79 protein-coding genes, 1 tRNA gene and 2 rRNA genes (2 of these 82 cut by a window edge) are annotated in these 115,343 nt (G+C 52.8%); 28 read left to right on the forward strand and 54 right to left on the reverse strand.

Translation table 11 applies throughout. The features are described 5' to 3' along the window. Positions 1-221 (reverse strand): 23S ribosomal RNA (locus J4864_RS04080) (it extends 2,681 nt beyond the left edge of the window). A 361-nt stretch (positions 222-582) separates the two neighbouring features. Beyond that, a 16S ribosomal RNA gene (locus J4864_RS04085) occupies positions 583-2,114 on the reverse strand. Together the 16S and 23S rRNA genes form the textbook arrangement of a ribosomal RNA operon. Positions 2,115-3,468: 1,354 nt before the next feature. Here J4864_RS04085 and J4864_RS04090 point away from each other — a divergent pair. Both J4864_RS04090 and J4864_RS04095 read left to right on the forward strand, forming a co-directional pair. Beyond that, positions 3,469-3,813, forward strand: a complete 345-nt coding sequence (locus J4864_RS04090) for an ISAon1 family transposase N-terminal region protein (protein ID WP_040555206.1) — start codon at positions 3,469-3,471, stop codon at positions 3,811-3,813. 1 nt (position 3,814) lies between these two features. After that, a complete protein-coding gene (locus J4864_RS04095; protein ID WP_449579658.1) occupies positions 3,815-4,798 on the forward strand; it encodes an ISAon1 family transposase in 984 nt (327 codons plus the stop codon). Between the two features lie 298 nt (positions 4,799-5,096). Here the strand turns inward: J4864_RS04095 and J4864_RS04100 are convergent, their stop codons facing one another. Beyond that, positions 5,097-5,957 (reverse strand): OmpA family protein, encoded by an 861-nt coding sequence (locus tag J4864_RS04100; RefSeq protein WP_211814610.1) that lies wholly within the window; start codon positions 5,955-5,957, stop codon positions 5,097-5,099. A 1,579-nt stretch (positions 5,958-7,536) separates the two neighbouring features. On the opposite strand from J4864_RS04100, the gene purL reads away from it, so the two are divergent. The 3 genes from purL to J4864_RS04115 all read left to right on the forward strand — a co-directional run bounded on the left by purL (position 7,537) and on the right by J4864_RS04115 (position 12,717). Next, positions 7,537-11,283, forward strand: coding sequence for a phosphoribosylformylglycinamidine synthase (gene purL, locus J4864_RS04105; RefSeq protein WP_211813737.1), 3,747 nt, complete (start codon positions 7,537-7,539; stop codon positions 11,281-11,283). 150 nt (positions 11,284-11,433) lie between these two features. Then, positions 11,434-12,021, forward strand: coding sequence for a chromate transporter (locus tag J4864_RS04110; protein ID WP_211813738.1), 588 nt, complete (start codon positions 11,434-11,436; stop codon positions 12,019-12,021). Between the two features lie 120 nt (positions 12,022-12,141). Continuing rightward, entirely contained in the window at positions 12,142-12,717 is a 576-nt protein-coding gene (locus J4864_RS04115; RefSeq protein WP_007368931.1) for a chromate transporter, read from the forward strand. A gap of 441 nt (positions 12,718-13,158) precedes the next feature. Here J4864_RS04115 and rseP read toward each other — a convergent pair whose 3' ends face one another. The 6 genes from rseP to tsaB form a co-directional block, all read right to left on the reverse strand. Further along, entirely contained in the window at positions 13,159-14,559 is a 1,401-nt protein-coding gene (gene rseP, locus J4864_RS04120; RefSeq protein ID WP_211813740.1) for an RIP metalloprotease RseP, read from the reverse strand. A gap of 14 nt (positions 14,560-14,573) precedes the next feature. Then, positions 14,574-15,731: a 1-deoxy-D-xylulose-5-phosphate reductoisomerase gene (locus tag J4864_RS04125; protein ID WP_211813741.1), complete on the reverse strand. Its 1,158-nt coding sequence runs from the start codon at positions 15,729-15,731 to the stop codon at positions 14,574-14,576. 20 nt (positions 15,732-15,751) lie between these two features. Continuing rightward, on the reverse strand, positions 15,752-16,273 hold the full coding sequence (gene rimM, locus J4864_RS04130) for a ribosome maturation factor RimM (protein ID WP_211813744.1): 522 nt from the start codon (positions 16,271-16,273) through the stop codon (positions 15,752-15,754). A 186-nt stretch (positions 16,274-16,459) separates the two neighbouring features. Beyond that, a complete protein-coding gene (gene murA, locus J4864_RS04135) occupies positions 16,460-17,773 on the reverse strand; it encodes a UDP-N-acetylglucosamine 1-carboxyvinyltransferase (protein ID WP_211813745.1) in 1,314 nt (437 codons plus the stop codon). Between the two features lie 10 nt (positions 17,774-17,783). Next, on the reverse strand, positions 17,784-18,383 hold the full coding sequence (locus J4864_RS04140; RefSeq protein WP_007368936.1) for a DUF4290 domain-containing protein: 600 nt from the start codon (positions 18,381-18,383) through the stop codon (positions 17,784-17,786). A gap of 56 nt (positions 18,384-18,439) precedes the next feature. Then, on the reverse strand, positions 18,440-19,132 hold the full coding sequence (gene tsaB / locus J4864_RS04145) for a tRNA (adenosine(37)-N6)-threonylcarbamoyltransferase complex dimerization subunit type 1 TsaB (RefSeq protein WP_211813746.1): 693 nt from the start codon (positions 19,130-19,132) through the stop codon (positions 18,440-18,442). Between the two features lie 90 nt (positions 19,133-19,222). On the opposite strand from tsaB, the gene J4864_RS04150 reads away from it, so the two are divergent. From J4864_RS04150 to nadD, 3 genes are all read left to right on the forward strand, one after another. Beyond that, entirely contained in the window at positions 19,223-20,101 is an 879-nt protein-coding gene (locus J4864_RS04150; RefSeq protein WP_211813747.1) for a YicC/YloC family endoribonuclease, read from the forward strand. Between the two features lie 116 nt (positions 20,102-20,217). Beyond that, positions 20,218-20,895 (forward strand): guanylate kinase, encoded by a 678-nt coding sequence (gene gmk, locus J4864_RS04155; RefSeq protein ID WP_211813748.1) that lies wholly within the window; start codon positions 20,218-20,220, stop codon positions 20,893-20,895. Next, on the forward strand, positions 20,892-21,455 hold the full coding sequence (gene nadD / locus J4864_RS04160) for a nicotinate (nicotinamide) nucleotide adenylyltransferase (protein ID WP_211813749.1): 564 nt from the start codon (positions 20,892-20,894) through the stop codon (positions 21,453-21,455). Before gmk ends, nadD begins: the two co-directional genes overlap by 4 nt. Positions 21,456-21,664: 209 nt before the next feature. Here nadD and J4864_RS04165 read toward each other — a convergent pair whose 3' ends face one another. Beyond that, on the reverse strand, positions 21,665-22,630 hold the full coding sequence (locus J4864_RS04165; RefSeq protein WP_211813750.1) for a helix-turn-helix domain-containing protein: 966 nt from the start codon (positions 22,628-22,630) through the stop codon (positions 21,665-21,667). A gap of 890 nt (positions 22,631-23,520) precedes the next feature. On the opposite strand from J4864_RS04165, the gene J4864_RS04170 reads away from it, so the two are divergent. Then, positions 23,521-26,955, forward strand: a complete 3,435-nt coding sequence (locus J4864_RS04170) for a leucine-rich repeat domain-containing protein (protein ID WP_211813751.1) — start codon at positions 23,521-23,523, stop codon at positions 26,953-26,955. 13 nt (positions 26,956-26,968) lie between these two features. Further along, the gene (locus J4864_RS04175; RefSeq protein ID WP_211813753.1) at positions 26,969-27,157 is read left to right on the forward strand and encodes a hypothetical protein; all 189 of its coding nucleotides are present in this window, start codon (positions 26,969-26,971) and stop codon (positions 27,155-27,157) included. 256 nt (positions 27,158-27,413) lie between these two features. Here the strand turns inward: J4864_RS04175 and J4864_RS04180 are convergent, their stop codons facing one another. The 6 genes from J4864_RS04180 to J4864_RS04205 form a co-directional block, all read right to left on the reverse strand. After that, a complete protein-coding gene (locus J4864_RS04180) occupies positions 27,414-28,451 on the reverse strand; it encodes a helix-turn-helix domain-containing protein (RefSeq protein WP_211813756.1) in 1,038 nt (345 codons plus the stop codon). A gap of 253 nt (positions 28,452-28,704) precedes the next feature. After that, positions 28,705-28,878, reverse strand: coding sequence for a hypothetical protein (locus J4864_RS04185; RefSeq protein WP_211813757.1), 174 nt, complete (start codon positions 28,876-28,878; stop codon positions 28,705-28,707). Further along, positions 28,878-29,075: a hypothetical protein gene (locus tag J4864_RS04190; RefSeq protein WP_211813758.1), complete on the reverse strand. Its 198-nt coding sequence runs from the start codon at positions 29,073-29,075 to the stop codon at positions 28,878-28,880. Before J4864_RS04190 ends, J4864_RS04185 begins: the two co-directional genes overlap by 1 nt. A 156-nt stretch (positions 29,076-29,231) precedes the next feature. After that, positions 29,232-32,690 carry a leucine-rich repeat domain-containing protein gene (locus J4864_RS04195; protein ID WP_211813760.1) on the reverse strand — a complete coding sequence of 1,153 codons (3,459 nt, stop codon included), beginning with the start codon at positions 32,688-32,690 and terminating at the stop codon, positions 29,232-29,234. Positions 32,691-33,669: 979 nt separating this feature from the next. Further along, positions 33,670-33,885, reverse strand: a complete 216-nt coding sequence (locus J4864_RS04200) for a hypothetical protein (protein ID WP_246479361.1) — start codon at positions 33,883-33,885, stop codon at positions 33,670-33,672. Between the two features lie 25 nt (positions 33,886-33,910). After that, positions 33,911-37,276, reverse strand: coding sequence for a leucine-rich repeat domain-containing protein (locus tag J4864_RS04205; protein WP_211813762.1), 3,366 nt, complete (start codon positions 37,274-37,276; stop codon positions 33,911-33,913). Positions 37,277-38,618: 1,342 nt separating this feature from the next. Here J4864_RS04205 and J4864_RS04210 point away from each other — a divergent pair. Then, positions 38,619-40,646, forward strand: a complete 2,028-nt coding sequence (locus J4864_RS04210; protein WP_211813764.1) for a M13 family metallopeptidase — start codon at positions 38,619-38,621, stop codon at positions 40,644-40,646. A 231-nt stretch (positions 40,647-40,877) separates the two neighbouring features. Here the strand turns inward: J4864_RS04210 and J4864_RS04215 are convergent, their stop codons facing one another. Together J4864_RS04215 and J4864_RS04220 are read right to left on the reverse strand one after the other, a co-directional pair. Then, entirely contained in the window at positions 40,878-41,537 is a 660-nt protein-coding gene (locus tag J4864_RS04215) for an RloB family protein (protein WP_007368957.1), read from the reverse strand. Between the two features lies 1 nt (position 41,538). Beyond that, positions 41,539-42,825 (reverse strand): AAA family ATPase, encoded by a 1,287-nt coding sequence (locus tag J4864_RS04220; protein ID WP_211813767.1) that lies wholly within the window; start codon positions 42,823-42,825, stop codon positions 41,539-41,541. Between the two features lie 717 nt (positions 42,826-43,542). Here J4864_RS04220 and J4864_RS04225 point away from each other — a divergent pair. From J4864_RS04225 to J4864_RS04235, 3 genes are read left to right on the forward strand one after another with little or no spacing between them, the layout of a single operon-like run. After that, positions 43,543-44,985: a lipopolysaccharide biosynthesis protein gene (locus J4864_RS04225; RefSeq protein WP_211814612.1), complete on the forward strand. Its 1,443-nt coding sequence runs from the start codon at positions 43,543-43,545 to the stop codon at positions 44,983-44,985. A 60-nt stretch (positions 44,986-45,045) separates the two neighbouring features. Then, positions 45,046-45,609, forward strand: coding sequence for a serine acetyltransferase (locus tag J4864_RS04230; protein ID WP_211813769.1), 564 nt, complete (start codon positions 45,046-45,048; stop codon positions 45,607-45,609). A gap of 12 nt (positions 45,610-45,621) precedes the next feature. Further along, a complete protein-coding gene (locus J4864_RS04235) occupies positions 45,622-46,455 on the forward strand; it encodes a glycosyltransferase family 2 protein (RefSeq protein WP_246479362.1) in 834 nt (277 codons plus the stop codon). A 172-nt stretch (positions 46,456-46,627) separates the two neighbouring features. On the opposite strand, the gene J4864_RS04240 is transcribed toward J4864_RS04235, so the two are convergent. Genes J4864_RS04240 through J4864_RS04250 form a run of 3 tightly spaced genes read right to left on the reverse strand, consistent with a single transcriptional unit; the run spans position 46,628 to position 50,795 of the window. Further along, positions 46,628-47,992 carry a DUF6080 domain-containing protein gene (locus tag J4864_RS04240; protein ID WP_211813771.1) on the reverse strand — a complete coding sequence of 455 codons (1,365 nt, stop codon included), beginning with the start codon at positions 47,990-47,992 and terminating at the stop codon, positions 46,628-46,630. 17 nt (positions 47,993-48,009) lie between these two features. Next, positions 48,010-49,443: a DUF6080 domain-containing protein gene (locus tag J4864_RS04245; RefSeq protein ID WP_211813772.1), complete on the reverse strand. Its 1,434-nt coding sequence runs from the start codon at positions 49,441-49,443 to the stop codon at positions 48,010-48,012. Next, positions 49,437-50,795, reverse strand: a complete 1,359-nt coding sequence (locus J4864_RS04250; RefSeq protein ID WP_211813773.1) for a DUF6080 domain-containing protein — start codon at positions 50,793-50,795, stop codon at positions 49,437-49,439. Before J4864_RS04250 ends, J4864_RS04245 begins: the two co-directional genes overlap by 7 nt. A 1,171-nt stretch (positions 50,796-51,966) precedes the next feature. Between J4864_RS04250 and bcp the strand changes: the two genes are divergently transcribed. The 3 genes from bcp (at position 51,967) to J4864_RS04265 (ending at position 58,024) form a co-directional block, all read left to right on the forward strand. Next, positions 51,967-52,425 carry a thioredoxin-dependent thiol peroxidase gene (gene bcp, locus J4864_RS04255; protein ID WP_007368969.1) on the forward strand — a complete coding sequence of 153 codons (459 nt, stop codon included), beginning with the start codon at positions 51,967-51,969 and terminating at the stop codon, positions 52,423-52,425. A gap of 576 nt (positions 52,426-53,001) precedes the next feature. Beyond that, positions 53,002-55,155, forward strand: coding sequence for a helix-turn-helix domain-containing protein (locus tag J4864_RS04260; protein WP_211813774.1), 2,154 nt, complete (start codon positions 53,002-53,004; stop codon positions 55,153-55,155). A 679-nt stretch (positions 55,156-55,834) separates the two neighbouring features. Next, a complete protein-coding gene (locus tag J4864_RS04265; RefSeq protein ID WP_211813778.1) occupies positions 55,835-58,024 on the forward strand; it encodes a glutamine synthetase III family protein in 2,190 nt (729 codons plus the stop codon). Positions 58,025-58,471: 447 nt separating this feature from the next. Here J4864_RS04265 and J4864_RS04270 read toward each other — a convergent pair whose 3' ends face one another. After that, positions 58,472-59,653, reverse strand: coding sequence for a hypothetical protein (locus J4864_RS04270; protein ID WP_211813780.1), 1,182 nt, complete (start codon positions 59,651-59,653; stop codon positions 58,472-58,474). Positions 59,654-59,971: 318 nt separating this feature from the next. On the opposite strand from J4864_RS04270, the gene J4864_RS04275 reads away from it, so the two are divergent. The 6 genes from J4864_RS04275 to J4864_RS04300 all read left to right on the forward strand — a co-directional run bounded on the left by J4864_RS04275 (position 59,972) and on the right by J4864_RS04300 (position 65,219). Beyond that, complete coding sequence (locus tag J4864_RS04275) at positions 59,972-60,499, forward strand: energy transducer TonB (protein ID WP_211813782.1); 528 nt, start codon at positions 59,972-59,974, stop codon at positions 60,497-60,499. A 204-nt stretch (positions 60,500-60,703) separates the two neighbouring features. Beyond that, positions 60,704-62,221, forward strand: a complete 1,518-nt coding sequence (gpmI, locus tag J4864_RS04280) for a 2,3-bisphosphoglycerate-independent phosphoglycerate mutase (protein ID WP_211813784.1) — start codon at positions 60,704-60,706, stop codon at positions 62,219-62,221. 134 nt (positions 62,222-62,355) lie between these two features. After that, positions 62,356-62,880 (forward strand): hypothetical protein, encoded by a 525-nt coding sequence (locus J4864_RS04285; protein WP_246479363.1) that lies wholly within the window; start codon positions 62,356-62,358, stop codon positions 62,878-62,880. A 638-nt stretch (positions 62,881-63,518) separates the two neighbouring features. Further along, on the forward strand, positions 63,519-63,821 hold the full coding sequence (locus J4864_RS04290) for a hypothetical protein (RefSeq protein ID WP_211813786.1): 303 nt from the start codon (positions 63,519-63,521) through the stop codon (positions 63,819-63,821). A gap of 99 nt (positions 63,822-63,920) precedes the next feature. Beyond that, the gene (gene ung, locus J4864_RS04295; protein WP_211813793.1) at positions 63,921-64,586 is read left to right on the forward strand and encodes a uracil-DNA glycosylase; all 666 of its coding nucleotides are present in this window, start codon (positions 63,921-63,923) and stop codon (positions 64,584-64,586) included. Positions 64,587-64,613: 27 nt separating this feature from the next. Then, entirely contained in the window at positions 64,614-65,219 is a 606-nt protein-coding gene (locus J4864_RS04300; RefSeq protein ID WP_211813794.1) for a DUF3109 family protein, read from the forward strand. A 214-nt stretch (positions 65,220-65,433) separates the two neighbouring features. Here the strand turns inward: J4864_RS04300 and J4864_RS04305 are convergent, their stop codons facing one another. The 3 genes from J4864_RS04305 to rpsT all read right to left on the reverse strand — a co-directional run bounded on the left by J4864_RS04305 (position 65,434) and on the right by rpsT (position 69,271). Further along, positions 65,434-66,318 (reverse strand): helix-turn-helix domain-containing protein, encoded by an 885-nt coding sequence (locus J4864_RS04305; protein WP_211813795.1) that lies wholly within the window; start codon positions 66,316-66,318, stop codon positions 65,434-65,436. Positions 66,319-66,664: 346 nt separating this feature from the next. Next, the gene (gene gyrB, locus J4864_RS04310) at positions 66,665-68,638 is read right to left on the reverse strand and encodes a DNA topoisomerase (ATP-hydrolyzing) subunit B (protein ID WP_007368987.1); all 1,974 of its coding nucleotides are present in this window, start codon (positions 68,636-68,638) and stop codon (positions 66,665-66,667) included. A 378-nt stretch (positions 68,639-69,016) separates the two neighbouring features. Beyond that, on the reverse strand, positions 69,017-69,271 hold the full coding sequence (rpsT, locus tag J4864_RS04315) for a 30S ribosomal protein S20 (protein ID WP_007368988.1): 255 nt from the start codon (positions 69,269-69,271) through the stop codon (positions 69,017-69,019). Positions 69,272-69,479: 208 nt separating this feature from the next. Between rpsT and recO the strand changes: the two genes are divergently transcribed. Further along, on the forward strand, positions 69,480-70,208 hold the full coding sequence (gene recO / locus J4864_RS04320; protein WP_007368989.1) for a DNA repair protein RecO: 729 nt from the start codon (positions 69,480-69,482) through the stop codon (positions 70,206-70,208). A gap of 495 nt (positions 70,209-70,703) precedes the next feature. Continuing rightward, the gene (locus J4864_RS04325) at positions 70,704-71,738 is read left to right on the forward strand and encodes a YeiH family protein (RefSeq protein WP_211813796.1); all 1,035 of its coding nucleotides are present in this window, start codon (positions 70,704-70,706) and stop codon (positions 71,736-71,738) included. A 146-nt stretch (positions 71,739-71,884) separates the two neighbouring features. Here the strand turns inward: J4864_RS04325 and ftsZ are convergent, their stop codons facing one another. The 13 genes from ftsZ to mraZ form a co-directional block, all read right to left on the reverse strand. Then, positions 71,885-73,210 (reverse strand): cell division protein FtsZ, encoded by a 1,326-nt coding sequence (ftsZ, locus tag J4864_RS04330; RefSeq protein WP_211813798.1) that lies wholly within the window; start codon positions 73,208-73,210, stop codon positions 71,885-71,887. A 55-nt stretch (positions 73,211-73,265) separates the two neighbouring features. Further along, a complete protein-coding gene (gene ftsA / locus J4864_RS04335) occupies positions 73,266-74,714 on the reverse strand; it encodes a cell division protein FtsA (protein ID WP_007368992.1) in 1,449 nt (482 codons plus the stop codon). A 52-nt stretch (positions 74,715-74,766) separates the two neighbouring features. Further along, complete coding sequence (locus tag J4864_RS04340; protein ID WP_211813799.1) at positions 74,767-75,702, reverse strand: cell division protein FtsQ/DivIB; 936 nt, start codon at positions 75,700-75,702, stop codon at positions 74,767-74,769. A gap of 66 nt (positions 75,703-75,768) precedes the next feature. Further along, on the reverse strand, positions 75,769-77,145 hold the full coding sequence (gene murC / locus J4864_RS04345; protein WP_211813800.1) for a UDP-N-acetylmuramate--L-alanine ligase: 1,377 nt from the start codon (positions 77,143-77,145) through the stop codon (positions 75,769-75,771). Positions 77,146-77,267: 122 nt separating this feature from the next. After that, complete coding sequence (gene murG / locus J4864_RS04350; protein ID WP_211813801.1) at positions 77,268-78,374, reverse strand: undecaprenyldiphospho-muramoylpentapeptide beta-N-acetylglucosaminyltransferase; 1,107 nt, start codon at positions 78,372-78,374, stop codon at positions 77,268-77,270. A gap of 85 nt (positions 78,375-78,459) precedes the next feature. Beyond that, positions 78,460-79,749: an FtsW/RodA/SpoVE family cell cycle protein gene (locus J4864_RS04355; RefSeq protein WP_211813802.1), complete on the reverse strand. Its 1,290-nt coding sequence runs from the start codon at positions 79,747-79,749 to the stop codon at positions 78,460-78,462. A gap of 57 nt (positions 79,750-79,806) precedes the next feature. Continuing rightward, positions 79,807-81,138 (reverse strand): UDP-N-acetylmuramoyl-L-alanine--D-glutamate ligase, encoded by a 1,332-nt coding sequence (gene murD, locus J4864_RS04360; RefSeq protein WP_211813803.1) that lies wholly within the window; start codon positions 81,136-81,138, stop codon positions 79,807-79,809. Between the two features lie 195 nt (positions 81,139-81,333). Continuing rightward, on the reverse strand, positions 81,334-82,605 hold the full coding sequence (locus J4864_RS04365; protein ID WP_211813804.1) for a phospho-N-acetylmuramoyl-pentapeptide-transferase: 1,272 nt from the start codon (positions 82,603-82,605) through the stop codon (positions 81,334-81,336). Positions 82,606-82,781: 176 nt separating this feature from the next. Beyond that, complete coding sequence (locus J4864_RS04370; RefSeq protein ID WP_211814614.1) at positions 82,782-84,236, reverse strand: UDP-N-acetylmuramoyl-L-alanyl-D-glutamate--2,6-diaminopimelate ligase; 1,455 nt, start codon at positions 84,234-84,236, stop codon at positions 82,782-82,784. Positions 84,237-84,321: 85 nt separating this feature from the next. Next, the gene (locus tag J4864_RS04375) at positions 84,322-86,481 is read right to left on the reverse strand and encodes a PASTA domain-containing penicillin-binding protein (protein ID WP_211813805.1); all 2,160 of its coding nucleotides are present in this window, start codon (positions 86,479-86,481) and stop codon (positions 84,322-84,324) included. A gap of 3 nt (positions 86,482-86,484) precedes the next feature. Beyond that, the gene (locus J4864_RS04380; protein ID WP_211813807.1) at positions 86,485-87,123 is read right to left on the reverse strand and encodes an FtsL-like putative cell division protein; all 639 of its coding nucleotides are present in this window, start codon (positions 87,121-87,123) and stop codon (positions 86,485-86,487) included. Then, positions 87,116-88,060 carry a 16S rRNA (cytosine(1402)-N(4))-methyltransferase RsmH gene (gene rsmH / locus J4864_RS04385; protein WP_007369002.1) on the reverse strand — a complete coding sequence of 315 codons (945 nt, stop codon included), beginning with the start codon at positions 88,058-88,060 and terminating at the stop codon, positions 87,116-87,118. Before rsmH ends, J4864_RS04380 begins: the two co-directional genes overlap by 8 nt. Next, positions 88,057-88,569 (reverse strand): division/cell wall cluster transcriptional repressor MraZ, encoded by a 513-nt coding sequence (gene mraZ / locus J4864_RS04390; RefSeq protein ID WP_211813809.1) that lies wholly within the window; start codon positions 88,567-88,569, stop codon positions 88,057-88,059. Before mraZ ends, rsmH begins: the two co-directional genes overlap by 4 nt. 253 nt (positions 88,570-88,822) lie before the next feature. Here mraZ and J4864_RS04395 point away from each other — a divergent pair, with 253 nt between their 5' ends. Further along, positions 88,823-89,671: a lyso-glycine lipid O-acyltransferase GlsA gene (locus J4864_RS04395; protein ID WP_211813811.1), complete on the forward strand. Its 849-nt coding sequence runs from the start codon at positions 88,823-88,825 to the stop codon at positions 89,669-89,671. Between the two features lie 64 nt (positions 89,672-89,735). After that, on the forward strand, positions 89,736-90,728 hold the full coding sequence (locus tag J4864_RS04400) for a glycine N(alpha)-acyltransferase GlsB (protein WP_040555117.1): 993 nt from the start codon (positions 89,736-89,738) through the stop codon (positions 90,726-90,728). 344 nt (positions 90,729-91,072) lie between these two features. On the opposite strand, the gene J4864_RS04405 is transcribed toward J4864_RS04400, so the two are convergent. The 15 genes from J4864_RS04405 to J4864_RS04475 form a co-directional block, all read right to left on the reverse strand. Next, positions 91,073-92,275, reverse strand: a complete 1,203-nt coding sequence (locus J4864_RS04405; RefSeq protein ID WP_394370995.1) for an SGNH/GDSL hydrolase family protein — start codon at positions 92,273-92,275, stop codon at positions 91,073-91,075. 264 nt (positions 92,276-92,539) lie between these two features. Next, entirely contained in the window at positions 92,540-93,472 is a 933-nt protein-coding gene (locus J4864_RS04410; RefSeq protein ID WP_211813815.1) for a helix-turn-helix transcriptional regulator, read from the reverse strand. Positions 93,473-93,595: 123 nt separating this feature from the next. Further along, positions 93,596-94,351 (reverse strand): hypothetical protein, encoded by a 756-nt coding sequence (locus J4864_RS04415; RefSeq protein ID WP_211813816.1) that lies wholly within the window; start codon positions 94,349-94,351, stop codon positions 93,596-93,598. Between the two features lie 29 nt (positions 94,352-94,380). Next, positions 94,381-96,051, reverse strand: coding sequence for a RagB/SusD family nutrient uptake outer membrane protein (locus J4864_RS04420; RefSeq protein WP_211813818.1), 1,671 nt, complete (start codon positions 96,049-96,051; stop codon positions 94,381-94,383). A gap of 20 nt (positions 96,052-96,071) precedes the next feature. Continuing rightward, positions 96,072-99,347 (reverse strand): SusC/RagA family TonB-linked outer membrane protein, encoded by a 3,276-nt coding sequence (locus tag J4864_RS04425; protein ID WP_246479365.1) that lies wholly within the window; start codon positions 99,345-99,347, stop codon positions 96,072-96,074. Positions 99,348-100,003: 656 nt separating this feature from the next. Further along, positions 100,004-100,606, reverse strand: coding sequence for a ribonuclease HII (locus tag J4864_RS04430; RefSeq protein WP_211813820.1), 603 nt, complete (start codon positions 100,604-100,606; stop codon positions 100,004-100,006). Between the two features lie 145 nt (positions 100,607-100,751). Beyond that, positions 100,752-101,969 carry a cysteine desulfurase gene (locus J4864_RS04435; protein WP_211813822.1) on the reverse strand — a complete coding sequence of 406 codons (1,218 nt, stop codon included), beginning with the start codon at positions 101,967-101,969 and terminating at the stop codon, positions 100,752-100,754. An 81-nt stretch (positions 101,970-102,050) separates the two neighbouring features. Continuing rightward, positions 102,051-103,394: a Fe-S cluster assembly protein SufD gene (gene sufD, locus J4864_RS04440; RefSeq protein WP_211813824.1), complete on the reverse strand. Its 1,344-nt coding sequence runs from the start codon at positions 103,392-103,394 to the stop codon at positions 102,051-102,053. Between the two features lie 109 nt (positions 103,395-103,503). Continuing rightward, positions 103,504-104,262 carry a Fe-S cluster assembly ATPase SufC gene (gene sufC, locus J4864_RS04445; RefSeq protein WP_211813826.1) on the reverse strand — a complete coding sequence of 253 codons (759 nt, stop codon included), beginning with the start codon at positions 104,260-104,262 and terminating at the stop codon, positions 103,504-103,506. A gap of 12 nt (positions 104,263-104,274) precedes the next feature. Then, positions 104,275-104,679 carry a hypothetical protein gene (locus tag J4864_RS04450; RefSeq protein ID WP_211813827.1) on the reverse strand — a complete coding sequence of 135 codons (405 nt, stop codon included), beginning with the start codon at positions 104,677-104,679 and terminating at the stop codon, positions 104,275-104,277. 18 nt (positions 104,680-104,697) lie between these two features. Beyond that, positions 104,698-106,143 carry a Fe-S cluster assembly protein SufB gene (sufB, locus tag J4864_RS04455; protein ID WP_211813829.1) on the reverse strand — a complete coding sequence of 482 codons (1,446 nt, stop codon included), beginning with the start codon at positions 106,141-106,143 and terminating at the stop codon, positions 104,698-104,700. Positions 106,144-106,275: 132 nt separating this feature from the next. Next, complete coding sequence (gene infB, locus J4864_RS04460; RefSeq protein WP_211813831.1) at positions 106,276-109,158, reverse strand: translation initiation factor IF-2; 2,883 nt, start codon at positions 109,156-109,158, stop codon at positions 106,276-106,278. 143 nt (positions 109,159-109,301) lie between these two features. Then, on the reverse strand, positions 109,302-110,567 hold the full coding sequence (nusA, locus tag J4864_RS04465) for a transcription termination factor NusA (RefSeq protein WP_007369019.1): 1,266 nt from the start codon (positions 110,565-110,567) through the stop codon (positions 109,302-109,304). A 4-nt stretch (positions 110,568-110,571) separates the two neighbouring features. Beyond that, the gene (rimP, locus tag J4864_RS04470) at positions 110,572-111,039 is read right to left on the reverse strand and encodes a ribosome assembly cofactor RimP (RefSeq protein ID WP_040554896.1); all 468 of its coding nucleotides are present in this window, start codon (positions 111,037-111,039) and stop codon (positions 110,572-110,574) included. Positions 111,040-112,378: 1,339 nt separating this feature from the next. Further along, positions 112,379-114,127, reverse strand: a complete 1,749-nt coding sequence (locus J4864_RS04475) for a S41 family peptidase (protein WP_211813833.1) — start codon at positions 114,125-114,127, stop codon at positions 112,379-112,381. A 191-nt stretch (positions 114,128-114,318) separates the two neighbouring features. Here J4864_RS04475 and J4864_RS04480 point away from each other — a divergent pair. Next, positions 114,319-114,392: transfer RNA gene (locus J4864_RS04480), tRNA-Asn, on the forward strand. Between the two features lie 278 nt (positions 114,393-114,670). On the opposite strand, the gene aspA is transcribed toward J4864_RS04480, so the two are convergent. Continuing rightward, a protein-coding gene (aspA, locus tag J4864_RS04485) for an aspartate ammonia-lyase (RefSeq protein WP_211813834.1) crosses the window boundary here: on the reverse strand, positions 114,671-115,343 show its 3' portion. Its footprint extends 740 nt past the window's final position; 673 of the gene's 1,413 nt are visible here — the last part of the coding sequence; its start codon lies off the right edge, out of view; its stop codon occupies positions 114,671-114,673.

The following is a 115,343-nucleotide window of genomic DNA, read 5'->3' on the forward strand; positions in this document are numbered from 1 at the left end:
CGTTTATTTTCTCTTCCTGGAGGTACTAAGATGTTTCAGTTCCCTCCGTTCGCCTCACTGCATATGCAGTGATGACAGGCCTTCAGCCTGCCGGGTTGTCCCATTCGGAAATCCCAGGATCAACGGTCATTTGCACCTACCCGGGGCTTATCGCAGCTTATCACGTCCTTCATCGCCTCCGTGAGCCAAGGCATCCGCCATGCGCCCTTTCTTACTTTCTTCGCCTTCCCCGCGGAAAAACGCGGGGAGGCAGCTCATACTTTCAGCTGTCTTTCAGATTCCATCCGGGGGAAAGAACCCCCGGAGAACGCCGGACTCCGAAAGGAGACCGGCTCTGCTTTACAGTCTTGCCTGTGTCAATATGTCAAAGATCGTGTGGAAACGGCCGGAAGGGGACGCGGGGCGGAACCCTGCTCCCGGAGCCGGCCGGCCCCGCTGGCGGAGACGGAGGACTCGAACCTCACGCATGCGGGCCTCGTACCCGGACTCCTGGAAAAGGAAAAGACAGAGACAGAGCAGCACAGGAAGGGAAACGAACCCGAGACGCCCCCGTCGCCTGAAGCGGAAAGACGACCGCTCCAGAAAGGAGGTGTTCCAGCCGCACCTTCCGGTACGGCTACCTTGTTACGACTTAGCCCCAATCACCAGTTTTGCCCTAGGCCGATCCTCGCGGTCACGGACTTCAGGCACCCCCGGCTTTCATGGCTTGACGGGCGGTGTGTACAAGGCCCGGGAACGTATTCACCGCGCCGTGGCTGATGCGCGATTACTAGCGAATCCAGCTTCGTGGGGTCGGGTTGCAGACCCCAGTCCGAACTGAGACCGGCTTTATAGATTCGGCGCGCCTCGCGGAGCGCCAGCCCTCTGTACCGGCCATTGTAACACGTGTGTAGCCCCGGACGTAAGGGCCGTGCTGATTTGACGTCGTCCCCACCTTCCTCGCACCTTGCGGCGGCAGTGTCCCCGGAGTGCCCGGCATAACCCGATGGCAACTGGGGAGAGGGGTTGCGCTCGTTATGGCACTTGAGCCGACACCTCACGGCACGAGCTGACGACAACCATGCAGCACCTTCGCAGGAGTCCCGAAGGACCTCAACATCTCTGTATCGTTCTCCTGCAATTCAAGCCCGGGTAAGGTTCCTCGCGTATCATCGAATTAAACCACATGTTCCTCCGCTTGTGCGGGCCCCCGTCAATTCCTTTGAGTTTCACCGTTGCCGGCGTACTCCCCAGGTGGGATGCTTAACGCTTTCGCTTGGCCCCCGGCGCCAGGCGCCGAGAGCGGGCATCCATCGTTTACCGTGCGGACTACCAGGGTATCTAATCCTGTTCGATACCCGCACCTTCGAGCTTCAGCGTCAGTTGCGCTCCCGCCGGCTGCCTTCGCAATCGGGGTTCTTCGTCATATCTAAGCATTTCACCGCTACACGACGAATTCCGCCGGCGTTGCGCGTACTCAAGGGACCAGTATGCGCTGCACATCAGACGTTGAGCGCCTACATTTCACAACACACTTAATCCCCGGCCTACGCTCCCTTTAAACCCAATAAATCCGGATAACGCCCGGACCTTCCGTATTACCGCGGCTGCTGGCACGGAATTAGCCGGTCCTTATTCATGCGGTACCTGCAAAAAGGGACACGTCCCTCACTTTATCCCCGCATAAAAGCAGTTTACAACCCGTAGGGCCGTCCTCCTGCACGCTACTTGGCTGGTTCAGGCTTCCGCCCATTGACCAATATTCCTCACTGCTGCCTCCCGTAGGAGTTTGGACCGTGTCTCAGTTCCAATGTGGGGGACCTTCCTCTCAGAACCCCTACTGATCGTCGCCTTGGTGGGCCGTCGCCCCGCCAACCAGCTAATCAGACGCATCCCCGTCCGTCACCGCTAAAAAGCTTTACTTCACCTCGGATGCCGTCAGTGAAGGCCATGCGGTATTAGTCTGCCTTTCGGCAGGTTATCCCGCAGTGACGGGAAGGTTGGATACGCGTTACTCACCCGTGCGCCGGTCGACGTCCGAAGAGTGCGAGCACTCAACGCCGTTTCCCCTCGACTTGCATGTGTTAAGCCTGTAGCCAGCGTTCATCCTGAGCCAGGATCAAACTCTCCACTGTAAAATGTGATGACAAGACCGGACGACGGATAGCGGACAGGAGCGAAAGCCCCGTCCCGTCATCCCGGCCTCGGACAATCTCTGTCCCGGAACGCCTTTACCGAAATATCAAGCTCAAAGAGCACCTCGTTCAAAAAGCAAAAGGGCGAAACGGCGAAATGGCGGAAACCAGAAAGCCTGACCCTGATGCCGAATTGATCGGTTCGTTTCTTTTACCCGTCCGCACGGCATGCATGCCGCGCAGACGCTTCTTGTACTACTTCTCTGTCTATGTAAATCCTTTCAAAGAACTCTTTCTTTCTGTGCCGACGATACAAGCCGTGCGGCTCGTTTCGTAAAGCGAGTGCAAAGGTATAAAGAAAAAACATACGCGCCAAATGTTTCGGGGATTATTTTTCAAAAAATCTCAAAGGAGCCCGCTGCCTTGACGCAGATCAATCCAAATTTCACAAGAACGCCCTTACAAGCATCCGAGAGGATCCGAAGCCGGGAAAAGCAGAATAAAGACAGGAAGCAGCAGACAAAGCCTCCAGTCGCAAAATCGGAAACAAGGGAAGCTGCACGGCGACCTTCTACCGGACAGGCTGGCTGTAAATCAAAGCTGCCAGAGTCCGTTCTGCCTCAAGACAATCAACGCACGATATGTCGTGCTGCCATAAGCCACCCCTCAAGCAAGAAACGATATGCGCAGAACCGATCATCCTACCCCCAACAAATCTGAACCGGCAGCAGGCATATACTCTGACTCTTGGGCAAGACAAAGACCTACGGGCAGCTTACTCCCGCCTTAATCAATGAACACATACAAAACCACCCCCCGCAAAATGCTTATTACAAAAAGGAGAGGTTCCTATCTACCGGACACCCTTTACACCTGACTTTGTACAGCCTGTCAAGACACATTATATATATAGCTCGATCACGAACGATTTTACAGGACCTTTAAAAAACGTCCCTTTATTTTTAGTGAGTACCTAAAAGGCATCACCTTTATTATAGAGCTGTTCTTAAAAAAACACGTCGGTCTATCGTTGAAAGAACCCTGTCAACTCTTTGGTCCCTCTATGCCTTTATGCACCACCTTCTGCTTTCTCTTTCAACCGAACGTATGTCACATACCCATCGGGAAACATACCTCCACCCGTCCGACGAATACTCTTTTTGCAGACAGGCAAGGACATCTGCCCCTATGTCAGCTTTCATATAAACTTTTGACACGCCCTCTCTCGTTCGCTCCTTCAAGAAGAAAGCAGAATCCTCTCGCCCAAAAGGGAAAATCGGGTCAGTCCTAAAACCCAGTTGCAAGTCTATCCTCTTAAGCGCATAATTTCATAAGTATTTATTACCTTTGCATCATGAAGAGTGACCAACTATTACGTTGCATCTTTCCGGATGTACTTGCCGACTACTTTGATGTTGTCGATATTCAAGAGAGTGTTTCCCAGTTTGACTTTTGGCTTGACGAGCGTAACTTTATGGAAAAGTCAGACCATAAGCTAGGTACCGTAAGCAGTTATGGTTTTACCAGCGAGCGTGTAATTCAGGACTTTCCTCTTCGTGGCAAAGCAGTCTACCTCCATGTTCGCCGTCGCAAGTGGCGTGACAGTTCCAACGGAGAGATCTTTACTTATTCATATGATGACTTGACGGCTGAGGGCAGTAGACTATCCCCCGAGTTCGTTTCTTTTTTAAAAGAATAGAATTGAGTCCACTGCAGAGAGCATCGCAAGCATCGGTGCGCACTATGGCGTAAATGGCAAGCTGTTATCCACACAGTACAAGGAACATTTCAGTGATTATCGTAGCTGGGACCAGTTGGGGCATGCTCAAGACTGGCTGTTGTTTGAAAATAACATAGGTGAGAGTCTAAGTATTGATGAGACCTGTCTAAGCAGCGGCGAGGTTTATACTTTTCTGACCAACAAGGCGGGAAAGGGCAGAAATGGAACTTTAGTGGCTGTGGTTAAAGGGACCAAGGCTGAGGACGTCATCCAGGTTCTCAAGAAGATAAACCTTTCTAAACGAAAGACTGTCAAGGAGATAACACTCGATTTATCATCTTCTATGATGCGTATATCCCGTGCTGTTTTTCCCAAAGCACTTATTACCAATGACAGGTTTCATGTGCAGAAACTATATTATGATGCGCTGGATGACATGCGTATCGCTTACCGGTGGATGGCAAGAGATAAAGAGAATGAGGAGATAAAAGAAGCTAAAAGTAAGGGAAAGGAATATATACCATTTAGATACAGCAATGGTGACACGCGTAAGCAGTCGCTCGCCAGAGCAAAGTTCATATTGACCAAGCACAGGACCAAGTGGACTGAAGCACAGAAAGCCAGGGCGGAAATCATCTTTGAACATTATCCTACACTGGAAAAGGCATATGGTCTGGCTATGAAACTTACCGATATTTATAACATCAAGAGCATCAAGGATGCTGCAAGGCTGAAGCTGGCTAAATGGTTCAATGAGGTTGAAGAGCTGGGAGTGGACAATTTCTACACGGTGATTGACACGTTTGAAAATCATTATCAAACCATACTCAATTTCTTTGTAAACAGAGCTACAAATGCAAATGCCGAGTCATTCAATGCTAAGGTTAAGGCATTCAGGGCACAGTTCAGAGGAGTGACAGATATTCCTTTCTTTTTATATAGACTTATGAAATTGTGTGCTTAAGAGGATAGGCTTGCAACTGGGTTTTAGGACTGACCCGGAAAATCCAACCGAGGGAATTTTACAACCTGCCTATGCTAAAAGATAAATCTGCATCTTGTCAGCATGATGCAGACAAGATGCAGATTTATATATGCCCAAACGTTTCAGTTCCTATCAATGTAGCAGATACCACACTGCTTCACCAAAGCACTTCCCACAGAAATAAATCATATATACGGAAAATGCAGCCAAAATCCACCTATACCTCCGTGGACATCGCTGGAGAATCAAGGACAGAACGTCATTATTCATAATCAGATTACTTTGCCGACTTAGTCTCAGGAGCCTCACCGATGAGATCCATAAACTGATCAAGTTTCGGAGTAATGATAATCTGTGTACGACGGTTGCGCTGCTTGCCCAGTTCGGTATCATTCGTAGCAAGCGGATTGTATTCACCCCGTCCACCGGCAGTCAGCCGCTTGGGGTTGACACCGAAACGGTCCTGCAGATACTGTACGACCGAAGCCGCACGCAGACAGGAGAGATCCCAGTTGTTACGGATGTTCTTCATCTTGTCATTCGCCGTATTGATAGGCACGTTATCCGTATTGCCCTCTATCAGCACATCATAATCCTTGTAGTCGGTGATGATCTTGGCAATCTTGCTCAATGTCTGCTCGGCACGGTCATTCACTTCATAAGAACCGCTCTTATACAGCATATTGTCGGCCAGAGAGATATAAACCACGCCCTTCAACACCTGCACGTCGACCTCCTTCAGCTCCTCACGGCTCAGCGAGCGTGTAAGGTTATTGGTCAGCACCATGTTCAGCGAGTCGCTCTTCGACTTGACCTCCACCAGATGGCGGATGTACTGATTGCTCTCATTGATCTGGTCAACGAGTTTGGAAATGTTGATGTTATTTGAATTGGCGTTCCTCAAGCTGTTGTCAAGACTTCCCTGCAAAGCGGCAGCACTCTCCCTTGCCTGTGCCAACTGATCCTCCAGACTCTTGATCCGTGCGTTATTGGCGGCAATCGTCTCCTTGGCGCTCTGGTAATCCGCAGACAGCTGGTTGTTCTCTGCCCGGCAATTCTCCAGATCTTTCTTGCTGGCACAGCTGCTGAAAGCAAGTGTCCCTACGGCTAAAGCTACGATAAAAAGACTCTTTTTCATATTCTTCATTTTAGGTTCGTATTTTTAAAGTGCAGATTCGTGCCCTGTTGCGAAAGCAGAATATTCACAAGATGCACATATCTTTTGCAAAGATAGGATAAAGTCATGGAAAACAAAATGTCATGCGATGAGTTTAGAGATTTTTAACCTGAAATCGAGAAATAAAGAAAATATTTGATGAAAACATACAGAACTTACCACAGGAAGAGCCAATGTCCGTGACACATGGCCAACCATAAGAGGCCGGAAAACAAGACAGGTCCGGAAAAGGTATTTGACAGATTCTCCTTCCCGGACTGAATGCAGGAGGGACCGCATAGATGTAAGAAACAATCAGTATCGACCGGATTCATAGTCCTGGCATGATACAAAGACACACCTGATCTACTGCAACGGATCCTGGAAAAGCCCGGCTGTCATTCCTGACATTTGCGGTTGTTACTGTCCGGCAAAACTCAAACATCCCGTATATCAATGTGTAACGCTCTGTCAACCGGCAATCCCCCATTGACTTTGGAAGCTGGTCCGCCTCATCGAACAAAGTACGCCGGCCTTTGGCTTTTACAACAAAGCGGTTTCATCCGGGCAACGTACAGTAAGCATGCGAGCACACAGCACGACCGGTGTCAGGCATCGGCACAACTGGTGTCGGACATCAGCACGACCGGTGTCGGGGATCAGGCCACAGGAAGGAGGGCAGGCCTGTTGCAGCTGCGACCTTTACATAGAGAAGGGAGGGACGACCGCCTTATATGGGAAAGGAGTGCCGGACAGCAATCTTTTTATAACGATTACCCACTCCCCCACCCCATACCGTCCTGCCCCACCCCGCCTTTTTGGCTCTTCCGTTAAATACGTGGATGCTTTTCGTATAGCTTTCACGGAAAAACCGAAGTGATTCATTCAACAGAAACATAGCCCGGACCGTCAGCAGTCTATTCTTCTATCCTCCGATACAAAGACCTTTTCAATTTAACACGTTGGAAATACAGACAAGATTTTGAAAAGTCATCACATAATTTCAAACAAATCGCCTGCAAATAAGAAAAATCCGTTCCAAAAACAGGTTCGTAACCAGCAGTCAATCAATTGGTTACCAATCCATCCCCAAAAGGTGCCTGATTGGACTTCAAAAGGGCGTTGGTAACACGCTAATAGAGCACCTGTTGCAAGTCAATCAGGCCTCTTTCAGGAGCCAGAAGGGCATGTGTCAGCTTGGGTTGCATGAAAACAGTTTACAAACAGCGATGATATGGGAATAAGTTGTCTGTGGAAGACGGAAAGACAGGCTGATGGTCAGGTATCGTATCAATCTGCCTTTCCTGCATCTTATCTTTCAGTTCATCCTCCTTTTTAAGGCCATCTGGTTTTGGACAGTCATACCCTGCAAGTGCATAAGCCTTTATTCTCCAATCTACGCATTTAACGGAAGAACCGCCTTTTTCCATGTCCCTCAAATGAGCCAGGTTTGAGCATGGTTTTAAAACACCTTTCCAAAAAACACAGTGCAGAAAGATACTATCTCCAAAGAAAATCGTATCTTTGCAAACAAAGTAACACCAATTTTTATATAAAGGCTATGATTCTTTTCTTCAGAACTCAGTCCAAGAGCGTGATTGCTACAGAAGTCAACCATGCGCTGTCCCATGCGGAAATCAACGAACTTTGCTGGCTCTACGGCGATGCCGTCTACCTGCAGGATGCACAGGCGCTGCCGGGCTTCTATGTGGGGCCACGCCGTGAGATGATTACTCCTTGGAGTACGAATGCCGTCGAGATTACTCAGAACATGAGCCTTGACGGCATTCTGCGTATAGAGGAGTACTTCCCTGTAAGCAGCAAGGAAGCCGACTACGACCCCATGCTGCAACGCATGTACGACGGTCTGGACCAGACGATATTCACAGTCAACCACGAGCCGGAGCCTATCAGGCACGTTGACAATCTGGAGAAATTCAACGAAGAAGAGGGTCTGGCACTCTCTCCAGAGGAGATGGAATATCTCCACAAGATTGAGAAGCAGAACGGTCGCCCACTCACCGATTCTGAAGTCTTCGGTTTCGCACAGATCAACTCCGAGCATTGCCGCCATAAAATCTTCGGAGGTGAGTTCATCATCGACGGCAAGGTGATGGAAAGCAGCCTCTTCAGCCTCATCAAGAAGACTACGAAAGAGAATCCTGGTAAGATTCTTTCAGCCTATAAAGACAATGTTGCTTTCGCACAAGGTCCAGAAGTCGAACAGTTTGCACCAGCCAACCAGAGCACATCCGACTATTTCCGAGTAAAGCCGATCGAGAGTGTTATCTCTCTGAAAGCCGAGACCCACAACTTCCCAACTACCGTTGAGCCATTCAATGGAGCAGCGACTGGTACGGGTGGTGAGATACGCGACCGTATGGGCGGCGGTGTCGGCTCGTGGCCTATCGCTGGAACTGCTGTATATATGACCGCTTATCCCCGCTTGAAGGAAGACGACGGCAGTACACCAGCCCTGCGCGATTGGGAGGATATTCTGCCAGTTCGCCAGTGGCTCTATCAGACACCGGAGCAGATTCTCATCAAGGCATCTAACGGTGCGAGCGATTTCGGCAACAAGTTCGGTCAGCCGTTGATTACGGGTTCACTGCTCACCTTCGAGCATCAGGAGAATGGCGAGAAATATGCTTACGACAAGGTGATTATGCTTGCTGGTGGTGTAGGCTATGGAACCAAGCGAGACTGCCTGAAGGGCGAGCCACAAGCTGGCAATAAGGTGGTTGTCGTTGGTGGTGATAACTACCGCATCGGACTTGGCGGTGGTTCTGTATCATCAGTTGATACTGGCCGTTACTCAAATGGTATTGAGTTGAATGCCATACAGCGTGCCAACCCGGAGATGCAGAAACGTGCTTACAACCTCGTGCGTGCATTGGTAGAAGAAGACAACAATCCAGTTGTTTCTATCCACGACCACGGTTCTGCTGGACACCTGAATTGTCTGAGCGAGTTGGTTGAAGAGTGTGGTGGTAAGATTGACATGACACAGTTGCCAATCGGCGACAAGACTTTGAGTGCCAAGGAAATCATTGCCAACGAGTCACAGGAGCGCATGGGCTTGCTCATTGACGAGAAGCATCTCGACCACGTGAAGAAGATTGCTGAGCGTGAGCGTGCACCGATGTATGTTGTCGGTGAGACCACAGGCGATGCCCACTTCTCGTTTGTCCAGGGTGATGGTGTCAAGCCATTCGACTTGGACGTGGCGCAGATGTTCGGTCATTCTCCAAAGACAATCATGACAGATGAGACCGTTGAGCGCAAATATGAGAATGTTTCTTATAGTATAAACAAGGTGGAGGAATACCTCCAGCGCGTGCTTCAGTTGGAAGCTGTGGCCTGCAAGGACTGGCTGACCAATAAGGTTGACCGCTCTGTCACAGGTAAAGTTGCCCGCCAGCAGTGTCAGGGTGAGATTCAGTTGCCACTCTCTGACTGTGGTGTTGTAGCCTTGGATTATCGTGGTCATAAGGGTATTGCTACCGCACTCGGTCATGCGCCACAAGCAGGACTCGCATCACCAGAGGCAGGCTCAGTCCTTTCAGTAGCCGAGTCATTGACCAATATCGTATGGGCACCATTGGCAGACGGCATGGACAGCTTGAGTCTTTCAGCCAACTGGATGTGGCCTTGTCGCTCACAGAAGGGTGAGGATGCTCGTCTTTATAGTGCGGTTAAGGCACTATCAGACTTCTGCTGCGCTATCGGTGTGAACGTTCCAACGGGTAAAGACTCACTTTCTCTGACCCAGCAATATCCTAACGGCGACAAGATTATCTCTCCGGGAACCGTCATCGTGACCAGTGGTGGTGAGGTGAGCGATGTGCGTCAGGTGGTTTCTCCAGTACTTGTCAACGACAAGAACACCCGTCTCTATCATATCGACTTCAGCTTCGACGAGCAGCGTTTGGGCGGTTCAGCCTTTGCCCAAAGCCTCGGCAAGATTGGTAGTGACGTTCCGACAGTGAAAGAACCACAGTACTTCTGCGACTGCTTTGATGCCGTACAGGAGATGATTCGCCGTGGATGGATACTCGCGGGACACGACATTTCAGCAGGTGGTTTGATTACAACATTGCTTGAGATGACCTTTGCCAATGCTGAAGGTGGCCTGCATATCAACCTCCACGACATCAAGGGTGACGATGTTATCAAGAAGCTCTTTGCAGAGAATCCAGGCGTCGTAATCCAGGTTGCTGACGAACATAAGGAAGAAGTCAAGGAATTCTTGACAGAAAACTGCATCGGCTTTGCCCGCATCGGCACACCAAGTCCAGACAAACGCACCCTCAGTATTGCTGATGGTGACTGGAAAAAGGAGTTCAACATTGACGCACTGCGTGACACGTGGTACAAGACTTCCTATCTGCTCGACCGCAAACAGAGCAAGAACGGCATGGCAAAGAAGCGCTGCCTGAACTACAAGAAACAGCCGGTGGAGATGAAGTTCAAAGCTGACTTCACTGGTACACTCCAGCAGTATGGACTCGATGCAGACCGTTGGAAGACTTCAATACCTAACACTCTGCACCCAACACCAAAGGCAGCTATCATTCGTGAGAAGGGTACCAATGGTGAACGTGAGATGGCTTACGCACTCTATCTGGCTGGCTTTGAGGTGAAGGACGTGATGATGACCGACCTTATCACTGGTCGTGAGACCTTGGAAGAGGTGAATATGATTGTCTTCTGCGGTGGTTTCTCCAACTCTGACGTACTCGGTTCGGCGAAGGGATGGGCTGGTGCTTTCCTCTATAATCCAAAGGCTAAGCAGGCACTCGACCGCTTCTATGCACGTGAAGATACACTCTCATTGGGTATCTGCAACGGCTGTCAGTTGATGGTGGAACTGAATCTCATCAACCCGGAGCACAAGCACCGTGCCCACCTCTGCCACAACACCAGCAAGAAGTTTGAAAGTGCGTTCCTGAATCTGACCATTCCGCAGAACAACAGTGTGATGTTCGGTTCTTTGAGCGGCAACAAACTCGGCATCTGGGTGGCACACGGCGAGGGCCGGTTCTACCTGCCGGAAGCCGAGGACAAGTATAACATCATTGCCAAATACAACTATGCGGAGTATCCGGGCAACCCGAACGGTTCGGACTACAACGTAGCCGGCATCTGCTCTGCCGACGGCCGTCACCTTGCCATGATGCCCCACCTGGAGCGTTCCGTCTTCCCCTGGCAGCAGGCATGGTATCCACGTGAACGCCGCCAGGAGGAGGTGACACCATGGATCGAGGCGTTTGTCAATGCCCGCAAATGGGTGGAGAGCAAGCTGTAAGGCCTGTCCCATACCTCCGGGACATTCCTTCCCTCTGAACAGATTACAGACAACATGGAAATCTCCTTCGTCCGTCCATTGACACCCAAAGGGACTAGGACGGACGAGGGGATTTATCATTTCATCTACTTCCTTTCAATCAGAAATCCTGTGCAAAAAGAAAACATTTCCCCAATATCCGGCCATCATCCCCCGTCATCCTTCTACTGGGATGCCTTCAAGACCTTTTTCAAAATCGGAGCTTTTACCCTTGGAGGCGGCTATGCCATGCTGCCTATCGTCCAACAGGAGGTCGTGGAGAAAAAACGATGGATTCCCCAGGACCAGTTCATCGACCTTATCGCCATTGCGCAGAGTTGCCCGGGAGTTCTCGCTGCCAACATCAGCATTTTCGTGGGGTATAAGATACGGAAGCTGCCCGGTGCTCTCTGCACCTGCCTGGGAGCGGTTCTCCCCTCTTTTCTCATCATTCTCTGCATAGCACTCTTCCTTCACCAGTTCATGGACATCCCCTGGGTAGCGGCCATGTTCCGCGGCATCCGTCCTGCCGTAGTGGCGTTGATAGCCGTCCCTACCTTCCAGCTGGCAAAAGAAGCACGCATCACCTTGACCACCTGCTGGATTCCCCTTGCCACGGCACTCCTCATCTGGCTCCTGGGGGTAAATCCGGTATATGTCATCCTTGCAGCAGGAGTCGGCGGGTTTCTCTATGGGAAATACATCCGGCCGACAGAGTAGAAACCTCCTGCAGCCCCTCCGGCCGACAGTCGCCGGCCGAAGGGAAATACAAGGAAGGGCGAGCGTGTTTCTGACGACAGGCAATGCTCTTGGACTCCCAGTCTTACAACAAACAACAACATGATATACTTACACCTCTTCTATACTTTCTTTCTCATCGGACTCTTCGGATTCGGCGGAGGATATGGGATGCTGTCGCTGATACAGACCGAGACCGTCCTGAGACACCACTGGCTCAGCTCCGCGGAGTTCACGAACATTGTCGCCATCTCACAGATGACACCGGGTCCCATCGGCATCAACTCCGCCACCTACTGCGGATATACTGCCGTACACAACGCCGGCTTCGGCGGAGGAATGGCGGTCTTGGGAAGCATCACCGCCACCATCGCCATCGTTCTGCCCTCCCTGATACTGATGGTCCTGATCAGCAGGATGTTTCTGAAATACATGAACAATCCCATCGTCCAGTCGGTTTTTGCAGGACTGCGCCCCGTCGTCGTCGGTCTGCTGGCCGCCGCCACTTTATTGTTATGCAATGCCGAGAACTTCTCTGTGCCCTCCGTCAATCCCTGGCAGTTCTGCATCAGTCTGTTCCTCTTCGCTGCGACCTTTGCCGGTACGATGTGGATGAAGATCAATCCCATCCGGATGATCTGTTATGCGGCCTTTGCTGGATTGGTGCTGCTGTATTAGAAAAAAAGCCTCACCCCCGGCCCCTCTCCGAATGGAGAGGGGAGTAGAATGCACCGTTCGCAAGCGACTTTGCAGACGATGCGTTACCTTATCCTTTACCGGCCAACAACCTTTCAATAAAACACTATAAACCACAAAAATCACGCAATACCTGCGATGACAAGTATTGCGTGATTTCGTATCGAGATGCTGTCAACGGACTACTTCTAGGAAGGTTGATCCGGCAGATTCCTATTTGTGCTTACATAAAATAACCGTTCGCAAGCGACTTTGCAGACGATGCGTTACCTTATCCTTTGCCGGCCAACAACCTTTCAATAAAACACTATAAACCACAAAAATCACGCAATACCTGCGATGACAAGTATTGCGTGATTTTGTATTGAGATATTGGTAACTGACTACCTCAATGAAGTTAATCCAGCTGACTCCTGTTTGTTCTTACATTATATGCAGCCAACGGAGGATGTCGTTGAGGTTGGCAAATATCATAAGGAGGATCAGCAGGGTGATGCCGACATACTCCGCACGTACCATGAATTTCTCTGACGGTTTGCGGCGGGTAATCATCTCGTAGAGCAAAAAGACCACGTGACCGCCATCAAGTGCCGGGATAGGCAGAATGTTCATGAAGGCGAGGATGATGCTCAGGAAGGCCGTCATCGACCAGAACATGTACCAGTCCCAGTAAGGCGGGAAGAGACTGCCGATAGCCCCGAAGCCTCCGATGCTCTTCGCACCGTCAGCCGAAGCGAGGTAACGGAAGTTGCCGACATAGCCGCGCAGCACGTTCCAGCCGTGCTTGATACCGGCCGGGAAACTCTCGAAGAAGCCATATTTCTCCTGCACTGGTTTGTAATAGGTGGCAAGCGTCGCCTGAAGAACACCCAGTTTGAGGTCGGGTGTCAGCACCATCTTCACAGTATCGAGTTTCTCCACGCCCTTGTGCTGTACGGTCAGGACCACCGAGCGGGCCGCCAGCGAATCCTTGTGCGTATTCTTCACGGACATGACATCATCGAGCACGCCCATCTGATAGTTCATGTCGCTCCATGTCTCAATCTTCTTGCCATTGACCGTTCTGATGAGGTCACCCGCCTTGATGCCCGCCCTGGCAGCAGGCGAACCGCCCATCACACTGTCGACCTGTGCCGGGATGAACGGCTCGACGAAGTAAGGACGTGTCTTGATCATCGGCAGCATATCCATGTCGCCGGGCAGCGCAATGCTGTGCTTCTTGCCGTTACGCAGTACATCAACACGTTTCGCCTGGGCTATCTGGCGGAAGAAGTCGCCGTTCACATTGGCATATTCACGGAAAGGTCCCTGGTCCGTCCCGAGCATGACATCATGGTCGCGGAAGCCCAGTGCCTTGGCATCAGCATTGAAACGCATACCCATGCTCATGTCCGACACCTTGAAATAAGAATCACCCCAGGTGAACATGATCATCGAATAGATGAAGAGCGCAAGGACAAAATTGACCAGCACGCCACCCACCATGATCAGCAGCCGCTGCCATGCCGGCTTGGTTCGGAACTCCCAAGGCTGCGGCTCTTTCTTCATCTGCTCGGTATCAAGACTCTCGTCAATCATACCGGCAATCTTGCAGTAGCCGCCCAGCGGCAGCCAGCCCATGCCGTACTCGGTATCGTCCTTTTTCGGCTTCCAGCTGAAGAGCTTTCCTTTCCACTTCCCGATGTTCACATCGAAGAAGACAAAGAACTTTTCGACACGGACACCGAAGAGTTTCGCAAAGAACATATGTCCGCCTTCGTGAAGCAGGACAAGCAGAGAGATTGCCAGAACAAACTGTAGCAATCTGATCAGAAATGTTTCCATTATCTATTTACAACTTATTGATTATTCATAATATCCTGTGCCACACGGCGTGCCTCGGCATCCGTCTGCACGTAAACCTCATAGTCGGGATTGCTGTCGAAGGCAACCTGCTGCATGGTCTGCTCGATGATGTCGCCCATGGCGAGGAACGAGCACAAGCCACGCCGGAAGCCCGCATTGACTATTTCGTTGGCCGCATTGACAATGCACGGCATATTTCCGGCCTTGTTGATTGCCTCGTAAGCCATGGCAAGACACTTGAACTTTTCCACATCCGGCTCGAAGAACTCCAGCGACTGGCGGAACAGGTCGAGACGGTCGCCGTTCAGATGCAGCCGTTTCGGGAACGAGAAAGCATACTGAATGGGCAGACGCATATCGGGAACCCCCAGCTGCGCCTTCACACCACCGTCACGGAACTGCACCGCACTGTGGACGATAGACTGCGGATGGACGAGTACCTGTATCTTATCGGCCGGTACACCGAAGAGCCACTTCGCCTCTATCACCTCAAAGCCCTTGTTCATCAGCGATGCGGAGTCGATGGTGATCTTGGCCCCCATGTCCCATGTAGGATGCTTCAGGGCATCAGCGGCAGTGACCGTCTTCAGCTGATCGTGCGTAAACCTGCGGAAAGGACCGCCCGAACAGGTGAGCAGAATCTTCTCAATCTCGTTGCCGTCCTCGCCGACAAGGCTCTGGAAGATGGCACTGTGCTCGCTGTCAACCGGCAGGATAGGCGTATGATACTGCTGTGCCAGCTGAAGAATCAGCTCACCGGCAACGACGAGCGTCTCCTTGTTGGCAAGGCAGATTCTCTTCTTCGCCTTGACGGCATGGATGGTCGGAGCAAGACCGGCATAGCCCACCATCGCCGTCAGCACCATGTCAATGGAAGGGGATTCGACGATCTCTTCCAATGCCTTGCTGCCACAATACACCTTTACATCGGGCATATCGGCCAGTTCTTTTACCAGAGGTTCATAGAAAGTCTCGTCGGCAATGACCACGGCGGCGGGATGGAAACGGCGTGCCTGAGCAGCAAGCTCTTTCCAACGGCGGTTGGCCGTGAGTGCATAAGCCTCATAAAGGTCGGGGTGCTGGCTGATTACATCCAGTGCCTGCGTACCGATGCTGCCCGTCGAACCTAATATACAGATTTGTTGTTTCATTCTATTTTTTACAAAGTAAATCAAAGATCAAGCAGCCCGGCAGGAATGCGCATTGCAATCGTCTGCTTTTCTGCATCTACCTTCACTATCAGGTCTGTACTGGCAGGAATCAATCGTTCTTCATCTTCCGGTGTCATCACCTCAAGGAGCGTATTGATTGTCGTTTCATCGATTGAAACAATCCTGCCGACAGTCTTTCCCGTAGCCTTATCTACCAGGGTATAGCCAACGACTTGTGCCCATGAAACCTCAGCAGTTCCTTCTTCTGCAAGTTTGCGCGGAAAGTAAACCTCACTTCCCGTCAGTTCACGTGCCTGTGCCTCGGTATCGACATCACAGAACTTCATCAGGACTACTTCGTCCGAACGGAAGCGGTATTCCTCCATGAAGAAAGGCACAAGTATTCCATCTATGTCCAATAGCAGATAATCGGCATCAACGGCATCAAACACATCATCGGAGAACTGCATCTGCAGCTCTCCGTGTACGCCGTGCGGTTTCCCGATGCGGCCGACTTTATAGACCTCTTCTTTCCTTATCATCTTTTTCTGTTAAATCAGCGGTCCTGATACATGATAGCTTACTTCAATCCCCAATTGTGCATTATGAAGAAAGGGGTCGACCTATTTGCGGAAAACCGTCTACCCTTTTGCGAAAACAGGTAGACCCTTTTTGTCTGGAGCCTATAACACGCTTGGTCAAGGAATAGGTTTCACAAGGCTATGAGGCTAACATATTTCGGCTCTGCGGATCTTTGCCCCCAATGCGTTCAGGCGTGCCTCGATGTTCTCGTAACCGCGGTCAATCTGTGCGATGTTGTCAATGCGGCTCGTGCCTTCCGCTGTCAAGGCTGCAATGAGCAAGGCGATGCCGGCGCGGATGTCAGGACTTGACATACGTCCGGCACGGAGTCTTTTTCCGTTGTCGTGTCCGACAACTACGGCGCGGTGAGGGTCACAGAGAATAATCTGCGCCCCCATGTCGATGAGCTTGTCGACGAAGAACAGCCGGCTCTCAAACATTTTCTGATGGAAAAGTACGCTGCCCTGCGCTTGAGTCGCCACAACGAGAAGCACGGAGATGAGGTCCGGTGTCAGTCCCGGCCAGGGCGCATCGCTGATGGTCATAATCGTTCCGTCAATAAAAGAATCTATCACGTAATGGTCCTGGCGGGGAATGATGAGGTCATCTTCATCCTCAATGATCTGAACGCCCAGCCGACGGAAGGTATCGAGAATCGGGCCGAGGTTGGGAATCGATACATCCTTGATTCGTACGCCGTCTCCCACCATAGCTGCCATTCCGACAAACGAGCCGACCTCTATCATATCCGGGAGAATCCGGTGTTCTGCCCCATGCAGCGTCTTCACACCCTCTATGGTAATCAGGTTGCTGGCTATACCGCTGATTTTCGCACCCATCGCATTGAGCAGGTGGCAGAGCTGCTGGATATACGGTTCGCAGGCAGCATTGTATATCGTCGTTGTCCCCTCCGCCAGCACGGCAGCCATGATGATGTTGGCCGTACCCGTCACCGATGCCTCGTCCAGCAGCATATAAGTGCCGACAAGGCGGTCGGCCTGTATCTCGTAGACATCACGGTTCTCGACACGTCCGAAGTGTGCCCCGAGGTTCTTGAAACCCAGGAAATGCGTATCGAGACGGCGGCGGCCGATTTTGTCCCCCCCCGGCTTGGCTATCGTCGCCTTGCCGAAGCGGCCTAACAGCGGACCAATCATCAGTACGCTGCCACGCAGGGACGAGCATTTCTTCACGAAGCCGGTACTCTCCAGATAGTCAAGGTTCACATCGTCTGCCTGGAAAGAGAAGTCGTTCGGAGCGAGCTTTCTCACCTTCACGCCGATGTCCTGCAGCAGTTTGATGAGGTTGTTCACATCAAGGATGTCCGGAACATTACGGATGATGACCTCTTCCGTCGTCAACAGGGTTGCACAAATGACTTCCAAGGCTTCATTCTTCGCACCTTGCGGGGCAATCGTGCCACTCAGCCGATGTCCACCTTCAATGATAAAGGATTCCATGTTCGTCGTCTTACTTTTTCTTCTTGTTACGAGGCTGGGCAAAATCACGGGCATTGATTCTCTCGAACTTGAAAGTATCAAGGTCGAGCTGAATCTTTCCATCGGTGAAACGGGCAAGGTCTGACGCCACTTTCTCGTCGTCGCTCGAGCCGTGCCCCCACTGCATCAGACTGCGTTTCATCTGATTGGCGACAGAACGGACGAAAGCATCCCGCCGTTCACCGGGCTCCATGGTCTTCAGCTGTTCGAAAGCTTCAAAGAGCAGCTTGCCGTAATGTCTCACGGGAATCTTCGACATGGGATAGGTCATCGGCTCCGGCTTCGTGGCGATTTTCAAGGCCTGCGATACGTCGCAGGGATAGTCTATATCCAGCTTGAAATTGGCCATCAATGCCAGATGGTCCCAGAGTTTCTCCATGTGGTCGTAATTTCCACGGTTCTGGGCATTCATCCTGTCCATAATGGCGACAATGGCTTCTGCACACCGCTGACGCTCTTCCTTGGTAGGGAGCGTCACGGCATAATCTACCATGTTCTGTATTTCTCGCCCATACTGTGGCAGTATGAGTCTCTCGCGCTGTGTGTTGTAATCTAATCCGGGTATGTTCATTGGGTGATGGGTGATGATAGGCGATGAATAAGATAATAAACGGTGATAGGCTTTCCCTACAGCAGCGGTTTCGCCTTCTTGGCAACAAAGTCCTTGAGATAGAACGGGACGTAATACGCCACATCCTCGAACTTCTCCTCCGCCATGCGCTTCTCTGCCAGCGGAAACATATTCTTTGCCAGTGCGTCAATGCCCTTGACGAGGTGGGCATTCGGGTGATGGATGACCTCCATGCACTTCTCGGCACCATTGCCGAAGAAATAGACCGGACCACGGTCAAGATATTCTTTGTAGGTATGCCCGTCAACGACATCCGCCTGAATGCCGCGGACCTCCTTCAGCGCACGGTCATAGACAGCGGAATACACCTCCATCCGGCGTGCATCGATCATCGGAACGAGGAGTGCATCGTCCTCGACAGCCTCATGGTGAAGCAGTACCGGCACAGCCAGCAGCTCCAGTGTAGGGACAGCCAGCAGCTTCACGCCACGCCCGTAGCAGATGCCTTTCGCCATGGACACGCCGACACGCAGTCCGGTGTATGACCCGGGACCGCCGCTGACTGCCACCGCATCCAACGACAACGCATGACTGTCTGTAAAGGCAAGTGCCTCGTCAACGAATGTTCCTAACTTCTCCCGATGCTTGGAATCGAGCGTATCCTGATTCTCGAAGATACAGCTCCCATCCTGACTTACTGCAACGGAGCACACGTTTGTGCTCGTGTCAATATTCAATATACAAGACATAAATGACTCTTATATTCTAAATAACATGCAAATATACTCCTTTTATTCCATATTTTTTGTACATTTGCAGAAATTTAACGCGAAAAGCTCATGATACTATCAATGACAGGCTACGGCAAAGCTACCGTAGCCTACAAGGAAAAGAAAATCAATGTCGAAGTGAAGTCGCTTAACAGCAAGACACTCGACCTGTCAGCACGCATCGCACCCCTCTACAGAGAAAAGGAAATGGAGATACGCCGCCTGCTCGCCCAGAAGCTGGAACGCGGAAAGGTGGATTTCTCCATCTGGATTGAGAAAGAGACGACGGTTGACGCAACGCCCATCAACGCTGCCCTCGTAGAAAACTATTATAATCAGATCAAGACCCTCTCCAAGAACACCGGCATCCCTGAACCGGCCGACTGGTTCACGACACTGCTGCGCCTGCCTGACGTCACGACGAGGACCGAGGTGGAAGTACTTGAAGACGGCGAATGGGAGGCTGCGCTGCAGGCCGTCAACAAGGCGGTGGACAAGCTCATCGAATTCCGCACCCAGGAGGGTGCAGCACTGCAGAAGAAATTTGCCGAGAAGATTGACAATATCGCTGTTCTCTTGAAGAACATCGAACCCCTCGAGCAGAGCCGTGTGCCGAAGATAAGAGAGAAGATCATCGAAGGCCTGAAGCTGATTCCGGAAGTGGAATACGACAAGAACCGTCTGGAACAGGAACTGATTTATTACATCGAGAAACTCGACATCAGCGAGGAAAAGCAGCGGCTCGCCAACCACCTCAAGTATTTCCGGGAGACCATGGGCGAGAGCGGACACGGTGTCGGCAAGAAGCTCGGCTTCATTGCCCAGGAGATGGGGCGCGAAATCAATACGACCGGCTCGAAGAGCAACCAGGCAGAGATGCAGAACATCGTCGTCAAGATGAAGGACGAGCTGGAGCAGATCAAAGAGCAGGTGCTGAATGCCCTGTAAGAAACCCATCACCCCCATCACCCCGCTTACCACCGCCTATTATCGTTTATCACCGCCTACCCCCTTGGAGGAGGCTTCCTCACCCGCAGGAGAGAATACAGAAAATAAAATCCATCATGAGCAAACTTTCATCTGACCACCCGACAACCGGCACATCGCCCGTCACCCAAACACAGGAGGCTGCAGCCCACGACACCCCGTCAGGCGATTCCCTCCTTCAGAGAGGCGGGGGGAGGCTGATCTTCTCCGCCCCTTCCGGCTCGGGCAAGAGCACCATCGTGCAATGGCTGATGCGGGAACATCCGGAACTGCGGCTGGCATTCTCCATCAGCTGTACCACCCGGGCACCGCGCGGTACGGAGCAGAATGGCGTGGAGTACATCTTCCTATCGCCAGAAGCGTTCAAGGAAAAGATTAAGAATGGAGAGTTCCTGGAGTATGAAGAGGTATACGAAAACCGTTTCTATGGCACATTGAAGTCACAGGTGGAGAGCCAGACGGCTGCCGGGCAGAACGTGGTCTTTGATGTCGATGTCAAAGGCGGCTGCAACATCAAGAAGTTCTACGGCGACCGGGCCTTGAGCATCTTCATCCAACCGCCATCGATAGAAGAACTGCGCCGCCGGCTCGTGGGCAGACAGACCGACAGTGCCGAAGCCATCGAGAACCGCCTTGCCAAGGCTTCCTACGAACTTACCTTCGCTGACAGATTCGACCGGATCATTGTCAACGACAATCTCGAAAAGGCAGAACAGGAAGCATACGAGATTGTGAAGGAATTTATAGAAAGATGAACATCGGCATCTTCGGCGGTTCTTTCAACCCCATTCACAACGGACACCTCACACTGGCAAAGTCCTTTCTTGAGAAAGAAAAGTTGGACGAAGTATGGTTCATGGTGTCCCCCCAGAATCCTTTCAAGGCAGACCAGGCACTGCTTGACGATCACCTTCGCCTGAATCTGGTACAAAAAGCCACAGGCAACAATCCGCACTTCAAGGCCTCGGATTACGAGTTCCGTTTACCGAAGCCTTCCTACACATGGAACACCCTCCGGCATCTCAGCAGCGACTTCCCCGCCCACCGCTTCACGCTCCTTGTGGGAGGCGACAACTGGGCTGCCTTCAATCGCTGGTATCATGCCGAAGACATCCTCGCTCATTACCGCCTCGTAGTCTATCCACGCCGTGGCGAGCAGCTCTCAGACAATGCCCTGCCCCCCGGTGTAAGCATCCTCAGTACGCCCTTCATTGATATCAGCAGTACGGAAATCAGACGACGCATCCGGCAGGGAATGTCCGTCCGGGGGCTCGTGCCGCCTGCCATCGAGACGGAAGTAGGCCGTCTTTATTAGCTCTTCCGCAGTCTGTTATCGTCCTTCCTCACATTTAAGCAGATAACATTCCTGCCTCAATCCATTTACTCCGTGACCCGCTGTGACCCCATGAGAAAACCGGACGGAAAAATGTATAGAGAGAGGGGAAAGGTTTGGAAGAGCGGGAAGTATCGTCCAGGAGGAGACAACAAAAAACCATCAACATACTATATATCAATAATTTACAGTCATTTACGGGGGGGGGGGGGACCTTCTATGGAACTGCATGGGGTGTCTTCAGGCATCATCCTGTATTCCGTCGCTGTAATCCCCGTGCGCCGCTTGAAGAACTTGCACAGCGTACTGAGCGAGACGAACTCGAACTCATTGGCAATCATCTTCAGCGACTTGCTCGTATAGCGCAGTTCCAGCTGGATGAGGATAACCAGCGTCTTGTCAATCCACTCCTTCGCCGTAATGCCTGTCTCCTTCTTCACCACCATACCCAGATAATGGGCCGTCATGCAGAGCTGAGAAGCGTAAAACTCGATTTCGTGCTCCGTCTTGGCATAATCGTTGACCAGCCGGACGAAACGCTCGACGGTCTGTCGGTTACGCGACTTGTACTTCCATCTTACCGCAACCTTCGACTTATACAGGGAATGGATGAAATGAAGTGAAGACAGGAAAAATGAACTGACCGTATCCCGGTCCACGCCTTCCATATGGACCAGCCTGTTCAATGTATGCGTAGACTGCTCCCAGACAGCCTGTTCTTCTTCTGACAAGTGCAGAGAAAAACACTGCCCCGGCGAGAGAAAGAGATCAGGAAGCCTTCCGCCGAATACGTCGCGCATATATCCTTCTGTCATGCTGATACCGACAAACGTCGTGTCCTCACCGAAGTCATCATCGGTAAGGACAGCCCCCCAATTGATAAAGAGCAGGTCGCCCGGACCGCAGTGGTAGTTCCTGAAGCCGATGACAGGTTCACACCATCCCGTCTTCACAATTCCCACACGCATCACATCCAGACGGATAGGACTCCTCTCCTTGATAAGCGCCTTGAAAAAAGGATTACAACCGATTGCTACCGTAAATCCTGAACCTACGGAGATATTACCGTTCAGAATATCCCTGTTGTTTCTTGCGCAAGAGGTAATCTCGCCAAAGCTCGCAACCGATGTATGTGTCAAATCATTATTATCGTTCATTTAGCCCATTTATGTTTGTGTAAAGGTAAGAAAATAATCCGACCAGCCGCTTCTTTTAACCTATGTTATATCTTTAACCTCCAAAAAGCAACTTTTTAAGCAATAAAAAGAACAAAACAAGAAACAAATTTCTACTCTGCAACAAACAATTCTTTAGAAGTCTGTATACTTTGAACGAGATACTGATATTGCATGATTGGAATAAAAGTGGTATGATTTACTGCCTGCAGCTCATCAACACACCTGTCCGTAAGACAGGGCGGAATCTACGCAAACCATGTCATTCCACACACTGCCCTGCTCTGGGCTCCTGCTTTCTCTACGAAATCTACAACGACCTGGTTATCAGTATATTATTCCCTCCTCTTCAATTGGGCGTTACTTGCGTTGCAAGTAACGCCCAATTGAAGTCCAAGTAAGGCTTACTTGCAACGTAAGTAACGCCCTTTCAAAATTCTGGTGAGCATGATGCAAGCAACTGCCCCTGGTCAGCGAACTCCCACACCCATAATCTACAAATCAGGCGTTCATTATTATCCCCTATGGAACAGAACCATGCTAATAAGCAAACAGAGCTTCAACCATGCCACCCCATATGTAAAAAAAGAACAGAGGACCTCCTCAAAAGAATAAGGAAAAGACTTAAAAAGAAAATTAAGTTATTATACGACATTAACAGAAGATGAAAAGGAAATCATGGATACTTTTTAGAACACAACTGCAATGAAAAATCTCTCTAACTTTGCACCTGTAAACAGCATATTTAGAGAGTGTTCTAAAAATAAATACAAACAAATTAACCCCAAAGCATACTGATTCAGTCTGAAGGAAACAACAGGCAGACTTCAGACATATTTATATCAAGCAGAGTATTTTTATCAAACACAATAATGAACATGAAAGAAAAAACAATTCAATTAAGGTTATGGACTATCGCCTTCCTGATGCTGTTGCTGCCTAAGCAAGTGGCAGCGTACACTGATGGTGATATCGTCAAACATGACGGTATCGTCTACCAAGTGGTAAAAGCAAGTGAAAGTACCCTGTCGTTTGTCGGAACAGAGAACAAGACGGGAGCCATTACCATCCCCGCAACATGGAGTGACGATAAAGGTACCACCTTCAAGGTTACAAAAGTGGGTGGTAATGAGATCTATAAATGCCAGGGGGTAACCAGCGTGAACCTGCCGGAAGGCATTACGGAAATTGCCTATTCGTCCTTTACAGATGCAGAGCTGGAGACACTGAATATACCTGCCACTGTTAAGACAATATCTGACAACACTTTCTACAGAGTAAAGAAAATGCCGAAAATCACGGTTGCATCAGCCAGTACAACATTTTCGGATGACGGACATGGGGCACTCTATAACTACAACAAAACCCAACTCTATGCCGTTCCGACAGATGCATATATGACTGCCGACTGCACTTATACCATCAACCCTGCCGTAGAAGAGATAAAGCATTCTGCCTTTATCAGTTTTCCTCAGAACACAGGCATAAAGAAAATCATTTTACCGCCTCATCTGAAAAATGCTGCAACAGACTATCCAAGTTTTGCACAGATAAACACTTTAGAGGCTTACGAGATGCCTGCAGGTGCTACAGGAGACTATAAGGTTGATGGAGGTGTGCTGTTCTACAAAGACAAACTGGTGCAATATCCTCGCAACAAACAGGACAAAGATTACAAGGTTCCCAATGGTATAAAAGGAATTTACCTGCGTGCTTTCGATGCTGTAAGACAGATGGAGAGTATCGATATGAACCAAGTGACCAAATTAGATGTCAACTCTCTTTTTGGCTGTCAGAATCTGAAGACAGTGACTCTGCCAAAGGATCTTGAAGTAGACGGAACGGCGGGAGCCATTGCCAGCTGTCCGAAAATCAAGGAATACAAAACAGCACCAGGCTGCGTTAACTTCATTGAAGAAGAAGGTGTCATCTACAGTAAACCAGACAAGTCTAAAGTTTATTTCTTCCCTCCGTCAAAAGAAATAACAGATGGGAAATACACCATCCCATCTTTCGTCAAAGAAATAGAAAAGTTTGCCTTTGCAAGTAATCAGAATATCCAAGAGCTGACAATTCCGAGCAGTGTAACGACAATTAACACGCAAGCCATCAGCTCCTTCAAGGATTTGAAGAAAGTTACATTTATCAATCCTTCGAGCTGTTCGAAGATTGACGGTGGTGCGTTTGGATGGAACTATGCATTAAAGGAGGTAACCCTGCCTTCCGCTCTAAAGGAACTGGATAAGATTTTCACATCATGTTCAAGTATGGAAACCATCAACGTACCTGACAACTCCAAACTGAAGACGATAAAGAACGGTGCACTCCAATTTACCAGGAACTTGAAGCACTTCAACTTCCAAGGCAGTTGCGATCTTGAGACTATCGAGGACGGAGCATTCCAGAACCTGGACAAGTTGGAGGGATTCAACTTCCCCAAGAATGTGACTACCATCGGCAGCAATGCTTTCAACGGCTGTAAGAGCATGGCAACCGCCACTTTTAAGGACGACGCTATCATTACAACCATTAAGGCAGGAGCACTTGCCGACTGCGGTCTGACTTCTATCAGTATTCCAAACAGTGTTAAGACCCTTGAAAAAGAAGCTTTCCGCAACTGTTCAGCCCTGACAACCGTCAATCTGTCAAAGAATGTAGAGAGTGTCAGTCCGGAAACTTTCAAATATTGCGAGCATTTAACCGCAATCAACGTTGACAAGGAGAATACCAAGTACTCAAGTGTTGACGGTTATCTCCTTTCTCACGATAAAGAAGAGTTGATTCTCTTTCCTCATGGAAAGGCGAGTGAACACTTTACACTCCTGCCTCCTTCAATCAAGAAGATTGGAAATTATGCGTTCTATGAATGCGTAGGTCTGAAGAATGTTGTTATTCCTAACAAGGTCGAAGAAATTGGCGAGCGTGCATTCAGTTTATGCAAGAACTTGAATACCATTACATTCCTCTGCGACAAGATGATTGACCCGGCAAAAATCAATCAGGAAGAAAACAAGCGCAGCTTCGACAATGGCTCAGCAGGAACAACGAATATGCCGACCAACATAAACATCTATGTACGTAAAGAACGGCTTACTGATTATCAAAGCAACACATTCTATCAGAACTTTAAGAGTACACATACCTCTTTCATAGAAAACAATCTGGAGTATCTGCCGGTATCAGAAAATTCTGTCGATCTCCTCGATGTAAAAAACACCGATTATACTTTCGTCGTACCCGAAACAGTTGAGCACAACGGCAAGACCTACAATGTCAACATGATTGGTGACTATGCTTTCCAGTCAACTTCTGCTAACGTACACGAGGTGGTTGTGAAGAAGAATGTAGAGTACATCGGTGCCAAGGCTTTCAAGACAAACATTACAGCTGATGCTTCTACCATCGAAAATGTATTCTTCCTTTCTTCCAACCCGACAAAGCAGATGCTGAGTACTACCCGCTTTGAACTGGATGAGACTGGAAAAGATTACAATGAGTTCGCCTCTTCTACGAAAGTCTATGTGAAGAAGTCCCAGCTTTCCAATTACAAGACTGAATGGGATAAAAAGGTCTACAGTACGACTGAACATAAATATGTTGAAAGCACCAAGAACTTCATCAATCAGATTGACTTCAAGATTCCGGGTATCAACATCACGCACAAGTACGGTACATTCGCACGTGAGTTCGACACGGACTTCAGCGAGTACAAGAAGGAAAAGCACATCTGCGACATGGGCGCATTTGTAGCTCCTATCTCAAGCATCACACAGGGTTCCGGCGACTACGGTACGTCTACCTACATGGTACGTATGACAAGTGTAGACGTGAACGGCGGTGTTGCCAACGAATACGGCTATGTACCGGCTTATACCGGTGTACTGCTGAAGGTGCTTGACGGAGAGAAAACTCCCGCTGACTTCTACTACACCATCGGTGAGAAAGACGATCACACATATACCATCAGCCACAACATGATGGAAGGTGTCACAGTCAATCCGCACACCGTCACGACAGGCACGGATCCTATCTACGTCATGTCCGCCCGTGAAGGTATCTTCAAGAAAGCCAAGGCGACAATCAACATACCGGTTCACAAGGCATACGCCAAGATCCAGGGCGTACCGGCCGGTGCCAAGGTGATGTTCTCTTTCGACGACTCCTCAACGACAGGTATCGACACGATTGATGCAGCCTCATCAGACAACGGTACCGACAGAGCTTACTACAACCTGCAGGGGCAGCGTGTAGAACATCCGCAGCACGGAGTCTATATCCACAACGGAAAGAAAGTTATCATTAAATGAGAAAGGAACAGTCATGAAAAAGAAGAGATATATCATACCTTCAACCGAGAGCCACCGCTTCTCAATGGAGAACCTGATGATTACCGCCAGTCCGGGCATTTCAAACGACGAGTTTGACCCGGTTCACGATGAGGTAGGAGCAAAAGAAAACCCCTCTTTCAATTCTACGGAATATCCTCATTATTCACCTTGGGAAGATTAAGGAAACCGACAAATACGACAATGGATGCAAGAGACCGGTTCTTTACGCAGATGCGACATCAACGTAAGATGAGACAACTGAAAAAGGCATTTCTGTCAAGTCTCATACTGATTGCCCTGGCAATCCTGGCACTTTGCATCTATCTATACGGACTCGCATCCTGAGTTCTCATTCTTTACACAACAGTGTAAATTCTCTCTCTCAATAAAAAGAGGGTGTGCCAAATACAGGCACACCCTCTTTTCTATCCTCTGTTTTATCCTACATCCTGAAAAGCCAGGGCAGAATATTCCCAACGAACAAACAATAAGTTGGTTTTCAGCGGATTACATCTTCTTGGGGGGGGGGGGACTCCTGCCGAATTATGTGAGGTGTCTTCAGGCATCATCCTGTACTCCGTCGCCGTAATCCCCGTACGCCGCTTGAAGAACTTGCACAGCGAACTGAGCGAAACGAAATTGAACTCGTTGGCGATCATCTTCAGCGACTTGTTCGTATAGCGCAGCTCCAGCTGGATGAGGATGGCCAGCGTCTTGTCGATCCACTCCTTCGCCGTGATCCCCGTCTCTTTCTTCACCACCATGCCCAGGTAATGTGCCGTCATGAAAAGCTGCGAGGCATAGAAGTCTATCTCATGCTCCGTCTTGGCATAGTCGTTGACAAGCCGCACGAACCGCTCGACAGTCTGCTTGTTGCGCGACCAGCTGCCCCGCTTCGTCATCAGCTTCGCACTGTGCAGCGAAGCGACATAGTTCAGCGAAGACACGAAGAGCGAACCGGCGACTTCCTCCTCTACCGACGGAAGGTGGACGAGGTTAAAGAGCGCATGGGTGTACTGCCGCCACACCTCCTGCTCCTCCGCACTCAGATGGAGCACAAAGCACTGGCCTGGCGAGACGAACAGTTCGGGCAGACGGCCGCCGAAGATCGTCTTCATATATTCCTCCGTCAGTGCGATGCCCTCGAAGGTGGTGTCAACCCCGAAGGTGTCGGAACTGATTGTCACGCCCCAGTTGAGGAACAGCATATCGCCAGGGCCGCAGCGGTACTTCCTGAAGCCTATGACCGGCTCGCACCATCCGCTTTTGACGATCACCACACGGACAACGCTGATCCGGACAGGTCCTCGCTCCTCGATGATCGGCTTGAAGAAAGGATTGCAGCCGCACACAATCAGAAATTTCGATCCAATATAGATGTTCCCTTCTACGTCAGACTTATCGTTCTTTACATAAGATACAATCTCATCAAAATCGGAGATTGCAGGAGCAGTTGATTTTATTTCGTCGTTCATTCAGTTGTAAATTACGTTGTAAAGATACGGATTAAATTCCAAACAACAAACTTTTATCCGGAGAAAAGCCATCTGATGCCGTCTGACGAAATCTCCGATGCGACAGTCCGTCATCGACCCGCCATCGACCCATCCTGCCTAAGACGTCCCCGGAACGGCATCCGCCAGGAAAAAAGGCAGGCACTTAAACGAATAAGAGCCTGCCCCGAAACGAAACCGGTTGTACAATAAGGTGAAGACTGCCGTCGACACCCTACTGGAGAAAACCGTACATATAGGCACAGAGTGCCATGATTATCAGAGAGCACAATACCAACAGGGCGAGGCCTACCTTCGCCAGCAGCCGCTTTCTGCGGGCACGGCGCATTTCACGGTAGAAACCTTCCCGTGCATCCAGATTGCCTGATGAATGAGAATGTCTCGGCATCAGTCCTCCCATCCCGTGAAACCCGGGAACGGCTTAGCTGCGATCTCGTCATCATCATCGAGGTCTCCGCCTTGCCCGGGACCCAGTGCCGACGCACCGGGACTGGTCTGCAATATTTCCGTGTGATCACCCATCAGGCCTTCTGTCTTCAAGTTACAGCAGAGGGTTTCAGGTGTCATATAAGCCTTCTTTTTCATTGTGTGGTCTTTTTTTAGGTTCATTATTCTTTCGTACGGCAGGGAGACTTCTCCTGCGGAGTGATGCCGCTGCATTGCCATTGCCGGCATGTGATGCAGGAAGCACCACCCCCTCGGAGCGTATGGAAGTCGCCCTGTCCTTGGAGAAACAGCAGTTTACTTCAAGACAACCTTCTTGCCATTGTGGATGAACACACCATGCTGTGGATGCTCAACACGCTGGCCCTGCAGGTTATAGTAAACATTGTCGTCTTCCGCCGTGGTATTCGCAATATGCTCGATACCGGTCGTCTCGGCATCTATCGAACTGCCATCGTCAAAGACGAACATGACCTTGGCAGGGCTTGACGTACTTACCTGAAGTCTGGCAACTGCCTTGTGAACAGGAAGATTGTGCACAACATTTAGCTTCAGAGGCTTGAAGAGGCCGCTTTTGGTCATTGCAAAGACAGTAGCGTCAGAAGAGGCCAACTGCATCTTTTTATTCTTGACCGTCACACCTTCCATGACGTTGTTTGCAACGGTGTAAGTCGTATTGTCCTCCTCACCGATGGCATAGTAGAAGTCAGCCGGAGTCTGGAGTCCGCTTCGGCTCTCCAGCAGCACACCGGTTTCAGCAGGTACATAGTCATAAGCAGGCACGTTCGTATTATAATTGATACTCTTCATCATGCACTTGATGACCTCATTCCCAGCAACAGTGCCTTTCTTCAAGTCGCCCGTCTGTGCAACGAAAGCACCGATGCGACCATTGTCACCATTCTCACGGGCATAGATACCGAGATCGGCATCGAACTCACGGGCAAACGTACCGTACTGGTGTGCTATCTTCACCTCATCCTTGATCTTATAGTCGATCACACCGGCATAGTCCGTCCATCCGGTAGCCGTCTTGTAAGCGTTCTCACCACTCTTCTTTACATAGATGTGCTTCAGCTGTCCGTCGAACTCGTGCTGGGCAGGAGTCAGATCCGTCAGTTCCCACTTCGTGGCACTCATATCCTTTGTAGGAACGGGGGCAGTGAAGTAGATACGCTCAACGGTCGATGTGCCGTCAGCTTTCTTGAAGGCATCGACACCCATATAGTCAAGGGTGTTCTTGAATACGACCTCCTTGATGTTGGTCGTATTCTGCTTCAACGCATAGTCGCCCCAGAGACGTACCTCATAATCTTTGTTGTCATCAGGATTTGTCACCTTAGGCTGGACAACATAAGTAAATACATCCGCCTTGGTGTCGACAATCATCACAGCCTTCTGCGACAGCGGGAAGTACTCTGTTTCGCCGTTACCTGTTCCATTGCTTTCCTTCCAGAAAGAGACACCGATGTTTTTGAACTTGTTCCATACATTGTTTGCAGCATAAGCAGCCTTTGCATCCTTGCGGACGTTGATCTGGATCTTCGTCTTGTCCACGTTCAAAGGATTGAAGGCTGTCCCATCAATATTAGCTTCATCAACAGGAGTCATGCCCAGGAATGCAATCGTGTTCAGATTCTTAACCAGGTCGAAGGCCCACTTATCAATCTTCTTCACATTTGCAGGAAGGGTGACGTTCTCCAGTTTCTGGATATCATAGAACGCCTGCTGGCCGATTTCCTCGATAGTCGGAGGCAGCATGGTGTAGTAAGTACCAGCCTTTGCCGGCGGGAAGGACACCAGCTTCTTCTTGTCCTTGCTCAGCAGGAAGCCGTCGACGCTGGAGTACGTAGTGTTCGACTTGTCGACCGTGTACTTCTCCAGACTCTCACACTGCTGGAAGCCTGTAGGGTCAATTTTGTTCACATCTTTCGGAATGACAATCTCTTTCAAGCTCTTGCACTTGTTGAAAGCATCCTTCTCGATTTCCTTTACAGATACAGGAAGCTCAATCTTCTCCAGTGCACTCGCGCTTTGGAAAGCACCTTCTGTAATCTTCGTGATCTGTGCCGGTGCGGCGAAGGTAACTTCTTTCATGGAACTTGTGCCCTCGAAAGCGGCACTCTCGATAGACTTCACCGAAGCAGGAATATTAAACTTCTTCAGCTTCGTTGCACCCATGAAAGCTTGCTGACCGATGGTCTCCAGAGCCGTGGTTCCTTCAAACGTGAAGGACTCCAGGTTCGTATTGGAATAGAATGCGCCCGCTTCTATCTTCTTCAGTTTTGAGCCGGCAGCCACAGTTACTGTTTTCAGCTTGCTGTTCTGTCGGAAAGCTGCAGAACCCAGCGTCTCGAGAGAGGCCGGGAGTCTCAGGCTCTCCAGACCAGTATTAAAGAACGCCCACGTACCGATGCGCTTCAGCTTGGAAGGCTCGTCAAATGTAATTTCTTTCAAGGCAACTGTTGCCTGGAAGGCGTCATTGTCGATTTCCTCCAGATCCTTGTTGAAGTGAATCTTCTCAACCTTCTGCGCATAGTAGAATGCACGCTTGCGGATTTTCTTGGTCGTAGGTAGCGTTGTGTATTCGCCACTCTTTCCGGCCGGGAAGAGCACCAGTTCCGTCTTGTCATGATTGTAAATCACGCCCTCGGAATCAGCCGAATAGTCTGGGTTTGCAGAATCGACAGTGAACTTGAAAAGCGTAGGAGTACCCGAGATGGCACCATCCTGGATGGTCTTTACAGAAGCAGAAATCTCGATGTTTCTCAGATTACGGGGCGAATAGAACGCACCTTCTTCCAACGTCTTGACGTTGTTCAGCTTTATGGCCGTGACGTTACGCACCTGTGCGAAAGCACCCTTGGCAATCGTTTCCACGCCGTCAGGAATCTTGTAGTAATTGCCTTTCAACATGGCATGCGTCGGGTCTATTGAGGCAGGTGCATCGTAAGTAGGGTCAATAGTGCCCCACTTATCGTGAGGGTAGGTAACCAGCGTCTTTCCATCCTTGGTCAGGACAACACCGTCAACATCCTTATAAGCGGTATTCCCGGCATCAACCTTGATTTCCTTCAGCTTATCGGCACTCGTAAAGCTGTTCGCCTCCTTCGAGGTAGCAAGATCCTTGACAGAAGCAGGGATGTCTATACGGGTAAGATTGGCTGCAAGCTGGAAAGCATTGACAGCGACACCATACACATCATTGGGGACGCTGAAACTCGTCCCGACCTTCGCCACAGGATAAGACTTCAGGTACTTGCCGTCGGTGCGGTTCTCATAAAGGACACCATCGGTAGCACTATATTTTGTATTGCCCGACTCGACCTTGATTTCCGTCAGCTTCGACATCTGGGCAAAAGCACCGTCGCTGATGTCATCTGTTCCCTTCGGAATCGTGATACTGGTGATATTGGTCTTTGCAAAGACATTGGCGCCGATGCGCTTGATGGTGTTCGGGAGCACGACAGAAGTGGCACCGGGTATCGTGCAGGCGTTCCCGATACCTGAAACCGTGAAGTTATACTGATTGTCCAGATCGTAAACCTCGCCTGGAATTGTCACCGCACCGGTCTTCGTAGAGGAAGCCACTTCCACCTCATAACGGTCAGGCAGTCCGTCATGCGCCTTGTCCATGAAGGTGACCCGGTAGGTAATGCCATCCCTCGTGAACGTGTTTCCTTTTACGAGCGCACTCACATTGGTCACATAGAGCAATGAAAGCAGCGTCAGCAGGAAAAATCTAATTTTTCTCATAAGTTTAACAACTCTATCTAATTTAACATATTGAATTTATTGATTTTCTCTTTTCCCGTTTTTCTCCCGCCCAGACGGTGGCCGCTGTGCGGGGGCTATAAAGGCAGCACCTTTCCCAAATGTCCGCCGGATGCCGGCAGGACGCTTTATCATATAAGGTGCAACGGCATACATAGAAACTATCCGTCTCTAATCTCTGCCAACCATGTGCTGAATCTTGTCACAATCTGTCGTGATTTTAGGGTCATCCGCCGGCTCAGCAACCACTGTACTGATGTCCGCCGGAAATCTTCGTTTTAGTGTTGCAAAGATAAGCATAATTTGGTGAAAAAACATTTCAATCTGTAATTGATTTAATTCCTTTTTCCATCCTATTATTTCTTATATATAAATTCTATTTCTATTTTTGTCACAAAGTGCCTGTTTCCTGCCTTTTTCCACATACAGACAGCCGCAAAATCACGCCAGGACACAAGGTTTTCTCCGGGCAACAATCTGAAGGGTTCGCGCCCTGAAATCTGTCAGTTTTCCGTTCATTCTCCACTTTTCAGCACGATCTTTCGCTTTCCCAGGATCCTGCCCGCCCGCTTCTTCAATACCTTTTCCGTCTCCTCAGACCGTGAAATGACCGGAAGTCCTGCAGAATCCGGACGGCTCTGCACAATCTTCCGGACACCGGCCGGCCGGCAAAGGAGCACCGGAGGCAGCCGTGATGAGACCCGACACCGACTGTGTCAATGCCCCGCCCCCTCTGTGTCGGTGCCCCGAACGCATACGGCGGCACGGCCCGGAAGCCGCTTCGCTACCCTCCCCCGCTGCAGAAGAAAGGCCATGCCCGGATTCCCCGATCCGGCCATGGCCTTCACAAGCCAGGCATTGCACGCATGGAGCGGTGGAGAGCATACCCTCCCGCACACGCAAGGCGGGAGAGCTGTCAGCCATGCGTCCTGCACACCGCCTCTCCCCGGCCGTCTGCCTGTCAGTCTTCCCACACCCCCGCAGGGCTCCACGGATCGCCGTCCCCGGACGGTGTATCCCCGAAGAAGTGATGCTCCTTGGCGCCGATGTCGTCTTCGTCGATCTCCTCATCGGAGATGCCGGGACTGGCTGTGAGCATCAGGTTTTCAAGGACAGGCCTGTAACACCCGGCCTGCGGCCGGATGTATTCTTTCAAAATGATTTCTTTTCTGTTCATATCGCGTAGCATTGATTTCATGGGTTTATCTGACAACATACTTCTTTCCTCCGCGGATATACACGCCGCGCTGCGGCTTCTCCACCCGCTGCCCGTTGAGGTTGTAGCAGGCGCGGCCGCCGTCCTCTCGCGTCTCCGGACTGCCGACGGAGAGGATGCCCGTGGCGGAGCCCTCGTCCTCGAAGGCGAACATCACCTTTGCAGCAGCCGGTATGCCCGGCAGCTCGGCGTAGGCGCGGTGGACAGGCACGGTGGCCGAGGGCTTCAACTTCATGAAGACGCCCTTGGATGCCGAGACGGCATAGAAAGTGCCCGAAGCGGGGACTTTGCGTGCCTTGGCCGTCACGCCCCGCATTATGCTGCCGGCGACGGTGTACTCCTTGTCGTCCTTCTCGCCGATGGTGTAGAAGAAGTCGGACGGCATTGATTCGCTGCCGAGCACCTTCAGGAGGACTCCCTCCTCGGCCGGCACATAGCAGGGGTCACCCACGACGCCGCCGTTGACGTCGACGCTCGACATGAAGACGACATGGGTAGCCGTTCCGTAGTCGGGCTTGCCGGGGCTGACGGATGCCTCCCCGTAGCGGGTCGCCACGAAGGCCGCCACCTTGTCCTGCGTGCCTTTCTCGCGGGCGTACTCGCCGAAGTCGGTGTCAAACTCGCGGGCGAAGGAGCCGTACTTGTGCGTGATGTTCACGTCGCGTATCTGATAGTCGACGCGGGCCGCATAGCCGTCCCATCCCACAGCTGTCTTGTAGGCATCGACCTTGCTCTTCTTCACGTAGATCTTCTGGATGTTGCCGGTGAACTCCCGGTAGCCCGCTCCCAGGTACCACTTCACGGCGCTCATGTCCTTGGGAGGATTGCCGGTGAAGAAGACGCGCTCGACGGTCGATGTGCCGTCCTGCCGCTGGAAGGCCTCGATGCCGAGATAGTCGAGCTGCCCTTTGAAGACGACCTCCTTGATGTCGGTGTTGCTCTTCGCCATGGCCCGGTCGTTCCACAGGCGCACCTCGTAAGTGCGCGCCGGGTACTGGGGATGCTTCACCTTCTTCGGGACGACATAGGTGAAGACGTCGCTCTGCACGTCGACGACCATCACCGCGCTCTTGGACAGGGGGAACAGCTCCGTCGCTCCATCCCCGTCGTCAACCTTGAACGAGCGGATCACGTCGTGGAAGGCATTCCAGAAAGGATTGTTCTTATAAGCCTCGAAAGCATCGACGCGCACACTGATTTCGATGTCGCCCTTGTTGACGTTGTCCTCGTTGAAGGCCTTGTCGCCGATCTTCGAAGCCGGAACCGGCGTATGGCTCAGGAACGCAATCGTATTCAGCCGGCTGCAGTTGTCGAAGGCGTAGTTCCCGATTTCGGTCACGCCCTCGGGGATGGTGATGTTCTCCAGGTTCTGCACATAATAGAAGGCATAGTCGCCGATCTTCTCGATGACGGGCGGAAGAAGGGTGTAGTAAGTGCCCGCCTTGGCAGGAGGGAAGGTGGCGAGGGTCTTCTTGTCCTTGCTCAGCAGGAATCCGTCGACGCTGGAATAGGAGAGATTGGAGGGGTCGACCGTGAAGGTCGCCAGCTTCCCGCAGAACTGGAAAGCCCTCGGGTCGATGCTCGTCGTCGTGGCCGGGATCTTGATTTCGACCAGACTCTGGCAGCTGTTGAAAGCCGACTCCTCAATGGATTCCACGGAGGCGGGAAGCGTGATGGACGGAAGGGAGAGGGCATTCTGGAAAGCCCCCTTTCCGATCTTCCGGATGACGGCATCGGCCGGGAACGTCACGGACACCAGGGCCTTGCAGCCGTTGAAGGCACCCGTCTCGATTTCCTCCACTTTGGAAGGGAATCTGAACCCGGTCAGTCTGGGGTCGTTCATGAACGTACGGTTTCCCACCGTCTTCAAGGCACACGCCCCCTCGAAGACAAACGACTCCAGGCTGCCGCAGTTCTCGAAGGACGAAGTACCGGTCTTCTGCAGGCGGGAATGCGCTTCCACGGACACGGTCTTCAGCCGGGGACAGTTGGCGAAGGCCGACCACCCGACCGTCTCAACGGAGGCGGGAAGCCTCAGTGTCTCCAATGCAGAGCCATAGAAGGAGAAGTCGCCGATGCCCTTGACGGTAGCCGGAGCGGCGAACTCGATTCTCTTCAGCCCCGTGGCCGCCTGGAAGGCATCTTGCCCGATGGTCTCCAGCCCGCTGTTGAAGATCACCTTCTCCACCACCGGTGCGGCCTTGAAGGCCTCCTTGAGGATGCGCTTCGTCGTCGGCAGCGTTGCGTAAGTACCCGTCATTCCTGCGGGGAAGGCGGCGAGTTCCGTCCCGTCGGCAGAATAGATCACGCCCTTGTCGTCCGTCTTGTAGACGGTGTTCGACGGGTCGACGACAAACCCCTTCACCCGGTAAGCACCGGAGAATGCACCGTCGTCGATCTTCGTCACCGTCGACGGGATGGTCACCGTGAGCAGCTGGATGCAGTCCTTGAAGGACTCCTTGCCGATTTTCACCAGCGGCGGGGTCATGACGATGCCCTTGAGGCCTTCCGCATGGCCGAACGCCCCGTCGAGGATCTGCTTCACCGTGGCCGGCACGGTGTAAGGATCGCCCTTCTTCGCATTCGGGTAGACCACGAGCTGCTCCCCGTCCTTCGAGAGGATGACACCTCCGACACCGCTGAACTTCGGGTTGGCAGGGTCCACTTCGATGGCGCTCAGCTTCAACGCACTCGTGAAGCCGTTGTATTCCTTGGCTGCGGGAAGCTCCGTCAGCGACTTCGGCAGCCGGATGGTCTCCAGGTTCCGGTTCTGCTGCAGTGCGTTCGGACGGATGCCGACGATGCCCTCCGGGATGCTGAATGCGGCACCCGCCCTGGCGACCGGATAGGCTACCAGATAGCCGCCGCCGTCCCGGCTGTAAAGCACGCCGTCCCGGGCATAATACCTGGGATTGGCCGCATCGACCGTGATGCGCTGGAGTCCGAGCGTGAAAGCGAACACGCCGTCCTTGATGTCGGTCGCGGAAGCGGGGATGTTGACCGTGGTCAGCAGGCTGCCCTGCAGGCACTGGGCGTTCAGGGTCTCGACGGTGTTCGGGATGGTCACAGAAGTGGCATTCTTCACCTTGCTGTTGTCGGCCAGTGCCGTCACGGTCCATGTATGCTCGTTCGCCGAGTCTTTGACGGTCTCGGGAATCTTCACTTCCGCCAGGTCGGAACCGACGAAAGCCACATGGTAAGCAGCCGGATGACCGTTGCCGGCGTCGCGTTTCAACGTCACGACATAAGTGATGCCGTCCCTGTTGATCAGGTCTCCCGTCACTACGGCGCCGGCATCCGTCAGCTGCAACAAGGCAGGCAAGAGGAAAAACAGAATTTTGATAGTTCTCATATACGTTAGTTTTTACAGATTTGGAGTTTACGGATTGGGGGTTAATTTGGGTTTTAATTTGGTTATTACGGGTTTTTATCTGATTGAATGGATGGTTTGCCGCAACGGCTCTCCCGTATGCTGCGCACAGACAGAGCCTTGCTTTTTCACTGACGGAATGGATGATTTGTCACAATGATTCTCTCTCGTAAGTTATGCACAGACACGACGCTGTTTTCAACTGACGGAATGGATGATTTGTCACAATGATTCTCTCTCGTAAGTTATGCACAGACACGACGCTGTTTTCAACTGATGGAATGATGATTTGTCACAATGATTCTCTCTCGTAAGTTATGCACAGAGCCATACCGGACAGGTGGCTGTCTGCAAGAGACAGGGCTATGGACAGGATTCCGGCTGTTCCGTAAGCCATGTCATACCCGTCTGTCATCTGTCGGACGACAACGGTCGCCGCCTTTCAATGGGACTTACATACAGCATACCGGCGGCAAAGGATTCCTGTATGTCAAGTGGTCAGGACAAACGTCCCTTTTCGATTTCAAAACAGACTTTTACTTCTTCGATAAGAATGGTTTAGTCTACACAGGTCTGCATTCAGGAATGTCCTTCGTCACGACGGCGACACTCCGCTTAGCAGTTAACTTCGTTCCCTCTCCTGACAGGAAAGAGACTGTTGGTTTCTTGTACAAATTTCGGGAAAAAACAGATACATAGCAAGGGTACATATTGAAAATATGTTTCTGTTTCTCATTCACAAGTAGTCTTTTCTCCCTTCTGGTTTCCAAAATATAAAAAATAAAAGATTTACAGTGACAGAATTGTCCTGTTCGGGAACCAGTCTGTCCGGAAAACGCACTTTCCCGGCATCGGTTCTGTCGGAAGAAGGAAGGCTTGTTTCCAAGCATTTTCCCCAGCAAAGCTGACCGGATCCCGCCGGATGACAATGTACGCTCCAACCCGCCGGACAGAGCCGCCACCCGGCGCACACCTGTTAAAAGAAATGAAAAAAGGGATCGGAAACGCATTTTTCCGACAAATAAAGTGACCTGACAGAGCGCATTGGCTTTTTTTATTTACCTTTGTAAAGAGATGGGAAGAACCTGTCCCATGCAGGCAGAAAGCCCGGAAAACCCTGTCCCCACACGGACAGAGGGCTGAACAGAACCTGTCCCATGCAGGCTGAGGGTCGGAAACAAACGGTCTCATACACCTTATTCTATATAAGAGGGGGCACAGGCCGGCACATCTCATACCTAAAGGCCCATCACAGAAAACACTCACAGAACGCCTCCGGCATCCTCCCGGAGAGGAAAGGAGGGGTTCATAAAGCTATCAGAACATGAAAATAAAAATGTTATTTTTGACGGCCTCCTTCGTAGCCTCCTCAGCGATGGCACAGGGGTTGAAGTCGGGTATCGACCGGAAGAACATGGACCTCACCGTCCAGCCCGGCGAGAATTTCTACGAGTATGCGGCAGGCAACTGGATGAAGAGCCATCCGCTCGACAAGGAGCATCCCATGAACGGAGCCTTCGTCGACCTGGAGGAACTGAACAAGAAACGCATCCGCGAGATGGTGGAGGACTATGCCGGGAAGCCGCAGACCCGGGGCACCGTCGCCCAGAAGATCGGATCCATCTACAAGCTCTACATGGACAGCACACGCCGCAACCGCGAGGGGTACACGCCCATCAAACCGGTACTGGCGAAGGTACGTGCCGTGAAGAACCGCAAGGAGCTGCTCAAGCTGATGTACGACCTCGACGTGAAAGGCTACGGGACCTTCCCCGTGGGCTTCGGCATGACGGTGGACGCGAAGAACTCCAGCCGCTACATCATCGGCATCGGACAGAGCGGCATCGGACTGGATCCGGAGTATTACACGCATCCCAACGAACAGCAGAAAGCCGTCGTCGCCGCCTACAAGAGCCTGAACAACGACCTGCTGAAGATGGTCGGCAATGCGCCGGCCGTTGCCGAGAAGAAGATGGAGGCGGCCTTTGCCCTGGAGGACCGGATAGCCAAGGTCAGCTACGACCAGGTGAAGTCGCGTGACCCGCAGGCCAACTACCACCCGATGACGTGGGAGCAGCTGCTGAAGGATTATCCCGGCATCGACTGGAACTATCTGCTCAAGGCGACAGGCTTCCCGGACAACGGCGGAAAGGTGGATGTCGGCCAGCCGGAACCGGTACATGAGGTGGAGAAGATCCTCGCTACCGCTCCGCTGGAATCGCTGAAGGCCTATATGGAGCTGGCTGTCGTGTCGAGTGCGGCTGGAATGCTGTCCGACAACTTCACCGACCGCAAGTTTGAATACACGAAGGTGGCTTACGGCGTCCAGCAGCAGCAGCCGCGCTGGAAGCGTGCCCTGTCGTTCGTACAGGGCATCATGGGCGAAGCCGTCGGCAAGCTCTACGTGCAGAAGTACTTCCCGGAGAGCAGCAAGCAGCGCATGATAGCACTGGTCAGGAATCTCCAGACAGCTTTCGCACAGCGCATCGAGGAGAATACCTGGATGACTGCTGACACCAAGCAGAAGGCATTGGAAAAACTGCAGGCATTCGATGTCAAGATCGGTTATCCGGACAAGTGGCAGAATATGGACAGTGTCTTCGTTATCGATGATGCAAAGTCGCTGTTCGACAATGTGAAGGGAGTACAAGAGGCTGCCATGAAATACCGCATTGCCAAACGCTGGGGAAAGCCCGTCGACAAGAAAGAATGGCACATGACACCGCAGACCGTCAATGCCTACTACGACCCGACGACCAACAGCATCAACTTCCCGGCAGCCATCCTGCAGCCGCCGTTCTTCGATCCGGAGGTGGACGATGCCGCCAACTACGGGGCTATCGGTGCTGTCATCGGGCATGAGATGAGCCACGGCTTCGACGACCAGGGCTGTCAGTTCGACAAGGAAGGCAACATGAAGAACTGGTGGACGGACGAGGACAAGAAAAACTATGATGCCCGTACGAAGGTGCTTGTCGACTGGTTCAGCCAGCAGGAGGTCATCCCCGGTCTGAAAGTGAACGGAGAGAAGACCCTCGGCGAGAACATCGGTGACAACGGCGGCCTGAACATCGCTTACCGTGCGCTGGAGAACAGCATGGAGCAGAACCCGCTGGCCGACAAGGACGGCTTTACTCCGGCACAGCGGTTCTTCCTCGCCTGGGGACGTGTGTGGGCAAGCAACGTCGCACCGCAGTTCGTCGCCTACATCGTCAACTCTGATGTACATTCGCCGAACGTCAGCCGTGTGAACGCGGCCCTGCCGATGATCGACAGCTGGTACAAGGCCTTCAACGTCAAGGAGGGCGACAAGCTCTTCGTTCCGCAGGAGAAGCGTGCGCATATCTGGTAATTGAGACTGACGGCACATCCATAGCAATAAGAAAGAGGATGTGTCAAAATAGAAACCGGTGGTCTTACAACTTCAACCGGCAAGCTGAAATCTTCTAAAAACAAGGAAAAGCCCATTTCTCTACTCACAAAGGAGTACTGAAATGGGCTTTCCTTATTGTATTGTGTTAAACTGCAAGACTTTCAAGAAAAGTTTTCGTGTTTTGATACACCTTCTCTTTCTTTGGTTCGTTCAATTATGTCCAGCTTCTTTCTTTGGAAAAGAAGTACTGGGCAGTGGCTGCTTCCTGTTGTCAGAAAGTTCCTTCATCATTCTTCCCAGTTCCGAATAAGTATAGTCGCGGCCCTCTGCCCTCCTCTCCTGTACGGACTGTTCAGCACGTCCGATGGCATCGGTCAGGCTGCCGCCGTTTCTTTCAAAGTAAGAATGAAGTCCTCCGCTCCTGACAAAGAACCTGTCTGTCTTGCGGTACTCACAGTGTCTGCCCAGATCTTTCAGAAGCTGTTCCTGGGCTGTGTACTCCCGGGAGGTGTAACAGAAATAATAGAGGAAAAACAGTTCCGTACAGCGGTGGGTCTCATAGAACCTGACCTTACAGTGGATACCTTTCTTGGGCTTGTCTATGGTTTTCCCGTATTTCCGCTTCAACTTTGCATAAAGCGACCGTTCGGGTTCACAGTGTTTGTTGTCCATGTCTATCACACAACAGACCTCATCGTAGCCCATCTCCACTCCTTCCCTTATTTTCCGTTCCAGCTCTTTCAGGTTCGTATGTTTGGGATAGTCCGGCTGTATTGTCAAACCCTTAAACACGTCATTCAGCGACTTGAAATAGTAGAACTCCGTCGGCCCTTCCCCCACTACCAGCACCGTCTTATGCAAGATTCCCATATCAGTCCTCCAGATCAATGAATATACTTCCCAGTTCCGGCTTGGATCCTAACTTTCCTATACGGTAGGAATTGTAAAGGGACAGGTTCTTATGCAGACCGAAAGAGTCGCCACGGGCATATTCGGACGAGGCACTTTCCTTCCTTTTCTCTACGAACCACACTGCTCCCCGATTCTCGTTGATCAGTTCCTGTGAGAGCAAGGTCGTCTCCTGACTGCTGATGACAAGCTGGGACTGCGTTGAATTGTAGAGAAACACACTCAGATAATAAAACAGCAGGTCGTAGTGCAGATCCTCTCCGAGTTCGTCAAGAAAGTAAACATGGAGACCGGTAACCAGGTCGTACAGGACGTTCAGAATGCGTATATATTTCAATGTGCCCTTTGACTGCCATCTGATAGGAATGTCGAAATTGCCCTGGGCCGTCGCATTCACGAACGTAACTGAATCTACCGTGGGGCTCAACAGGGCTTCTTTCACTTTCTCGGGAAGGTCTCCCTGCTCTATCTGCCTGCGCATTTCCGGAAGAATCACCCGGTCTTCCACGACAGGTCTGTACTCCAGGATGTTCAAGTCGGCTTTCTGAAGCATCTGATAAAAGAACTTACGGCGTTTGCTGTCAGCATAGGCATCCTTCAGTATCTCGACGATTCCCTTCTCCTTTTCTCCGTCACCGTCAACTTCATGGCAGCATGCCATAACCCATCGGTGCAATCTGTTGAGAGGTCCTATGTCCGCCTTGAAGGCTGTTTTCGCACAGACAGCGAGGACGCTGTGGTTGTTGAGCGTGTTCTCACGTATGCGCTCCTGGGTCCTGGCCTGTATTTTCAGACTGGGTCCGAACTTTATGTCAGCCTGCACATCGTCTGCCACAAAACGGCGCTCATAGAACAGCGACTTCGCTCCTTTGGGATAATAATTCAACGTCTCATGAATGATATGTCTGCTATCGAATGATACATCATAGTCGTATCTTATCGATTCGGCATAAAACGAAACATGCATTTCCGTTGGGTCTCCCCTGTGCAACGCAAAGGGAATATAGCCGGAAATACGATTGTCCGCCTTGAACTTTGGACGTGTCATAAGCCGGAAAATCTCGTTCATGGCAAGCAGCATATTTGATTTGCCGGATGCATTCGCTCCATACAGTATTCCCAACTTATAGAGGAACACATGGTCTGCCACTTCCACCACAAGTTCGGAAGCAGGCCCTTTGGCGACAAAACTCAATTGCTGCCGGTCATCAATAGAAAGGAAGTTCCTGACCCAAAAGTCTCGAATCATAATATGGATTTCTTGAAACCACTTCTTTTCTGCAAAAGTAAGTATAAAAGACCAATCTTACAAACATTTCTTTGATTATCGTAAAAAAACTACGAAAATAGGGCTTATTAAGCCCATCGACTATCGTTATCGTTTCTCCCTGTGTGCAGAGACACAGTGAGAGGAGAGGGGGAGGCAAAGCGACAGGGAAGATACAAAAAGAAAGAGGAACAAAAACAGAAAGGGTGTACCGGATATGCTGCCATCGGCATATCCGGTACACCCCTCATTGTATTTCAGAGAGTAGTTGTTTACACCGTGCATGCCTGCTGCTGCCTGGGAATCCTGTTCCCAACCCATTGGGAATCGGATTCCCGACGGCCGGGAACAGGAGTACCGACGGCCGGGAGCAGGAGTACCGGCAGCTCCTTTCCCGTCTTCTGACACAAAGAGCCGCCCCCTGTCAGATCCTTACAAGGCCCTTTACGCTTTCATTTTACACAGCATTGCCGGTTTCCGATTTCATCCGCATGGCTCTTCCCTGCCTCCACGGGAGGAAGACCGCATCCGGTGGGCAAAGACAGGAATCCTTCCAAGGGAAGCTCGGGAATCGGCCTAAAGTTTGTGAGTTCAACGGAAAAACACTACTTTTGCAGGCAGAAGGGACACCGGCCGGTCTGAAGAAGCCCACCTTATTCATATACATCCCTCGAACGGCAGATGAAAGAACAAGAACAGATGAAAAGCGAGACACTGAAGGAGAAGACCGCCAAGGGGCTTTTCTGGGGCGCACTGAACAACGGGACCATGCAGCTGCTGAATATCGTCATCGGCGTCTTTCTGGCACGTCTGCTCTCACCGGCCGACTACGGACTGGTGGGCATGCTGGCCGTGTTCACGGCTATTGCCGGCGCCTTGCAGGAGAGCGGATTCACCGCGGCACTCGCCAACAGGGACCACCCTACGGACAACGACTACAACTCCGTGTTCTGGTTCAGCGCCTTCATGGGCTGGATTTCCTACACGGTGCTCTTCTTTTCAGCCCCTCTGATCGCCGCTTTCTTCCGTCACCCCGAGCTGGTCGACCTGTCACGTTTCGTCTTTGCCTCACTGCTGTTCTCGTCGCTGGGGACAGCTCCCGCCGCTTACCTCTTCAAGAACATGATGGTCAGGGAAACCGCCCTGCTGCGCATCACCTGCCTGTTTGTTTCGGGGGTGGCGGGCATCCTGCTGGCATTGCGGGGCTACGCCTACTGGAGTCTGGCCTGGCAGCAGGTGCTTTACATCAGTCTGACCAGCCTGTGGCGGTTCTTCATCATTCCGTGGCGCCCGTCCCTCCACATCGACTTCACCCCTGTAAGACAGATGTTCTCCTTCAGTTACAAGATCCTCCTGACGACAATCGTCAATACCATCAGTCAGAATATTCTCACCTTCATCTTCGGCCGTCTGTATTCTGCAAAAGCCGTGGGCAACTTCTCCCAGGCCTTCAAGTGGGACACGATGGCAAGCACCTTCGTGTCCGGCACGGTGGCGCAGGTGGCGCAGCCCGTGCTGGTCGAAGTGAACAATGACCCTGAACGACAGGTGAAAGTCTTCCGCAAGATGCTCCGTTTCACGGCTTTCCTGGTCTTCCCGGCCATGTTCGGTCTGGCGATGACAGCGCACGAATTCATCATTCTGCTTATATCAGAGAAATGGACAGAGAGTATCCCTCTGCTGCGTATCCTCTGCATCAGCGGGGCCTTCCTGCCGTTCTATACGATGTATCAGAACCTGATCATCAGCCGTGGCAAGTCCGTGGTCTATATGTGGTGTACGGTGGCCCTGATCGTCGCACAGATCGCCTTCGTCGTCGCCTCTTGCCAGGAGGGCGTGGTGTTCATGGTGACCGCCTACACGGCCGTAACCGTCTTGTGGCTCTTCGTATGGCAGTTCTTTGCCGGCAGGGAGACCGGTCTGCGGCTCGTGGACGTCCTGAAGGACATCAGCCCCTACCTGCTGGCATCGGCGGCGGTGATGGCCACGACCTACTTCGCCACCTCCGCCATCCATAACCTGCTGCTGCTGCTGACCGTCAGAATCCTGACGGCGGCCGTACTTTACTTCCTCATCATGAAGCGGGCAGGCTCGCAGATCCTCGCGGAGTGCATGAACTATCTGCACAGACGCAGGCGATAGCGGAGAAAGAGGGCTTGGGAGATTCGGGAATAAGTTGTACATTTGCATAAAAAAGAGAAGATGAACCCATTCGTTCAAGGCGCAATACTCGCCGCATCCTCCCTGAGGCTGATACCTCATCTCCTGCTGTACAGGCTGCACAGCGGGCTGGTCGACGACGACCTGCTGCAGGTACAGGACCGCAAGCGAGGGGTGCGCAACTTCGTGAAGGCGATGACCCGTGAGCGTACCTTCCGCAACCTGTTCTATTACAGGATCGGAGAATACAAGGCCGCACCCGTCAGATGGCTGTGTCCCGCTGAACGGACACTGAACATCTGGTGCCCTTCCATCGGGAGAGGCGCCCACTTTGAGCACAATTATGCGACCTACCTGAATGCCGAAAGCATCGGCAGGAACTTCTATTGTCTTCAGCTCGTGACCCTGGGGACAGGGCACCACGAAGGCCGTGAAGGGCGCCCTGTGATAGGCGACAACGTGAAGATAATGACCGGTGCGACGGTCTTCGGGCCTGTCCGCATAGGCGACAACGTGACGATCGGGGCCGGGGCCGTGGTCTTCAAGGATGTCCCCGCCGGCTGTACCGTGGCCGGCAACCCGGCCCGGATCGTAAAACAAGCATGAACGGAGACCGCAATGACAATGATGATGGAATATCCCAAGATAACAGTCGTGACACCGTCCTACAATCAGGGACAGTTCATAGAAGCGACCCTGAAGTCGGTCATCGGACAGCAATATCCCAACCTGGAGTACATTGTCTGTGACGGTGGATCGACCGATGAAACCGTGGAAATACTGAAGAAGTACACCGACAGGATCACCTGGTGGTGCAGTGAGAAGGACAAAGGACAAAGCGATGCCATCAACAAGGGCATGCGCAGGGCGACGGGCGACATTGTCTGCTGGATCAACAGCGATGATGTCCTGCTGCCGGGAACGCTGCATACGGTCGCAAAGTTCTACCACGACCATCCCGACACAGACTTCGCCAATGGCTATACGGTCGAAATGGACAGGGACGGGAAGATCATCAACTTCACGCATATCGTGATGAGCCGCTTCTTCTTCCGCCATGGCTGCTACAACATTTCACAGCCGGGGATGTTCTGGAGACGTGAGATCTTCGATAAAATCGGCTATATTGATGAGTCCTTCCACGCCAAGATGGACGTGGAATGGCTGATAAGAGTATACGAGGCAGGACTGAAGGTAAGACGCATCAACCGCAACCTTGGCGCCATCCGCATCTATCCGGAGACCAAGACAGCGCAAGGGGGTGCGATCTGGAAGCGTGACACAGATGCGCTCCGTGAGAGGTATCACGGCAGATACCTGCCTGAAAACGGCCGGTTCTACCGGCCGTTCTTCAAGCTGTACAAGTTCCTGGACGGGTGCAAATTCCGGAATGCGATCCGGAAATGGCAGTATTGCGGAAAGCCGGTCACGGATTACAAAGAGAATCTCTGACACTCCCCCGCCCGCCCCGAACCGGGCGGGACAAGACCGGAAAGTCCCCGGCACAGGAAAGCAGTCACTTCCGAGCAGGATCCCCCGAACGCCCCAGACGGTCTCAGGCAGCCGTCTACAAGATTCCAGACATAAAGAAACGGCTTCCTCATGCGGCAAGGAAGCCGTTTCTTTATTGCGGTGCTACGAAGCCCCGGAGCATGAAAGGAATGACAAGACTGAGGTTGTAAGCCATCAAGCCAATAGTGAGAAATGCCACGAGCAGCCTTGCGCCTATCATCGCCAGCCTCGTTCTCATGTGCCTGAAAAGGAACGCCACGGCGACAGGAATGACGAACAGCCAGTGTGCGCCCATAATATACACCTCGATGATCCCAAAGCCGAGAACAATGTGGAGTACCATGTCCGTAGCAAACCACAGCATGCACAGCCGCAGGAACCTGTCCTTCCATCCCACGATGATTCCGCCTGAAAACAGCAGGAAGACGAGTGCTTCAGCGATGTAATTGAATACGCTGCCGTACCTGACAATGACGGGCCGCGACTTGTTCACGTCTTCCAACACGTGATCCCGGTGCAGCAGGATGCTCTCGCCGAAGAGGTTTTCGACGACGGCATCGGTCCGTGAACTGGACAGGTCGGTCCATTCAAAGAACCTGCTGTCCGCCACCTGCGTCCCGGTACGGCTCTTCATGAACTCGTGCTGCTTCTCATATCTGGCGGCAAACCTGCGGTCATTCCTCAATTTCCTTTCTTTCACCTTTTCCTGAAGCCTGGCATCCGGCTCCACAAAGGCCGCCTGCTGGTATGCATAAACGGCAGACAAGGCGGCAAGGGGTACGATAAAGCCCAGAAAGAGGTGCCTGATACGGAAGGTACGCCTGCCGTTGACGAACAGGTCGGCCAATCCGATCTTTGCGATATTGGTCGAGGTGACGCCTGTCGCGAAGAACGCCAGGAGCATCGTCTGCCACGTCTTCATACGTTTTTTCTCCCGTTTCATCGCCTTTCCGGCAATATACAGTGTCATTGTCAGGAAGAAAAGCGAGAAGACAAAGTGGTCGGGGACGAAGCAGGTAAGCAGGATGGAGGCAAAAGAGAAGAAGAATGCGGTCAGCAAGACCGCATCCTTTCCTGACAGCTCCAGCACCTCCTTGAAGATCCGGCAGATGAAAAGACAGCTGTATGTGGATGCGGCCACATTCAGGAAAGCCTCGATGAAAACGGCGAAATTGACACCGGTCTCCGCCATCAGCCAGTGGTTGAGAACATAAAAAGGATAGAAGAACGTGGGCAGCAGCGGATGGCGATAGAGCTGATAATAGACCTTCCAGCGTGACATCGTCATATAAGACAGGTCGTCAAAGCCCGATACTGTATAATGGTCGAAGAACAGTCCCCAGAAGCCCAGGTTTCCGCCCTTCGTGAACAGCCGGAAGTTATAGGCCACCATCAGTCCGTTCAAGGCCATGAAAGCAAGGACAGCCACCAGGCAGAGAAGCCTTTCACTCCGTTTGACCGCAAAGATATTCCGCATGATTCTCTCTTATTGATTCAGAAATTCAGTAGATGGTAAACCGTCAGGCCTCCGTTGTAGATCCAGAGACAGAGGGTAAGTGCCAGCAGCAGGCCATACAGCAGCCGCCGGGACTTGTGCGACAGTCCCTTCAGAAGACAGCCACAGGCCATCGGGATGACGTATGCCCAGTGGGCAGCCATGATGTACACCTCGTTGATGCCGAAGCCCAGACCGATGTGGAGAATCAGGTCGAGGCAGAAGCAGGAGAAGGCGAGCCACATCAGACGGCTCCGCCTGCCTGCCCACAGCCCGGCGGAGAAGAGCAGCAGCAGGAGAACTTCCACGAAATAGTTGAAAGCCCAGCTGTAACGTACGATTACGGGGCGGTCGCGCATGACATCGCCCAGGGTGTTCCTGCTGTGCAGCTGCAGGGACTCGCCGAAGAGATTCTCCACGAGGGTCGCACTGCGTGAGGTCGTCATATCCGTCCAGTTCAGGAACTTCTGCCGGCTGACAGGCTTCCCGGCATGGGCGACCTGCGACTCTCCGGCCTGCCGGCGGATCTGCGCCTGCCGGTGCGCCCGCCAGATTCCGTCGAATGCGGCCTGCCGTGCGGCACTGTCCGTCAGCTGCGTCGTATCACGGAAAGCAGCCAGCATCCCGGCCTTCTCCCTTTCCATCATCCGGGTGCGTTTCACCTGCCGGGCATGGACGCTGTCCGCCATGAACGTGCGGTATTCCCACTCGCTGAATCCCCAGAGAGCTGCGGCAGGCAGGAGAAGCGCCAGGAGGAGGTTGGCGGGACGGAAGAAACGGCGGCCTCTGCTGAAGAGATTTGCCAGGACTACTTTCAGTCCGTTGTTGAGCGATACGCCTGCCGTGAGCAGGAAGAGCACGACGGTCTGCCCTTTCGTCAGTCCCCGCCCTTCCTGCATCCGCCTCCCTGTCGTGTAGATGACGAGCAGCAGCAGGAACAGCGACAGCATGAAATGGTCAGGGGACAGGGATGCCAGCAGGACATGGGCGAAGGAAAAGAGCAGGAATCCCAGCACGGCCGCCTCTTTCAGGGAGAGGCCGATCAGGTCCCGCCCGATCCGGACCATCAGCAGGAAGGCGTACAGCGAGCAGAAAAGCAGGACGGCGGCCACGAGAAACTGGGCACAGTTGATGCCTGTCAGCGCCATCAAGACCCGGTTGACAAGATAGACCGGATAATAGAAGAACGCCAGCAGCGGATGGCGATACACATTGTAAGCAGTGGACCAGTCGGTCACCACACAATAGGTCAGGGGGTCGAAGCCGGAAATATGGAACACATCCAGGAACACCTTCCTGTAGTTCCCGGTGATGACCGAGAACCGGGGATAATAACAGCCGATGACGACAGCCTGCATCAGCAGCTGACAGAGAAGGAACAGTCCGGTGACGAACCGTTCCTCCTTTCTTATCTTGAAAATCTGACTCAGCATATTCGGGAACATAAATAGAAGGCGGTCTGCCCGGCATTGTACATCCACAGAAAGGCGGTGAGCGCAGCCAGCAGCCAGCGATACGGGCGCCGCAGCCGCTGTGGCAGCCGCCGGAGAAGGTAACCGCAGGCAACGGGAATGATGAAGGCCCAGCCTGCCGTCATGATGTACACCTCGTTGATGGCGAAGCCCAGAACAAGGTGCAGGGTCACATCACAGGCGAACCATGCGAGCAGCATCCGGAAGAACCGTTCTCTGCAGCCGGAGACGATTCCTGCCACGAAGAGCAGGACGACGACAGCCTCGACGACATAGTTGGCAGCCCAGCTGTAGGCGACGAATACGGGGCGGTCCCAGGAGACGTCCTTCAAAAGGTACTGCTGGTGCAGCTGGACGGACTCGCCGAAGAAGTTCTCGACCAGCGCCTCGCCCCTCGGCGTGGAAATATCCATCAGCTTGCCGACAGCACCGTCGCCGGCACTCCTGCCGGTATGCGACTTCAGCCAGCTCTCACGCTCGTTGATGTGCTGTTCCACCTTCCGGGCATCCTTCTCCCTGTTGACATGCACGATGTTCCGGATGACCGCCTCCTGCGGCACTTCCAGCAGATAATACTGTGACTGCTGTATGCCGAGCAGCAGCAGGAACGGAAGCACGGCCCCCAGAGAGACATACTTCCATGAAAAGAACCGCCTGCCATTGGTGAACAGCCCCGCCAGAAGCGTCTTCACCCCGTTGGAGGTCGCCATGCCCGCCGTGAAAAACGTGAGGACACATCCCTGCCATGCCGTGAGCAGTCTTCCTTTCTTCATTTTCATGCCCGTGATGTACAGCGTCATGGTGAGGAACATCATGGAGATGATGAAGTGGTCGGGAACCATCGACGGCACCAGCACATGGCCGAAAGAGAAGAGGAACAGGGTCAGGAGCGTGGCATCGAAGCGGGTCAGTCCGAGCACCTCACGGAAGACACGATACATGAAGACGACAGCATAGAAGGCAGAGAAGACGAGGATGGCGGCCATGAAATAGACGGCGAAGTTATAGCCGACGGCATCAATGAGCCAGCTGTCGAGCAGGTAAAGCGGATAGAGAAAGGTAAGATAAAGCGGATGGCGCACCGTCTCGAAATGGATGCGCATTCCCGAGATGGTTATCCACGACCAGTTGTCATATCCCGACATCCGGAAGTTCTTGGTGAAAATGCTCCAGAAGCCACCGTGTGCCCCCATCGTATAGGCGTGATAGTGGCCGGCAATGACGAGGGCGTTGAACATGACGAAGACCGCAAGCATGGCAAGTGCCAGCCAGCGTTCCTCTCTCTTTACCTTGAAGATATTGAATAGCTGCATTGAACCGCATTGATTGACGGCTGCAAAGATACAAATTAAAGCAGACTGTACAAAATAACAGGCGGAAGAAGTCGCCCCATGCAGCGGGCAGACAGCAAAGGGGAAATCGTCCCCCGGCAGGGAAGCACGACGGCATGCCCTGGACGGCAGCTGTCGGGCAGGCAGGATTCCGCACAGGACCGTCATTCGCTCCCTTTGCCGGGATGTGAGAGCGTGGAGACAACCGGACAGCACCGGGCGAAAGAAACAGATGAGCTGTCCCTGCCACCCATGGAGAATGAAGGAAAAAAACTTCCGGCTTACCCGGTTCCGGCGCCTCCACCCGGCACGGTGAGTCCGGACCGTCCTTCTGAAGCTCCTACCCGAAAGGCATTCTCCTTTCTTCCGGGACATTTCATTTACAAAAAGAAAGGTCTTGAGCCTTGCCGTTCCCGATTCGCCCAAAGGGTTTCCAGCAATGTTTCCATCCGCCACTTGTCAGGTTTTTACAGTCACATCCGTAATTATGTCAAATTACTCAAAACACATTTTTTTGATAAGAAATAGTGTTATTTATCTATTAATTCAACAAAATATCGTATATTTGCATCCGAAAAGACGCTAACATTCCTGCCCGTTCATCAAAATAATTGCACATTAAGGCAAATGGCGGTGAGGACAAGACACAGGATACCGACAATGACTACATTTATATTGACATATCACACACATACGACATTCTTGATCTGAGCACTTCCTGCCGTTGTCCTGCAACTTCTCCCCCGCAGACATCGGAAAGACGGCCGGAGACAAACCGGCAAGAGCTGTGCAGCAGACCGGCGGAGGCTCCGCACGTTCGTCTCCCGTACGCCCCGACAGGGCACAGACGGCGAAAAAGACACGTCCCCAGAGGGCGTGAACGACAGGACAGAAAGGTCTTAGTTAAATGAAAATAAGAAAATAACTACCAAAATCCTATTATTTATGGGATATTTTTAGTTACCAGTGGGACTTCATCGTGAGATGAGGTCCCACATCTTTTCATAGAAGTAAGCAGCCGAATGCAGGAAACGGCTGCACGGCGGTTTCCGGCCTCACCCATACAACAATTCCGCCCGAATCCCGGTGAAAAACCGTTTCTTTTCCGTATCTTTGCGGACAGAACACAAAATTCACCAAACAGGAAAAGAACATGAACGTAGGAGACAAAGCACCCGAAATCCTGGGCATAGACCAGGACGGGAAAGAAATCAGACTGAGTGACTATAAAGGAAAGAAGATCGTACTCTACTTCTATCCGAAAGACCTGACATCGGGCTGCACGGCACAGGCCTGCAACCTGCGCGACAACTATGATGCCCTGAAGGCGAAGGGGTATGCCGTCATCGGCGCCAGCATACAGGACGAGAAATCGCACCGGAAATTCATCGAGAAGAACAGCCTGCCCTTCCCGCTCATCGCCGACACCGACCTGAAGCTGGTGGAAGCCTTCGGCGTGTATGGCGAGAAGAAGATGTACGGACGCACCTACATGGGCACTTTCCGCACCACCTTCATCATCAACGAAGACGGCATCGTCGAGCGCATCCTCGGCCCGAAACAGATCAAGACCAAGGACCATGCGGCACAGATTCTTGCCGGGGAGGAATAGGCGGAAGGGCAGACGGTTCCCCGCCCGCCTATCAGAAAAAGGGAGAAGAGAACAGAGCCGGGCGACCGTCCGGCACGGTTGCTGACAGGCCTTGTCCGCCCCCGTCCGCCCCCTGCCGGCAGAATCCCGGGGCTTTCATCCTTGCGGGCATCCCTGCAAGGTACGGAAAAAGAAAGTCCCGGCCTCACACCAGATGAAGCCGGGACACAGTCTTTACTCTCAAATTTCTAAATCACGCTCTCAAGCTCAGGCAGCAATGTGGTTGTTGACGTTCACTGCCTTTGCTACCAATGCTGCAACTACTACAGCGGCTAATACTATTGAAATCATAATCTTCTTTCCTTTTAATGGAGACGTTCTCCGCCTCCTGTTCTCAAATATGTTATCCTTAATCTTTACGGGTGCAAAGGTAGAGAGAAACGGGACAGAAAGCAAGTTTTATCTGTCCCGGATCCTGTTTTCCGCTATTTAATTACCTTGCGTCAAGCTGCTTGACTTTCATCAAGCACGCAAAGTTTGCTTTTCTCGGACATTTCCATTACCTTTGTTCTCTCAAACAGACAAACGGACAGAAGCATGGAGAAGAACCAGGAGCTGCGCAACGCATGGGACTTTGTAGAACATACGGGAATCAGCATCTTCCTGACCGGAAAGGCCGGCACAGGCAAGACGACATTCCTCCGTACCCTCAGGGATCGGAGCAGGAAACGGAGCATCATCGTGGCACCGACCGGCGTGGCGGCCATCAATGCCGGCGGCATGACCATCCATTCGTTCTTCCAGCTGCCTCTGTCGCCCTTCGTACCCAATGCCAGCATCAAGAACCGGTTTGACTACAGCAAGGAGAAACGCAAGATCATGCGCACCCTCGACCTGCTGATCATCGACGAGATCAGCATGGTCCGATCCGACGTGCTGGATGCCATCGACTCCGTCCTGCGCCGGTTCCGCGAACACGACAGACCCTTCGGGGGAGTGCAGCTGCTCATGATCGGCGACCTGCAGCAGCTTACGCCGGTCGTGACACCGGAAGAAGAGAAGCTGTTGCAGCAGTACTATGACACGCCCTACTTCTTCGGATCGAAGGCATTGCGCAGCATCAATTACGTGACCATCGAACTGACACACGTCTACCGGCAGCAGGACAGTTCCTTCATCACCTTACTTAATCATGTAAGAGAAGGACAGACCACGGCGGCCGACCTGCAACGGCTCAACGAGCGGTACCAACCGGCCTTCCGGCCGGCGGCGGAGAGCGACTACATCCGACTGACGACACACAACAGGATCGCAGAGAGCTGCAACGAAGACCAGCTGCGCAATCTCCCGACAAGAGCCTGTACATTCAGGGCGGAGACCGAGGGCAACTTCCCCGAATACAACTACCCTGCCGACTTCCATCTGACCCTGAAGACGGGGGCGCAGGTGATGTTCATCCGCAACGACAACGGCGGCCGCTATTACAACGGCCGCATCGGGCACGTCACATACGTTGACCACAGCAAGATCCTCGTCCTCTGCCCCGGTGACGACGAAGCCATCGAGGTGGAAGCGGAGACCTGGGAGAACACGAAATACACCTTGAACGAACGGACAAAACAGATTGAAGCCGAGGTGCAGGGCACCTTCAGGCAGTATCCGCTGCGACTTGCATGGGCCATCACCATACACAAAAGCCAGGGGCTGACCTTCGAACACGCCATCATCGATGCGCAGCAGGCATTCGCCTCGGGACAGGTCTACGTCGCCCTGAGCCGCTGCAAGACCCTGGAAGGACTTGTACTGGCTACGCCCATCCGCAGCACGGCAATCATCAATGACCGGCGCGTGAGCGACTACATCTCCCATCAGACCGAACAGGCGGCGCAAAGTATCTCCGCCCTGCCTGCCCTGAAAGAAGAATACTACCGTCAGCTGCTCATGGAACTGTTCAACTTCGACGAGATAAAAGCCTCCGAAACGGCACTTTTCAGGGTACTGACAGAGTTCTTCTTCAAGTTCCCGAAGATTACGGCACTCCACAGGATGGCACTTTCCGACCTTGACACACGCATCCTGAAAGTATCGATGAAATGGGGGAACATCATCAGAAGGATGACCGCCGGACAGCTGCATGAAGCCGAATTTATGGAGAGGGTGAAGAGCAGTACACGTTACTTCCACAGCCAGCTGACGGAACTGTTCAGCCACGTGCTCGGCATGACAAAGGAACTGCAGACGAGCAACAAGACTGCCGCCAGACGCTTTGAGAACACTTATGCGGAACTGCAGCAGTCGTATCAGGTCAAATGCGAACTGCTGGAACACATCATGGAGGAGGGATTCTCCACGGTCGCCTATCTGACAGCAAAGCAGGAGGCCATCCTGAACAGTCTCGACGATGGAAAGGGAAGAAAACGCAGGAAGAAAGAGCCGGACGCTCCCAAGTCTGCACCCAGACCGAGTACCGGCGAGATAACCTTCAGGCTCTTCAAGGAGGGGAAGCGGATAAAGGAAATCGCAAAGGAGCGCGGCCTCACCCCGGGGACAGTCCAGGGGCATCTCATTCCCTATATCCGGAAGGGCGACATAAAGATTGAGGAGGTGATGGACAGCTCGAAAGTCAACCTCATCAGGCGGATCATAAAAGGTGTAGGGACGGATGGCGGCATGAGACCCATCAAGGAGCTGTGCCCGTCTGACATCACCTATAACGACATCCTGATGGTCATGAAGACGGCAATGCCTTAGAGGACGGGCAGCCGGCAGCAGCTGTCCACACGGCTCCCCAGCTCTCCATCTCCATCCCCCCGCCCGAGCCGCCCCCTGATTGTCTGCCCGGAAAAGGACAGTCCGACAGCCCTCCGCAACAACCAGAACGAGCTGGCTGAGGACAACAGGACGTGCAATGGAACGGAAAAAACGAACAAGCGAAGTTACAAAACGTCCTACGTACAACAAATTTCACATACATGATGAATAAAAAAGGGACAGAATGCCTTTCCTTTGCAGGAAAAGTTTTATCTTTGCAGTCCAATTCAAGGCTATTATTGAGTAGCAATCAAATTACGTTTACATAGTTATTAGTTAGTTAATAGTCATTTTAAGTAGCCAGACCGCTCCTCGTGATGAAGGGTATCCGGCAAAACTTTGAATCAGATAATTTTTAAGTTATTTAGTTAAGTGGCTGAGTGTATGTCTGCGCGAGCAGGTGTACACTCTTTTCTTTCACGCCTCCATGCTCTTCTTTCACTGCCGTCTTCCCACCCATGGAAGTTCCCCCTGTCCGGAAAGACGCTGCCATCCCATCAGTCATCCCATCAATCATCCCATCAGAAAAGAACGGCGACTAATCTGCCGGAATACTTTGCAGGATCATAGGAAAATACTTAATTTTGCAGCAGAAAGTTCCATTTAAAAGGTAAGAGATATGGCTAATTTAAGATTTGAAGCTGTCGAGGAAGCCTTCAAGAAACGCCCCCTCGAGGTCAACACCCCTAAAGAACGGCCGGGAGACTTCTACGCAAAGTATGTGTTCAACCGCGCAAAGATGTACAAGTACCTTCCCGTTGACGTTTATCAGAAGCTGGTGGATGTCATCGACAACGGGACACGCCTGGACCGGTCGATCGCCGATGCCGTAGCACAGGGAATGAAGAAATGGGCGGAGGAACACGGCGCGACCCACTACACGCACTGGTTCCAGCCCCTTACAGAGGGAACGGCAGAGAAGCACGATGCCTTTGTCGAGCACGACGGAAAGGGCGGCATGATGGAGGAATTTTCCGGCAAGCTGCTCGTACAGCAGGAGCCTGATGCCAGTTCGTTTCCCAACGGCGGCATCCGCAACACCTTCGAGGCACGCGGCTACTCGGCCTGGGATCCGACCAGCCCGGTCTTCATCATCGACGACACACTTTGCATTCCGACCATCTTCATCTCCTATACAGGGGAGGCGCTCGACTACAAGGCCCCGCTGCTGAAGGCGCTGCATGCCGTAAACGTGGCCGCAACCAAGGTCTGCCACTATTTCTACCCGGAGGTCAGGCAAGTACACAGTAACCTCGGCTGGGAGCAGGAGTATTTCCTCGTCGACGAAGACCTTTACTTCGCACGCCCCGACCTCATGCTGACCGGCCGTACGCTCATGGGACATGACTCCGCCAAGAACCAGCAGATGGACGACCACTACTTCGGCACGATTCCAGAACGTGTACAGGCGTTCATGAAAGACCTGGAGATACAGGCTCTCGAACTGGGTATCCCCTGCAAGACCCGCCACAACGAGGTGGCACCCGGCCAGTTCGAGCTGGCACCTATCTTCGAGGAATGCAACCTGGCGGTAGACCACAACATGCTGTTGATGTCGCTCATGAAGAAAATCGCCCACAAACACAGCTTCCGTGTCCTCCTGCACGAAAAGCCGTTCGACGGCATCAACGGATCGGGCAAGCACAACAACTGGAGCCTGTGTACCGACAACGGCATCCTCCTCCATGCTGCGGGGAAGACACCGGCGGACAATCTCCGCTTCGTCGTCTTCATCGTCGAGACGCTGATGGCCGTCTACCGACACAACGGACTGCTCAAAGCCTCCGTGATGAGTGCCACCAACGACCACCGCCTCGGTGCAAACGAGGCACCGCCGGCCATCATCTCCTCCTTCCTCGGCAGGCAGATCAGCGACCTGCTCGACCACATAGAGAAGGCCGACAAAGACAATCTCTTCAACCTCAGCGGGAAAACCGGCATACAGCTTGACATCCCGGAGATTCCGGAACTCTTCATCGACAATACCGACCGCAACCGCACTTCACCCTTCGCCTTCACCGGCAACCGCTTCGAATTCCGTGCTGTCGGTTCTGAAGCCAACTGCGCCGCGGCCATGATCGTCCTCAACACCGCCGTCGCCGAAGCCCTGACCGACTTTGCCGAACGTGTCGACACACTGACAGCGAAAGGGGAAGAGCAGACATCAGCCATCATCGACATCCTCCGCGAGGACATCAAGGCCTGCAAGCCCATCCGGTTCGATGGAAACGGCTATTCTGACGAATGGAAGGAAGAGGCCGCCCGCCGGGGACTCGACTGCGAGCCGAGCTGTCCGGTCTGTTTCGACCGCTACCTTGACAGGGAATCCATCCGGATGTTCGAGCAGATGAACGTCATGAGCCACAACGAACTGGAAGCTCGCAACGAGGTGAAATGGGAGACGTACACGAAGAAGATACAGATCGAAGCACGTGTGATGGGCGACCTCGCCATGAACCACATCATCCCCGTAGCCACGCACTACCAGAGCCAGCTGGCAAAAAACGTCCAGAACATGGTCGACATCTTCGGCGATGTAGAGGGGAAGCAGCTCAGCGAACGCAACATCAAGATCATCCGGGAGATCGCCGAGCGCACCAACATCATCGAATCGGGAGTCGAGGAACTGGTCAATGCCCGGAAACATGCCAACAAGATCGGAAGCCAGCGGGAGAAAGCAGTGGCCTATCACGACACGGTCGCACCGAAGATGGAAGCCATCCGCTACCAGATCGACAAACTGGAACTGGTTGTCAGCGATGAGCTGTGGACACTTCCCAAATACCGGGAGCTGCTTTTCATCAGATAAAAACAGACGGTTCCATCGTCGTAAAGACCCGTAAAAGCCCGACAGAAAAAGGCTGTTTCAAAAAGTACCCACGAGTGGATGGAGAGGGTGCGGCATCTCAGCATCCATCAACAGAACCCGACGGGAAACGCACAGGACAGGTGTGTCTGCTTTTTGAAACGGCCTTTTCTATGATTCCAAACAGACCTTCCGAATTCAAAGGCATATGCAAACCAGCAGATGTTCTTTGCAGGAAAAGGAGAATCTCGAAATGAAAGGCAATGCCTTCCATGGTTTTCCATAGTCAACAAAACGGCTGTCCCATCAGACTTGAAGCAGCCCGGACCGCCTATGCACAGATGCCTTCCAACAGACGATGTACACCCTGTACGGGAAATACGGACCCGTTTCCTTCACAATCATACATACAGCAGGCGGGCTGACGGCCGACTGAAGCCGCCCCCCTGTTCAGGACGGTTTCGTCCTGTTCTCCATCTTCCGCTTCATCCGGCTCTTTATCGACCTCACAGCCTGCGCCGTACAACAGAAGGCCTCGGCTTTCTGTTCATCCGTCATGCCGTTGTGATCCATGATGTAATAAAATGTTTCCTTGGGCGTGAAGGCATAATGCGGGTTGTTGATCACATACGACAGGTCATAGTCGAAGCTGGGCATGATGACGTTGACCGCCAGTTGCTCCCGTTTGCCCATCTGGGAGAGATTTCCGCCTTTCATAATCGTATAGAGCGTGTCTATACCCAGCTTCATCTGCTCGATGGAATCGATTGTTTTTTCATCTTCTGCAGGTGCGGGAAGTGAAGCTTTCAGCTGTTTCAGTTCGTTGAGCCTGTTGTCAATCTCCGTCTTCATCTCGTCGATGGTCGCATCCTTCCGCTGCAGGGTCTGCTGGATGTTCTGCTCCGTTTCCTGCTGCAGCTTCCTGTAGGAGCGGGCCTGCTGCCGCAGACGACGGCGGAACCATACGACGACGCCGATGGTCACGGCAACGAGAAGCAGGAGCAGATAAGCAATGTACAGCTGCAACTGCAGGGCTTTCCGCTGTGCGACCGCCACTTCATAACGGTCCTGTATCTGTACCATCTCAATGTCTTTCTCCGGTGAAACCGACAGAACCTGATGCTTCTCTATCCGTGTACGTATCTCCTGCAGCGTCTTTTCCTGATCTTTCCGGATGCGGGGTCTGAATGTTTCCGCCCTTTTTATATACAGCAAGGCCGAATCACGCAGTCCCATTTGGTTGAAGACGAAAGCCTTTTCGAGGTAAATATCCGTCAGCCGGTGGCTTCGTTTGCTGTCGTCGGCGTGCCCGGCGGCATGGCTGAGGTAGTCGAGAGCCAGCCTGTAGGCACCGCTCTGCGCGTTCAACAGTGCGATACGGTAGTAAGTCGTGAACTTCAGAGAGTCCTCCGTTACATTGAATAGATGTTTCTCAGCTGCCTTCAGCTGATACATCGCATTGCGGGCGTCATGTCTCCCGGCAAACAACGCCGCACTGTCGAGCCGCATCCGTGCGATTCCGTCGTCGGTAGCAGGATAGGCAGGCAGTCTCTTCTGCTGACATGAGAGCAAAGCGGCAAGGACCGTCAGCAGCAGGCACATTCTCGTTTTCATATATGCAAAGATACACATTCTATGCATGACCGCCAAATCACAGTTGTGTCAGAACTTATGGAAAGGGAGAGATAAACGAATGATAATCAGCAGGCTAATGACCGGAAATGTGTCAAGGAAGAGCGGGGTATTGCAGAGTATTCTTTTCTTCTTTACCTTTGCATTGACATTAAGTTCCAATATATGTCATCTGCTTTTCATAAACCTGCGGCGGCGTGATTGCGTTTAAGCGCTGGCGCAGGTTTTTATCCTCCACTCCGGTTCTTGCAGAAAAGGAAGAGCTTGGATTTCGGAATGAAGCAAACATACTGAATTGAATATTAAACGGTCTTGATTATGAAGGAAAAATTATTCTGTACGTTGCTGATGTGTTTCGTTGTCGTCGGGGAATCCGCTGCACAGCACCAGGAGAAGCCGATGAAACCGGGGAAAACAAGGTGCGACAGCTCCTCTCTGCCCATGTTCTGCGCCGAACCGGCTTCTGCTTCTTGCCGTGACACGGTGTCCTCGGTCGAACCCATGGAGAAGGAAGACACCGCAAAGACGGAACGGAAACGGGGAATGGAAACGGTATGTCTCTTCGAAGAATACCCTTGTTTTCCCGGTGACTTCAAGGCTTTCGTTGCAGCCAATCTCCGTTACCCTCCCACATTGCAGGAGACATGCTGCCAAGGAAGGGTCATCGTGAAGTTCTTTGTCAACCCCAAGGGCAGGTGCAGCCGGTTTACGGTTGTGCGTTCTGTTGACCCGGCGTTAGATCAGGAAGCGCTCCGTGTCTTAAAGACGATGCCGGCCTGGAAATGGAAACGCAAGCCCAAGAAAGGGACATGGGCCGTCGTCCCCATAACGTTCCGGCTGCAATAGTCCGTCCCCATAGGCGAAGAGCACCCTGCCCTGCTGAAAACAGCGGAAACACGTTCAACCACGATGAGCGGCAGACACCTGTCGCTTTCGCAGAAACCCGCCGTATTTTCTGCCGTAAAAATCCAATGCCTTTTTGCCATAGTCTTATTCTTTTGTCGTATCTTTGCAGAAACGAAGACAACAACAAAATATAAAGGTAAAATTATGGCAAAGAAAGCTTTATTGATGATCCTTGACGGATGGGGTAACGGAAAACATGACAGAGGCGATGTGATTTACAACACACCGACACCTTTTCTGGATTATTTGAATGCGGTCAGCGCACATTCGCAGTTGCAGGCTTCGGGGGAAGATGTCGGTCTGCCGGCCGGCCAGATGGGCAACTCGGAGGTGGGACACCTGAATATCGGCGCCGGCCGTATCGTCTATCAGGACCTCGTGAAAATCAACAAAGCCTGTCAGACAGGGGACATTCTGAAGAACCAGGGCATTGTCGACGCATACAGCTATGCACAGAAGACAGGCAAGAAGCTCCACTTGATGGGACTGACGTCTACGGGAGGCGTCCACTCTTCACTGGATCATCTCTTCAAACTGATTGAAATCGGCAAGGAATACAATCTGAAGGATGTCTACGTACACTGCTTCATGGACGGCCGTGACACCGACCCGAAGAGCGGCGCCGGCTTCATCGCCGACATCCAGAAGGTCTGTGATGCCAACGGAGCACACGTTGCTTCCATCGTCGGCCGCTTCTATGCAATGGACCGCGACAAGCGTTGGAACCGTGTGAAGGAGGCTTACGACCTGCTCGTCGAGGGCAAGGGCAACCAGGCCACCGACATGGTGAAGGCTGTCGAGGCAAGCTATGCCGACGGCGTGACGGACGAGTTCATCAAGCCGATCAACAACTCTTCGGTAGACGGTACGATTCAGGAAGGCGACGTGGTCATCTTCATCAATTTCCGCAACGACCGTGCCCGGGAGCTGACGTATGTGCTGACCCAGCAGGATATGCCGGATGAAGGCATGCACACCATCAAGAACCTGCAGTACTACTGCATGACACCTTACGATGCCAACTTCAAAGGAGTACACATTCTCTTCCCCAAGGAGAATGTAGTAGACACCTTGGGCGAATACCTCAGCCGGCTCGGCAAACGGCAGCTCCACACCGCAGAGACAGAGAAGTACGCACACGTGACCTTCTTCTTCAACGGCGGACGCGAGCAGCCTTACGAGGGCGAAGACCGCATCCTGGTCCACTCTCCGAAGGTGGCGACCTACGACCTGCAGCCGGAGATGAGCGCCTTTGAAGTGAAGGACAAACTCGTCGGCGCCATCAACACACAGCAGTACGACTTCATCGTGGTGAACTTCGCCAACGGCGACATGGTAGGGCATACAGGTGTCTACCATGCCATCGCCAAGGCAGTATGGGCTGTCGACCACTGTGTCAAGGAGGTGATTGAGGCTGCCAAGGCCAATGATTACGAGGCTATCATCATCGCCGACCACGGCAATGCCGACCACGCCATCAATGATGACGGTACGCCGAACACCGCACACTCGCTGAATCCGGTTCCGTTCATCTACGTGACCGACAACAATTCAGCGACCGTCAAAGACGGGCGGCTGGCCGATGTCGCTCCTTCCATCCTCCATATCATGGGACTGGAGCAGCCGGCAGACATGACAGGTGAGAACCTGATTACAGACTAAGAGATCGCTGACAATCTAAAAACAAATAAATCCCAAAGGCTGTTTTTGGCTTTTGGGATTTTTTATGTCTCCTTTGTCGTCGAGAGTTATTTTCACGACTTATTATTAAGTATCAGTTATTATTTTGAAAAACAATGGAGATTCGTAAATTCGCATTATCACTGGCAGTACTTGCAGGACTCTGTTCTCTTAACACACAGGCACAGACAGGCAAGAAAGTGACAAGTCATGAAACGATTGGGCAGCGTATCGATACACTGGCAAAGAAAGTAAGCCCTGCAGTGGAAAAGGCAGAGAAAGCCGGCAAAGAGAAGCTCAATGCTGACGAAAAGAAAATTGATGCAGATGCGAAAAAGGTCGGCAGCGAGGTAAAGCATGCAGGGAAAGTCGGCAAAGAAAAGGTCTGCGCTGATGCAAAGAAGAACAATTGCAAAGTAAAGCATGCCGAAAAAGCCGACAAAGCCAAGTCGAAGTCTGATGTAAAGAAAGTCAAGAAAGGAGTCGCTAAAACCGAACAGAAAGTAAAGCGCGCCTGTCTTAAAGATAAAGCAAAGATCAAGGCTTGGGAGAAAGCAAGAAAAGCAAAAAAAAGTAACAGAACTTCAGATGTCTTTCCGTCTTCTGCAGACAGCTTATTCTTATATCAACGGCGTTTGTAAATATTTTTATGCCGTTCAAAGCCGACACATGCCCATTTAGCTTCTAAAAGATGCCTGATTGACTTGCAACAGGTGCTTTATTAGCGTGTTACCAACGCCCTTTTGAAGTCCAATCAAGCACCATTTAAACATGAATTAATAACCAGTTGACTGACTGCTGGTTGCAAACCAGCTTTTTTACACGTATTCTTTTTATTTGCAGATGATCTGTTTGAAATTATGTAATGACTTTTCAAAACCTTATCTGTCTTTTCAACGCATCAAAATGAAAAGGTCTTTGGATCGGAGGAGGATAACAGGATAGAGAGTCGACGGTCTTGGCTATGTTTTTGTTGAATGAACCACTTCGGCTCTTCCGTTAACTATACGAAAAGCATCCACGCATTGAACGGAAGAACCTTTTTTATTGCACCCCAAGGATATGCCCTTCACGCAGGGTGAGTACGGTAAAGACTTAGGCGTGACAGAAAAGGATCTTGTAAATTAATGAAAATATTATAATAAAGCAAAAAAGCACAATGCAAGCGGTCTAAGAGGGCGGCGGGAATTGTTTTTTTTATTACCTTTGCAAACATAAGGGTTTTCCCCTTTTATGAGTTAATCAGTTATTAATGTATAATTTAAAACAGCAAAAGGTTATGGAATTCAAGAAAATAGCATTATCCTTCGCAGTAGCATTCAGTCTTTGCACAGTAACCGCACAGGCACAGGATGCAGTCAAGTGTGACAAAGCCCAGCAGGAGCAGGCATGTCAGCAGACAAAGAAATGTCCGAAGCATGCAAAGGCCTGCTGCGACAAGCAGCCGGCAAAACCCTGCTGCAAGAAGGACGAGAAATGCTGCAGGCAGGACAAGCAGAACTGCAAGAAAGACTGTCGCAACGACAAGTCGAAAAAGGCACAGAAGCCGTGCAGGAAGCAGTGCAAGCCCGGCAAGAAATAATCAGATAGGGTGAACAGATAAAAGTCGTGCCGGAAAGGCACGACTTTTTTGTTTTTGTCGGAACTTTATCGTACTTTTGCAGGAAAAAGAAACGAGGCGATGAATGTAAAGATCGAACCGTCATGGGAACAGCGGCTGGCCGGGGAATTTGAGAAACCTTACTTCCGGCAGTTAACAGAACAGGTGAGACAGGAGTATGCAAAATTCCCCTGTTATCCGCCTGGACGACTCATCTTCAACGCTTTCAACCTGTGTCCTTTCGACAAGGTGAAAGTCGTCATCATCGGGCAGGATCCCTATCACGAACCCGGTCAGGCAATGGGACTGAGCTTCTCCGTGCCCGACGGTGTAAGGATTCCTCCCTCGCTGGTGAACATCTACAAGGAGATTGAAGACGACCTCGGCGTACCGGCCAGCCGGTCGGGTGACCTGACACGATGGGCCGAACAGGGTGTGCTGCTGCTCAATGCCACGCTGACTGTCCGTGCCCACGTTGCAAACAGCCACCAGCGGTTAGGATGGGGCATATTTACCGATGGCGCCATCAAGGCGCTCAGTGACGGGCGGGATCATCTTGTATTCATGCTGTGGGGTGGCTTCGCCCGCAGCAAGAAGGCGCTGATCGACCCACAGCGGCATTGTATTCTCGAGAGTGTACACCCTTCACCGCTCTCTGCCAACCGGGGAGGCTGGTTCGGACAGCACCAGTTTTCACGGTGCAACCAGTATTTGGAGGCTCATGGAACAGTTCCCATTGCATGGTGACAATCGTTTCAAGGTAAGGCGAAAAAGATGGGTAACACGTACGATCACATATTCATGGTAGGCAATGTCCTTGTCTCTCCGGACATTCTTACGGTGAAGTTCTGCTGCGACCTCGACAAGTGTCATGGACAGTGCTGCGTCGAAGGAGATGCCGGGGCACCTGTGACATTAGATGAGACGATGGAAATCGAGAACGTCCTGGATGCTGTCTGGGGCGACCTGTCTGCCTCCGGCCAGTCTGTTATCGATCGGCAGGGGGTGGCTTATACCGATGAGGAGGGCGAGTTGGTGACGAGCATCGTCGGTGGTAAGGACTGTGTTTTCACCTGTTATGAGCATGACTGCTGCCTTTGTGCGCTGGAACGTTCCTACCGCAACGGAAAGACCGGCTTCGTAAAGCCCATTTCCTGCTCGTTGTATCCGATCCGTGTGAAGGACTTCGGCAACGGCACCTGTGGAATCAATTACCATCGATGGCGCATCTGTGCTGATGCACGAAAAAAAGGAGAAGAACTGGATCTTCCCCTTTATAAGTTCTTGAAGGAACCGCTCATCCGCAGATTCGGCAGAGAGTGGTATGAGGAACTGTGTGAAGTGGCAGACGAGTTGACGCATTTACAAATTGACAGGTAAACCTGTTGTCCGTTTAAAAAATCGCATTTCGTCCATTCCGGAAATGACATGAAGATATCGGGCCTGAAGCGTGGGAAACCATCCCTTGCGTGTGCCCTTCATGCTGCCACAAAGCCATTCAGGAGATGCGCTTTTACCGCAATTACCCCTCGAGACCTATGCTTTTCGGTTCTGTCTCAGCCACAACCCGTCCACTTGTCCACCTGCCGGCCTGTCAACTTTTCCTGAACTGCGACGGACTCATCCCTACGTGTTCCTTAAAGTATTTGCCCATGAAACTCTGATTGGCGAAATTCATCTCATCGGCAATCTGCTTGATGCTCATCGTGCTGTTTTTCAGCATGACGCGCAGTTCACGTGTGACGTAAGAGTCAATCCATTCGCTGGGTGTCCGCCTGCTGACGGTACGTACCGTTTCTGAGAGGTATTTCGATGTGATGCACAGGTGCCTGGCATACCAGCTGACACGGCGTTCTGTACGGTAATTCTTCTCAACAGCCTGGATGAAATTGCGGAAGATGACCTCGGAACGCATCTGGCTTTCGTCACCTGTCTGCTGGAAGCGGTAGATGACATTACTCATGTCGATGATCAGAGCCTTGAGCATCGTCATCACCAGTTCGCGGCGGAAGCGGTGTCCCGTGTCTGTGACCTTCTGCCGGATGTGGCGGATGTCGTCTTCCAACGCCTTTGTCTGGTCCGGATTGAGGTGGAAGACGGGATGGGTCCGTGCGAAGAGGAAGAGAGCCGACAGCTCGTGGATGCCGCTGACAATATTCTGGAAGAAGTCATACGACAGGATGAGCGCAATCCCCCTGCAGTCGCATGACAGTCTGTAGTCGCCGACGACCTGTCCCTCACTGATGATGATCACGTCTCCGGCCCCTACCTCATGCGCTTTCGTATCCACGGTGTATTGCGCCTTTCCGCCGGTGCAGAGCGCAAGGAAGAGCGATTTCATCCGGGAGGAATTTTCCGGAAGCGATACCTTCGCAATGTCCTCGAAGAGTATCAGGTCGTTGTCAATGTATTCACCTTCCGGGTAGATACGCCTTGCATGGGCGACGTCCACTTCGGAGAGTCTTATGTTTCTGTTCATTTTCCCTTGTTTAGATAGGATGTGATAGGCGGGGATAGACCGTGACAAGCGGGGATAGACCGTGACAAGCGATGACAAGACAATAGCAGGCAATGAGAAAACACCTCAAACAAAAGCTCTCCTCCTTGTTTCGTGAGGAGGAGAGCCTTCTGTGACAAGTTCTGCTGTCATGCTTCCTTGTCACTCTCCGGTGGATATGCCGGTCAGCCTTGTGCCCATCTTCGTCCGTCTCCCGCTATATGCCGGTCGGCTTTGCACCTGTCCTTGTCAGCGGGCCGCCTCACACACCGTCAGGCTACACATATTTACTTGCCAGACCTGCTGCCGCATGGGATTCAGCCTTGGTCTATGCGTCGATGTTGGCATAGGTGGCATTCTTCTCTATGAACTCGCGGCGGGGTTCTACGTCGTCTCCCATCAGCATGGAGAAGATCTCGTCGGCATCAGCGGCATTCTCGATCGTCACCTGTTTCAGCAGACGGGTCTTGGGATCCATGGTCGTCTCCCACAGCTGTTCCGGATTCATCTCACCGAGACCCTTGTAACGCTGGGTGTGGATGGTCTTTCCGTCTTCGACCCCGTTTCCGTACTTGTCGAGGAAGGCCTGTCGCTGCTGGTCTGTGTAGCAGTATTCGCTCACCTTCTTGTAGGTACACTTGTAGAGCGGCGGGGTGGCGATGTACAGATGTCCTTGCTCGATGACCTTCGGCATATAGCGATAGAAGAGGGTCATGATCAGGGTGTCGATGTGCGAGCCATCGACATCGGCATCGGTCATGATAATGATCTTGTCGTAGCGGAGTTTGTCGGTATTCGCCTCGAAGTCGCCTTCATCCTCTACACCGAAACGGACACCGATGGACTGGATGATGTTCATGACGGATTCGGCCTCGAACACACGGTGACGCTGCACCTTCTCCACATTCAGTATCTTACCGCGGAGCGGGAGGATGGCCTGTGTGTAACGGTCGCGCCCCTGCTTGGCAGAACCGCCGGCGGAATCACCCTCGACGAGGAATATCTCACAGTCTTTCGGATCCTTGTTGGAACAGTCGGCCAGCTTGCCGGGCAGACCGCCGCCGCTCATCACGTTCTTGCGCTGGACGCTCTCACGTGCCTTGCGTGCCGCTACACGTGCCGTGGCGGCAAGGATGACCTTGTTGCAGATCAACTTCGCCTCGTTCGGATGCTCCTCCAGATAGTTTGACAGCGCTTCGCCGACCGCCTGCTGTACGGCTCCGGAAACCTCGCTGTTGCCCAGCTTGGTCTTTGTCTGTCCCTCGAACTGCGGTTCTGCCACCTTGATGGAGATAACGGCAGTCAGCCCCTCACGGAAGTCCTCGCCGGCAATCTCGATCTTAGCCTTTTCTATCTGCTTGGAGATCTGCGGGTCGTTGTCGGCATATGCCTTCAGCGTACGGGTCAGTGCCGTGCGGAATCCCTGCAGGTGCGTACCGCCTTCGATGGTGTTGATATTGTTGACGTAGGAATGAATATTCTCCGTGTAGTCCGTGTTATACATCACAGCCACCTCGATAGGGATGTTCTGCTTCTCGGTCTTGAGGTAGATGACATCGTCGAAGAGATGCTGGCGGTGGCGGTCCACATAGCGTACAAACTCCTTCAGACCGTCCTTGGCATGGAATACCTCGGTACGGGTCTTGCCGGTCTCGGGGTCAGGGCGCAGGTCGGAAAGCGTGATCTTGATGCCGGCATTCAGATATGCCAGCTCCCGCATACGGCGCGCCACAATGTCCCACTGGAAAACGGTCGTCGTGAAGATGCCGGCATCCGGCCAGAACTGCTGGCGTGTACCGGTCTTGTCGGTCTCGCCCACGACCTTTACCGGATAGAGCGGCTTCCCCTTCTCATACTCCTGCTGGTAGATCTTTCCGTCGCGGAACACCTGCGACTTCATGTGAGACGAGAGGGCATTCACACAGCTGACACCCACACCGTGCAGACCGCCGCTGACCTTGTACGAGCCCTTGTCGAACTTGCCGCCGGCATGCAGGACGGTCATCACGACCTCAAGGGCACTCTTGTGGAGCTTCTTGTGCTCGTCTACAGGGATGCCTCGGCCGTCATCCTCGACCGTGACGGAATTGTCCTCGTTGATGCTTACCTCAATGTTCTTGCAGTAGCCGGCCATCGCCTCGTCGATGGAGTTGTCGACGGTCTCGTTGATCAAGTGGTGGAGTCCCTTTTCACTGATGTCGCCAATATACATGGCAGGACGCTTGCGTACGGCCTCCAGCCCCTCGAGGACCTGGATGTTACTGGCGGAGTAATTATTCTCGTTTTCTTGATTTTCTGCCATTTTTCGTTAGATTGTCTTATGGTATGCAAAGATACACTTTTTCCTTCAGATAAGGAAATAAAAACTTGCAAAAAACGCTTAAGGTTTGTTCTGTAAAGTCCATGCGGAGGGGACTTCCGGAGGATGGCGGGAGCCTCCGGAAGCGGCTGCTGCAGGAACCTGACGGAGGGTGTACGCCCAGAGGCTTACAGCCTGTACCTCCGGGGAATGAACGTCGGTCCGGACGGGGGCGATTCTCCCGAGCCGCCCCGACCGCATCCGCATCCGGCAGACCGCCTGACAGAGAGGCCGGCAGCGACGGGCGCCGATACGAGAAGAGCCGCAATCCTTTCCCGGATTGCGGCTCTGTTATTCTTTTTCAGCTATGACTTGAAGGCATTATCCCAATGCTGCAACGTGCCTGCAGAGAGAAGCTTTCAGGTTGGCTGCCTTGTTCTTGTGGATGATATTGGTCTTAGCCAATTTGTCCAGCATCTTCTGTACGGTAGGATAGAGCTTTACAGCCTCTTCCTTGTCCGTCAGATTGCGCAGCTTGCGAACAGCATTACGCATGGTCTTAGCATAGTATCTGTTGTGCAGCGTCTTGACTTTGTCCTGACGGATTCTCTTCAATGATGATTTGTGATTTGCCATCTTTGTTTCCTTCTTTTATTTTACTTGTAGTCCCTAGCAGAGTCGAACTGCTCTTTAGAGAATGAAAATCTCTCGTCCTAACCGATAGACGAAGGGACCGTGGTCAAATTGCGGGTGCAAAGGTACTCCTTTTATTTCAATCAGCCAAACTTTTGCCGAAATAATTTCTGTAAGATACTGTATTTTTGTACTTTTGCAGGGTCTTGATATGATACAGAAGTCAAAAGCCATTGTTCTGCGGTCTCTGAAGTTCGGCGACACATCGCTGATCGTCGATATGTTTACCGAGCAGGAAGGCCGCATCTCTTTCATCACCCATGTCGCAAAATCGGCCAAGGGAAAGGTCAAGAAGCAGTTCTTCCAGCCGCTGACCCTCCTCGAGCTGTCGTTCGACTACCGCCAGCGTGTGACCCTGCAGCGGATAAGAGATGTGCGGATTCTGCGCCCTTACGGTTCGATCCCCTTTGATCCGGCAAAGTCGGCGGTCCTTCTTTTCCTTTCAGAGTTCCTGTCGTATGTCACGCGGGGGGAGCAGCAGAATGTCCATCTGTATCACTATGTGCAGACCAGCATGGAATGGCTGGACGAGGCCGTACAGGGTTATGCCAATTTCCATCTTGTCTTCATGATGCGCCTGAGCCGCTTCATCGGGTTCTTCCCCAATCTTGAGGACTACCGGAAGGGGGCCTGCTTCGACCTGCGCAATGCGACCTTTACCGACTGCGTCCCCTCCCACCCCGACTATCTTCTGCCTGCCGAGGCGGCGAACATCGGCCTGCTTATGCGCATGGATTATGAGAACATGCACCTCTTCCGGCTTTCACATACCGACCGCAACCACATCTCGGACATTATCCTCCGGTATTACCGGATCCATGTCCCCGACATGCCGGAGCTGAAGAGCTTTCTGGTGCTGCAGGAACTGTTCGGGCAGTAGCCGGTATCCGGCCTGTGGAGAGAAACAGACGATGCGGAAGGCATCACCGCCCGGCAGACATTTCCCGCATAAGCCTGCCATTTCCTCTTGCCCTATACATCATCGACAGAAACCGACCCGGCCTCCTGCCGGCGTACGGATGTCCGACACCACCCGTGCTGACGGCAGACACCACCCGTGGCGGGGGCATGCACGCAGACATTCTGCTTGTCCGTATGGAGACGACCTGCAATAGAAGCCAAGGGGGGGAACGTGCCGGGTCTGACGAGGGAAAGCCTGCTTTTCCAAAGACGATGAGGGATTGTCCGGCAAAAGGATATCACACAAAGAGAAACATGACTTTATATGTTTCGCAGGACGACAACAGAACAAAAGCGAGAAGAATCCTTGTGGAGGAAGCCGGTGGAGTCGGTTTATTTTTGTATTTTTGCAGTTCTGTAACATCATTCCGTTTCATCAATCGTACATTTCTAATCTTTCATACAATAAGAAAACATGAAACTAACAGAACAGCGAAGCAGTATGCTTCACGGGGTACTGCTGATTACTTTGTTTGCCTGTGCGGCTTTCTACATCGGCGACATGAACTGGGTGAAGGCCCTGTCCCTGAGCCCGATGGTGGTGGGAATCGTGCTGGGCATGCTGTATGCGAACAGCCTCCGCAACAATCTTCCTGACACGTGGGTGCCCGGCATTGCCTTTTGCGGGAAACGGGTGCTGCGCTTCGGCATTATCCTTTACGGTTTCCGGCTGACATTCCAGGATGTCGCAGCGGTGGGTTTGCCGGCCATCCTCATTGATGCAGTGATTGTGGCAGGAACCATCCTGCTGGGGGTTGCGGCAGGAAAGCTGCTGAAGATGGACAGAAGCATCGCACTGCTGACCGCCTGCGGAAGCGCCATCTGCGGAGCGGCGGCCGTATTGGGCGTGGACGGCGCAATCCGCCCGAAACCTTACAAGACGGCTGTGGCCGTGGCGACAGTGGTCATTTTCGGAACGCTATCGATGTTCCTCTATCCCGTCCTTTACCGGACGGGAGCCTTGGGACTGTCTCCGGATGAGATGGGCATCTTTGCAGGCTCTACGATTCATGAGGTGGCCCACGTGGTCGGCGCCGGCAATGCCATGGGGGCAGCCGTCAGCAACTCGGCGATTATCGTGAAGATGATCCGGGTGATGATGCTGGTACCTGTATTGCTGGTCATTGCGTTTTTCGTGGCAAAGGACGTGGCGGAGCGTGAGAACGCCGGAAACGGGCACAGCAAGATCACAATCCCCTGGTTCGCCGTGCTGTTCCTTGTCGTGATCGGGTTCAACTCCCTGTCCCTGCTTCCCGACAGTGTCGTGTCTTTCATCAATACGCTTGATACGTTCCTGCTTACAATGGCCATGTCGGCACTGGGTGCCGAGACGAGCATCGAGAAATTCAAGAAGGCCGGCCTCAAGCCTTTCCTCTTGGCTGCGATTCTGTGGTGCTGGCTGATAGGAGGCGGCTATTGCCTTGCCAGGTTCCTGGCTCCGGTGCTGTAACTTGCGGATGTAAGCGGGGACAGGCGAGGATGACAAGGCAGACGATGATGGCAAGACAGGCTGGATAAACGATGATAGGCGGTGAACGGTAATGAAGTCCATTTCCGTTCACCGCCTATCATCCATTCCTGGAGCACCAGGCTTCATCAGACAAAGCTGATGACTCCCTTGACCGTATCCTTGTTTTCGTTCTCCTGCACATTCTGTTCGGGAGCGCCGATGCGCTTGATGTCCTTGACCATCTGCTTGGTACGCTTGTAGGTAGGCGTATTCTCAACGGCAAGGATCACATCCTCATTGTCGAGCTCGTCGGCTGTGAAGCGATAGATATGAGGACGGTGCTTGTACTGAGAGCTGCTGTTGTCTGTGTAGAAACGGTCACGACGGTCACGACGCTCGGCAGCCTTCTCCTCTTCTTCCGCAAGGCGTGCGGCATCCTCCTGTGTCTGCTTCTTGATATGACCGCCCATACCGTCAACATTCTCGATGCCGAAGCCTGTCGCAAGGATCGTAACCTTGACCTTCTTGTCAAGCTCAGGATCGATGGCAAGTCCCCATTTCAGTTCGAAGTCAGCGCTGAAATGGTTCATGAACTCGGTGACATCGCCCATCTCTTCCATGGTAAGCCCCGGGTTGTCCTTGTCGTCGCTGTTGAAGTTGATGGAAAGCAGAATCTTCTTCGACTTGTAGACATCGTTGTCGTTGAGCAACGGTGAGTTGAGGGCATCCTCTATCGCCTGCTTCACACGTCCCTCGCCTTCACCGTAACCGGTCGACATGATGGCAACGCCGCCATCCTTGAGGACTGTCTTGACATCGTTGAAGTCGAGGTTCATAATACCGTGAACCGTGATGATTTCGGCAATGCTCTTGGCCGCCACACTCAATGTGTCGTCAGCCTTGCGGAAACCATTGAGCAGGCTCAGTTCCGGGTAAATCTCACGCAGCCGTTCGTTGTTGATGACGAGCAGGGCATCAACGTGCCGGGCCATCTCTTCCACACCGTCCAGCGCCTGGTCAATTTTCTTGGCTCCCTCGAAACGGAAGGGGATGGTGACGATGCCCACGGTAAGAATCCCCAGTTCCTTGCTCACACGTGCAATGACCGGTGCAGCACCCGTACCGGTTCCACCGCCCATCCCAGCGGTAATAAACGCCATCTTCGTCCCGTCGTCCAGCATGTGCTTGATGTCTTCAATGGTGTCTTCAGCAGCCTGACGCGCACGTTCCGGCCGGTTTCCTGCACCAAGTCCTTCCTTGCCCAACTGGAGATGAACCGGCACGGGAGAGTCGTTGAGTGCCTGTGCATCCGTATTGCATAGGACGAAGGTCACATCGTGGATTCCCTCGCGGTACATGTGATTGACGGCATTCCCGCCGCCTCCGCCGACACCAATGACCTTTATGATGCTGTCGGCAACATCGTTGTCATCGAAGTCTAATATATCTAATCTGTTATTGTTGTCTGCCATAACGGTATCTGTATATTATTTTAACAATGTTCTTTCTTGTACGTATAGGAAACGGCTATTCCTCTTCTTCGTCGATGATCTTCTTGCCGAACTCCTTCGCCTTGCGCGTAAACTTGTGCCAGAAGCTGTTGCGGCGTTTTTCTTCTTCTATCTCTCTCGCCCTTGCTTCTTCTTCCTCCCGCAGCTTCCGTTCTTCCTCTTCCCGCCTGCGCCGTTCCGCTTCGGCTTTCTTCTTCTCCTCCGGTGTAGGGACGATACCCTGTCCCTGCCGGCTGGCAGCCGACGGGGCATAGCTGTCTGCCGGAGTCCCGACCGCCACGTCGTCGTTGTTGAAAAGAGTGTTCTGTGACGGGTTGTAAGCAGGACCGGCACAGTTCATGTCGCCCTTGGCAAGCAGTCCGAGAACCGTGTTCATGTCGCCATGCTTGGCGGTGATGTCGGCATTGCCGGAGGTGATGGTCTGTGTGACGAAGTTCGCCTTGCGGATCTTGTCGATGTGGGTGCAGTTGCGGATGCTGCGTTCGATGTTCTTCAGGTTCATGCCGCCACCCGTAAGGATGAATCCGCCAAGGAGCTTGTCGGTATAGTCCGGCGGAACCTGACACCACACATTCTCGACGATTTCCTCCACACGGGCTTCCACAATCTCGATGAACTTGCGGCTGTCCACGGTACGTTCCGCATCGATGGAGTATTTCAGACTGTTGTCTATGTCGTTGTTTTCCGTGTAGGCGGAAGCATACTTGAGTTTCATCGCCTCCGCATCCTTCTCTTCCATCTGCAGGCTGGCAATGTCCTTTGTGATGTTGTTGCCGCCCAGCGGGATGACTGCCAGATGGCGGAGGATGTTCTTGTGGTAGACGGAGACTGTCGTCGTGTCGGCCCCGAAGTCTACCAGCACACAGCCTCCTCTCTTCTCGGCTTCGCTCAGCACGGAATCCGCCAGTGCCAACGGGGCAAGATACATCTCGGCAATGGAGATGCCGGCCTTCTCAAAGCAGTTGTTCAGGTTGTCATAGAAAGCCTTGCGCCAGAGGATGTTGAGGAAGTTTCCTTCCAGCCGGGTCGCCTTGATACCCACCGGGTCGAGAGAGTACTGGTTGTCGACCTTGTATTCCTGTGTGGCGGCATCGAGGATTTCCTGGTCCGGATACGTCATATTGCGGTTGGCATCCATCAGTTCGTTGATCATGTCCGACGTGATGATGGTATCCGCAGGCAGATCCTTTACGATGACGTTGCGTACACTCCGTATGGACTGTCCGCCTACGCCCACGTAGACCTGAGAGATCTCGTACTTCAGCTGTTTCCTCAGTTTGTTGATGATGCCGGTAAGGCACTGCCCCGTCTTGTCGATGTTGTAGACGACTCCTTTCCGGATACACTGCGAAGCGTCTTCCTTTACCACGGCAAGCACGGAGATGCTGCCGTCAAGATTCTTTTTGCCAGCGATTCCCGTAATCTTTGATGAGCCTAATTCAATGGCTACTATGAACTCTGCCATATTCGTTAAGTATTATGTATTCCTTGTTTTGATTTTCCTTTTGATTGCCGCCCTACTCTGTCGGTCCGTCCGCGGCGGTCTCCTGCCGTTCCACTTCTTTCCGGGCCTTCTCCCTCTCTTCTTCCGTCCGCTTCCGGTCTGCAGCACGGCCGGTCTTTTCTTCCTTCTCCAGCGCCTGCTCTTCGGCCCTTTCAGCATTCGCATCCCGCCGTCTGCAGATAATCTGGTTGTCGAACTCGATGTCGATGTAGGCGTATTTGTTCCACCCGGCTTGTGAGAGGCCATACCGGTAGAACTTCTCCAGCCGTGACAGCTTCTTCGTCACGAAGAGGTTGATTTCGTGCTTCCGTGTCCACGACCCCTTGTTCTGCGGCAGATAGCCGATGAAAATGATATGGTCGCCGACCCGCGGGACCAATTCTATTCCTTTGTCGGGCAGGACATTGATCTGCTCGATCTGGTTCAGCCATAGCGGCGAGGCGCTGATCGCCTTGGCGAGAGGTGCAATGTAGAAGCGCGCGAAGTTATTGTCGATGTTGCCTGTCGCAATGATCAGGTCACTGGTGTACTTGGAATTGGGAAGTATCCCGCCATTGTCGTCAAGGTAGAAGTCGGCCCCGCTGTTGCTTTTGATACGGATGATCGGCATCCGCTGTGTGATGCTGATGTTGACATGGCCGTCCTTGGTCTTATAGCATTCAGCCGTCTTGACGAACGGTCCTACCTTCAGTGCCTCCTCGATGGCACGCGGATTGACCCCGTCCATCTTCCTGTCGAGGGGATAAAGGCGGGCTTTCTCCAGAATCCGTTTTATCTCCCCGGCGGTCAGGAAGCCTGCATTGTTGGAATCGGATATGCTGATATTCACCTTAGAGCACACCATCCCGCTCTCATCCGGACTGTTCCATGAGGTGACAGCCATGAAAAGATACACGGCCAGCACGATGTCCAGCACGGTAATGATGATCTTTTTCCACTGAATATACATACTTTCTTCTTTGTTCTGAAGAGCCGTTCCCCGTTCCGGGACAGGTGTCTCTGTCCCTTCCCTCTCCTACTTCCCGTTGAGTATTTCCGTAATCCGGGGCACATAGTTGTCAAGGTTGCCTGCCCCCAGGACGACCAGCACGTCAAAGTCGCGTGACCTGACGAAATCGAGCACATCCTCTTTCCTGATCATCTGCTTCTCGACGTCCGGGCGGAGGTTGTCGTAGATGAGTCTGCTCGTCACGCCGGGAATCGGCTGCTCACGTGCCGGATAGATCTCCGTAAGGATCACCTCGTCGAAATGGCTGAGCGCCTCGGCAAAGTCCTTGTAGAAGTCGCGTGTACGGGAGTAAAGGTGCGGCTGGAAAATCACGGTGACCTTCCGGTCCGCATAGAGTTCCTTGAGGCTCTTCGCACTCTGGAGGATTTCCTTCGGGTGATGTGCGTAGTCAGACAGGAACACGTGCCGGCTGTTCTTGATCTTGAAGTCGAAACGGCGGTCGACACCCCCGTAGGTCTTCATGCCGTTGCGCAGTTCTTCTGCCGTACAGCCGTTGAGCTGTGCCATGGCCATGGCGGCAATGCCGTTCTCGATGTTGATGGGTATGGGCTGCCCCAGCTCTACATCCCTGACATTCTCTATAGGAGAGAGGAAGTCGAAGGTGATGGTGCCGTCCGCTATACGGACGTTCCCGGCATGGAAGTCGCCTCCGTCCCGGCTGTACTCGTACACTTTCACACCTTCCTGCACATGCTGTTTCATTTCCAGCCCCTTGTGGATGATCAGCGCGCCGCCTTTCTGGATGAGTTCCGTATAGTGGCGGAAGCTCTCGAGGTAAGCCTCTTTGGTTCCGTAAATATCCAGATGATCCGGGTCAGTAGAGGTGATGACGCTCATCCAGGGACGCAGCCAGTGGAAGGAACGGTCGAACTCATCGGCCTCGATGACGACGAAGTCGCTGTGTGCGGAGAGGATGTAATTGGTGCCGTAGTTCTTGGAGATGCCGCCCAGAAAGGCGTTGCAGTCCAGATGGCTCTGGTGCATGATGTGCGCGCACATCGTCGAGGTGGTCGTCTTTCCGTGCGTGCCGGCGAAGCACAGCCCCTTGTGTGTACGGGTGAGCGTGCCGAGCACCTGTGCGCGTTTCTGGATGTCAAAGCCGTTCTCCCGGAAGTAAACCAGTTCCGTATGGGTTGCAGGGATGGCCGGCGTGAAGACCACCAGCGTAGATGCCGGCTTTCTGCATTCCTCGGGGATGAGCCGGACATTCTCCTCGTAGTGGATGTCCATGCCCTCTTTCTCCAGGTTACGGGTCAGTTCGGATGGTGTCTTGTCGTACCCGGCCACCGGCATTCCCTTATGAAGGAAATAGCGGGCAAGCGCACTCATGCCGATGCCGCCTGCACCGACGAAATAAACCGATTTGATATCTTTGAGTTCCATGTGTTATCTGTTTCTTTTTCTTTTGTTTGTGTGTTGTCGGGGAGATGTTTACCCGAAGAGGGCATCCTGATTGCAGAATGCGACCGTGTCCTGGACGGAACAGGGAGAAGCGTGGGGACCGGTCAGTCCTTGATGAGACCGAGGACTTCGTCTGCAATCACATCGGCAGCATTGCGGAGTGCCATCTTCTTTACGTTCTCGCTGAGGTGCGCCAGCTTCCTGTCGTCGGCGACGGTGCCGAGGGCGAGTCTCAGCAGTGTGCCAGGAGCTTCACTGTCTTTTACGCAGAGAGCCGCCTCCTTGTCGACAAGCGCCATGGCGTTCTTCGTCTGATGGTCTTCCGCCACATTCGGACTGGGGACGAGGATGACCGGCTTTCCGATAAGCTGGAACTCGCTGATGGAGCTTGCCCCGGCACGGCTGATCACCAGATCGGCGGCTTTGTAGGCGGCTCCCATGTCACTGATGAAGTCCATGATCTTCAGGTTCGGCAGTTCCTTGCCTTTCATGAAGTCCATGATCTGCCGGTTGTAGAACTTTCCGGTCTGCCAGATGAACTGCACGTCCGTACCGGCTACAAGATCCAGATGCTCCATGACGGACCGGTTGACGGTACGCGCACCGAGGCTGCCGCCGACAAGGAGGATGGTCTTCCGGTCCGGTGCCAGCCCGAAACTCTTGCGGGCTTCTCCGACGGAGAGGGGTGTAGAGAGGACATTCTGACGGACGGGGTTCCCCGTCATGATGATTTTCCCGGCGGGAAAGAAACGTTCCATCCCCTCGTATGCCACACAGATCTTCTTCACCCGTTTCGCCAGCAGTTTGTTGGTGACACCGGCATAGGAGTTCTGCTCCTGGATAAGACAGGGAATCCCCATCCTGGCACACTCGTAGAGGGTCGCACCGCTGGCATAGCCCCCTACTCCTACGGCCGCCTGCGGCCGGAAGTCTTTGACGATCTGCCGCGCCATGCGCAGGCTCTTCCAGAGCTTGCACAGCACTTCAATGTTCTTCAGCTTGTGTGCACGGTCGAATCCCTTGATAGGCAGCCCCTTTATCTCGTAGCCGGCGGCCGGCACGCGTTGCATCTCCATGCGTCCCTCCGCACCGACAAAGAGTATCTTCGCCTCCGGGTGTTTCGCCTTGATGGCATTGGCAATCGACACGGCCGGGAAGATATGTCCTCCCGTCCCGCCGCCGCTGATGATAATTCTCAAGTCCTTGTCCATTTGCTTCTTCTTTATAACCTACAAAGGTAATCAATTTTTTCGTCTTCCTCCAACTTTCAGTTTTCTTTTTAGACTTCTCAACACTTCAGGCGGCCGTCTTGGAAAGTTCTCCCGGCATCGTCCTTCCCTCTTTCTTCTTTCTTGCCGAACGGCTGACACTCAGTATCACGCCAATGTAAACGCAGTTGATGATGGTGGAGGTACCGCCCTTGCTGATGAGAGGCAGCGGCTGGCCTGTCACGGGGGCGAGGCCGACGGCTACCAGCATATTGAACAGCGCCTGCGTGACCAGCAGGAAAGCGATGCCCATGGCGAGGAATGCCGGGAAAGAGTTTTCGCACCGGTTGGCAATGATTCCCGTCCGGAAAAGGAGGATGATGTAGAGAAATGCCACGCCGACAGCACCGAGAATCCCCATCTCCTCGATGATGATGGCATAGATGAAATCGGAGAACGCCTGCGACAGGAAGTCGCGCTCGTTGGAGTTGCCCGGCCCTCTGCCCACGAAATCGGACGAGGCGATGGCGATATTGGCGTGTGCCACCTGTGCATCCTTGTCGAGGTCGTAGTCTTTCGGCGCTACGTACTCATTGTCAAAGAATTTCTTGATACGGGCCTTCCACGTATCGGCGCGGTGCAGCGTCTTGCCTAAGAAACCCGGCGACCGCTCCTCCTGCCGGGCGGCGGCAGACTGCTCGGTGAGGTTCTGTTTTGCGGGCAGCTCATCGCCGGCCTTCTTGTCGTCGCCGACCAGCATCACCATGGACAGGAGAAAGACTCCTGACAGGACGATGACCCCGAGCAGCCTTCCCAACTGGTTGAAAGGCACTCCGCCCACGAACATCATGAGAATCACGGTCAGTCCGATGAGCATGGCAGTAGACAGGTTCTCAAAGAGAATCAGTCCGATGATGACTCCGGAGAGCCCCAGAATGTATTTGAATGCCTTGCGGTCTGCGCCCTTGTCGGTCTGCATGGCGCTGAGCACCTGCGCCACGGCCAGTACAAGTGCTCCCTTCGCCAGCTCGGAAGGCTGGAACTGGATGCCGAGAAGGTTGATCCAGCGGCTGGCACCGTTGGTGCTCTGCCCGGCGACGAGTACCCATACGAGCATCAGGACGGAGATGGCGAGGGCAAAAGGCGTGAACAGCTTGAAATAACGGCATTTGATATTCAGCACTACCACCATCAGCACCACGCCGGCCAGGAGGATGCCGCAGTGGTAGATGATGGGATCCCAGTACTTTCCTCCTGTATAGGACAGCGAACTTGAGGCCGAGTACACCTCGATGATGCTGATGATGCACAGGAAGAAAAAGACCATCCAGATGACCTTGTCGCCTTTGAAAAGATTGCCGAGAGATTTATTCTTCATTTATTCTTTGTCACTTTGAAATGCTTTGAAAGTCTGCCAGATCTTGTTTTTCCTGTCTTATAAGGCCCTTACGAGGCCTTTGAACTGGTCGCCGCGGTCCTCCATGTTCTTGAAGAGGTCGAAGCTGGCGCAGCAGGGGCTCAGCAGTACCGTGTCGCCCGGCTTCGCCATTGCGGCACAGGCCGCCACGCAGTCCTTCATGGAGTGGGTGTCGCATACGGGAATGCCGAGACTGTCGAAATTGTCGTGCAGCTTCTTGTTGTCGGCACCCAGATAGACGAGACCGGCACACTTCTCCCTTACCAGTTCCTTGATGGGATCGTAGTCATTCCCCTTGTCCTTGCCGCCGAGAATGAGGATGGTCGGTGTGCGCATGCTCTCCAGCGCATACCAGCAGGCATCGACATTGGTCGCCTTGGAGTCGTTGATATACTGCACGCCGGCCACCTTGCACACCTTCTCCAACCGGTGTTCTACGCCGGGGAAGTCGCTCAGGCTCTTGCGGATATTCTCTTTCCTGATGCCGCTGATACCGGAGGCGATGCCGGCTGCCAGCGAGTTGTAGATATTGTGCCGGCCTGTCAGCGAGAGGTCTTCCTGTTCCATGTTGAACGGTTCGGGCTTCTCTATCTTGTACTGTCCTTCTTCGATGTAACCGATGCTGCCGTTCTCCTTCAGTTCGGAGAAGGGATAGCACACGGCATGCACGTCGAATTTCTCCAGTTCCTTCTTGATGACCGGGTCGTCGTTCCAGTAAATGAAGCTGTCGTCCTTGGTCTGGTTCTGGATGATGCGCATCTTGGCATCGGCATAGTTCTCGAACTTGAAGTCGTAGCGGTCCAGATGGTCCGGCGTGATGTTGAGCAGAATGGCGATGTTGGCGCGGAAGTCGTACATGTTGTCCAGCTGGAAACTGCTCAGCTCGATGATGTAGTATGCGTGCGGATCTTCGGCGACCTGCAGGGCGAGGCTGTTGCCGATGTTGCCTGCCAGCCCGGCATCGTATCCGGCATCCTTGAAGATGTGATAGATGAGGCTCGTCGTCGTCGTCTTTCCGTTACTTCCCGTGATACAGATCATCTTCGAGTCCGTGTAACGGCCGGCAAACTCTATCTCGCTGATGATGTGCGTGCCCTGTGCCATGAGCTTCTGGATCATCGGAGCTTCCTTGGGGATACCCGGACTCTTGATGATCTCGTCGGCATTGAGGATTTTCTCTTCCGTGTGATGCTTCTCTTCCCATTCGATGCCGTGGTCGTCGAGCAGTTTCTTGTACTTGTCCTTGATGGCCGACATATCCGACACGAAGACGTCGAAGCCCTCTTTTTTAGCCAGTACGGCGGCACCGGCTCCGCTCTCTCCGGCACCCAGTATTACGATTCTTTTCATATCTCTTTTCCTTTCCTTACACTTGTTTTGCCTGCCTTCCGTTCTCCCGGAGGATGTCCCCCGTCGTCGGTACTCCTGTTCCCGGCCGTCGGGAATCACATTCCCAGCCGTCGGGAATCCTGTTCCCAACCAATCGGGAATCCCATTCCCAGTGTACGCCGACAATCTTCCACCGGAGCTGTCCGAACGGAAGGTTTATCTTATCTTCAATGTGATGATGGTCAATGCGGCGAGGAGGATGGTCACGATGATGAAACGCAGGGTGATCTTGCTCTCGTGTACAGCACCGTGCGGCACCTTCACCAGGTACTTGCACTCAGGGTCGAGCTGGCTGTCCTGCGTGCGGAAGTTGTCGTGGATCGGCGTGCGCTTGAAGATGCGCTGTTTTACCCCCTTCCGCTTTCCCAGCTTGTAATACCATACCTGGACGATGACGCTCAGGCTCTCGACGAAGAAGATTCCGCAGAGGATAGGGAGCAGCAGTTCCTTGTGGATGATGATGGCGCCGACGGCGATGATGCCGCCGATGGTCAGGCTGCCCGTATCGCCCATGAACACCTGTGCCGGGTAGGCGTTGTACCAGAGGAAACCGATCAGTGCGCCGATAAATGCCATGAAGAACACCACCAGCTCTTCGGAACCGGGAATGTACATGATGTTCAGGTAGGCGGCGAACTGTATGTGACTGCTGACATACGCCAGAATGCCCAGCACGACACCGATCACCGCCGAGTTGCCGGCGCACATACCGTCCATGCCGTCGTTGAGGTTGGCGCCGTTGGAAACAGCCGTGACGACGAAGATGGTCATGATGACGAAGAGGATCCATCCGCCCGCCGTCTTGTACTTCCCTAAGAACCCTACGATCTCAGAATAATCGAGATTGTGGGATTTGACGAAGGGAATGGTCGTCTTCAAGGTCTTCTCTGCCTTTGTCTCGTGCTTGATAACGACCTCCTGCCCGTTCTGGTTGGCGACTTCCAGGTTGAGGTTGGCTTTCACGTCAGGCGATGCCCAGAGGACAAGCCCCACGATAAGACCGATGGTCACCTGCCCTACGATCTTGTATTTCCCTTTCAGCCCTTCCTTGTCGTGTCTGAAAATCTTGATGAAGTCGTCCATCCCGCCGAGGAAGCCCAGCCAGAGGGTCGTGCCTACCATCAGCAGGAGATAGGTGTTGCGCAGTCTGCCCAACAAGAGGACAGGAATCAGCAGTGCTACGATGATGATGATGCCGCCCATGGACGGCACGCCGATTTTCTTGACACCGAACGGGTCGATGGCGGCATCGCGCTGCGTCTCGGTGATCTGCTTGCTCTTGAGGTACTTGATGAAGCGTTCTCCGAACCATGCGGAGACAACCAGTGCCAGAATCATCGCCAGAATGGCACGGAAACTGATGTAACCCCAAAGATGGGAGCCGCTGATGCCGAACTGGTCTAACCAGCGAAAGATGTAGTATAGCATTTTGCTTCTGTTTTTTGTTCTTTGTAGGAAGAGGGAGGATTTCCTGCTCTGGGCCTGCCGGCCATCCAGGCTAATCCGGCCTTTCTATCTTTCCTGGCGAATCCAGCCTATCTATCTCTGTTAGAGTCGCTGGTCTCGTCAGGGCTGCCAGTACTGCCAGAGCCGATGCTCCCCTGTCATATCCCGAAAATCTCATGGATAACCTCATGGTCATCGAAGTGGTGCTTCACCCCGTTGATTTCCTGATAGTTCTCGTGCCCTTTTCCCGCAACAAGGATGACATCTCCTTTCTTCGCCATCATGGCAGCTGTGCGGATCGCCTCTTTACGGTCGACGATGGTGAGCACTTTCTTTCTTTGGGCGGCGTCGAGGCCTGAGAGCATGTCGTCGATGATCGCCTGCGGATCCTCGTCACGCGGATTGTCACTTGTGAGGATGACCGTGTCGCTCTGCTTGACAGCCTCCTGTGCCATCAGCGGACGCTTGCCCTTGTCACGATGACCGCCGGCTCCGCAGACGGTGATGACGTGCCCGCCCTTGGTGTCGAGTACGTCGTGTATGGCGGCAAGCACATTCGCCAGCGCATCAGGTGTATGCGCATAGTCGACGACGGCTGTGAAGCCCTCCGGCGACTGGATGGGTTCGAGACGGCCGTTGACACTCTTCAGGGTGCTCATGGCAACGAGGATCTCTTCCGGCTGCCTGCCCAGCAGGATCGCCGTCCCATAGACAGCAAGCAGGTTGCTGACATTGAACTTCCCGATGAACTGCACTCCCACTTCTTTCCCCTCGATTTCGAGGTACATTCCCTCGAAGTGGCACTCTAAGATCTTCGCACGGAAGTCGGCCATGCGCTTGATGGAATAGGTTTTGACGGCGGCCCTGGTGTTCTGGACCATGAACAGGCCGTTCTTGTCATCGGCATTGGTGAGAGCAAAGGCGTTCTTCGGCAGTCCGTCAAAAAACATCTTCTTGGCATTCCGGTAGTTCTCGAAGGTCTTGTGGTAATCGAGATGGTCGCGCGTGAGATTGGTGAAGATGCCCCCGGCGAACTCCAGTCCGCTGATGCGCCGCTGGTGGATGGCATGGCTGGAACATTCCATGAAGGCATACTCGCAGCCGGCATCCACCATTCTGGAGAGCAGACAGTTCAGTTCGATGGGGTCGGGCGTGGTGTGGTCGGCAGGAACTTCCTTGTCGTCAATGTAGTTGCAGACGGTGGAAAGCAGACCTGTCTTGTACCCGAATTTGCGGAACATATTATATAATAAGGTGGCGACGGTCGTCTTTCCGTTCGTTCCCGTTACTCCGACGAGCTTCAGCCTGCGTGACGGATTGCCGTAGAACACCGTGGCGACCTTGCCGGCATCCTCCTCGGTGGAGGCGACCTGCACGTAGGTGACCTTCTCGTCCATCACAGCAGGCATGTCCTCGAGCAGGACGGCTACCGCCCCCTGTGCGACGGCTTTGCCGATGAACCGGTGTCCGTCCACCTGTGTTCCCCTCATGGCGACGAACAGATGACCGTCTTCAATCCTGCGGCTGTCAATGTTCACGCCTTTGATTTCAACGTCCGCATTGCCATGGATGGCGATGGGCTTGACGTTCCTGAGTAATTCGCTTAGTTTCATATCTTCGTTCTGTTCTTTCTTGATGTTCTGTACAGTGTCTCCTTCTTTGTCCTGTCCGGGGATCATACCATGCTCCTGCAACCCGTCAACCCAGTCTGAGGGAACATTTCATGCCCCTTGCCAACCTGTCTCCCGATGCAAGGCTCTGTTCTATGACCCTGCCCCTCCCCGTGAGGCTCACCCTGATTCCGTGTTTCTCCATGAGATAGACGGCATCGCGGGCGCCCATGCCACGGACATTGGGGACACGGCCGCCTTTGAGGAAAGTCTCCTTGTGGAAAGTGATCGACTTGCCGTTCTCCGTCGCCGTTCCCCATACAGGGTTGCCGAACGGATAAGCACCGTTCCAGCCGTTGGTGACGTTGAAACCGAGACAGTTCAGCACATAGTCTGTCGCAAGGAGGTTGCCGGTCTTCGCCGAGGGAATCAGAATGGACGAGGAATCGCGTGCATCCGTCACATTCAGCTTCAGGCTCTGCGCCATGATGCCTTCGGCTATGTGATGGAAGACGACACCGCTCATGCCGCCGCCGGAGGCCGGAAGCCCTGTCTTCTGAATACAGACGATGCAGCTGTAACGGGGATTGTCGGCAGGAAAGAACCCTGCGAAGCTGAGCAGGTAGCTGGTGCCGCCGCTCTTGTAGCCCAGCGCGCCCTTCGACATCTGCGCCGTACCCGTCTTTCCAGCAACAAGGAACTTGTCTGAACCGGCCTTCTTGCCGAGCCCTTCCGAGACGACCTCGGTCAGGATGCGGGTAATCTCCTTGATGGTACTCTCCTTGGCGATGTGCTCTTTTACGACCTGCGGCGGATTGTCATAGAGGACTTCTCCGTTCTTGACGATCTGCTTGACGAAGCGCGGACGCATCATCTTTCCGCCGTTGGCGATGGCATTGTAGAACGTGAGGGTGGAGATGGGCGGAATCTGTGTCTCGTAACCGATGCTCATCCAGGGCAGGGCGGTGGCGCTCCAGTTGTCGTACTGCCCGTGGCGGTTCTTGTGGGGCATGCGGATCTTTGCAGGGGAATAGCCCACGATCGGCACATGGAAGTCGGTCGCCAGACCTAAGTCGTAGATTCCCTGGACGAACTTCTCCGGGTTCTTGTGATAATGCAGGTCGATGATGCGGCTGACCCCGATGTTGGAACTGTATTTCAGCGTCCAGGGCAGCGTCAGTGTGCCATAGCCGCCCCGTGTCCAGTTGTGGTCCTTCATGTCACGTCCGTACATGTTCCATACGCCCGGGCCGGTCTCGACCGTATAGGTGGTATCGACGAGACCGTCGTCGAGGATGGTCATGATGGAGGCGGTCTTGAAGACGGATCCCGGCTCCAGCAGGTCGCTTACGGCATGGTTCTTCACCTCCCGGTATTTGCCGTCACTGCATTTGTCCATGTTGACAATGGCCTTGATGTCTCCCGTGGCCACCTCCATGACGATGGCGACGCCGACATTTCCGTTTACATTGGGCTCCCGCAGCTCGTCAAGCAGGGCACGCTCGGCCAGATCCTGCATACTGACGTCGATCGTCGTCACGATGTCGGCACCGTCGACCGGAGGCGTGTCGGTGATGTTCAGATACTTGTTGCGTACCTTGCGGCGGTGGATGATGCCGTTCGTACCGCGGAGGATAGAGTCGTAGGACAGTTCCAGTCCGCAGCGTGCCGTGTCCTTCGCACCGAACATATCGCCTACCGTACGCTGGGCCAGCGAGCCGAAGGGACGGCGGCGGGCATTGAACTCATCCCAGTGGAAACCGCTCTGGTACTTGGACAGGTGGAATATCGGCAGGTTCTGTATTTCCTTGAAGGTGTTATAGTCGATGCGCTCATCCCAGACGGGCCAGTGCTTGCTCATCTTGTGGAAACCTTCCATGAGGCGCTGCTTGAAGTAAGCCGGCGACTTCTCGGGGAAGATGTTGTTCAGTCCCTTGCTGATGTAATTGATGCTGTCGACAAAGGCCGTATCGTTGCCCGCCTCCTTGAGGGCATTGAAATCCATGTACACCTTGAACTCGGGCAGCGAACTGGCCATGAGCTGTCCGTCACAGCTGAGGATGTTGCCCCGGGTAGGCTTCACCGTCACGCTGTCTTTCTTCTGCGAGGCGGCCACCTCCATCCAATAGGATCTGCCGGCGGTCATGGTGTAGACGGTCTTGCCTATCACTGCGACTGCGACGAGTGACATAACGATGGCTATGGCACTGTAACGGGGCATGATTTTGCTATTATTGAACTTGCTCATATTTTATTTCTCGGGAACGTTTATTATATAAGGTGGACGGTCGGACATCTTCAGCACGCTGTCTTTCCTGTTCTTCAGCAATTCCAGGATGTGGCTCTCCCGTGTCTTCTCCGTAAGCTGGCTGCTGCTTGACAGCGCACGGTATTTGGCATCTTCCAGCTCGGTATTGAGCCTGTCGATTTCTATCAGATACTTCTGTACGCTGTACCGGTTGGATATGTAGACAATCACAAACAGGACGATTGTGATGATCAGCCAGATATTGTTGCGGAACAGCCGTGCGGAAAGGATGTCGCCGCCCAAGATCTTCCTCAGCGTGAAATTCGACGACTGCGGCTGTTCGTCTTCGCGGGCCTGTTCGGCAATGGCGGCTTTCAGTTCCCTTACTTCTTCCTCTTCCTCTTTTCTCTTCTCTTCTTCTTTCTGTTTCTTTTCCTCTTCCTTTTTCTTTCTCCGGCCTGCGGATCCGGTCTGTGGCCGACCATCTTCCTCACTGAAAGAAGCCTGCAGGACCTCTTCCGTCATATCCGTTTCCATGAGTGGCTCTGTGACGCTTATGTGCTCGCCGGCGGCTGTCGGCTGTCCTTCCGGGAGGGGACGCGCCGTTACATCCGGTTCTTTCTTGTCGTTCTCGTCATTCATTTGCTTTCTTTTCTGCAATTCTAAGTTTTGCACTTCGGCTCCGTGGGTTGCGTTCCTGTTCATCGTCAGTGGCAGTGATAACCTTGTTGTTGACCAGCCGGAAAGGGGTCTCAATGCGTCCGAAGAAGTCCTGCTTCACCTTTCCTTCAATGTTGCCGGACTTCATGATATTCTTTACCATCCGGTCCTCCAGTGAGTGGTAAGTGATGACGGACAGCCGCCCTCCGGGCTTCAGCAGTTCGGTGGCGGCCAGCAGCATCTCCCGGAGGGCATCCATCTCGTGGTTCACTTCGATGCGGAGAGCCTGGAACATCCTTGCCAGGTCTTTCTTCTCACGTGCCCGTGGAAAGAACGGCTCTGCGGCGGCGAGCAGGTCGTGTGTCGTCTTGAACGGCTGCTGCCCCCGCGCCTTGACGATGGCGGCGGCGATGCGGCGCGACTGTTTCAGCTCTCCGTAGAGATAGAATATGTCCGCCAGCCGCCCCTCGTCGTATTCGTTGAGGATGTCGGCAGCCGTCTGTCCTGCCCGCTTGTTCATTCTCATGTCGAGCGGAGCCTCAAAGCGGAAGGAGAAGCCCCGTGTCTCGTCGTCGAAGTGATGACTGCTGACTCCGAGGTCGGCAAGCAGCCCGTCTATCTTGTCTACGCCGTAATAACGCATCCAGTTCTTGAGATACCTGAAATTGGAGCGGACGAACGTAAAGCGGGAGACCTGCTCGCCGCTTAGCCCCATCCTGCCGGTATTCTGTTCGGCATCGGCATCCTGGTCGAAACTGTACAGGTGGCTGCCGCCGTCAAGCCGTGACAGGATCTCCCGGCTGTGCCCACCGCCTCCGAAGGTGACATCCACATAGATGCCCCCCCGGTGCAGGTTCAGTCCCTCTATGCTTTCGTCGAGGAGTACCGGTACGTGATAAGCCTCTGCTGTTCTGATCATGCGGCGGGTTCGTTTGTGGTGTCTGGGCGGCCGTCCGGCAGGTGGCTGCCGGAGAAGGGAAAGCCGTCTGCTCCCATGGCCTCCTCCATGGCTTTGCTGAACTCTTCAGCCGGCATGAACGGCGTGCTGTCTTCGCTGTTCGACCAGATTTCAATGCAATCGTCCATTCCCGTGAACCGGACCTGCTGGTCGATGTTCGCCAGTTTCAGGTAGCGTTTCGGTATGAGGAACCGCCCGTTGCCGTCCAGCGTAATCATTTCCACGTCGGTCACATACTGGCGGTAAATCATCTGGTCGCGCCGGTTCCAGCGGCTCAGCCGCCTGCGGAGCGTGTCCATGCGCTCGTTCCATACCGACTCGGGATAAAGCACGAGACAAGGTTCGAAGATGTCTTTGCGCAGGACGAGCGAATCCTCGCCCGATGCGTTCAGCACCTTGCGGAAGACCGCAGGCAGGAAAGCCCTGCCCTTTGCATCTGTTTTTGCCTCGATATTTCCCAAGAACCTCATACGTACTTCTCTGTAAAACACTAACAGGCTTCAAAGTTACACATTTTTCCCCACATACCCCCACCGTTCCCCACATACTTTTAGGAGTGCTCTCCTTTTTTGTGAAAATTAACGGTTCATTTCCCAAGTCATGCTTCTTTAAAGCAGCTGCTACTTGCTTTTTTTCCGTTCAGATACATATTTTTCAGCAAAAAGGAGGGCTATTCCAAATCGTTTCGTTATTTTTGCAGATTATTAGAAGACTTTTGAGAAGATGGGCGGCGAAGCGGAAAAGACCATAGACATCGACAGGATTCTGGAAGACAAGATGGGTGCGAAGGCGAAATTCGTACCCCGCTTTGCCGTGAACTGGCTGAAGCACATCATCCACGAGGACGAGGTGAACCTGTTTCTGTGGGAGAACCGCAGACTGTCGGGCACGGAATGGCTGGAAGCCTGCGTACGCTACCTGGACATGACACTGCAGCTGGAAGGGCTGGAGAACCTCCCTGACAAGGATGACGGCAGGCTTTACACCTTCGTCTCCAACCATCCGCTCGGCGGACAGGACGGGGTTGCGCTCGGCTCCATCATCGGCAGGCATTACGACGGCAAGTTCCGCTATCTTGTCAACGACCTGCTGCTGAATCTTCCGGGGCTGAAACCGGTGTGCATCGGCATCAACAAGACTGGGAAGCAGAGCCGCGATTTCCCACGCATGGTGGAGGCAGGCTTCCGGAGCGACAACCACATGCTGATGTTTCCTGCCGGACTGAACAGCCGGAAAATCAACGGACGGATTCACGACATAGCATGGAAAAAGACGTTCATCACCAAGAGCGTGGAGTATCATCGGGACGTGGTGCCGATCTTCTTCGGAGGAGGTAACTCCGAACGGTTCTACCGCATCGCGCATTTCAGCGACCGGTATGTCCGGAAAATCAATATCGCCATGCTCTTCCTTGTCGATGAAATGTACAGGAACGTTGGGAAAACATTCCGGGTCGTGATCGGAAAACCCATTCCCTGGCAGACTTTCGACAGAAGCCGGACGCCGATGGAATGGGCGAAATTCGTCGAGGACAAGGTGTACGAAATGGCAGGTTCCGGTGCGGGGAAATAGACTCCGCACACTGGAGGAGGACGGACGGAAGCGACAGAGAAAGCATAAAGAACAGATAGAGAATATGGAAGAAGAAATCATCCAACCCATCAGTAAGGAGCTGCTCAAGAAGGAACTGACTCCTGAAAGGATGCTCCGTATGACCAACAAGAGCCATAACGAGATTTACGTAGTGACGGCAAAGAACGCTCCCGACGTGATGAAGGAAATCGGCCGGCTGCGTGAGATCGCGTTCCGCACGGCAGGGGGCGGTACGGGCAAGGCGATGGATATCGATGAGTTCGACACGATGGAAAACTGCTGCCGGCAGCTGATTGTATGGAATCCGGAAGCGGAAGAAATCATCGGAGGCTACCGTTACATTTTCGGAAGCGACTGGGAAACCGGACCGGACGGGCAGCCTGTGCTGGCGACGAGCCACATGTTCCGTTTCTCTGACAGGTTCATGAAGGAATATGCTCCCTACACGGTCGAGCTGGGACGCTCGTTCGTCTCGTTGGAATATCAGAACGTGAGGCGGAACTCGAAGAGCATCTTCGCGCTCGACAACCTCTGGGACGGTCTCGGCGCACTGACGGTCCTGAATCCTGACTGTAAGTATTTCTTTGGAAAGATGACGATGTACCCGTCTTATATCCGTCGTGGAAGAGACATGATCCTTTATTTCCTGAAGAAGTATTTTGATGACAAGGACAACCTCATTCTACCGATCAAACCGCTGAAAATCGACACTCCCGAAGCGGAACTGGACGCACTGTTCAAAGGCAGGGACTTCAAGGAAGACTACAAGATACTGAACCGTGAAATCCGTGAGCTGGGGTACAACATCCCGCCTCTGGTCAACGCTTACATGAATCTCTCGCCGACGATGAAGCTCTTTGGCACAGCCATCAATTATGGTTTCGGCGATGTGGAGGAGACAGGCATCCTCATTGCCGTCGATGAAATCTTTGAGGAGAAGCGCATCCGGCACATCGAGAGTTTCGTCGCCGAGCATCCTGAGGCACTGAACTTTACCAGCGGAGCCAACAACGTCATCTACAAGGAAAAACAATAGCGGCAGACGGCGCAGGCCGTCAGCAGGCTTTGAGGAAATCGGAAAGGGCAGACTGATCCATTGCGGATGGATGGGTCTGCCCTTTTCCCGGTTGTGCGGTGAGGGTACAGCATACCGTCTGTTGCCGGAAAAGGGAAACGTGCAGAGGGAGGCGTTATGCTGCCCATAAGCGTGATGGTAAATGTTTCTTTTGCAGAGGAAAGGGGATTATACGGTCCAATACCAGCATAACTTATTGAGGGGGAAAGGGAGACTTGCCTTTCAAAGACAATGCGCCACCTCCCGTTGAAGGGGAATGACGCACCCGGGGGCATGCCCCCACGTTTCACCGGACAGTCCTCTCTCTACATTTTCTTCGCCGCATACTCCCCCATCTCCTTGTAACCGGCCGGATTGGGATGCAGCCAGTCGCCGATATGCCATTCACGCCGCAACTGATCCGGGGCGGAAGGGTCACGCATGAGGGCATCAAAATCGATGAAACCGTCGATTTCACGTGTTGTTCTGATCCATTCATTCACCGTTTTCCGTGCTTTCTCACGTGCTTCCGTAAAATAGACTTTACAGCCTCTGAACGGTGTTATCGTCCCCATGTAGACTTTCAGCCCGCGCAGACGAGCCTTTCTTGCCATCTGGCGGTAGGCCTCTATCAGCTGGCGTGCCGTCTCATCGGGATTCATCGATGTGCCGATGTCGTTGATCGCCTCGAAGATGACGACTGCACGAAGTCCCCGCTGTCCCAGTATGTCCCGGTCGAACCGATCCTTTCCGGGCTGCCCCAATCCCACGGAGAGGATGCGGTTGTTGCCGATTCCGAGGTTCAGAATTCCCGTTCTGGCAGCTTTGGAACTATTGGAAGCAGCATCGCCATTCAATGCAGCTGAAAGGAAGTCGGGCCAGCGGTTCTGCGCATTGGTGGTGCTCCCCTTGCCGTCCGTGATGCTGTTGCCAAGGATGGCTATGCTGGAGGCCGTGGCATCCAGTACATCGAGGGCAGTGATATTGAACCAATGGTCTTCCTTGAAAGCAGTCGAAAAGTCGGTATGGGCATTCGTCACACCTCTCAGTACATAGGAGGTGGTACGCGACCCCATATGGACGGTAGGCTCTTTCGGAGCTTTAAGGTAGTTGACCGTGATGGCGACACGTTCCAAGGGATGCAGGGCAAACTTCAACGCATCCGAGAAGACCGCCTTCCCGGCAGGAACCGTCACTCGCCGCTTCTTGCCGAACAGGAGGTACTTTGCCGAATGTTGCCGGATGACAGATCCGACTCCAGCCCTTGCGATATAGACGCTCGTGATTTCAAGCGGTTCCGAAGAAAGCTCGTTGCTCAGCTGCAGACGGATGACACTGCCGCCGATACTGACTTTCACGATCTGTCGTACTGACCGGTCGCTCATCTGGTTGTTGTAAGGCATGAATGTCTTGTCGACAGTCTGCGGAGCACAGGCCCATGTCCCCACCCAGCACGGTTGCTGTGCATGGACGGACAGGCCGATAATCAAAAACAGTAGCTGTAAAAGTCTCTTTGTCATATAAATCATTAAATAGGGCTAAGGCCTCCCTAAACCCCTCCAAAGGAGGGGATGTGGCAGGCGAGGATGGACATAAGCGAGGATAAGCGGGAATGGCATAAGCGATGATAAGCGATGATAAACGTGGATAAACGAAGATAGGGATAAGCGGAGATAAGCGAGCATAACCAGGGATGGGCGAAGATAAGCGAGCATAAGCAGGGATAGGCGAAGATGGGCAATCAGCGAGGATAAACGAGGATAGGCTGTGATGTAAAACAGCTAAGCATTCCCTCACCGCTGACCACTCCCCTCTCCATTCGGAGAGGGGCCGGGGGTGAGGCTTCTTATCTCTTCTCTCATATACTCCCTGAACCCGTCACCCTCTACGATTTCAATATCCTTGAACAGGCCAAGGACAAACCGTCCCAGTCCCCGATAGTCACAGACCTCTATGTCCAGCAGCCAGGTATCGTCGCCGTCAGGCGTCACAAGATATTCCCCCTGCGGATACTCCTCTATGAAAAGATTGTGCGACAACTGTCCCAGCCGAAGCTTCACCCGATGGCGGTCCTCGCCGCAGAACATGAATATATCGGTAAACACCTGACGGTGCTGGTCCTCATGCAGCCATGGGACATCCACCTCTTCCACCCTCTCCATCCGGGAGAGCTTGAAGGTCTTGTTCTCATGGGACAGCAGTTCGTAGCACCGCACATCCTGATCATCATGCAGCAGGAGGAAAGGTTCGACGATACGGTCCTTCACGGTATGGCTGTGCGGACTGGAATAGCCGACCAGGCGCACCATCCGCTTATGTTCCATGGCTTTCCTGAGAACTTTCAGCTTGCTGTCCACCTGCCGCCGGATGGGAGAGTGGGTAGACACGGAAAGGGCATAGGCACTCTCTATCTTCCGCCGCAGCCGGTTCACCATCATGCTGTTGTCGCCAGCCATCGTCAGCAGGCTATGAATCGTCCTGACATCATTGTCCGTGAACTGGATGGCCTGCAGCAGCTGGGTGAAGAAGGGCGAACGGCGGTCGATATGATAAAACCCCTCATGCTTGAAGACGATGAAGCCGGCATGCTTGATGAAGTCAAGCAGATAATAGAAGTTCCTCCGTGACAGTTCCATCCTCTCGCACAGTTCGTCCACCGTATAGTTGCGACCGTCCGACAAGAGTATCAACAGCCCTAACTGCTTCTTTAGTTTGTCAAATCTCATAAATAACACTTATCCTGTATAGTACTAAACGCACAGGAAGGCCATTAATTGTCTTAGCATGAAGAAACTCTCTGTACAGGCATATAGCCTGTACAGAGAGTCAATATCATTCGTCTTCAAACCTTACTTGTTCAAGACCAGAACCTCCTTCATTGGGCCGAAAGAGCCTGCAGCAACCGTGAAATTGAAATTGAAAGTGAACGTCTTTGTCCCTTCGTCATAAGTACTTCCCTGGTCTGTTACACTGATCATTCCATACTTCGAATGAGTAACCCCCGTCTCCATGGAAGAAGGATAGACTGTCACCTTACTTCCGTTCGGGCTGAAAGAGAAGCCATGTCCCTGTTTCCACAGATCCTTGATACGGTAGCGATTGCCCACTTCTGAATACTCGACATTGACGGTACCGATATTGCCGAACATTTCCGAGGTATATGTTCCTGTACCAAAAGCCTTGTAGTCAAGCCCCTCGAAGTCGATACTCTGCGAAGTCTTCGTGCCACCATTCACCGCAACAACGGTTATGGAATAAAGCCCGTGCAGATCCGTAACATAGACATCCTTGTAATCAGAAGGCTTCACGTCAACTTTCTTTCCATTGGAAACGACATAGTCGGCATATTCACCTTCTGTCATCTTACGTGCTTCCTTAGCCGACTTCAGTTCAGCCAGATAATATACTTCACTGACAGCAGCATTGGTCGCTACACGGAAGAGACAGTCGTTATCGGCATTGTACCCATCTCCGACTTTGTATTGATAAACCGTTCCAACGGGTGTGCCGTCATTGCCCGGCTCCGTGCCATACTCTTCCTTACAGCCCGTAAAAACAACGGCGGCAAGGGTAAGTAACAGTAAACTCTTAATGTATTTCTTCATAATCTTTTGCTTTTATATTCGTCAATTGCTTAGAAAACATACGGATCAGAGTCGGCGGCAGGCTGAACCGGATCAGGATTACGAGTCATACCTCCATTGTTGTCAGACTCTGTTCCCACGAATGCCCAGACCATCCAGTTAGGCAGTTCCTTCGTATTCCAGCGCGCATTTTCAAGATGATTGGTTCCAGCATAACTGCGGATAATGCCCTTGTTCAGACGTTTGATATCAAAAGTAGCAAAACCTTCACCCCAGAGCTCTACACGGCGCTGCCACCAGACTTCGTTCTGGAAAAGAGACGTACTGACATTGTAATAAGCATCTGTATGCTTGCCATACACATACTGCGGGTCTCGCGTCTTGGCAAATGCTTCCAACAACGCCTTACCACGTGCTTCATCCTGCATCCCTGCGGCTTCAGCCTCGATAAGCTTCATTTCCTCAACACGCATCAAAGGGACTGATACACACCAGGCATCGTACTTGACATCAGCTTTCCCCGCTGCATTGCGGAACTTCAAAGACAAACCGCCAAGACCGTATTTGGAGTATTCCATCCCTGACTTGTAGACGCGCTCGGGATAATTAGAGTAGTCTCCCAGCTTGTTGATGGCAGCCGCTTTGCTCATGCCGTCCAAAGAGAAGTCCACCCAGCACTTGCGACGGAAATCCGTACTGGGAATCGTAGAATAGAGATGACGGTCAATCACCATCACACCACCGTATGAAGAGGCATATCCGCCGTCGAATCCGCCTTCCATCATCATTACAGATCCCCAGGAGTCGTCACCGTCATTATCTTTGATATTGGGGTCGGTAGGAAGGAACTGTGTAGCGAACATCCAGGAACTGTTAGGTTTGTTGAAACCATTGTCACGGCTCAAAAACTCGCTTTCACTCATCATCGTGTAGCCCTGCTGTGCCAGCTTGGCATACTTCTCGGCATTCGCCCAGTCCTGCTTCTCAAGATAGGTACGTGCCTTGAGGCCGTAAACGACACTGATATCAGGAGTATACTTGTCCGATCTCTTATAGTTCGCAAGATACTTCTCTGCTGCGTCAAGATCCTTCAGAATGAAATCGAAAGCTTCCTCCCAAGTCATACGCTCACTATGAGTAGCCTCCTGCAATGTACGCAACTCATCAGCCTTAATCGTTGTCAAGGCTTTCGGATCAACCGAATAAGGTTTTGCCGCATACATACGTACCAAGTCCAGATAGAACATGGCGCGCATCGCATAAGCAATACCTGTACCAGTCTTTTTTGCGTTTTCGGGTTCTTTATATCCCGAAGCACCGGCACTTTTAATGGCGTTGTTACAGTCAGTAATCCACGAATAGTAGCAGGTCCATGGGAACTGGGTAACGGCATAACCAGATGCCAGGTACTTGACGTTGTTGTACCAGGCAGTAATATGATTATTGGCACCTGCCGGCACGACATCCTGTCCTTCAACATCACGGGTAAGGAAGAACGCCGTATAGCCGAAATCCCACACGTTGTTTCTCCTGGGAGAATACGTTCTCTTTCCGCTGAGGTTCGTTGTCAGTGCGCTGACCATGTTATCAAAGGCACCCGGAGCTCTCGCCACCTGATCCAGTGAAGCGACATTGCTCTGCGGCTCTACCTCTTCGATACAACCCGTAAGCACAGAAGTGCCTAAAGCCGCCAGGAGTATTGTTGAAAAAATCTTATTCATTGTCATATTCTTTTTGTTAATTAGAAAGAAACCTGCAGACCGCCCATGACTGTACGTACAGGCGCATAGGAATTGACACCCGAGTGAGATGTTCCCTGGAAGCTGAAGCGGGGATCAAGTCCCTTGCGGGCAGACCAGAAGCAAAGGTTCTGTCCTTGTACATAAAGACGGATTTTGCTCAGCATCAACTTACGGACCAGTTTTGTCGGAACGGTATAACCGACCGTAAACGACTGGAAATTGAGGAACCGCGCACTCGTAAGGAAACGCGTGGACTGTGCCGTCAAGTCAGGATCCGTGTACATGAAACGTGGAATATCGGTGGAAGTATTGTTTGGAGTCCAAGACTTCAATATATCCTTGGACAGATTTGATCCGTCTCCCTTTGTCCTGACATTATTCATCAGCGAAGCATAGCCGAAATCATAGATCTTACCGCCGATCTGATAGTCAAATGTAGCATTGAGGTCAAAATCGTAAACTCTCAGTGTCGTGGTGAAGCCGCCATTGGCAGCCGGTAACATCTCATGGGTATAATTCGTAGCCTCACTCCAATCCGTCGTTGTGAAAGAATGCTTCGTTCCCGGCTTGTTACTGTTTGACAGCCTGCCGGCTTTGAACTCCTTGTAGATGTCCTCGTCAACCCAGTAAAGCGGCTGTCCCTTTTCATTCACACCGGCATAATCAGCCATCATTCCATTGTAGAGTGGTTGACCTTCTGCGTACCACATCGGGATATTGAATCCTGCACTGACATCCGCCTGTGAGAATCCGCCATACTGTGCAATCTTGGTAGGGTCGAGCTTCAAAGCCTTTGCACGGTTGTGAGAAATATTCGCCGAAGCACTCCATACAATATTCTTCGTACGGATGATGTCTCCGCCGAGCGTAAACTCGACACCTGAGTTGCGGATGTCTCCAATGTTACCATAGTAACCCCGTACACCTACACTCTCCGGAACACCCAGCCAGAAAAGCATATCCGTTGTCTTCTTGGTATAGCAGTTGAGCTCACCATTCAAACGATTCTGGAAGAGTGCAAATTCAAGACCGAGGTTGAAGTTGGTAGTCGTCTCCCAGGTAATGTCAGGATTGCCAATGGAAGTGAACGAAGGCAACATCGACTTCTCACCACGTACCAGGCTGTAACGGTCGACATAGTTGAAATCAGGAATACCATCGTTACCCTGCTGTCCGATAGAGACTTTAAACTTCAGATTGTCAACCCACTTGGCATTCAGATCCTGGAAGAACTTTTCTTTGCTGAGAATCCACGCTCCTCCAATGCTCCAGAAGTTACCCCAACGGTTTTTCTTTGCGAAGCGGCTGGAAGCATCACGACGGAAAGAAGCCTGTGCGAAATACTTCTGGTCATAGTTGTAAAGCAAATTGGCAAAATATCCTTCCACATTATAGATGGTACGATAAGAATAGCTGTCATAACGATCTGCAAACGCATTGATTTCCTTGATATCCGGCGAGAAGCCACCACGAGCCAATGCTTCCAGATAGTTATAATTAGACTTGTACCACTCATGTCCTACCATCAGCTGGACATCATGCAGGCCAAAGGCCTTATGCCCCGTCAACGTCTGGACATAGTTCCAACGATAGCTGACCCCGGCATCCTTATTAATGCGCCCCTTGTCCGCAGCTGCACTGCCGATAAAAGGATTCTCATAGAAAGAATAACGCGTCAGTAAAAGGGTGATGGAGTTCATCGAATTGAACTTCAGCCACGGAGTCAGCGTAACATCAAAGTTGAACTGTCCCTGCAACTGATCGAGTATGGTATTCTGCTTGTTGTACCTGTTCGCGCCCAGCGGGTTACCTGTACTGAGGAAAGGCCGGGTCCCGATGCCCGGATAGTTTGTTGCCGGCACACCGAAGTCATATTTCGGGTGACCGTATTGATCTGTAGCAATCACCGGATTACCGTTTGCATCCAGTGTACGGACGTAGACAGGATAGATAGGAGCAATATACTGAGTGAAATAACCCAGGTTAGCCGCATCGGTCTTGGTATCGCTCAGATTAGGATTCGACTCACGGTCAGAATGCACATATCCGGCATTTGCCAAGAGGTGCAGCCAGTTGGTAGCCTGATAGTCCGCCTTCAACCGAGCCGTAAACCGCTCATATCCGGAGTTCTCCAGTACACCTTTCTCTTTCAGGTAACCTACACTCGAGTAATAGCTCATCTTGGAATCACCACCACTTACATTGATGTTATACTCCTGACGGAATCCATGGCGGTATGCCTCATCCTTCCAGTCATCCGGCTGGAGGTAGTACTTTGTACCATTATATTCGTAAGCGCGTCCGAGGGTCGCCTTCGGATTCAACTTACCATCAAGCCCGATAAGATTCTCACCGGCGGGAAGTGTATATGGATTATACTGCAATCCGAAGCTGCGATTGGTGATCATGTTATCATTCGCCCACTTATTAGCCTGTTCACGTGTCATACCCTGCTTGTAGAAAGCATAGTTGAAGAACTGTGAATAGTAAGCCTCCATGAACTCGCCGGGATCCGTGAACACATCATAGTCCTGAATACTGCGGCTCGTCGCACCCCATTTCATCTCAGCATTGATGTTTGCCTTGCCTTTGCCTTTCTTCGTTGTAATCAGTATGACACCTGCCGCACCGCGTGCACCATAAAGAGCAGCAGAGGAGGCATCCTTCAGAACGGTAACGCTCTCGATGTCGTCCTGCGGAATGTTGCTCAGAGAAGCAGGGTAAGGAGCACCGTCGACGATGATCAACGGATCTGTAGAAGCATAAAGAGAAGCGATACCACGGATATGGATGTTCGCATTTCCAGCACCGGGAGCACCGGATCCGCCTGTCAGCTGCAAGCCCGGGACCGACCCGATGAGCGCATCAGCCACATTGGTAGTAATCTTCTTTTTCAAATCACCGGAATTGACAACGGCTGCAGAACCGGCAAATGAGGCCTTGGACTGCGTACCGAAGGCAACGACCATCACCTCGTCCATCACCTTCCCGTCCGGATCAAGCGTGATTTTCATGTGTGCCTTACCCGTCAGCGTCTGCGTCTTCATGCCGATGTAGGACACTGTAATCTTAGAACCAGCCTTGACAGGCAACGAGAAATGCCCGTCTATGTTCGTCGCGGTTCCCGTCTGCGTCCCTACCACGAGGATAGACGCACCGACTACGGGCTGCCCGTCATCCGAAGAGATTACGGTTCCGCTAATCTCTGTTTGCGCCAGTGCTGTTCCCATACAGAGGAAGAACACGGCTAAAAACATGGTTAGTCTTTTTTTCATAAAATCGCTTTTTTGTTAACAATAAATATACTCTGTTTGTCTCATTGCAACTGGTAAAATTCACAAAACCAATCGTCAGGTTCCGGCAAGAAGGGTATTCTCGTCAGGTTACAAAGCTAACATAGTTTTTTTTAACATCCAAACGAATGTAAACATAAGTTTTGTTTTTTCACATTAATTAAGTGTTCAGCCGTGAAAAAAGACAAGAAACGTCACAGAAAGCAAAATGTTCGCATTCAAAAGTGAACACGAACATTTTATATTGTATGTAATACACATCCGTACAATCTGACAGGTAAATCCACCTGACATCTACCAAATGCCACCATCCGCTTTACAGTCGGAAGGCGGCACACTGAACGGAACATGCACAGAAAGGCGGACGACGGAAGAGGGGGAGGCCGGCGACAGTATCGGGAAGGAGCGCCAACGGTCGCCGTCCTTGCCCGCAGGCCGACCTGCCGCATCCGGCCGTCGGGAATGACATTCCCAACCGTGTGGGAATCGCATTCCCAACGGCCGGGACTCGCATTCCCAGCGGCTGGGAACCGCATTCCCGACGGCTGCCGACCATTCCGGCTGCCGCCGGGTTCTGACAAGAAGTACAGACCTGAAGGACGGCACTCCCGGCAGGAGTTTTTTTTCTCCCTCCGGCATCAGAAGTCGAAAGACAGCTGCGTGTCGCCCAGCAGGTTGTAGCTTTTCCGGTGATAAGGGGTGATACCGTACTCCCGGATCGCCTGCCGGTGCTTCTTCGTGGGATAGCCCATATTCTTCTGCCAGCCGTATTGTGGATATTCTTCTGCCAGTGAGCACATATAATCATCCCGGTAAGTCTTGGCGAGGATGGAAGCCGCCGCTATGGAAAGATATTTACCGTCGCCCTTGACGATGGTGGCAAAGGGCAGCTTCCGGTAGGGAGTGAAGCGGTTGCCGTCCACGATGACTGCCTCCGGCCGTACTTTGAGCTGGTCCAGCGCACGGTGCATGGCGAGGAAAGAAGCATTGAGGATATTGATTCTGTCGATTTCCTCGGGTGTGACGATTCCCACAGCCCAGGCCACGGCATCGTGTTCTATGGTATCACGGAGGGCATAACGCTTTCCGGGGGTCAGCTTCTTGGAGTCGTCCAGCAGGCTGTTCTGGTAACCGGGAGGCAGGATGACCGCTGCTGCATAAACGCTTCCGGCAAGGCAGCCCCTCCCGGCTTCGTCGCAGCCGGCCTCAACAAGATCTTGATAATAATGATTTTTCAGCATAAAGGATAAGAATAAAGGGGGATAGGGGTAGGCGGTGATAGGCGATAATAAGCGGGGATAGGCGGGGATAGGAGATGACAGGCGATGATAGGCGTTTATAGGTTCTCATTAACACTTATCATCGCCTATCACCGCCTGCCCTCTCCTAAAACATTACAGAAACCCGCCTGATGCCGGCTACCAAAGCATCGACCTCCCCGCGGGTGTTGTAGAGACCGAAGGAGGCACGGACAGTACCGAGGACGCCAAGCCGGTCCATCAGCGGCTGGGCACAATGGTGACCCGTGCGGACGGCGATGCCGAGCTGGTCGAGCAGTGTGCCGAGGTCCATGGGATGGATATTGCCGACATTGAAGCTGATGACGGCATCACCGCTGCCGTTACCGTGTCCGTAGATGTGTATGCCCTCAACGGTACGCAGCTGCCGGAGGGCATACCGGGTGAGATCCTGTTCGTGGGAAAGGATATTGTCCATGCCCAGCGAAGAGACATAGTCGAGGGCTTTGGCTAGTCCGTGTGTGGCGACATAGTCAGGAGTGCCGGCCTCGAACTTCAATGGTGGCCGCTCAAAGGTGGTCTTCTCGAAGCTCACGTGTCCGATCATCTCGCCGCCGCCCTGATAAGGCGGCAGCCTGTCGAGCCACGCCTCCTTGCCGTAAAGCACGCCGACGCCCGTCGGGCCGTAGACCTTGTGCCCGCTGAAGGCGAGGAAGTCGCAGCCGAGTTCCTGTACATCGACAGCGAAATGGGGTACGCTCTGCGCACCGTCCACCATGACCGGTACGCCATGCTCATGGGCAACGTGTGTCATCTCCTTGACGGGATTGACCGTTCCGAGGACATTGCTGACATGGGTAATGCTCACAAGCCGTGTGCGCTCTGTAAAGAGCTTCCGGTATGCGTCCAGGTCCAGCACGCCTTCTTCAGTCATCGGGATCACCTTCAGGACAATCCCCCTGCGCTGTGCCTGCAGCTGCCAGGGGACGATGTTGGAGTGGTGTTCCATCGTAGAGACAATCACCTCGTCGCCTTCCTTCATGCAGCCCTCTGTGAAGCTGGAGGCAACGAGGTTCAGGCTCTCCGTCGTCCCACGGGTAAAGATAATCTCATTTGCGGAACGTGCGTTGATGAACTTCCGTACCGTCTCACGTGCAGCCTCATGCAAGTCGGTTGCCTGTTGCGACAGCCAGTGTACACCACGGTGTACGTTGGCATTCACATTGAGGTATTCCTCGCGCATGGCATCCAGTACGCAGAGCGGTTTCTGCGTGGTGGCGCCGTTGTCAAGGTAAACCAGCGGCTTGCCGTAAACCGTGCGGGAGAGAATCGGGAAGGAATCCCGGACTTTGTTGATATCGTACATATTTTCTTGTATTGGACTTGTCTGCCTTATCAGGCAAATCGGGCTTATGGGGCAAAATATCCCCATAAGCCCGATGTCATACTATTTACACATCGTGCAGCCTTCGCACTTGTCCAGCTCGCCCCGGAAGCGTTTCTCTACCAAGTGGTGGAGGCGGTCGCGCAACGGCTCAAGCTCCATCTTGTCGATGACCTCGTTGACGAAGGCGAACTCAAGAAGGAGCTTGGCTTCCTTGCGGTCGATACCGCGCTGCTGCATATAGAAGAGGGCGGCATCATTGAGCTGTCCGACGGTCGAGCCGTGGTTGCACTGTACATCATCCGCATAGATTTCGAGCATCGGCTGCGTGAACATACGGCTTGTCCTGCTGGCGCAGAGGTTACGGTTGTTCTCCTGCGAGAGCGTCTTCTGCGCGCCTTTGCGGACAAGCACACGGCCGGCGAAGGCACCGACGGCATTTCCGTCAAGAACGTATTTGTAGAGTTCGTTGCTCGTGCAGTGGGGCACCTGATGGTCGATGAGCGTGTTGTTGTCCACGTGCTGGCTTTTGTCTGCAACCACACAGCCGTTGCAGAAGCACTCGCTGCCCTCACCCTTGAAGACAAGGTCGAGCATATTGCGAGTCACACCGTTGTGCAGCGTGATGACGTTGTGGCTGACACGGGAGTTGCGCTGCTGCTCTATATAAACGTTGGAAACCCGCGTGTTCTTCGCATGAGTCTCTTCCAGACAGTTCAGTTCCAGACGTGCATTGTCGCCCACGAAAGCCTCGATGACCTGTGTGGCGAGGAAGTTCCGGTTGTCGGCAGCATGGTCGCAGAAGAGGAACTGGGCTTTCGCACCTTCCTCGAGGACAATGAGCACACGGCGGTTGACCATCAGGTCGACATCCGAGCGGAGGATGTTGACCACCTGCACGGTGCGTTCCATCTGTACGTTCTTCGGCACATAGATGAAGAGTCCGTCCTGTGCCAGCATCGTGTTCAGTGCCGTTACGGCATCGGCTTCTGTGTGGGCAATACTGCCATAGTACTTCCGCACCAGTTCCGGATGTTCTGTCGCCATGCGGTTCAGACTGTCGACGATGATGCCGTCGTTGAGCTTTGTCTTCGGCAACGCCTTGGTATAGAACTGGTCGTTGACAATGAAATAAAGGGAAGTGCTGAGGTTGGGAACATCGCACTTGAAAGTCTCGTAGGGATTGACAGGAATCTCAAGGCGGTTGAGATTCAGGCCATAGTCCGGCTCAAAGAGCTTCTGCATATCCGTGTACTTGTAGCGTTCCACTTTCCTGTCAGGGAAGCCAAGCCGGCGGAAGTCCTCGAAAGCCTTGTCGCGCACCTCATTGAGAACGGGTGCAGCATGATCCTTGATCATCTGCTGCGCCTCGTTGTAGAGGTCTATATATTGTTTTTCGCTTTGCATTGTTGTTTCTTTTTAGGCGTTTCAGCCGGCTGGATATAGCGGATAAGACAATCCCCATGACTCACAGGGACACCAGCCGGACTGGACAATCAAGATAAACGGCAGCCTTTCAGTCTCCGGCATCCACCTCTTCCTTGATCCAGTCGTAGCCCCGTTGTTCAATTTCCTTGGCAAGCTCCGGACCTGCCGTCTTGACAATACGACCCTTGTAAAGTACATGGACGACATCCGGTTTGATCATGTCGAGCAGACGTTCATAGTGGGTGATGACGATGGTGGACGTCTCATCAGTATGCATCTTGTTCACCCCTTCCGCTACGATGCGCATGGCGTCAACATCAAGGCCGGAATCGGTCTCGTCGAGGATGCTCAGCTTCGGTTCGAGCATCGCCATCTGGAAGATTTCATTGCGTTTCTTCTCACCACCCGAGAAGCCTTCGTTCACACTGCGGCGGGACAGGTTGGAGTCCATGCCCACCAGCCGGCGTTTCTCCCGCATAAGAGCCATGAACTCGGCCGCCTTCAGCGGTTCGAGTCCCTGATAAGCACGCTTGGCATTGACGGCCGCCTTCATGAAGTTGGTCATGCTCACTCCCGGAATCTCCACCGGATACTGGAAAGAAAGGAAGAGCCCTTCATGAGAACGGTCTTCCGGCTTCATCTCCAAGAGATTCTTTCCATTGAAGACAGCCATGCCGTCGGTCACTTCATAGAGCGGATTACCTGTAAGTACGGCACTGAGCGTTGACTTACCCGAGCCGTTAGGTCCCATGATGGCATGTACCTCACCGTCTTTCACCGTGAGGTTGATGCCCTTTAATATTTCTTTACCTGCAATCGTTGCGTGCAGGTTTCTTACTTCTAACATATTGTTTCTTTTTTATTTACTTTTCAAAATAAGAATGTCAATGATGTCACACACCATATCCGCTAAGAAATCGGAAGTGTGATAGTCGCCGCGGGCCATTCTCTCCGACCTCTCCCGTTCGCGCTGCTCATCGAAAAGCGACGGTGACGTATCGTTGCCACCAAAGAAGGACTTAGGCTTCTTCTTGTAAGGAGGCGGATCCTTTATAAACCCTGAACCCGTTACCGTGTGAAAAAGACGACGGTCATAAGGCATCGGTACAGCGGCGTTACCCATTACCGACCGACAAGTACTTGTCGTATCTCGCTTCACCTGTTCATCTATAAGAAACTTCCGCCATGGCTTCAACTGCCATGACTGGGCCTGGAGCATTGTCGCGAGCAGCAGGCCAGACGTGATGAGAATGACTTTTCGCATATTGTCCGTTCTGTTATATCACCCTACTGTTCCCTCCAATGTCACGGAGAGGAGTTTCTGTGCCTCTACGGCGAACTCCATCGGGAGCTTGTTGAGAACATCCTTCGCATAGCCGTTGACAATCAGCCCGACGGCATCCTCCGTGGGAATGCCGCGCTGGTTGCAGTAGAAGAGCTGGTCTTCACTGATCTTTGATGTTGTCGCTTCATGTTCCACAATGGCCGTATCGTTGTGGATATCCATGTAAGGGAAGGTATGTGCACCGCAGTCTGAACCCAGGAGAAGCGAGTCACAGCTCGAGTAGTTGCGGGCATTCTCTGCATTTGCCGTCGCACGGACCAGCCCGCGGTAAGAGTTCTGGCTGTGTCCGGCAGAGATGCCTTTCGAGATGATGGTGCTCTTGGTGTTCTTGCCGATGTGAATCATCTTCGTACCGGTGTCAGCCTCCTGATAGTTGTTCGTCACGGCGACAGAATAGAACTCGGCCTGTGAGTTGTCGCCCTTCAGCACGCAGGACGGATATTTCCAGGTGATGGCAGAGCCTGTCTCAACCTGTGTCCATGACAGCTTGGAGTTCACGCCACGCAGCTCGCCGCGCTTTGTCACGAGGTTCAAAACGCCTCCCTTTCCGTTCTCATCGCCCGGATACCAGTTCTGGACGGTCGAGTATTTCACTTCGGCATTGTCGTTCACGACGATTTCCACCACTGCTGCATGCAGCTGGTTTTCATCGCGCATCGGAGCCGTACAGCCCTCAAGATAGCTGACATAGGCATCATCGTCGGCTACGATCAGCGTGCGTTCAAACTGCCCCGTGTTGATGGCATTGATGCGGAAGTACGAACTGAGTTCCATCGGACAGCGAACCCCCTTGGGAATATACACGAAGGAGCCGTCGCTGAATACGGCGGAGTTCAGTGCGGCGGAATAGTTGTCTCGATAGGGGACGACGCTTCCGAGGTACTGCCGTACCAGATCGGGATGTTCCTTGACGGCCTCGCCGATAGAGCAGAAGATGATTCCTTTCTCTGCCAGCTGCTTCTTGAAGGTTGTCTTTACAGACACGGAGTCCATGATGGCATCGACTGCCGTGCCGCTCAATGCGAGCCGTTCCTCCAGTGGAATCCCCAGCTTGTCGAAGGTCTTTGCCAGCTCCGGATCCATCTCCTTGTTCTTGGGTTTCTTCGCCAAGGGATCGGCGTAATAGGAGATGTCCTGCAGGTGCAGCTCGGGCAGATGCAGATGACCCCATGTAGGGACGGGCAGCGTCTCCCAGTAGTGGAAAGCCTTCAAACGAAAATCGAGGAGCCACTCCGGCTCCCCTTTCTTCTGCGAAATGAGCCGGACAATCTTCTCGTTCAGTCCTTTCGGGATGACCTCTGTATGTACATCGGTTGTAAAGCCGAACTCGTACTTCTGCTCTGCGACCTTCTTTACAAATTCATTATTCTTGTTTTCATCCATTTGTAATTCAATGCTAATATATATGGTATGGGCAGACAAATTGTATGCCACCTTCCCGGCAGCAACATTTGTTACCGCAAAGAAAAAACCGTCTTCACTCCTCGGATGGAGAAAAGACGGCTTTCTTTATTCTTACAGTTTCTGTTCAACCTCAATCTCCGTGAAGGTCTCGATGATGTCTCCTACTTGCAGGTCGTTGTAGTTGACAAGAGATATACCGCACTCAAGTCCTGTGGCGACTTCCTTCACATCGTCTTTGTAACGTTTCAGGGCATCGATCGGTGCTGTGTGGACGACAATACCGTCGCGGACCACACGCCCCTTGTCCTTGCTGTGGACCTTGCCCTCGGTAACCATACCGCCGGCGACAGTCCCGACTTTGGAAATCTTGAATACCTGCTTGACTTCCACCTGACCGGTGACAATCTCCTTCTTCACCTTGTCGAGCATACCGACCATGGCTGACTTCACATCATCGATCGCATCGTAGATGACCGAGTAAGTGTTGATTTCGACACCCTCACGGTCGGCCAGTCGGCGTGCATCGGCCGAAGGGCGTACCTGGAAGCCGACGATGACCGCATCAGAAGCCGATGCCAGCATCACATCGTTTTCGGAAATCTGGCCGACAGCCTTGTTGATGACATTCACCTTGACTTTCTCCGTAGACAGCTTGATGAACGAATCGGACAGAGCCTCGATAGAACCGTCCGTATCACCTTTCACGATGATGTTCATCTCATGGAACTCTCCACGTGCGATGCGGTGGGAAATATCCGACAGGGTAAGACGGGTCTGTGTACGCAGGCCCTGCTCACGCTGCAGCTGCTCACGCTTGTTGGCTATCTCGCGTGCTTCCTGCTCGGTCTCCATCACGTGGAACGTGTCGCCGGCCGTAGGCGCACCGTTCAGACCGAGGATGATGGCCGGCTCAGCCGGTCCGGCACTCTCAATGCGCTGGTTGCGCTCGTTGAACATGGCCTTGATACGGCCCCATGAAGTGCCGGCGATGACATTGTCGCCCACTTTCAGCGTACCGTTTGACACGAGCACCGTACTGACATAGCCGCGCCCCTTGTCGAGGGACGACTCGATGATCGTACCCGTCGCCTTGCGGTTAGGATTGGCCTTGAGGTCGAGCATATCCGCCTCGAGCAGCACCTTGTCGAGCAGGTCGTTCACACCCAGTCCCTTCTTGGCGCTGATCTCCTGGCACTGGTACTTGCCGCCCCACTCTTCCACGAGCAGGTTCATCTGCGACAGGTCCTCGCGTATCTTGTCCGGGTTCGCTCCCGGCTTGTCAATCTTGTTGATGGCGAACACCATCGGCACGCCGGCAGCCTGTGCGTGGGCGATCGCCTCCTTGGTGGTAGGCATGACCGAGTCGTCGGCAGCGATGATGATAATCACGATATCCGTCACCTGTGCGCCGCGGGCACGCATGGCGGTGAACGCCTCATGACCCGGCGTGTCGAGGAACGTCACCTTGCGGCCGTTCTCCAGCGTCACGCTGTACGCACCGATGTGCTGGGTAATGCCGCCGGCCTCACCGGCAATCACGTTGGTGTTGCGGATATGGTCGAGCAGAGAGGTCTTGCCGTGGTCGACATGGCCCATGACTGTCACGATAGGAGCACGCGGAACGAGGTCGTTCTCATCATCCTCCTCTTCGCTGACCGCCTCCTGCACTTCGGCACTGACATACTCCGTCTTGAAGCCGAACTCGTCGGCAACAAGGTTGATGGTCTCGGCATCCAGCCGCTGGTTGATGGAAACCATGATGCCGACGGACATCAAGGTGGAGATGACCTTCGTCACCGGGACATTCATCATCGTCGCCAGTTCGGAAACGGTAACGAACTCTGTCAGCTTCAGCGTCTTGCTTTCCTTGCGCTCGGCCTTGGCCTCGGCACTCAGGCGTTCCTGGACGGCATCACGCTTTTCCTTGCGGTATTTCGCACCCTTCTTGTTCTGGCTCTTGCTTGTCAGCCGGGCGAGTGTCTCCTTTACCTGGCGTGCTACCGCCTCGTCATCCACCTCCAACGGTTTCTGATTACGGTTGCGGCTCTTCTTGCCGCTGTTCTTTCCGCCGGTGTTTCCGCCGTTCTTGTTCCCGCCCTTCTTGCCGTTCTGGTTCTGCTGCTGATTGGCTGCGGCATTGATGTCGACACGTTCCTTGCTGATACGGACACGCTTCTTCTTGCCCTGGCCGCCGCCCTGACCGGACTTCTCTTCACGTTCCTTGCGCCGCTCTTCCTTGCTCTTCTTCTTCGGACGGGTGCTCTGGTTGAGCGTGCTGAGGTCGATCTTGCCCAGGACGTTTACCTTCGGCGTATTCAGGATCTTCTTCTCGTTCTTGGTCAGGAAAAGGCCGTTCTCCTTCTTCTCTTCCACAGCCGCTGAATTAACCGGTGCATCAGCGGCCGCCTTCTCCGGTTCTGTCTTCCCCTCCTCCTTTGCAGCCGGGGCGACCGTCTTTGCATCATCATTCTGGGGGACAGCCGTTTTCCCTGTCCGGGAGGTCTCGGCTGGCTGCTCCTTCTCCGCAGCAACGGCTTTCGTCTCCTCTTTCTTCTCCGCCGGTTTATCACCGGCAGCAGGGGCGGCAGTCTCTTTCTTCTCCTGCACAGGGCTTACGGCAGCAGCCGGGGCAGGACTTTCCTTCTTCTCAGCAGGAGCAGCAGATGACTTGGCGGCCGGCCTGTTCAGCTGGTCGAGATCTATCTTTCCGACTGGCGTGTACTGCTGTCTGTCCGACTTCAGAAGCGTCTCGCCCCTGTGGTCCGCAGCAGTCTTCTTCTCCTTCGGCTTCTTCTGGAAAAGCTTGGCAGCGTCCTTCTTCACCTCCTTGTCCTTCTTGAAGGCTCCTACGAGTGCATGATACTGCTCATCACTCAGCTTGAAGTTCAGGTCGCTCTTCACCTCGCCTAACTCCTGTTTCTTCTCCAGGAACTCCACTGCCGTCTGGAGTCCTATGTTCAATTCTCGAATTGCTTTGTTTAATCTGATGCTCATTAACTTTATCTTACGGTGCTGGGTGTTGGTTGTTGATTGTTGATATGCCTTTTGGTAGAGAGGGGTTCCGAACATGGAGTTGCTGAATAGTCACACCCGTTAGCTTTCAGTCAACAGCCATCACCCACCAACCAATCACCTTTTTACTGTTCAAACTCTGACTTCAATACTCTCAACACGTTGTCTACGGTCTCTTCCTCCAGATCCGCCTTCTCTATCAGCATTTCCCGAGGGGCATTGAGCACCTGCCGTGCCGTATCCAGCCCGATACCCTTGATGGCATCGATGACCCACTGGTCGATCTCGTCAGAGAACTCATCCAGATAGATATCCTCTTCGGCGTTCTGTTCATCCAGTTCACGGAAGACATCGATGGTATAACCTGTCAGCATGCTTGCCAGCTTGATGTTCATGCCGCCGCGGCCGATGGCAAGACTGACCTCCTCCGGCTGCAGGTAGACTTCCGCCTTCTTGTTCTCTTCGTCGACGTTCAGGCTGCTGACCTTTGCCGGAGACAGGGCACGCTGGATGAACAGCTTCGTATTGGCAGTCCAGTTGATGACATCCAGATTCTCGTTGCAGAGTTCCCGGACGATGCCGTGGACACGACTGCCGCGCACACCGACACAGGCTCCTACCGGGTCGATGCGGTCGTCGAAGCTCTCTACGGCAATCTTGGCACGCTCGCCCGGCATACGGGCGATCTTGCGGATGGCAATCAGACCGTCGCTGATCTCCGGCACTTCCGCCTCGAGCAGCCGCTCCAGGAACTCCGGAGCCGTGCGCGAGAGGATGATCTTCGGGTTGTTGTTCTCGTTGTCCACACGCAGGATGACCGCACGGACGGTCTCGCCCTTGCGGTACTGGTCGCGCGGGATCTGCTCGCCCTTGGGCAGGATCAGCTCGTTGTTCTCGTCGTCGACGAGCAGCACCTCACGCTTCCAGGTCTGATAGACCTCGCCCGAGATGATCTGCCCGACACGGTCCTTGTACTTATTGTACAAGGAGTCGTGCTCCAGTTCAAGAATCTTGGAAGCCAGTGTCTGGCGCAGGTTCAGAATGGCGCGGCGGCCGAACTTGTTGAAGTCTACCTCCTCGCTCACGTCCTCTCCTACCTCGTAGTCGTCTTCTATCTTGCGTGCATCCGTCAGGCTGATCTGCTTGTTCTCGTCTTCCACCTCTCCGTCAGCCACGACCACACGGTTGCGGTGTATCTCGAAGTCGCCCTTGTCCGGGTTCACAATCACGTCGAAGTTTTCGTCGCTGCCGAAGATCTTGGCAAGCACGTTGCGGAAGCTCTCTTCCAGCACGCTCACCAGAGTGGTACGATCGATGCTCTTGGTGTCCTTGAACTCCTTGAAGGTCTCGATCATGTTCGGACGCTCTTCTTCTGTTTTTCTTGCTGCCATAGCTTTACTTGAAACTTATTATGTATTTTGTGTATTTTACTTCATCCATCTTGTACGCATGGTCCACGTCCATCTTCACCGGACGCTTCTTGCCTTCCACGTGTACCTTTTCGTTGACGGCCACAACGAAGTCGTTGCCGTCGACGCTCTTCAACACGCCTTTGACTTTCTTTCCGTCTTTATCCAGCACCTCGACTTCCTTTCCGATGAAGTTCTGATACTGCTGCGGCACTTTGAAAGGCTGCCCCAGACCGGCGGAGCCGACCTCCAGTTCGTAGTCCTCTTCATCCCGGGAGAGACGGTCCTCGATGTACCTGCTCAGCTCCACGCAATCCTCAATCCACACCCCATCGGCATGGTCGATCTCCACGACGATTTTGTCGTCGGGACTGATTTGAATGTCGACCAGGAAGTATTCCTTGCCTTCCAGCCACTCGTCAACGAGACTTTTTACAACGTTTTTGTCTATCATAAGCGTTTTAATATGAAAAATGAGGGACTGTTGAAAGCCCCTCATTCCTCTGAACGTGTGCAAAGTTACGACTATTTTCGTCATACACCAAATGTTTTACGGCTTTTTTATGGTTCTTCCGTTAAATGCGTGGAAATGCGTGGATGCTTTCCGCATAGCTTTAACGGAAGACCCGAAGTTAATCACTAAACAAAAACATAGCCAAGACCGTCAGCTGTCTATCCTGTTATCCTCCTCCGATACAAGAGCCTTTTCATTTTAACAGGTTGAAAACACAGACAGGCTTTTGAAAAACCATTACATAATCTCAGATAAATCATCAGCAGATATAGGAAACACGTACAAAAAGCAAGTCTGCAACCAGCAGTAAATCAATTGGTTGTCAAGCCGTTTCAAAAAGGTGCCTGATTGGACCTCAAAAGGGCGTTGGTAACGCTCTAAAAGAGCACCGATTGTAAGTCAATCAGGCATCTTTCAGAAGCCAAAAGGGCATGTGTTGCTTTGGACTGCATGAAAACAGTTTACAAATACCGATGACAGGGGAATCAGTTGTTTGTAGAAGACGGAAAGACCTGCTGATGGACAGGCTTCGTATCCATTCGCCTTTACTGCATCTTACTTTGCAGTTTAGCCTCCTTTGAAGCTCCTCTGATTTTGGACAGTCATCCCATGCAAGTGCATAAGCTTTTATCCTATTTCCAATCCACGCATTCAACGGAAGAACCTTTTTTATCAGCTGACAAGCGATTTAGACGGGATCCAGACAGGACTTCGGCATGGAGAGGGACAGCCGTGGAAGTATGCCTTTGATGATTTCGCCATGCGGCTTCCTTTCCACCGCTCCTCCCTCATTGGCTTCGGAAAAGCAAGCCCCCCTCATCCAACAAAGCGCCCTGCCCTTTGGTCTTTACTTGCAAGCCGTCTCCATCCGGGCGACAGACCGCAACCGTGCAGACCCTTGACACGGCTGGTGTCAGATATCAGCACATCGGCAGGAAGCCAGGCTCGTTCCTGTCACAGTCATACGGATTGCAAGAGAGCATGACCCGTTTATACGGCAGATGTTTACAGGACAGCAACAAGACACACCCTTCTTCACGTGAAAAATCTGCGGCGATACCGCCTTGAACATCCGCACGGCGGAAACGGCAGGAAAGCAAGTCGCATCCTCCTCGCAGGAGGGCCGGCCACCCAGGCATCTCCTCCCTGCCGTCACAAAGGACAACGGCTGCAAGACTGCGGCTGTACGCCATGGCAATCCAGAAGGTACAATGAAAAAATGAGGCTTACAAGCCCCGACAGTCCTGTAAGCCTCATCCGGTCGCCAAGAGATTTCTCCTTACTTCACCTTGGGCTTCGCCTTGGCGTCGACAGCTGCCCCCGCTGCCGTTTCCGCCTTCACGACCAGACGGTCCGCAGACGGCTGCAGCAGCTTTCTGTATTCCGCCGGGTTCTGCAGAATCTCCACAGCCTTTTTCCACTGCTTGTCAAACTGCAGACTGTTTTCAATCGATCCGCGCTGGTAGTAATAGGCCGACACGAGGTCGCTTGTCAGCAGTTTCTTCAGCGTCTGCCTGTTGTAGTCGAGGTCTTTGGCAAGGTTGTGGCTCAGCTTCTTTTCCAATGCGTCAAACTCGGGTTTCGCATCTTCGTAATATCCCTCGAACCTGGCCAGCTTGACGAGGTTCTCCAGGTATTTCCGGCTTTCACGGTCGTACTTGAATCCGCTCTTCAGCACCGTCTGCTTGAAGTCCTCATAGTCGGCATCGGAGAGGACGAATGTCTTTGCCGGCCCGATGGAAGGATGCTTCTTCAGGTATTGCAGTTCCCAGTTCCACATCACCTCCGTAGAGTCGCGTCCGGACGAAGCGAGGTAGAAAGCGATGTTCGGCAGCGAGTCGGGGAGCACCTCCACATCGGGCTTGATGCCGCCGCCGTCGCGCACCTCCCGCCCGTCAGCCGTATGGAAGACGTGCGTCAGCGAGTCGGGTATATGCTCGGTATAGCCGCCGTTGGCGTGTTTGTAGTTGATGGCCTGTATGCACCGCCCGCTGGGAATGTAATACTTGCTGGTCGTCAGCTTGAGGCTGGCATTGTACGGGAGATTCATCGAGGCCTGCACGAGTCCCTTCCCATAGGTGCGCGTACCGAGGACGACGGCACGGTCCAGATCCTGCAGGCTGCCGCTGGTAATCTCGCTGGCGCTTGCCGTCTCGCCGTTGACCAGCACGACGATAGGCATGACGGTGTCGATGGGTTCTACGGTCGTCTTGTATTCCTTGTTCGCACGTTCCATCTTGCCCACGGTCTTCACCAGGGTAAGGCCTTTCGGCACGAACATATTGACGATGTTGATGGCCTCCTGCAGACTGCCGCCGCCGTTGTTGCGCAGGTCGAAGACCAGCGAAGTCATCCCCTGCTTCTTCATGTCGAGGAAGGCGCGGCGGACATCCTTCGAACAGTCAGTCGTAAAGGAGTTCAGGTCGAGATACCCTACCCCTCCTTCCTGCACCCCATAATAGGGCACGGCAGGGAGCTGGATGGCACGGCGTGTAATCCTGATTTTCATCTTCTTGTTCGTGGAGGGCCGGCGAATGGTCAGGAGGAATGTCGTCCCGGCATCACCCCGCAGATGGCTGCTGACGTAAGCCACATCCTTCCCCGCCATCGTCGAGTCGCCGATGGCAAGGACAATGTCTCCCTTCTTCAGCCCCACTTCCGCAGCAGGCATGTGCTCATACGGCTCGTCGATGACGACATTCTTCAGGGCGAAGTTATAGCGGATCAGCGCACCGATGCCGGCATACTTCCCGGAAATCATCAGGTCCAGGTCCTTGACCTTCTCCTCCGGGTAATAGACCGTGTAGGGGTCGAGTGAGTGCAGCATATAATTGATGCCGTTACCGACCACCTCATCGGCATCCAGCGTGTCGACATACATCATGTCAAGATACTTATAGATGGCAGAAAAGGTCTCGAGATTCTTCGCCACCTTGAAGTTATGTTCCTTGTCTGCAGGGTTCTGTGCCATCACGGTACTGCCCCAAGCACAAAGCCAGAGCCCGAATGCCAGGAAGAGTTTTTTCATTGCTTGTCGTTTGTTTGTTACTTAATGCGGTTACAATGCGGCAAAAGTACACTATTATAATGGAAAACACTGCGTGCGAGGCAGGAAAATACAGAAAAATACGGTTTCATTGAATTTTTCTTCAAAAACATTTGGTAGGTTCGGAGAAACATAGTACCTTTGCAACCGCTTACAAGAAACAAGCAGAAAATGCTTCAGTAGCTCAGTTGGTTAGAGCACCTGACTGTTAATCAGGGGGTCGTTGGTTCAAGCCCATCCTGGAGCGCACGCGAAGGAATTACGAGAGTGATTCCTTCTTTTTTTCCCCCAGACACAACAGCAGCAGATGCCGCACCGGCGAACCGAAGGTCTCAGTAGAACGGAAGTCGGGGGCACCCCCCGGATTCAGGAAGACCTCCCATCCTGTTTGACCGTTTCCACCTCTCATAAACACCCAAGCAACCGCTATCACCGAGTTGCCAACTCGTTGGTAGCGGTTGTTCTTTATAAATGACAGCTGTCTTTAGCCGGAATCGGGGGCTTACACACCCTCGGTCCTGCCGTTTACTTCACGAGTTCCTCCGATTTGAGCATGTGCTCGGGAGAGAGGATGGCATCCAGCTTCTCCTTGGACAGCAGCTTGTGGTCGAGCACGAGGTCGTAGACCGACCCGCCGGTTTCGAGCGCCTCCTTGGCGATCTTCGTGCTGTTCTTGTAGCCGATATAAGGATTCAAGGCGGTTACGATGCCGATGGAATGCTTTACCATTTCGAGGCAACGCTCCTTGTTCACGGTAATACCGTTGATGCACTTCTCACGCAGGGTATCCATGGCATTCGGCAGCCATGTCAAGTCTTCGATCAGACACTCCGTAATGATCGGCTCCATGACATTCAACTGCAGCTGACCGGCCTCGGCAGCAATCATGACCGTCGTATCGTTGCCGATGACCTTGAAGCAGGTCTGGTTGGTCACCTCGGGAATAACAGGATTCACCTTACCCGGCATGATGCTTGAGCCCGGTGCCATCGGGGGAAGGTTGATCTCGTTCAGGCCGCAACGGGGACCGGAAGCCAGGAGGCGGAGGTCGTTGCAGATCTTGGACAGCTTGACGGCCAGACGTTTCAGCGCGCTGGAATAGCTGACGTATGCACCCGTGTCAGGTGTCGCCTCAACGAGGTCGGTACCGGCGACAAACTCCATGCCGGTGAGTTCGCTGAGCTTCTGGGCACAGATC

Source organism: Prevotella multiformis, from assembly GCF_018127985.1.
Lineage (GTDB): Bacteria > Bacteroidota > Bacteroidia > Bacteroidales > Bacteroidaceae > Prevotella > Prevotella multiformis.

What these genes read in the sequence shown, in the direction of transcription:
- gyrB (WP_007368987.1), bottom strand. Translation starts at nt 68,638, where the DNA reads ATGGCAGAAAATCAAGAAAACGAGAATAATTACTCCGCCAGTAACATC.
- J4864_RS04190 (WP_211813758.1), bottom strand. Translation starts at nt 29,075, where the DNA reads ATGAAAAAGAAGGCTTATATGACACCTGAAACCCTCTGCTGTAACTTG.
- nusA (WP_007369019.1), bottom strand. Translation starts at nt 110,567, where the DNA reads ATGGCAGCAAGAAAAACAGAAGAAGAGCGTCCGAACATGATCGAGACC.
- J4864_RS04225 (WP_211814612.1), top strand. Translation starts at nt 43,543, where the DNA reads ATGAAAAGCGAGACACTGAAGGAGAAGACCGCCAAGGGGCTTTTCTGG.
- J4864_RS04245 (WP_211813772.1), bottom strand. Translation starts at nt 49,443, where the DNA reads ATGCTGAGTCAGATTTTCAAGATAAGAAAGGAGGAACGGTTCGTCACC.
- J4864_RS04240 (WP_211813771.1), bottom strand. Translation starts at nt 47,992, where the DNA reads ATGCGGAATATCTTTGCGGTCAAACGGAGTGAAAGGCTTCTCTGCCTG.
- J4864_RS04150 (WP_211813747.1), top strand. Translation starts at nt 19,223, where the DNA reads ATGATACTATCAATGACAGGCTACGGCAAAGCTACCGTAGCCTACAAG.
- J4864_RS04400 (WP_040555117.1), top strand. Translation starts at nt 89,736, where the DNA reads ATGGAAGAAGAAATCATCCAACCCATCAGTAAGGAGCTGCTCAAGAAG.
- J4864_RS04215 (WP_007368957.1), bottom strand. Translation starts at nt 41,537, where the DNA reads ATGGGAATCTTGCATAAGACGGTGCTGGTAGTGGGGGAAGGGCCGACG.
- J4864_RS04235 (WP_246479362.1), top strand. Translation starts at nt 45,622, where the DNA reads ATGACAATGATGATGGAATATCCCAAGATAACAGTCGTGACACCGTCC.
- J4864_RS04140 (WP_007368936.1), bottom strand. Translation starts at nt 18,383, where the DNA reads ATGAACATACCCGGATTAGATTACAACACACAGCGCGAGAGACTCATA.
- J4864_RS04270 (WP_211813780.1), bottom strand. Translation starts at nt 59,653, where the DNA reads ATGTGTATCTTTGCATATATGAAAACGAGAATGTGCCTGCTGCTGACG.
- sufB (WP_211813829.1), bottom strand. Translation starts at nt 106,143, where the DNA reads ATGGATGAAAACAAGAATAATGAATTTGTAAAGAAGGTCGCAGAGCAG.
- J4864_RS04375 (WP_211813805.1), bottom strand. Translation starts at nt 86,481, where the DNA reads ATGAGCAAGTTCAATAATAGCAAAATCATGCCCCGTTACAGTGCCATA.
- mraZ (WP_211813809.1), bottom strand. Translation starts at nt 88,569, where the DNA reads ATGAGGTTCTTGGGAAATATCGAGGCAAAAACAGATGCAAAGGGCAGG.
- J4864_RS04370 (WP_211814614.1), bottom strand. Translation starts at nt 84,236, where the DNA reads ATGAAACTAAGCGAATTACTCAGGAACGTCAAGCCCATCGCCATCCAT.
- J4864_RS04450 (WP_211813827.1), bottom strand. Translation starts at nt 104,679, where the DNA reads ATGCGAAAAGTCATTCTCATCACGTCTGGCCTGCTGCTCGCGACAATG.
- J4864_RS04430 (WP_211813820.1), bottom strand. Translation starts at nt 100,606, where the DNA reads ATGCTGAAAAATCATTATTATCAAGATCTTGTTGAGGCCGGCTGCGAC.
- J4864_RS04115 (WP_007368931.1), top strand. Translation starts at nt 12,142, where the DNA reads ATGATATACTTACACCTCTTCTATACTTTCTTTCTCATCGGACTCTTC.
- ung (WP_211813793.1), top strand. Translation starts at nt 63,921, where the DNA reads ATGAATGTAAAGATCGAACCGTCATGGGAACAGCGGCTGGCCGGGGAA.
- nadD (WP_211813749.1), top strand. Translation starts at nt 20,892, where the DNA reads ATGAACATCGGCATCTTCGGCGGTTCTTTCAACCCCATTCACAACGGA.
- J4864_RS04185 (WP_211813757.1), bottom strand. Translation starts at nt 28,878, where the DNA reads ATGCCGAGACATTCTCATTCATCAGGCAATCTGGATGCACGGGAAGGT.
- J4864_RS04300 (WP_211813794.1), top strand. Translation starts at nt 64,614, where the DNA reads ATGGGTAACACGTACGATCACATATTCATGGTAGGCAATGTCCTTGTC.
- gmk (WP_211813748.1), top strand. Translation starts at nt 20,218, where the DNA reads ATGAGCAAACTTTCATCTGACCACCCGACAACCGGCACATCGCCCGTC.
- J4864_RS04090 (WP_040555206.1), top strand. Translation starts at nt 3,469, where the DNA reads ATGAAGAGTGACCAACTATTACGTTGCATCTTTCCGGATGTACTTGCC.
- sufC (WP_211813826.1), bottom strand. Translation starts at nt 104,262, where the DNA reads ATGTTAGAAGTAAGAAACCTGCACGCAACGATTGCAGGTAAAGAAATA.
- rpsT (WP_007368988.1), bottom strand. Translation starts at nt 69,271, where the DNA reads ATGGCAAATCACAAATCATCATTGAAGAGAATCCGTCAGGACAAAGTC.
- J4864_RS04265 (WP_211813778.1), top strand. Translation starts at nt 55,835, where the DNA reads ATGGCTAATTTAAGATTTGAAGCTGTCGAGGAAGCCTTCAAGAAACGC.
- J4864_RS04230 (WP_211813769.1), top strand. Translation starts at nt 45,046, where the DNA reads ATGAACCCATTCGTTCAAGGCGCAATACTCGCCGCATCCTCCCTGAGG.
- J4864_RS04415 (WP_211813816.1), bottom strand. Translation starts at nt 94,351, where the DNA reads ATGAAGAAATACATTAAGAGTTTACTGTTACTTACCCTTGCCGCCGTT.
- J4864_RS04165 (WP_211813750.1), bottom strand. Translation starts at nt 22,630, where the DNA reads ATGAACGATAATAATGATTTGACACATACATCGGTTGCGAGCTTTGGC.
- J4864_RS04340 (WP_211813799.1), bottom strand. Translation starts at nt 75,702, where the DNA reads ATGTATATTCAGTGGAAAAAGATCATCATTACCGTGCTGGACATCGTG.
- rsmH (WP_007369002.1), bottom strand. Translation starts at nt 88,060, where the DNA reads ATGATCAGAACAGCAGAGGCTTATCACGTACCGGTACTCCTCGACGAA.
- J4864_RS04405 (WP_394370995.1), bottom strand. Translation starts at nt 92,275, where the DNA reads ATGATTTATATGACAAAGAGACTTTTACAGCTACTGTTTTTGATTATC.
- J4864_RS04410 (WP_211813815.1), bottom strand. Translation starts at nt 93,472, where the DNA reads ATGAGATTTGACAAACTAAAGAAGCAGTTAGGGCTGTTGATACTCTTG.
- gpmI (WP_211813784.1), top strand. Translation starts at nt 60,704, where the DNA reads ATGGCAAAGAAAGCTTTATTGATGATCCTTGACGGATGGGGTAACGGA.
- rseP (WP_211813740.1), bottom strand. Translation starts at nt 14,559, where the DNA reads ATGGAAACATTTCTGATCAGATTGCTACAGTTTGTTCTGGCAATCTCT.
- J4864_RS04260 (WP_211813774.1), top strand. Translation starts at nt 53,002, where the DNA reads ATGGAGAAGAACCAGGAGCTGCGCAACGCATGGGACTTTGTAGAACAT.
- J4864_RS04380 (WP_211813807.1), bottom strand. Translation starts at nt 87,123, where the DNA reads ATGAATGACGAGAACGACAAGAAAGAACCGGATGTAACGGCGCGTCCC.
- J4864_RS04125 (WP_211813741.1), bottom strand. Translation starts at nt 15,731, where the DNA reads ATGAAACAACAAATCTGTATATTAGGTTCGACGGGCAGCATCGGTACG.
- purL (WP_211813737.1), top strand. Translation starts at nt 7,537, where the DNA reads ATGATTCTTTTCTTCAGAACTCAGTCCAAGAGCGTGATTGCTACAGAA.
- J4864_RS04285 (WP_246479363.1), top strand. Translation starts at nt 62,356, where the DNA reads ATGGAGATTCGTAAATTCGCATTATCACTGGCAGTACTTGCAGGACTC.
- infB (WP_211813831.1), bottom strand. Translation starts at nt 109,158, where the DNA reads ATGAGCATCAGATTAAACAAAGCAATTCGAGAATTGAACATAGGACTC.
- J4864_RS04325 (WP_211813796.1), top strand. Translation starts at nt 70,704, where the DNA reads ATGAAACTAACAGAACAGCGAAGCAGTATGCTTCACGGGGTACTGCTG.
- J4864_RS04355 (WP_211813802.1), bottom strand. Translation starts at nt 79,749, where the DNA reads ATGAAGAATAAATCTCTCGGCAATCTTTTCAAAGGCGACAAGGTCATC.
- murC (WP_211813800.1), bottom strand. Translation starts at nt 77,145, where the DNA reads ATGGAACTCAAAGATATCAAATCGGTTTATTTCGTCGGTGCAGGCGGC.
- rimM (WP_211813744.1), bottom strand. Translation starts at nt 16,273, where the DNA reads ATGATAAGGAAAGAAGAGGTCTATAAAGTCGGCCGCATCGGGAAACCG.
- J4864_RS04170 (WP_211813751.1), top strand. Translation starts at nt 23,521, where the DNA reads ATGAACATGAAAGAAAAAACAATTCAATTAAGGTTATGGACTATCGCC.
- recO (WP_007368989.1), top strand. Translation starts at nt 69,480, where the DNA reads ATGATACAGAAGTCAAAAGCCATTGTTCTGCGGTCTCTGAAGTTCGGC.
- J4864_RS04395 (WP_211813811.1), top strand. Translation starts at nt 88,823, where the DNA reads ATGGGCGGCGAAGCGGAAAAGACCATAGACATCGACAGGATTCTGGAA.
- J4864_RS04220 (WP_211813767.1), bottom strand. Translation starts at nt 42,825, where the DNA reads ATGATTCGAGACTTTTGGGTCAGGAACTTCCTTTCTATTGATGACCGG.
- J4864_RS04290 (WP_211813786.1), top strand. Translation starts at nt 63,519, where the DNA reads ATGGAATTCAAGAAAATAGCATTATCCTTCGCAGTAGCATTCAGTCTT.
- J4864_RS04210 (WP_211813764.1), top strand. Translation starts at nt 38,619, where the DNA reads ATGAAAATAAAAATGTTATTTTTGACGGCCTCCTTCGTAGCCTCCTCA.
- J4864_RS04365 (WP_211813804.1), bottom strand. Translation starts at nt 82,605, where the DNA reads ATGCTATACTACATCTTTCGCTGGTTAGACCAGTTCGGCATCAGCGGC.
- J4864_RS04195 (WP_211813760.1), bottom strand. Translation starts at nt 32,690, where the DNA reads ATGAGAAAAATTAGATTTTTCCTGCTGACGCTGCTTTCATTGCTCTAT.
- J4864_RS04305 (WP_211813795.1), bottom strand. Translation starts at nt 66,318, where the DNA reads ATGAACAGAAACATAAGACTCTCCGAAGTGGACGTCGCCCATGCAAGG.
- J4864_RS04275 (WP_211813782.1), top strand. Translation starts at nt 59,972, where the DNA reads ATGAAGGAAAAATTATTCTGTACGTTGCTGATGTGTTTCGTTGTCGTC.
- J4864_RS04420 (WP_211813818.1), bottom strand. Translation starts at nt 96,051, where the DNA reads ATGAATAAGATTTTTTCAACAATACTCCTGGCGGCTTTAGGCACTTCT.
- bcp (WP_007368969.1), top strand. Translation starts at nt 51,967, where the DNA reads ATGAACGTAGGAGACAAAGCACCCGAAATCCTGGGCATAGACCAGGAC.
- rimP (WP_040554896.1), bottom strand. Translation starts at nt 111,039, where the DNA reads ATGATAGACAAAAACGTTGTAAAAAGTCTCGTTGACGAGTGGCTGGAA.
- J4864_RS04180 (WP_211813756.1), bottom strand. Translation starts at nt 28,451, where the DNA reads ATGAACGACGAAATAAAATCAACTGCTCCTGCAATCTCCGATTTTGAT.
- tsaB (WP_211813746.1), bottom strand. Translation starts at nt 19,132, where the DNA reads ATGTCTTGTATATTGAATATTGACACGAGCACAAACGTGTGCTCCGTT.
- murD (WP_211813803.1), bottom strand. Translation starts at nt 81,138, where the DNA reads ATGAAAAGAATCGTAATACTGGGTGCCGGAGAGAGCGGAGCCGGTGCC.
- J4864_RS04475 (WP_211813833.1), bottom strand. Translation starts at nt 114,127, where the DNA reads ATGAAAAAACTCTTCCTGGCATTCGGGCTCTGGCTTTGTGCTTGGGGC.
- sufD (WP_211813824.1), bottom strand. Translation starts at nt 103,394, where the DNA reads ATGCAAAGCGAAAAACAATATATAGACCTCTACAACGAGGCGCAGCAG.
- murG (WP_211813801.1), bottom strand. Translation starts at nt 78,374, where the DNA reads ATGGACAAGGACTTGAGAATTATCATCAGCGGCGGCGGGACGGGAGGA.
- J4864_RS04205 (WP_211813762.1), bottom strand. Translation starts at nt 37,276, where the DNA reads ATGAGAACTATCAAAATTCTGTTTTTCCTCTTGCCTGCCTTGTTGCAG.
- J4864_RS04435 (WP_211813822.1), bottom strand. Translation starts at nt 101,969, where the DNA reads ATGTACGATATCAACAAAGTCCGGGATTCCTTCCCGATTCTCTCCCGC.
- J4864_RS04175 (WP_211813753.1), top strand. Translation starts at nt 26,969, where the DNA reads ATGAAAAAGAAGAGATATATCATACCTTCAACCGAGAGCCACCGCTTC.
- ftsA (WP_007368992.1), bottom strand. Translation starts at nt 74,714, where the DNA reads ATGGCAGAGTTCATAGTAGCCATTGAATTAGGCTCATCAAAGATTACG.
- murA (WP_211813745.1), bottom strand. Translation starts at nt 17,773, where the DNA reads ATGGAATCCTTTATCATTGAAGGTGGACATCGGCTGAGTGGCACGATT.
- J4864_RS04200 (WP_246479361.1), bottom strand. Translation starts at nt 33,885, where the DNA reads ATGAACAGAAAAGAAATCATTTTGAAAGAATACATCCGGCCGCAGGCC.
- J4864_RS04425 (WP_246479365.1), bottom strand. Translation starts at nt 99,347, where the DNA reads ATGAAAAAAAGACTAACCATGTTTTTAGCCGTGTTCTTCCTCTGTATG.
- ftsZ (WP_211813798.1), bottom strand. Translation starts at nt 73,210, where the DNA reads ATGGCAGACAACAATAACAGATTAGATATATTAGACTTCGATGACAAC.
- J4864_RS04250 (WP_211813773.1), bottom strand. Translation starts at nt 50,795, where the DNA reads ATGCAGCTATTCAATATCTTCAAGGTAAAGAGAGAGGAACGCTGGCTG.
- J4864_RS04100 (WP_211814610.1), bottom strand. Translation starts at nt 5,957, where the DNA reads ATGAAAAAGAGTCTTTTTATCGTAGCTTTAGCCGTAGGGACACTTGCT.